104 protein-coding genes and 4 pseudogenes (1 of these 108 only partly in view) are annotated in these 112,502 nt (G+C 68.8%); 63 read left to right on the top strand and 45 right to left on the bottom strand.

All coding sequences use genetic code 11. From position 1 onward, the window contains the following. The 4 genes from EZH22_RS12930 to EZH22_RS12915 all read left to right on the top strand — a co-directional run. A protein-coding gene (locus EZH22_RS12930; RefSeq protein ID WP_203196003.1) for an ABC transporter substrate-binding protein crosses the window boundary here: on the top strand, nucleotides 1-577 show its 3' portion. The gene continues 464 nt to the left of window position 1, outside the view; the window shows 577 of its 1,041 coding nt (coding positions 465-1,041); its start codon lies beyond the left edge, outside the window; its stop codon occupies nucleotides 575-577. A gap of 147 nt (nucleotides 578-724) precedes the next feature. Beyond that, nucleotides 725-1,834 (top strand): alpha-hydroxy acid oxidase, encoded by a 1,110-nt coding sequence (locus tag EZH22_RS12925; RefSeq protein ID WP_203196002.1) that lies wholly within the window; start codon nucleotides 725-727, stop codon nucleotides 1,832-1,834. Nucleotides 1,835-1,906: 72 nt separating this feature from the next. Then, nucleotides 1,907-3,682, top strand: coding sequence for a thiamine pyrophosphate-binding protein (locus tag EZH22_RS12920; protein ID WP_203196001.1), 1,776 nt, complete (start codon nucleotides 1,907-1,909; stop codon nucleotides 3,680-3,682). A gap of 68 nt (nucleotides 3,683-3,750) precedes the next feature. Then, a complete protein-coding gene (locus EZH22_RS12915) occupies nucleotides 3,751-5,196 on the top strand; it encodes an aldehyde dehydrogenase family protein (protein ID WP_203196000.1) in 1,446 nt (481 codons plus the stop codon). Nucleotides 5,197-5,367: 171 nt separating this feature from the next. On the opposite strand, the gene EZH22_RS12910 is transcribed toward EZH22_RS12915, so the two are convergent. Continuing rightward, nucleotides 5,368-6,861, bottom strand: coding sequence for a 4-hydroxyphenylacetate 3-hydroxylase family protein (locus tag EZH22_RS12910; RefSeq protein WP_203195999.1), 1,494 nt, complete (start codon nucleotides 6,859-6,861; stop codon nucleotides 5,368-5,370). Nucleotides 6,862-7,097: 236 nt separating this feature from the next. Between EZH22_RS12910 and EZH22_RS12905 the strand changes: the two genes are divergently transcribed. Both EZH22_RS12905 and EZH22_RS12900 read left to right on the top strand, forming a co-directional pair. Further along, a complete protein-coding gene (locus EZH22_RS12905) occupies nucleotides 7,098-7,715 on the top strand; it encodes a MarR family winged helix-turn-helix transcriptional regulator (RefSeq protein ID WP_203195998.1) in 618 nt (205 codons plus the stop codon). A gap of 145 nt (nucleotides 7,716-7,860) precedes the next feature. Further along, nucleotides 7,861-8,394, top strand: a complete 534-nt coding sequence (locus EZH22_RS12900; RefSeq protein WP_203195997.1) for a flavin reductase family protein — start codon at nucleotides 7,861-7,863, stop codon at nucleotides 8,392-8,394. Nucleotides 8,395-8,518: 124 nt separating this feature from the next. Here the strand turns inward: EZH22_RS12900 and EZH22_RS12895 are convergent, their stop codons facing one another. Genes EZH22_RS12895 through EZH22_RS12875 form a run of 5 tightly spaced genes read right to left on the bottom strand, consistent with a single transcriptional unit; the run spans nucleotide 8,519 to nucleotide 12,314 of the window. After that, nucleotides 8,519-9,439, bottom strand: coding sequence for an SDR family oxidoreductase (locus EZH22_RS12895; RefSeq protein WP_203195996.1), 921 nt, complete (start codon nucleotides 9,437-9,439; stop codon nucleotides 8,519-8,521). Nucleotides 9,440-9,441: 2 nt separating this feature from the next. Next, on the bottom strand, nucleotides 9,442-10,599 hold the full coding sequence (locus EZH22_RS12890; RefSeq protein ID WP_203195995.1) for an acyl-CoA dehydrogenase family protein: 1,158 nt from the start codon (nucleotides 10,597-10,599) through the stop codon (nucleotides 9,442-9,444). Continuing rightward, nucleotides 10,596-11,024, bottom strand: a complete 429-nt coding sequence (locus EZH22_RS12885; RefSeq protein ID WP_203195994.1) for a MaoC family dehydratase — start codon at nucleotides 11,022-11,024, stop codon at nucleotides 10,596-10,598. The genes EZH22_RS12890 and EZH22_RS12885 overlap by 4 nt, the downstream gene beginning before the upstream one ends. 37 nt (nucleotides 11,025-11,061) lie before the next feature. Then, the gene (locus EZH22_RS12880) at nucleotides 11,062-11,463 is read right to left on the bottom strand and encodes a hotdog family protein (protein ID WP_203195993.1); all 402 of its coding nucleotides are present in this window, start codon (nucleotides 11,461-11,463) and stop codon (nucleotides 11,062-11,064) included. Next, the gene (locus EZH22_RS12875) at nucleotides 11,463-12,314 is read right to left on the bottom strand and encodes an IclR family transcriptional regulator (protein WP_203195992.1); all 852 of its coding nucleotides are present in this window, start codon (nucleotides 12,312-12,314) and stop codon (nucleotides 11,463-11,465) included. Before EZH22_RS12875 ends, EZH22_RS12880 begins: the two co-directional genes overlap by 1 nt. 46 nt (nucleotides 12,315-12,360) lie before the next feature. On the opposite strand from EZH22_RS12875, the gene EZH22_RS12870 reads away from it, so the two are divergent. The 12 genes from EZH22_RS12870 to EZH22_RS12815 all read left to right on the top strand — a co-directional run bounded on the left by EZH22_RS12870 (nucleotide 12,361) and on the right by EZH22_RS12815 (nucleotide 25,550). Further along, nucleotides 12,361-13,671, top strand: coding sequence for a CaiB/BaiF CoA transferase family protein (locus EZH22_RS12870; RefSeq protein ID WP_333473725.1), 1,311 nt, complete (start codon nucleotides 12,361-12,363; stop codon nucleotides 13,669-13,671). Between the two features lie 47 nt (nucleotides 13,672-13,718). Continuing rightward, nucleotides 13,719-14,906 (top strand): ABC transporter substrate-binding protein, encoded by a 1,188-nt coding sequence (locus tag EZH22_RS12865; protein ID WP_203195990.1) that lies wholly within the window; start codon nucleotides 13,719-13,721, stop codon nucleotides 14,904-14,906. A 34-nt stretch (nucleotides 14,907-14,940) separates the two neighbouring features. Continuing rightward, nucleotides 14,941-15,816, top strand: coding sequence for a branched-chain amino acid ABC transporter permease (locus tag EZH22_RS12860; protein WP_203195989.1), 876 nt, complete (start codon nucleotides 14,941-14,943; stop codon nucleotides 15,814-15,816). Next, nucleotides 15,809-16,732: a branched-chain amino acid ABC transporter permease gene (locus EZH22_RS12855; RefSeq protein WP_203195988.1), complete on the top strand. Its 924-nt coding sequence runs from the start codon at nucleotides 15,809-15,811 to the stop codon at nucleotides 16,730-16,732. Before EZH22_RS12860 ends, EZH22_RS12855 begins: the two co-directional genes overlap by 8 nt. A 1-nt stretch (nucleotide 16,733) precedes the next feature. Beyond that, complete coding sequence (locus EZH22_RS12850; protein WP_203195987.1) at nucleotides 16,734-17,474, top strand: ABC transporter ATP-binding protein; 741 nt, start codon at nucleotides 16,734-16,736, stop codon at nucleotides 17,472-17,474. Continuing rightward, the gene (locus EZH22_RS12845; RefSeq protein ID WP_203195986.1) at nucleotides 17,464-18,201 is read left to right on the top strand and encodes an ABC transporter ATP-binding protein; all 738 of its coding nucleotides are present in this window, start codon (nucleotides 17,464-17,466) and stop codon (nucleotides 18,199-18,201) included. The genes EZH22_RS12850 and EZH22_RS12845 overlap by 11 nt, the downstream gene beginning before the upstream one ends. Nucleotides 18,202-18,203: 2 nt before the next feature. Beyond that, nucleotides 18,204-20,138, top strand: coding sequence for an AMP-binding protein (locus EZH22_RS12840; protein ID WP_203195985.1), 1,935 nt, complete (start codon nucleotides 18,204-18,206; stop codon nucleotides 20,136-20,138). Between the two features lie 92 nt (nucleotides 20,139-20,230). Further along, nucleotides 20,231-21,010, top strand: a complete 780-nt coding sequence (locus EZH22_RS12835) for an SDR family oxidoreductase (protein WP_203195984.1) — start codon at nucleotides 20,231-20,233, stop codon at nucleotides 21,008-21,010. A gap of 181 nt (nucleotides 21,011-21,191) precedes the next feature. Continuing rightward, nucleotides 21,192-21,860, top strand: a complete 669-nt coding sequence (locus EZH22_RS12830; RefSeq protein WP_231711451.1) for an enoyl-CoA hydratase/isomerase family protein — start codon at nucleotides 21,192-21,194, stop codon at nucleotides 21,858-21,860. A 1-nt stretch (nucleotide 21,861) separates the two neighbouring features. After that, complete coding sequence (locus EZH22_RS12825) at nucleotides 21,862-23,895, top strand: FAD-dependent oxidoreductase (protein ID WP_203195983.1); 2,034 nt, start codon at nucleotides 21,862-21,864, stop codon at nucleotides 23,893-23,895. A gap of 12 nt (nucleotides 23,896-23,907) precedes the next feature. Continuing rightward, nucleotides 23,908-24,660: an SDR family NAD(P)-dependent oxidoreductase gene (locus tag EZH22_RS12820; protein ID WP_203195982.1), complete on the top strand. Its 753-nt coding sequence runs from the start codon at nucleotides 23,908-23,910 to the stop codon at nucleotides 24,658-24,660. An 11-nt stretch (nucleotides 24,661-24,671) separates the two neighbouring features. Continuing rightward, complete coding sequence (locus EZH22_RS12815) at nucleotides 24,672-25,550, top strand: NAD(P)-dependent oxidoreductase (RefSeq protein ID WP_203195981.1); 879 nt, start codon at nucleotides 24,672-24,674, stop codon at nucleotides 25,548-25,550. Between the two features lie 206 nt (nucleotides 25,551-25,756). On the opposite strand, the gene EZH22_RS12810 is transcribed toward EZH22_RS12815, so the two are convergent. The 16 genes from EZH22_RS12810 to EZH22_RS12735 form a co-directional block, all read right to left on the bottom strand. Then, complete coding sequence (locus EZH22_RS12810) at nucleotides 25,757-27,016, bottom strand: 3-hydroxybenzoate 6-monooxygenase (protein ID WP_203195980.1); 1,260 nt, start codon at nucleotides 27,014-27,016, stop codon at nucleotides 25,757-25,759. Nucleotides 27,017-27,087: 71 nt separating this feature from the next. Next, a complete protein-coding gene (gene maiA, locus EZH22_RS12805; RefSeq protein WP_203195979.1) occupies nucleotides 27,088-27,729 on the bottom strand; it encodes a maleylacetoacetate isomerase in 642 nt (213 codons plus the stop codon). Continuing rightward, the gene (locus tag EZH22_RS12800) at nucleotides 27,726-28,445 is read right to left on the bottom strand and encodes a fumarylacetoacetate hydrolase family protein (RefSeq protein ID WP_203195978.1); all 720 of its coding nucleotides are present in this window, start codon (nucleotides 28,443-28,445) and stop codon (nucleotides 27,726-27,728) included. Before EZH22_RS12800 ends, maiA begins: the two co-directional genes overlap by 4 nt. Before the next feature lie 72 nt (nucleotides 28,446-28,517). Further along, nucleotides 28,518-29,279, bottom strand: a complete 762-nt coding sequence (locus EZH22_RS12795; protein WP_203195977.1) for a maleylpyruvate isomerase family mycothiol-dependent enzyme — start codon at nucleotides 29,277-29,279, stop codon at nucleotides 28,518-28,520. After that, nucleotides 29,276-30,379: a cupin domain-containing protein gene (locus EZH22_RS12790; RefSeq protein ID WP_203195976.1), complete on the bottom strand. Its 1,104-nt coding sequence runs from the start codon at nucleotides 30,377-30,379 to the stop codon at nucleotides 29,276-29,278. Before EZH22_RS12790 ends, EZH22_RS12795 begins: the two co-directional genes overlap by 4 nt. A 319-nt stretch (nucleotides 30,380-30,698) precedes the next feature. Continuing rightward, on the bottom strand, nucleotides 30,699-31,427 hold the full coding sequence (locus EZH22_RS12785; protein ID WP_203195975.1) for an SDR family oxidoreductase: 729 nt from the start codon (nucleotides 31,425-31,427) through the stop codon (nucleotides 30,699-30,701). A 74-nt stretch (nucleotides 31,428-31,501) separates the two neighbouring features. Then, nucleotides 31,502-32,695: an ABC transporter substrate-binding protein gene (locus tag EZH22_RS12780; protein ID WP_203195974.1), complete on the bottom strand. Its 1,194-nt coding sequence runs from the start codon at nucleotides 32,693-32,695 to the stop codon at nucleotides 31,502-31,504. Between the two features lie 69 nt (nucleotides 32,696-32,764). Next, entirely contained in the window at nucleotides 32,765-33,460 is a 696-nt protein-coding gene (locus EZH22_RS12775; protein ID WP_203195973.1) for an ABC transporter ATP-binding protein, read from the bottom strand. Next, a complete protein-coding gene (locus EZH22_RS12770; protein WP_203195972.1) occupies nucleotides 33,457-34,176 on the bottom strand; it encodes an ABC transporter ATP-binding protein in 720 nt (239 codons plus the stop codon). Before EZH22_RS12770 ends, EZH22_RS12775 begins: the two co-directional genes overlap by 4 nt. Beyond that, nucleotides 34,169-35,182, bottom strand: a complete 1,014-nt coding sequence (locus EZH22_RS12765) for a branched-chain amino acid ABC transporter permease (protein WP_203195971.1) — start codon at nucleotides 35,180-35,182, stop codon at nucleotides 34,169-34,171. Before EZH22_RS12765 ends, EZH22_RS12770 begins: the two co-directional genes overlap by 8 nt. A 3-nt stretch (nucleotides 35,183-35,185) precedes the next feature. Beyond that, the gene (locus tag EZH22_RS12760) at nucleotides 35,186-36,028 is read right to left on the bottom strand and encodes a branched-chain amino acid ABC transporter permease (protein WP_203195970.1); all 843 of its coding nucleotides are present in this window, start codon (nucleotides 36,026-36,028) and stop codon (nucleotides 35,186-35,188) included. 48 nt (nucleotides 36,029-36,076) lie between these two features. After that, a complete protein-coding gene (locus tag EZH22_RS12755; protein ID WP_203195969.1) occupies nucleotides 36,077-37,861 on the bottom strand; it encodes an FAD-dependent oxidoreductase in 1,785 nt (594 codons plus the stop codon). A gap of 66 nt (nucleotides 37,862-37,927) precedes the next feature. Beyond that, nucleotides 37,928-39,343: an FAD-dependent oxidoreductase gene (locus EZH22_RS12750; RefSeq protein WP_203195968.1), complete on the bottom strand. Its 1,416-nt coding sequence runs from the start codon at nucleotides 39,341-39,343 to the stop codon at nucleotides 37,928-37,930. Nucleotides 39,344-39,420: 77 nt separating this feature from the next. Beyond that, the gene (locus EZH22_RS12745) at nucleotides 39,421-39,663 is read right to left on the bottom strand and encodes a hypothetical protein (protein ID WP_203195967.1); all 243 of its coding nucleotides are present in this window, start codon (nucleotides 39,661-39,663) and stop codon (nucleotides 39,421-39,423) included. Between the two features lie 240 nt (nucleotides 39,664-39,903). Then, complete coding sequence (locus EZH22_RS12740) at nucleotides 39,904-41,400, bottom strand: FAD-dependent oxidoreductase (protein ID WP_203195966.1); 1,497 nt, start codon at nucleotides 41,398-41,400, stop codon at nucleotides 39,904-39,906. A gap of 480 nt (nucleotides 41,401-41,880) precedes the next feature. After that, the gene (locus EZH22_RS12735; protein WP_203195965.1) at nucleotides 41,881-42,666 is read right to left on the bottom strand and encodes an SDR family NAD(P)-dependent oxidoreductase; all 786 of its coding nucleotides are present in this window, start codon (nucleotides 42,664-42,666) and stop codon (nucleotides 41,881-41,883) included. A 212-nt stretch (nucleotides 42,667-42,878) separates the two neighbouring features. Between EZH22_RS12735 and EZH22_RS12730 the strand changes: the two genes are divergently transcribed. Next, on the top strand, nucleotides 42,879-43,382 hold the full coding sequence (locus EZH22_RS12730) for a MarR family winged helix-turn-helix transcriptional regulator (RefSeq protein ID WP_203195964.1): 504 nt from the start codon (nucleotides 42,879-42,881) through the stop codon (nucleotides 43,380-43,382). 30 nt (nucleotides 43,383-43,412) lie between these two features. Here the strand turns inward: EZH22_RS12730 and EZH22_RS12725 are convergent, their stop codons facing one another. Continuing rightward, on the bottom strand, nucleotides 43,413-44,621 hold the full coding sequence (locus EZH22_RS12725) for a 3-oxoadipyl-CoA thiolase (RefSeq protein ID WP_203195963.1): 1,209 nt from the start codon (nucleotides 44,619-44,621) through the stop codon (nucleotides 43,413-43,415). Nucleotides 44,622-44,910: 289 nt separating this feature from the next. Between EZH22_RS12725 and aliB the strand changes: the two genes are divergently transcribed. The 5 genes from aliB to EZH22_RS12700 are packed head-to-tail and all read left to right on the top strand — an operon-like array spanning nucleotide 44,911 to nucleotide 51,056. Beyond that, nucleotides 44,911-46,092, top strand: a complete 1,182-nt coding sequence (gene aliB / locus EZH22_RS12720; RefSeq protein WP_203195962.1) for a cyclohexanecarboxyl-CoA dehydrogenase — start codon at nucleotides 44,911-44,913, stop codon at nucleotides 46,090-46,092. Nucleotides 46,093-46,132: 40 nt separating this feature from the next. Continuing rightward, the gene (locus EZH22_RS12715; protein ID WP_203195961.1) at nucleotides 46,133-47,767 is read left to right on the top strand and encodes a cyclohexanecarboxylate-CoA ligase; all 1,635 of its coding nucleotides are present in this window, start codon (nucleotides 46,133-46,135) and stop codon (nucleotides 47,765-47,767) included. 60 nt (nucleotides 47,768-47,827) lie between these two features. Next, nucleotides 47,828-48,643, top strand: coding sequence for a 2-ketocyclohexanecarboxyl-CoA hydrolase (gene badI / locus EZH22_RS12710; RefSeq protein WP_203195960.1), 816 nt, complete (start codon nucleotides 47,828-47,830; stop codon nucleotides 48,641-48,643). A 48-nt stretch (nucleotides 48,644-48,691) separates the two neighbouring features. After that, on the top strand, nucleotides 48,692-49,885 hold the full coding sequence (locus tag EZH22_RS12705; RefSeq protein WP_203195959.1) for an acyl-CoA dehydrogenase family protein: 1,194 nt from the start codon (nucleotides 48,692-48,694) through the stop codon (nucleotides 49,883-49,885). Between the two features lie 19 nt (nucleotides 49,886-49,904). Continuing rightward, entirely contained in the window at nucleotides 49,905-51,056 is a 1,152-nt protein-coding gene (locus EZH22_RS12700; protein ID WP_203195958.1) for an acyl-CoA dehydrogenase family protein, read from the top strand. A 5-nt stretch (nucleotides 51,057-51,061) separates the two neighbouring features. Here EZH22_RS12700 and EZH22_RS12695 read toward each other — a convergent pair whose 3' ends face one another. After that, nucleotides 51,062-51,535: a MarR family winged helix-turn-helix transcriptional regulator gene (locus tag EZH22_RS12695; protein ID WP_203195957.1), complete on the bottom strand. Its 474-nt coding sequence runs from the start codon at nucleotides 51,533-51,535 to the stop codon at nucleotides 51,062-51,064. A gap of 130 nt (nucleotides 51,536-51,665) precedes the next feature. Between EZH22_RS12695 and EZH22_RS12690 the strand changes: the two genes are divergently transcribed. From EZH22_RS12690 to EZH22_RS12580, 23 genes are all read left to right on the top strand, one after another. Continuing rightward, the gene (locus tag EZH22_RS12690; RefSeq protein WP_231711450.1) at nucleotides 51,666-52,433 is read left to right on the top strand and encodes a glucose 1-dehydrogenase; all 768 of its coding nucleotides are present in this window, start codon (nucleotides 51,666-51,668) and stop codon (nucleotides 52,431-52,433) included. A 100-nt stretch (nucleotides 52,434-52,533) separates the two neighbouring features. Next, nucleotides 52,534-53,592, top strand: a complete 1,059-nt coding sequence (locus EZH22_RS12685; protein WP_231711449.1) for a zinc-binding dehydrogenase — start codon at nucleotides 52,534-52,536, stop codon at nucleotides 53,590-53,592. Nucleotides 53,593-53,644: 52 nt separating this feature from the next. Next, nucleotides 53,645-54,430, top strand: coding sequence for an enoyl-CoA hydratase/isomerase family protein (locus EZH22_RS12680; RefSeq protein ID WP_203195955.1), 786 nt, complete (start codon nucleotides 53,645-53,647; stop codon nucleotides 54,428-54,430). 58 nt (nucleotides 54,431-54,488) lie between these two features. After that, nucleotides 54,489-55,358, top strand: coding sequence for an enoyl-CoA hydratase-related protein (locus tag EZH22_RS12675; RefSeq protein WP_203195954.1), 870 nt, complete (start codon nucleotides 54,489-54,491; stop codon nucleotides 55,356-55,358). A gap of 127 nt (nucleotides 55,359-55,485) precedes the next feature. Further along, complete coding sequence (locus EZH22_RS12670; protein ID WP_231711528.1) at nucleotides 55,486-56,652, top strand: acyl-CoA dehydrogenase family protein; 1,167 nt, start codon at nucleotides 55,486-55,488, stop codon at nucleotides 56,650-56,652. Between the two features lie 148 nt (nucleotides 56,653-56,800). Further along, the gene (locus tag EZH22_RS12665; RefSeq protein WP_203195953.1) at nucleotides 56,801-57,649 is read left to right on the top strand and encodes a branched-chain amino acid ABC transporter permease; all 849 of its coding nucleotides are present in this window, start codon (nucleotides 56,801-56,803) and stop codon (nucleotides 57,647-57,649) included. Nucleotides 57,650-57,651: 2 nt separating this feature from the next. After that, the gene (locus EZH22_RS12660) at nucleotides 57,652-58,668 is read left to right on the top strand and encodes a branched-chain amino acid ABC transporter permease (RefSeq protein WP_203195952.1); all 1,017 of its coding nucleotides are present in this window, start codon (nucleotides 57,652-57,654) and stop codon (nucleotides 58,666-58,668) included. Next, nucleotides 58,665-59,366: an ABC transporter ATP-binding protein gene (locus EZH22_RS12655; protein WP_203195951.1), complete on the top strand. Its 702-nt coding sequence runs from the start codon at nucleotides 58,665-58,667 to the stop codon at nucleotides 59,364-59,366. The genes EZH22_RS12660 and EZH22_RS12655 overlap by 4 nt, the downstream gene beginning before the upstream one ends. Beyond that, nucleotides 59,363-60,061, top strand: coding sequence for an ABC transporter ATP-binding protein (locus EZH22_RS12650; RefSeq protein ID WP_203195950.1), 699 nt, complete (start codon nucleotides 59,363-59,365; stop codon nucleotides 60,059-60,061). The genes EZH22_RS12655 and EZH22_RS12650 overlap by 4 nt, the downstream gene beginning before the upstream one ends. 50 nt (nucleotides 60,062-60,111) lie before the next feature. Next, on the top strand, nucleotides 60,112-61,293 hold the full coding sequence (locus EZH22_RS12645; protein ID WP_203195949.1) for an ABC transporter substrate-binding protein: 1,182 nt from the start codon (nucleotides 60,112-60,114) through the stop codon (nucleotides 61,291-61,293). Between the two features lie 14 nt (nucleotides 61,294-61,307). Then, nucleotides 61,308-62,087 carry an SDR family NAD(P)-dependent oxidoreductase gene (locus EZH22_RS12640; RefSeq protein WP_203195948.1) on the top strand — a complete coding sequence of 260 codons (780 nt, stop codon included), beginning with the start codon at nucleotides 61,308-61,310 and terminating at the stop codon, nucleotides 62,085-62,087. Then, on the top strand, nucleotides 62,087-63,709 hold the full coding sequence (locus EZH22_RS12635; RefSeq protein WP_203195947.1) for an AMP-binding protein: 1,623 nt from the start codon (nucleotides 62,087-62,089) through the stop codon (nucleotides 63,707-63,709). The genes EZH22_RS12640 and EZH22_RS12635 overlap by 1 nt, the downstream gene beginning before the upstream one ends. Further along, on the top strand, nucleotides 63,706-64,146 hold the full coding sequence (locus EZH22_RS12630) for an enoyl-CoA hydratase/isomerase family protein (protein WP_203195946.1): 441 nt from the start codon (nucleotides 63,706-63,708) through the stop codon (nucleotides 64,144-64,146). Before EZH22_RS12635 ends, EZH22_RS12630 begins: the two co-directional genes overlap by 4 nt. 50 nt (nucleotides 64,147-64,196) lie before the next feature. Further along, nucleotides 64,197-64,463, top strand: coding sequence for a Clp protease/crotonase-like domain-containing protein (locus EZH22_RS12625; RefSeq protein WP_203195945.1), 267 nt, complete (start codon nucleotides 64,197-64,199; stop codon nucleotides 64,461-64,463). 27 nt (nucleotides 64,464-64,490) lie between these two features. Continuing rightward, on the top strand, nucleotides 64,491-65,237 hold the full coding sequence (locus EZH22_RS12620; protein ID WP_203195944.1) for an SDR family NAD(P)-dependent oxidoreductase: 747 nt from the start codon (nucleotides 64,491-64,493) through the stop codon (nucleotides 65,235-65,237). Between the two features lie 63 nt (nucleotides 65,238-65,300). Next, nucleotides 65,301-66,989, top strand: a complete 1,689-nt coding sequence (locus EZH22_RS12615) for a CoA-transferase (RefSeq protein ID WP_203195943.1) — start codon at nucleotides 65,301-65,303, stop codon at nucleotides 66,987-66,989. Between the two features lie 29 nt (nucleotides 66,990-67,018). Further along, a complete protein-coding gene (locus tag EZH22_RS12610; protein WP_203195942.1) occupies nucleotides 67,019-67,804 on the top strand; it encodes an enoyl-CoA hydratase-related protein in 786 nt (261 codons plus the stop codon). A gap of 17 nt (nucleotides 67,805-67,821) precedes the next feature. Further along, nucleotides 67,822-68,697 carry an SDR family NAD(P)-dependent oxidoreductase gene (locus tag EZH22_RS12605; RefSeq protein WP_203195941.1) on the top strand — a complete coding sequence of 292 codons (876 nt, stop codon included), beginning with the start codon at nucleotides 67,822-67,824 and terminating at the stop codon, nucleotides 68,695-68,697. Nucleotides 68,698-68,699: 2 nt separating this feature from the next. Next, nucleotides 68,700-69,389, top strand: a complete 690-nt coding sequence (locus EZH22_RS12600; protein WP_203195940.1) for a TetR/AcrR family transcriptional regulator — start codon at nucleotides 68,700-68,702, stop codon at nucleotides 69,387-69,389. 11 nt (nucleotides 69,390-69,400) lie between these two features. Further along, entirely contained in the window at nucleotides 69,401-69,874 is a 474-nt protein-coding gene (locus EZH22_RS12595; RefSeq protein ID WP_203195939.1) for a PaaI family thioesterase, read from the top strand. A 189-nt stretch (nucleotides 69,875-70,063) separates the two neighbouring features. Continuing rightward, nucleotides 70,064-71,605 (top strand): 3-hydroxyacyl-CoA dehydrogenase, encoded by a 1,542-nt coding sequence (locus EZH22_RS12590; protein WP_231711448.1) that lies wholly within the window; start codon nucleotides 70,064-70,066, stop codon nucleotides 71,603-71,605. 297 nt (nucleotides 71,606-71,902) lie between these two features. After that, nucleotides 71,903-72,343 carry a MaoC/PaaZ C-terminal domain-containing protein gene (locus EZH22_RS12585; protein WP_203195937.1) on the top strand — a complete coding sequence of 147 codons (441 nt, stop codon included), beginning with the start codon at nucleotides 71,903-71,905 and terminating at the stop codon, nucleotides 72,341-72,343. A gap of 129 nt (nucleotides 72,344-72,472) precedes the next feature. Next, a complete protein-coding gene (locus EZH22_RS12580; RefSeq protein WP_203195936.1) occupies nucleotides 72,473-72,916 on the top strand; it encodes an AMP-binding protein in 444 nt (147 codons plus the stop codon). 39 nt (nucleotides 72,917-72,955) lie between these two features. On the opposite strand, the gene EZH22_RS12575 is transcribed toward EZH22_RS12580, so the two are convergent. Both EZH22_RS12575 and EZH22_RS12570 read right to left on the bottom strand, forming a co-directional pair. After that, nucleotides 72,956-73,198, bottom strand: a complete 243-nt coding sequence (locus EZH22_RS12575; RefSeq protein WP_203195935.1) for a cysteine rich repeat-containing protein — start codon at nucleotides 73,196-73,198, stop codon at nucleotides 72,956-72,958. A gap of 82 nt (nucleotides 73,199-73,280) precedes the next feature. Continuing rightward, nucleotides 73,281-73,847, bottom strand: a complete 567-nt coding sequence (locus EZH22_RS12570; protein WP_203195934.1) for a hypothetical protein — start codon at nucleotides 73,845-73,847, stop codon at nucleotides 73,281-73,283. 228 nt (nucleotides 73,848-74,075) lie between these two features. On the opposite strand from EZH22_RS12570, the gene EZH22_RS12565 reads away from it, so the two are divergent. Further along, nucleotides 74,076-74,780, top strand: a complete 705-nt coding sequence (locus tag EZH22_RS12565) for a DUF3313 domain-containing protein (protein WP_203195933.1) — start codon at nucleotides 74,076-74,078, stop codon at nucleotides 74,778-74,780. Nucleotides 74,781-74,786: 6 nt separating this feature from the next. On the opposite strand, the gene EZH22_RS12560 is transcribed toward EZH22_RS12565, so the two are convergent. Both EZH22_RS12560 and EZH22_RS12555 read right to left on the bottom strand, forming a co-directional pair. Then, complete coding sequence (locus EZH22_RS12560) at nucleotides 74,787-76,121, bottom strand: sensor histidine kinase (protein WP_203195932.1); 1,335 nt, start codon at nucleotides 76,119-76,121, stop codon at nucleotides 74,787-74,789. A gap of 27 nt (nucleotides 76,122-76,148) precedes the next feature. After that, a complete protein-coding gene (locus EZH22_RS12555; protein ID WP_203195931.1) occupies nucleotides 76,149-76,865 on the bottom strand; it encodes a response regulator in 717 nt (238 codons plus the stop codon). A 294-nt stretch (nucleotides 76,866-77,159) separates the two neighbouring features. On the opposite strand from EZH22_RS12555, the gene EZH22_RS12550 reads away from it, so the two are divergent. The 4 genes from EZH22_RS12550 (at nucleotide 77,160) to EZH22_RS12535 (ending at nucleotide 81,106) form a co-directional block, all read left to right on the top strand. After that, on the top strand, nucleotides 77,160-78,401 hold the full coding sequence (locus tag EZH22_RS12550) for an efflux RND transporter periplasmic adaptor subunit (RefSeq protein WP_203195930.1): 1,242 nt from the start codon (nucleotides 77,160-77,162) through the stop codon (nucleotides 78,399-78,401). Further along, complete coding sequence (locus tag EZH22_RS12545) at nucleotides 78,398-79,552, top strand: ABC transporter permease (RefSeq protein WP_203195929.1); 1,155 nt, start codon at nucleotides 78,398-78,400, stop codon at nucleotides 79,550-79,552. Before EZH22_RS12550 ends, EZH22_RS12545 begins: the two co-directional genes overlap by 4 nt. Then, nucleotides 79,549-80,319, top strand: a complete 771-nt coding sequence (locus EZH22_RS12540) for an ABC transporter ATP-binding protein (RefSeq protein WP_203195928.1) — start codon at nucleotides 79,549-79,551, stop codon at nucleotides 80,317-80,319. Before EZH22_RS12545 ends, EZH22_RS12540 begins: the two co-directional genes overlap by 4 nt. A 109-nt stretch (nucleotides 80,320-80,428) precedes the next feature. Beyond that, nucleotides 80,429-81,106, top strand: coding sequence for an SH3 domain-containing protein (locus tag EZH22_RS12535; RefSeq protein ID WP_203195927.1), 678 nt, complete (start codon nucleotides 80,429-80,431; stop codon nucleotides 81,104-81,106). A 72-nt stretch (nucleotides 81,107-81,178) separates the two neighbouring features. Here EZH22_RS12535 and EZH22_RS12530 read toward each other — a convergent pair. Next, nucleotides 81,179-81,379 (bottom strand): annotated as a pseudogene (locus EZH22_RS12530) (hypothetical protein); the annotation flags it as partial. 499 nt (nucleotides 81,380-81,878) lie between these two features. Between EZH22_RS12530 and EZH22_RS12525 the strand changes: the two are divergent. Genes EZH22_RS12525 through EZH22_RS12505 form a run of 5 tightly spaced genes read left to right on the top strand, consistent with a single transcriptional unit; the run spans nucleotide 81,879 to nucleotide 86,862 of the window. After that, entirely contained in the window at nucleotides 81,879-82,976 is a 1,098-nt protein-coding gene (locus EZH22_RS12525) for an LLM class flavin-dependent oxidoreductase (RefSeq protein WP_203195926.1), read from the top strand. 16 nt (nucleotides 82,977-82,992) lie between these two features. Next, nucleotides 82,993-83,856, top strand: a complete 864-nt coding sequence (locus EZH22_RS12520; RefSeq protein WP_203195925.1) for an ABC transporter permease subunit — start codon at nucleotides 82,993-82,995, stop codon at nucleotides 83,854-83,856. Beyond that, nucleotides 83,853-84,566, top strand: coding sequence for an ABC transporter ATP-binding protein (locus EZH22_RS12515; protein WP_203195924.1), 714 nt, complete (start codon nucleotides 83,853-83,855; stop codon nucleotides 84,564-84,566). The genes EZH22_RS12520 and EZH22_RS12515 overlap by 4 nt, the downstream gene beginning before the upstream one ends. Nucleotides 84,567-84,589: 23 nt before the next feature. Then, nucleotides 84,590-85,585, top strand: coding sequence for an NrtA/SsuA/CpmA family ABC transporter substrate-binding protein (locus tag EZH22_RS12510; protein WP_203195923.1), 996 nt, complete (start codon nucleotides 84,590-84,592; stop codon nucleotides 85,583-85,585). A gap of 38 nt (nucleotides 85,586-85,623) precedes the next feature. Next, complete coding sequence (locus tag EZH22_RS12505) at nucleotides 85,624-86,862, top strand: acyl-CoA dehydrogenase family protein (protein WP_203195922.1); 1,239 nt, start codon at nucleotides 85,624-85,626, stop codon at nucleotides 86,860-86,862. 64 nt (nucleotides 86,863-86,926) lie between these two features. On the opposite strand, the gene EZH22_RS12500 is transcribed toward EZH22_RS12505, so the two are convergent. The 9 genes and pseudogenes from EZH22_RS12500 to EZH22_RS12460 form a co-directional block, all read right to left on the bottom strand. Beyond that, on the bottom strand, nucleotides 86,927-87,535 hold the full coding sequence (locus EZH22_RS12500) for a nitroreductase family protein (protein ID WP_203195921.1): 609 nt from the start codon (nucleotides 87,533-87,535) through the stop codon (nucleotides 86,927-86,929). A 24-nt stretch (nucleotides 87,536-87,559) separates the two neighbouring features. Beyond that, a complete protein-coding gene (locus tag EZH22_RS12495) occupies nucleotides 87,560-88,735 on the bottom strand; it encodes an LLM class flavin-dependent oxidoreductase (protein ID WP_203195920.1) in 1,176 nt (391 codons plus the stop codon). Between the two features lie 114 nt (nucleotides 88,736-88,849). Further along, a complete protein-coding gene (locus EZH22_RS12490) occupies nucleotides 88,850-90,220 on the bottom strand; it encodes an LLM class flavin-dependent oxidoreductase (RefSeq protein WP_203195919.1) in 1,371 nt (456 codons plus the stop codon). Nucleotides 90,221-90,273: 53 nt separating this feature from the next. Further along, a complete protein-coding gene (locus tag EZH22_RS12485; protein WP_203195918.1) occupies nucleotides 90,274-91,407 on the bottom strand; it encodes an aldo/keto reductase in 1,134 nt (377 codons plus the stop codon). Nucleotides 91,408-91,418: 11 nt separating this feature from the next. Then, nucleotides 91,419-92,368: pseudogene (locus EZH22_RS12480) on the bottom strand (ABC transporter ATP-binding protein). Then, nucleotides 92,349-93,365 carry an ABC transporter ATP-binding protein gene (locus tag EZH22_RS12475; protein WP_203195917.1) on the bottom strand — a complete coding sequence of 339 codons (1,017 nt, stop codon included), beginning with the start codon at nucleotides 93,363-93,365 and terminating at the stop codon, nucleotides 92,349-92,351. The pseudogene EZH22_RS12480 and the gene EZH22_RS12475 overlap by 20 nt, the downstream one beginning before the upstream one ends. Beyond that, a complete protein-coding gene (locus EZH22_RS12470; RefSeq protein WP_203195916.1) occupies nucleotides 93,366-94,406 on the bottom strand; it encodes an ABC transporter permease in 1,041 nt (346 codons plus the stop codon). It lies immediately after the preceding gene. Next, the gene (locus tag EZH22_RS12465) at nucleotides 94,406-95,398 is read right to left on the bottom strand and encodes an ABC transporter permease (RefSeq protein WP_203195915.1); all 993 of its coding nucleotides are present in this window, start codon (nucleotides 95,396-95,398) and stop codon (nucleotides 94,406-94,408) included. The genes EZH22_RS12470 and EZH22_RS12465 overlap by 1 nt, the downstream gene beginning before the upstream one ends. Continuing rightward, nucleotides 95,395-97,041 (bottom strand): ABC transporter substrate-binding protein, encoded by a 1,647-nt coding sequence (locus EZH22_RS12460; RefSeq protein ID WP_203195914.1) that lies wholly within the window; start codon nucleotides 97,039-97,041, stop codon nucleotides 95,395-95,397. Before EZH22_RS12460 ends, EZH22_RS12465 begins: the two co-directional genes overlap by 4 nt. Before the next feature lie 191 nt (nucleotides 97,042-97,232). Here EZH22_RS12460 and EZH22_RS12455 point away from each other — a divergent pair, with 191 nt between their 5' ends. From EZH22_RS12455 to EZH22_RS12440, 4 genes are all read left to right on the top strand, one after another. Further along, on the top strand, nucleotides 97,233-98,207 hold the full coding sequence (locus tag EZH22_RS12455) for a TauD/TfdA dioxygenase family protein (protein WP_203195913.1): 975 nt from the start codon (nucleotides 97,233-97,235) through the stop codon (nucleotides 98,205-98,207). A gap of 321 nt (nucleotides 98,208-98,528) precedes the next feature. Next, a complete protein-coding gene (locus EZH22_RS12450; protein ID WP_203195912.1) occupies nucleotides 98,529-99,545 on the top strand; it encodes an ABC transporter permease in 1,017 nt (338 codons plus the stop codon). Next, a complete protein-coding gene (locus EZH22_RS12445; RefSeq protein WP_203195911.1) occupies nucleotides 99,539-100,330 on the top strand; it encodes an ABC transporter ATP-binding protein in 792 nt (263 codons plus the stop codon). Before EZH22_RS12450 ends, EZH22_RS12445 begins: the two co-directional genes overlap by 7 nt. 59 nt (nucleotides 100,331-100,389) lie before the next feature. Then, complete coding sequence (locus EZH22_RS12440) at nucleotides 100,390-101,508, top strand: ABC transporter substrate-binding protein (RefSeq protein ID WP_231711447.1); 1,119 nt, start codon at nucleotides 100,390-100,392, stop codon at nucleotides 101,506-101,508. Nucleotides 101,509-101,772: 264 nt separating this feature from the next. Here the strand turns inward: EZH22_RS12440 and EZH22_RS12435 are convergent, their stop codons facing one another. From EZH22_RS12435 to EZH22_RS12415, 5 genes are all read right to left on the bottom strand, one after another. Further along, nucleotides 101,773-102,933 (bottom strand): acyl-CoA dehydrogenase family protein, encoded by a 1,161-nt coding sequence (locus EZH22_RS12435; protein ID WP_231711446.1) that lies wholly within the window; start codon nucleotides 102,931-102,933, stop codon nucleotides 101,773-101,775. 86 nt (nucleotides 102,934-103,019) lie between these two features. Next, the gene (locus tag EZH22_RS12430) at nucleotides 103,020-104,225 is read right to left on the bottom strand and encodes an ABC transporter substrate-binding protein (RefSeq protein ID WP_203195910.1); all 1,206 of its coding nucleotides are present in this window, start codon (nucleotides 104,223-104,225) and stop codon (nucleotides 103,020-103,022) included. A gap of 75 nt (nucleotides 104,226-104,300) precedes the next feature. Then, a complete protein-coding gene (locus tag EZH22_RS12425) occupies nucleotides 104,301-106,454 on the bottom strand; it encodes a 3-hydroxyacyl-CoA dehydrogenase NAD-binding domain-containing protein (protein WP_203195909.1) in 2,154 nt (717 codons plus the stop codon). A gap of 16 nt (nucleotides 106,455-106,470) precedes the next feature. After that, on the bottom strand, nucleotides 106,471-107,679 hold the full coding sequence (locus tag EZH22_RS12420; RefSeq protein ID WP_203195908.1) for an acetyl-CoA C-acetyltransferase: 1,209 nt from the start codon (nucleotides 107,677-107,679) through the stop codon (nucleotides 106,471-106,473). Between the two features lie 95 nt (nucleotides 107,680-107,774). Next, nucleotides 107,775-109,349, bottom strand: coding sequence for a class I adenylate-forming enzyme family protein (locus EZH22_RS12415; protein WP_203195907.1), 1,575 nt, complete (start codon nucleotides 109,347-109,349; stop codon nucleotides 107,775-107,777). Nucleotides 109,350-109,553: 204 nt separating this feature from the next. Here EZH22_RS12415 and EZH22_RS12410 point away from each other — a divergent pair, with 204 nt between their 5' ends. Then, entirely contained in the window at nucleotides 109,554-110,657 is a 1,104-nt protein-coding gene (locus tag EZH22_RS12410) for a CaiB/BaiF CoA transferase family protein (protein WP_203195906.1), read from the top strand. 12 nt (nucleotides 110,658-110,669) lie between these two features. Here the strand turns inward: EZH22_RS12410 and EZH22_RS12405 are convergent, their stop codons facing one another. Then, nucleotides 110,670-111,296, bottom strand: coding sequence for a TetR/AcrR family transcriptional regulator (locus tag EZH22_RS12405; RefSeq protein WP_203195905.1), 627 nt, complete (start codon nucleotides 111,294-111,296; stop codon nucleotides 110,670-110,672). A gap of 128 nt (nucleotides 111,297-111,424) precedes the next feature. Continuing rightward, nucleotides 111,425-111,684, bottom strand: a pseudogene (locus EZH22_RS31775) (LysR substrate-binding domain-containing protein); the annotation flags it as partial. 437 nt (nucleotides 111,685-112,121) lie between these two features. Between EZH22_RS31775 and EZH22_RS12400 the strand changes: the two are divergent. After that, nucleotides 112,122-112,481: pseudogene (locus tag EZH22_RS12400) on the top strand (Arm DNA-binding domain-containing protein); the annotation flags it as partial. Nucleotides 112,482-112,502 lie beyond the last annotated feature (21 nt).

The following is a 112,502-nucleotide window of genomic DNA, read 5'->3' as shown; positions in this document are numbered from 1 at the left end:
CAACGCCTTCGGCACCGGCGTCGATCTGCTGCTGCGCGTCGTGCTGAAGAAGAACGGCCTCGATCCGCGACGCGACGTGCGCATCGTGGAAATCTCTTTCCCGAGCATCGGCATGGCCCTGCGCGAGGGCCGCGTGGACTGCGGCGTTCTCCCCCTCCCCTTCGGCGCCACCGAACTGGCCAAGGGGGGCATCCGCGAACTGTTCAACGGAACCGCGGCCTACCCGGCCTATTCGGTGATCTTCCAGGCCGCAACCAACCAGATCCTGACCACCCAGCCCGCCGCCGTGCGCGCCTGGCTGGCGGATTATGTGGACGGCCTGCACTGGCTGCACGATCCGGCCAACCGCAAGGAGGCGGTGGCCGTGGTCGCCGAAGTGGCCAAGTCCACGCCGGAGGTGGTGGACACGTACTTCGCCACCAAGAGCGATTATTATCGCGATCTCAACGGCTGCCTGAGCTCCGACCTGCTTCAGTCGCAGGTGGACGCCATGGTGGACCAGGGCTTCCTGGCCAAGCGCATCGAGATCAAGAATTACGTGGACATGAGCTACCTGCCGCACCCCTGCGCGGGGTGACGGCGGACATGCGCATGCGCAAGACGCACGTGGCGCCGGACTTTCGGCACCACGTCACGCGCGCGGGCTTCCTCGCGATTGACAGTTTTGTCTTACAATCTTAATGTCTGAATATTCAGACGCCTATTGCCGAAGCAGAGGCGGGCAATGGACACGAGCGCCGACATCTTCACCAATGATGAGATCGTCACCCGCGCCCGCGCGCGGCTGGCCCCGGCGGTGTGGGACTATCTGACCGGCGGCGCGGAATCCGAGCGCGCGCTGTGCGGCAACCGCCTGGCGCTGGATAGCCTCGCCTTTCTGCCGCGGGTGCTGCGCGATGTGGCGGAGCGCTCCACCGCCACATCGCTTTTCGGCCGCTCCATGGCCCTGCCCGCCTTTCTCGCCCCCATCGGCTCGCTCTCCCTGTTCGACAAGGAGGGCGCGCTCGCCAGCGCGGCGGCGGCGCGGGCGGCGGGCGTGCCCTGCTTCATCAGCATCATGTCCCAGCCTGCGCTGGAAGAGGTGGCGCGGGCCGAGCCGGATGCCGTCCTGATCCTCCAGATCTATGTGCGCGGCGACCGCGACTGGCTGCGGCAGGTGGTGGGGCGCGCCGAGGCCGCGGGCTGCGCCGCCATCTGCCTGACCGTTGATTCCGCGGTCTACGGCCGGCGCGAACGCGACCTGCGCAACCGTTTTTCCTCCGCCGCGGCGGTGGATCGGGTGAATTTCGACGACCGCAAATCGGTGCAGATCACCACCGAGCAGGCCGCGCTGTCGTGGGATGACGTGGCCTTCCTGCGCAGCCTCACGCGGCTGCCGCTGATCCTCAAGGGCATCCTTCACCCCGAGGATGCCCGCCTCGCCGCCGAGCACGGAGCCGACGCGGTCTATCTCTCCAACCACGGCGGGCGGCAGCTGGACCATTGCGTGCCGGCCCTCGATCAGATCGAGGCTGCGCGCGCCGCCATCGGCGCCGACAAGCCGGTGCTCGTGGACGGCGGCTTCCTGCGCGGCACCGACATCGCCAAGGCGTTGGCGCTCGGCGCGACGGCTGCGGGGCTCGGCAAGCTGCAAGGGCTCGCGCTGGCGGCCGGCGGGCGGGCCGGGGTGGAAACCATGCTCTCCCTTCTCAAGGCCGAGCTTTCCAACGCGCTGGCGCTGCTGGGCTGCCGCACCGTTGCGCAACTCGATGCGGCGCTGCTGCGCCGGACCCAGCCCGGACTTTCATCCAGCGTCCTGTCCACCTTCATCGGCCAGCGCCAGCCACAGACCTGACGCCCGAAATCCTCTCCCGGACGCCCGCACGGGGCCTCATCCCACCATCGAAAGCCTACGGAAACTGGTGCAATGAAGAATATCGAACGTCCCGAGGTCACGCTTTCCGAAACGGTGGAATGGGGCAGCGACATCGCCGCCCGCATGCTGCGTGCTCTCGACATTCCCTACATCGCCCTCAATCCGGGGGCGAGCTATCGCGGCTTCCACGACAGCCTCGTCAACCACCTGGGCAATGAGCGGCCCCAGATGCTGCTGTGCCTCAACGAGGACCATGTGGTGTCCATCGCCCACGGCTATGCCAAGGCCACCGACAAGGCCATGGCCGCGGTGCTGCATTCCAACGTCGGCCTGCTGCACGGCGCCATGGGGCTGTTCAACGCCTGGTGCGACCGCGCGCCGATGATCGTGGTCGGCGCCACCGGCCCCGTCGCCCCCGAGAAGCGTCGCCCGTGGATCGACTGGATCCACACCTCAAAGGATCAGGGTGCGCTGGTGCGCGACTACACCAAGTGGGATGACGAGCCGCGCTCACCCCACGGCATCGTGGAAGCCTTCCTGCGCGGCGCGCAGCTTACCGAGAGCCAGCCCTGCGCCCCCGTGTACATCTGCCTCGATGCCGGCCTGCAGGAGCAGAAGCTCGATCAGCCACTCGCCATCCCCTCGGTGGAACGCTTCAAACCTGCCCCTGCGCCCCGCGCCGGTGCCGCAGAGGTGGAAGCCATCGCCGAGATGCTGGCGCGCGCCAAGACTCCTCTCATCCTGTTTGGCCGTGGCTCGCGTGATCCGGAGGCCTGGGCGCGGCGCGTGCGGCTGGCGGAACTCTCCGGCGCCTCGGTCATGACCTCCGTTCGCGAGCGCTCGGTGTTTCCCACCGACCACGGCCTGCACATCGTGCCGCCCTTCTATTGGCTGAGTCCCGCCGCCAAGGAGAAGGTGCGCGCGGCGGACGTGATCGTCAGCTTCGACTGGGTGGACCTCAACGGCTTCCTGCTCCAGCTCACCCGCACCACCGAGACCTATCCGGCCAGGATCGCCCATGTCTCGCTGGACAGCATCCTGCATCGCGGCTGGAGCATGGACTATTTCGCCCTGCCGCCGGTGGACGTGCCGGTCATGGCGGGCGCCGACGGCGCGGTGGAGGACGTGCTCGCCGTGCTGGAGCAGAAGCTCGCCGGCCAGGCGCGCTGGGACGGCAAGAGCCGCAACACCCATCCCGTTCCCGCCTATTCCGACAATGCCTCGAAGGAAATGGCGCCGCGCGACATTGAGGTGGCGCTGGCCAAGGTGCGTGGCGAGGAGACCTTCACCCTCGCCCATGTCACCATCGGCTGGGCGGGCAACGCCTATCACTTCCGCGATCCGCTGGACTTCATGGGCCATGACGGCGGCGCCGGCCTTGCCGCCGGCCCGGGCCTCACCATCGGCGTGGCGCTGGCCCTCAAGGACTCCGGCCGCCCTGTGGTCTCGGTGCTGGGCGACGGCGATTTCATGCAGGGCGTCTCCGCCCTCTGGACCGCCGCCCATTACGGCATCCCGGCGCTGTTCATCGTCTCCAACAACCGCTCCAACTTCAACGACGAGATTCATCAGGAAGCGGTGGCGAAGATGCGCGGCCGCCCCGCGCAGAACCGCTGGATCGGCCAGCGCATCGCCGATCCCGAACTCGACCTCGCCGCCATGGCGCGCGCGCAGGGCGTGGAAGCGGAAGGCCCGGTGCAGACCATCGAGGAGCTGGAGGCGGCCATCCGGCGCGGCCTTGAAGTGGTGCGCTCCGGCAAGCCCTATTTCATCGACGCCCATGTGACGCCCGGCTACGCCAACCCGCCCCTGTCCCGCGGCGAGTGACACCAGAACCGACAGGCCGCCTGCCCGCACAGGCGGCCTCTCCGGCCTTCCATGCAAGGACCATGGCGATGAGCAACACCACGAAATTCTACATCGACGGCGCCTGGGTCGAGCCCATCGCCGGCACCCCGTTCGATGTCATCAATCCGGCCAACGAGGAGGTGGCCGGCACCATCAGCCTTGGCAGCGCGGCCGATGTGGATCGCGCGGTGAAGGCCGCCCGTGCGGCCTTCGGGAGCTGGTCGACAAGCAGCAAGGCGGAACGCCTTGAGCTGCTGGCCAGCATCATTGCCGCCTACGAGCGGCGCTTCGACGAGCTGGCCGCCGTCATCACGGCGGAGATGGGCTCACCCCTCTGGTTCGCCAAGGACGTGCAGACCAACACCACGCTGGACCACTTCAAGGAAGCGCGGCGCGTGCTGAAGGATTACGACTTCGGCCACATGCTGGGCGACACCACGCACATCGTGCGCGAGCCCATCGGCGTCGTGGGCATGATCACGCCATGGAACTGGCCGGTGAACCAGATCGCCGCCAAGTTCGCCGCCGCGCTTGCCGCCGGCTGTACCGCCGTGGTGAAGCCCAGCGAGGTGGCTCCGCTCAGCGGCATCGTGCTCGCCGAGATCCTGCACGAGGCCGGCGTGCCCAAGGGCGTTTTCAACCTCGTGAATGGCGACGGGCCAACGGTCGGCGAGGCGATTTCCGCGCATCCCGACATTGACATGGTCTCCTTCACCGGCTCCACCCGCGCCGGCGTGCTCGTGGCCAAGTCGGCGGCGGAGACAGTCAAGCGCGTCCATCAGGAACTGGGTGGCAAGTCCGCCAACATCATCCTGCCCGGCGCAGACCTCGCCAAGGCGGTGCCGGCCGGGGTGCTGCGCTGCTTCACCAATACGGGGCAATCCTGCCAGGCACCCACGCGCATGCTCGTCCATCGGGACCAGTTGGGCGAGGTGGTGGAGATCGCCCGGCGGACGGCAGAAGCGGTCGTCGTCGGCGATCCGCTGGCTGAGGGCACCCGTCTCGGCCCGCTGGTCAGCAAGGCGCAATTCGACCGCGTGCAGCACCTGATCGGCGTCGGGATCGCCGAAGGCGCAACGCTGGTGATTGGCGGCCAAGGGCGTCCGGCCGACCTCAACCGCGGCTATTACGTGCGCCCGACCATCTTCTCGGATGTGCGCCCGGACATGACCATCGCCCAGCAGGAAATCTTCGGTCCCGTGCTCTCCATCCTCTCCTATAAGGACGAGGACGACGCCATCGAGATCGCCAACGGCACACTCTATGGCCTCTCGGGCTATGTCTGGGCGGGGTCGCTGGAGCACGCCCGCGCCATCGGCCTGCGCATGCGCGCCGGACGCATCTATCTGAACGGCGCCCCGCACGGAAAGCTTCAGGATGTGGAGGCCCCGTTCGGCGGCTACAAGCAGTCGGGCAATGGCCGCGAGGCCGGCATCTACGGGCTGGAGGACTTCCTGGAGATCAAGGCCATCCTCGGATACGAGGTGGCCTGACCGAGGTTCCCGGCCCGTACCCGCGCGGGTGCGGGTCGAACTGCCCGGACCGAAACGGGAGAAAAGGCCTTTTTTTTTCGGAAGAGGCCTTTTCCGTCTGTCGCCCCCTCTTGCCCACGGAACACGGGCCCCTCCTCGCGGAGAGGCCCCCAATCCGGCCGCCGGAAGGGCTCACTCCACCGGCGGCAGGCTCAAGGCCGCATCCACCAGCGCGCCGGCGCGCTTGAAGTCGTAGTCGCGGAAGACGTTCATCTTCACCAGAAAGGACGCGCCGCCGTAGAATTTCTCGTACTGCTGGTGGCGATTGCCCAGCTCCGAGCCGATGAAATCCCAGGCAAGGCGCATCAGCGCCACGCGCTCGCGGGCATTGAGCACGGGCGTACCGAAGAAGCGCTCCAGATCGGGACGGGACTCGGGGTTCTCGAAATCCTTCACCGAGGACGGCAGCGTAATCATCGCCGCCCCGGTCAGCCCGCGCACGATGTCGATCATGCGCGGGTTGATCTCCGACTGAAGCGCCATCACCGAATACAGAATGGTCTTGGAGGGCCACAGCACGCCCTCCTCGTCATAGGAGGCCATCACCTCCTGCGCCTGAAGCATGCCGTCGACGATAGACGCGAGCGCGGCCAGTTCACCCATCTGCACCTGCACCGGCGGCACACCATCATTGCCCACGGCCTCGTTCATGCGCTTGGCGAGGCCGAGCAGGAAGCGCAGCTTGGTGGCGAAGCGGGCCTGCGCCTGGTGGTTGCCGTAAAGATGGGAGGGCGTCTTCCACCACTGGTCTCGGCACAGCTCGATGTCGCGATAGATGAAGACGCGCTCCCAGGGCACGAACACATTGTCCAACACCACGAAGCAGTCGCTCTCGTCGAACCGGCTGGTGAGCGGATGATCCTCCGCATTGTCCGCCTGCTGGGCGAACGGACGGCGGGAATAAAGCCGCAGGCCCTCCGCGTCGGCAGGGATGGCAACGCTGATGGCGTAGTTCTCGTCACCCGGCTGCAACGGATGGATGCAGCTGACCTGAATATAGTCGGCATAGACCGCGCCGGTTGCCAGCTGCTGGCCGCCGGACACATAGATCCCCTCCGCCGTCTCCTTCACCGCGCCGGCGTAGAGGTGCGGATCGGCCTGCTTGTGGGCGGGCTTGGAACGGTCGATCTGCGGCGGCACGATCGCGTAGGACACATAAAGGTGGTTGTCGCGGATGTATTTGTAGAAATTGACCACGTTCTCCGCATAGCGCGCGCCGGATTTGGCGAAGACCGAGGGCTTGGCTGCATATCCGGTGAAGAAATTGGCCACATGGTCCGGCGTGCGGCCCATCAGGCCGAAAGTCTGCTCGGCCCACTTCTCGGCGGCAATGCGCTTGGCTTTCAGGTCGGCATGGGTTTTCGGGATCTGGAAGCAGCGCCAGGCGCGCTTTCCGGTCTCCTCCACCTCGAAGGTCATGGTTTCCAGATTTTCGGGCGCAGCCGCAAAATCGAACAGGCGCGCCATGGACTTCGCCCCCTCGCGGAAGGCCGGGTGCGAGGTGGGATCGCTGACCTTCTGCCCATCGACGAAGATGCAGCGCTTGCTGGCCTTGAGGTCGGCGAGAAATGCGGCCCCCGTGCGCAGGCCGGCGGCAGCGGAAGTGACCGGGGTCTGGATGGTCATGACAAATGCCTTCTGGAAGGGGGCGCCGGGTTCACGCCATTCGTGTTCGACCCGTCCTCGGACGGCGCTGCCGCACGGGCGGCAGATGCAGCTGAGCAAGTAACTACATTTTGTAGTTATTTTTGTAGCTGTCAACGTACCTTTCCGGTTTGTGATGCCGGCCCGCCGTGGCATCCTCGGCCATGACGCGCTGCCGGCAGGCACGCCCGGGCACCGACACGAAGAGACGACCGCAGATGCCTCCCCGCCGAACAGCTTCCCCGGCTTTCATTCCGCCCATCACGATTTCGCGGCCCGACTTCCTCAATGCGGGCAGCGACCGGGACTTCCGCGACAGCATCTTCTCCATGGTGCGGGCGCTCGACGGGCTGCAGGCCTGCCGCGAGGTGTTCGCGCAGGAGCTCGGCCTGACCGGCAGCCAGTTCGCCGTGCTCATAGGCACGGCCTATCGCGAGGGCACGGACGGCGTGACCATCCGCGACCTTGCGGAGCACGTGCGCCTCGCGGCCCCGCACGTGACCACGGAGGTCGGGCGACTTGTCCGCAAGGGGCTGATGACGAAACGCCCCCATCTCACCGACCGCAGGAGCGTGCTGGTATCGCTCACGCCGGAGGGCGAGGCCGAGGTGCGCCGGGTGGCCCCGCTGGTCCGGCGGATCAACGACATTCTTTTCGAATCCATCTCGCGCGCCGATCTCGATGCACTGACGCGGGCGATGAAGGCCCTGATCGTCAATTCGGAGCGGGCTCTCGCGGAAGTCCGCTGGGGCGACATGCTGAAGGATGCCCGGGCCGAGGGCACTCCAGCCGAGGCCGGAGACCGCCGCCGCGCCACCGCCAGGACCATCGGCTAAACCGCGCCCGGAGGGGGCCCTACCAAGGATCCAGAGGCATGAAGATCGTTGCGTGCCATGCCGCCGCTTCCCGGCCGCCGCTCATCGTCGGCACGGACAATGACGCTTGCGCGGCTGCTGCCGCCCGCCTGAAAGGCATTGCGCCATGAGCAACGCCCGTGCCTTCCGCGAGACCCTCGGCCTGTTTCCCACCGGCGTCGCCATCGTCACCACCTGCGGCACGGACGGCGAGCGGATCGGCGCCACCGTCAGTTCCTTCAACTCGGTGTCGCTGGACCCGCCGCTGATCTTGTTCTCCATCGCTCGGAACACCAGGGCCTATGCCGCGTGGGCAGCGGCGGACCACTATGCGGTGAACGTCCTGCCGGAGCGCGAGAGTGAGCTCTCCACACGCTTCGCCCGATCGCTGTCCGACAAATGGGAGGGCCTCGCGCCCGAAGCGGGGCGAGGCGGCGTACCGCTGCTGCGGGAAGCCCTGGCATGGTTCGAGTGCCGGCACCATGCCCGCTACGACGGCGGCGACCACCTCATCCTCGTCGGCGAAGTGATCGCCCATACGGCGCGCAGCTCAACGCAAGGGCGCCCGCTGGTCTTCTTCAAGGGCAAGTATCGGAAGCTGGACGAGGATTCGCCACGTCCGACGCCATCCGGCATCGAGCACCTGCTCCACGGCTGGTAGCCGCCGAATCGAAAGCCTTTTGCAGGGCACAGCAGCGACCTTCTACCAGTTCGTCCATCTGGCGCGCGAACGGGCATGACGATGGCTGCGCGATGCATCGCGAGAAGCGCCTTGCGTGACCGGATCAGACCGGATCCCAGGTAAAGACGTCCGACGACACGTCGAGGCGATGGAAGCTGGCGGCGAGCGCCGGCATGGCGTGATCGGCAATCCGTTCCGGCGTCCAGCCGTCGTCGCGCTGAACCGATCGCACCGGCCGCGGCTGGCTGAAGAGGAAGATCTCGTTGTTGCGTACGCTGAAGATCTGTCCGCTCACGTCCGAGGCCCTGTCGGAGAGGAGGTAGACAGCCAGCGGCGCGACCTTGGCCGGGGTCATCTGCTGCAGGCGGGCGACGCGCGCCTCCTGCTCGGGCGTGTCCACCTTGATGGAAGAGATCATCCGGCTCCAGGCGAAGGGAGCGATGCAGTTGGAGCGCACCCCGAAGCGCTCCATGTCCAGGGCGATCGACTTCGACAGGCCGACGATCCCGAGCTTGGCGGCGGAATAGTTCGCTTGCGCCCGGTTGCCGATGAGCCCCGACGTGGAGGTCATGTGGACGAGGCTGCCCGATTGCTGCTCCTTGAAGAGCGGGGCGGCAGCCCGGCTGATGTTGAAGCTGCCGTAGAGATGCACCTTGAGGACCTTGTCCCACTCCTCATCCGACATCTTGTGGAAGAAGGCGTCGCGCAGGATGCCCGCATTGTTGACGATGCCGTCGAGCCGTCCGAAGGCGTCGCGCGCGACCTGAACGATGCGGCCGGCGCCCTCGGCGTCTGCGACGCTGTCGAGGCTGGCGACCGCTTCCCCGCCGGCGGAGCGGATCTCCTGGACGACGCACGCGGCGGGGCCCTCGTCCTGCCCCTTGCCGTCGAGGCCCGCGCCGATGTCGTTGACCACGACCATGGCGCCATGGGCCGCCGCCGACAGGGCGATGTCACGGCCGATCCCGCCGCCGGCCCCGGTGACGACGACGACCTTGCCGTCGAGCATCCTGGTTGCGCTCATGGTCATGCTCCCTTCAGAAGCTGACGGGCGATCAGCAGTTGCTGGATCTGGCTGGTGCCCTCGTAGATCCGCATCAGGCGGACATCGCGATAGAAGCGTTCCACGGCGTACTCGCTCATGTATCCCGCGCCGCCGTGCACCTGGACGGCCCGGTCGGCCACGCGGCCCACCGCCTCGGTGGCGAAATACTTGGCGGCGGATGCCTCCGTGCGGGCGGCACCCTCGCGGTCATAGATCGCGGCCGTCTGCTCCACGAGCGCCTTCGCGGCGAGGTATTCCGTGTGGCTGTCGGCGATCATCGCCTGAATCAGCTGGTATTCGGCGATGGGCTTGCCGAACTGCCTGCGCTCGCGGGCGAAGGAGACCATCTCCGCGATCAACCGCCGGCATGCACCGGTGGCGAGAGCCGCGATGTGAATTCGCCCGCGGTCCAACACGCGCATGGCGAGCCGGAAGCCGCGCCCCGGCACGAGGCCGATGATGGCGCTTGCCGGCACGCGCACGTTGTCGAATATCACGTCCGATGTGGTGGTCCCGCGCTGGCCCATCTTTCGGTCCTTCTTGCCGATGGTGAGGCCGGGCGTGGGCCGCGGGACAAGGAAGGCCGAGATGGCGTCCGCGCCAGGCTTGTCGAACTCGGTGCGGGCCATGACCGTGAACAGGCCGGCGCGCTCGGCATTGGTGATGTAGCGCTTGGTGCCGCTGATGACGTAGTCGTCGCCGTCGCGCACCGCGCGGGTGGTGAGATTGGCCGGGTCGGAGCCCGTGTCCGGCTCGGTGAGCGCGAAGGCGGAGATGATCTCGCCGCTGGCGAGCTTCGGCAGGTAAAGCTGCTTCTGCTCCTGCGTCCCCTCGAAGATGAGGCCACGGGCGCCGATGCCGATATTGGTGGCGAGCAGGGAGCGGAAGGCGAGGGCCGTGCCGCCGAAGATCATGGCGAGCTGGGTTTCCTGACGCGCGTTCAGACCGATGCCGTCATACTCGGGCGGGATGGTGAGGCCGAACAGCCCGAGTTCCCGCATCTCGGCGACAATCTCCTCGGGTATCTCGTCCTCGATCTCGACCCGCATCTCGTTGGGAACGAGGCGTTCGGCGACGAAGCGCTCCACCGCGTCCTTGAGCTGGCCGAAGGTTTCGTCGTCGACGATGGGGATCGTCATGTGGCGTTTGCTCCCTTGTTGCGATGCTCCGGCGCCCGGCCGATGGTGCAGGTGCCCTCGACGGCGCGCTCGCCGGAGGCGGTTTCGACATAAATTTCGTATGTCCCGGCTTCGAGGCTCCGCAGGTAGCCTCCGGCCCGGATGGCGGAGCCCACGGGCACCGGCTTCACGAAGCGAACCTCTACGCTGACGTCGTCCGGGAGACCCCCGAACGTGCGCTCAATCGCCTCGATCACCAGGTTGAGCCCCAGCGTCCCGTGGATGATCGGCCGACCAAAGGTGGTGCCCGCCGCGAATGCGGGATCAAGATGGATGGGATTGAAATCGGCGGTGAGCTCGGCATAGCGGGCGACCTCGTGCGGTCCCGCCACCAGGCTGACGGCGACAAGCTCGCGGGGAAGCGCGGCCCCATTTGGCATTTCCATCGGTTGGTTCCTTCTCCGGCGCCCTGGGCGGCGCTCTTCATCTGGACCAGATCGCGCTGATCTCCCCCGTGAGGACGCAGCGACCGCCATCCCGCAGGACGACGCCGAACCCCACCCAGCAGCGCGTCCTGCGCATCTCCTTCCAGAGGCAGCTGACCTCCGCATCGAGGCGGTCACCCGCCTTCGCCGGCGCGCCGAAGGCGAGCGTCTGCGCTGCATGGACGTTGCCCGGAGGACGCGGCCTGATGGCCATGAGGTAGGCTTCCATCATCGCAGCCACGAGCATCCCGGACGGCACGTGCCCCTCTTCCGCGGATGCGCCATAGATGGCGCGCCAGGTGGCGAGGCGGGCTTCGTCCAGAGCGATGGCATGGCGGCCGAGCGGTTCGCCGGGGCGAAAATCGTCGAACACCCACACACGGGCGGCAGCATCGGTCATCAGCCCTGCCCTCCCCGCAGCCGGCCCGCCGGCGGGCCGGCCGCGAGGCGCCGCTCCGACTGGCGGACCCCGCGCGACACGCCGAACAGCGACTCGCTGACGAAATCGGCCGCATCCCTGAGCGCGACGCCGAGCCGCTCGACTTCCGGGCGCGCCAACTGCCCGGCGATGGAGATGCCGCTGATGCCGAGACGGGGCTTGCCGGAATGGTCGGTCACGATCGCCGCGGCGATTTCCAGGCCCCGGAACAGCTGCCCGAAATCGAAGGCGTAGCCGTCGCGGCGCGCCTGCTCCACGTCGCGCGCGTAGTCCTCGAAGCTCGGCGGCGACTGCCACTGCAGCGTCTTGAAACGCGCCTTCAGCTCGGCACGCGGCAGGCCGCGCAGGGCTGCGTAGCACCGCCCCACCGCGCCCACGAAGGTCGGCAGCCGCGAGCCGTCGGACATGTCCACGCGCACCGTCTTCGCGGTGGAAACGCGGTCGATGAGAATGATGCGCTCGCCCTCGGTGATCTGCCACAGGCACACGAGGCATTTGTGCTCGCCGGACAGGCGCGCAAGCTCGGGCCTGATGAGGTCGGTCTGGTTGGCGCCGAGCAGCGGCAGGGAAAGCTCCAGGACGCCCATGCCGATGGCATAGGTCTTCGCCTCCGGATCGAATTCGACCAGATGCTCGATGGAGAGGGTCCGCAGGATGTTGAAGCAGGTGCTGACGCTCACTCCGGCATCGCGCGCGATCACGTTGACGCCGGCGGGCACGCTCGATTGCGCCAGCGTTCTCAGGATCGAAACTGCGTTCGCGACGGCTCCGACGATTTTTGGCGAGGGGTCTTGATCGGCCGTGTCACTCATGTATGAATGGCTTTCAGAAATTTGTGAATGTCATTCACGATAGAGAATGACTAACACATCGCTGCCGGAGATGGGAAGCCCCCTCCGCAGAAATCCAGGGCGAGGAAACGTGCCAAAAGAGAATGAGGCCAAAGCGCAAGCGGCGGTCACAGGCAATGGGGAGCGTGCGCCCGCAGGGCTTGACGGTGCGCGGATCCTGGATCTCGGCCGTTACATCGCGGCTCCGTACTGTGCGGCGATGCTCGCCGACCAGGGGGCCGAGGTGATCCGGATCGAACCCCCGGCGGGCGCGCCCGACCGGGAAGTCATGCCGATCGGCGTTCCCGGCCGTGGCGCGCTCTATGTGCAGATGAACCGCAACAAGAAGTCGCTCGTGCTCGATCTTGAATCGACGGCCGGGCGCGCCGCGTTCGAGCGGCTCGTCGCGTCGTCCGACGCGGTCATCGTCAACCTGCCGCCCGCGGCGCTGAAGCGCGCGCGGCTCGACTATGACAGCCTCAGGGCCTGCCGCCCCGACATCATCCTCACCACCATCAGCGCCTTCGGGCCCGAGGGCGACAGCCGCGACCGCATCGGCTTCGACGGCACCGGGCAGGCCCTTAGCGGCGCCATGCACCTGACCGGCACGGGCGAGCGCCCGCTCCGGGCCGCCGTCTCCTATGTGGACTATGCGACCGGCATCTCCGCCGCCTTCGCGACCCTGGCCGCGCTCTACGAGCGGCGGGTCACGGGGCGCGGCCAGCACGTGCAGGCCTCGCTCCTCGGCACGGCGCTCGCCATGACCAACCCGATGCTGATCGAGGAGGCGATGGGCGCGCGCAGCCGCGTGGCGATCGGCAACCTCAGCCCCATCGCCGGGCCCTCCGACCTGTTCCGCACCCGCGACGGCTGGGTCATGGTCCAGGTGATCGGAGATGGCATGTTCCGCCGGTGGGCGGAGTTCATCGGCCGGCCCGGCCTTGCGGAGGATCCCCGCTTCTCCTCGGACATCGGCCGCGGCGAGCACGGGGAGGAGCTGAGCGCGATCATGGCCGGGTGGTGCGCCACGCGCTCCTCCGAGGACTGCCTCGATGAGCTGGCGGCCGCCAGGATCCCGGCGTGCAAGGCGCTCACTCCGGCCGACGCGCTTGCCGCGCCCGAGAACATGGCTGGCGGCTTCTTCTGCGAGGAGGAAATTCTCGGTCGCCGCGTCCCCATCGCCACGCGGACCGTGCGCACCGTCGCGGCCCAGGCGCGCGCCCACCGGCCAGCGCCCGATCTCGGCGCCGATTCGCACGACCTTCTCGCATGCCTCGGTTACGGACCCGAGGAGATTGCAAACCTGACGAACAAGACGGGGCAGCCCGCAAAAACGTGAAGGCCGGGCGCGGACAAAGCCGCGCTCCAACAAATGGAGGAGAGGAAATGCCGCTCACGATCCGTGTGAAATCCATCGCCTTTGGCGCTTCGCTCAGCCTTCTCGGTGCGATCGGCGCCGCCCAGGCCCAGGAGACGATCAAGCTCGGGCTCTCGGTGCCGCTGTCGGGCACCGGCGCGACCTGGGGCAAGGGCTCGGAATTCATGTGCAAGAAGGCCGCGCAGGAGATCGCGCAGGCCGGTGGCGTCAAGGTCGCCGGCAAGGCCTACAATTTCGAGTGCCTCGCCTACGACAACAAGTACAACGCCGCCGAAGGAACAAAGGTCGCCCAGACCCTGCTCAACCGCGAGGGCGTCAAGTTCATCGGCGGCAGCCTCGGCACCGCGCCGGTTCAGGCACTTCAGTCGCTCAGTGAACGGCAGGGCGTGATCCTGTTCACCACCGCCTGGGGGCCCAGCATCAAGGGTCCCAAATTCCCGCTGACCTTCACCCAGATGAACACGCCGTTCGAGATCCTGCCGCCGCTGATCCGCTTCATCCACGAGGAAAACCCGCAGGCCAAGTCCATCGTCATGCTCAACCCCAACGACGCGACCGGCCGCGACACCGAGGGGGTGGCGAAGAAGGTGTGGAGCGAGACCGGCGTGAAGGTCCTCTCCAGCGACTTCTATGAGCGCGGCACCACCGAGTTCCAGCCCATGGCGGCGCGCATCGCCTCCCTGAAGCCGGACATCGTCGACCTGGGCGCCATGCCGCCCGCCGACGCCGGAGCGGTGCTGAAGGAACTCGACGTGCTCGGCTGGAAGGGCGTGAAGGTGGTGGAGGTCGGCACCGGCATCGACGGCCTCAAGGCGACCGGCGGCAATGCCATCGAGGGCGTCTACATGGGCGCAGCGGTGACCTTCGACGGACCGACGGCCACGGAACGGCAGAAGGCCGTCAACGCGGAGGCAAGGACCCTCCTGGGCGAATCGATCAACGCCATCCAGATCGGCTTCTACGATTCCGTCTACGCGCTCAAGGCGGCGATGGAGAAGGCCCAGTCGATCGACCCGAAGGCGGTGGCGGCCGCGCTGCCAGACGCCGCCTTCACCTCCTTCTATGGCGACAAGGTCGACTTCTACGGTGTCGACACCTACGGCTCGCGCCAGCAGATGCGCCTGCCGGTCATCATCACCCAGGCCCGGGACGGCAAGCTGGTGGAGAAGTCCCGCGTCGTCCCCTCGGCCAAGTGACGCGCGGACCCGCCCCAACGAAAGCACGCCAGCAATGCAAACCGCGATACAGCTGATCCTGACGAGCCTGCAGATTGGCGCCGTCTACATCCTGTTCTCGCTCGGCCTGACACTGGTCTTCGGTGTCATGCGGATCGTGAACTTCGCGCACGGCCAGCTCTTCGCCGTCTCGGCGCTGGTGGTGGCGACGACGGTGCCCTGGCTGGCGGGCTGGGGGCTTCCCATCCTGCCCGCCTACCTCTTCGCGGTGGTGGCGGGCGTCGGCGTCGCGGTGGCGCTCGGCCTGCTGATGTACGTCGGTGGCTTCCGCTTCTTCCAGCGCGACCTCGTCGGATCCTTCATCCTCTCGATCGGCCTCGTGCTCGTGCTCGACGGCGTCCTGCTCAAGGTCTTCGGCGGGGCGGTACGCCCGGTGCCGGAGATCCTGCCGGGCACCGTCTCGGTGCTGGGGGCAACGATCACCAACCAGCGGCTCGCCCTCTGCGTCGCCGCGATGGTCATCACCGGCCTCCTCTATCTGGCGCTTACGCGGACCAAGCTCGGCAAGGCCCTGCGCGCGGTCTCGATCGACCACGAGGCGGCGATGCTCCAGGGCGTGCCGTACAATGCCATGGCGCTTGCCGGCTTCATCATCGCCGCCGGGCTCGCGGCTCTCGCCGGGGCGCTGATCGCGCCGGTCACCATCGTCTCGCCGGTCATCGGGGCGGACTACCTGGTCAAGGGCTTCATCGCCGTCATCGTCGGCGGCCTCGGCAGCGTGCCCGGCGCCATCGTCGGCGGGCTGTTCGTCGCGGCGATCGAAACCTTCGGCAGCTTCTACTTCGACCCCAGCTCGGCGACCATCGCCATCTTCCTCCTCGTCATTGCCGTGCTGCTGGTGCGGCCGAAGGGGCTCCTCGGCCATGGATGACCTGAAGCTGCCTTGCTGGGCCGCCGGCATCGCCCTCGCGCTTGCCGTCACGCTCTTCATCCGCGATCCCTACATCGCGAGCGTCCTGAACCTCATCGCCATCGCCGCGCTGACGGCGGTCAGCCTGCGCTTCGTGATGCTGATGGGCGAGCTCAACTTCGCCACCGCCGCCTTCGTGGGGATCGGCGCCTACACCACCGGCGCCGTGGTCACGATCCTCGACTGGCCCTTCGCCATCGCGCTGGTCGCCGGCGGCCTCGTCGCGGGTCTCGTCTCGATCGTCTTCGGCTACGTCACGCTCAGGACCAAAGGGCCATATTTCCTGCTGATCGGCTTCGCCTTCACCGAGGCGGTGCGCATCCTCTATTCGAAGAGCACGACGCTCGGCGGCACGTCCGGCATGATCGGCATCTTCCCGCCGGTCGCCCTCGACGGCTGGATGCCGACCGTCATCGTCGCCGTCTCCGCCGCGCTGATCTTCGCGCTGTACGCCCTGGAGCGGTCCGATTTCGGCAAGATCCTGACCGCCATCCGCGACAACGAGAACGTGGCACGCACGGTGGGCCTCAACATCCTGCTGGTGAAGATCGCCTGCTTCGCGGCCGCTTCCGCCGCAGCCGGCGTGGCGGGAAGCCTCCATGCCTTCGCCAACAACGTGATCAGCCCCGGCGACTTCAGCTTCCTCGTGGCCGCCTTCGCTCTCGCCTATGTGAAGGTCGGCGGGGAAGACAACATCGTGGGCCCGCTGTTCGGCTCGGTTCTCCTGGTTGTCCTCGGCAGCTACGCGCTCGGCCTCGGCGGCGATGAGCACATCTTCTACGGCGCCGCGATCACACTGGCCGTCCTGCTGCTGCCCCGCGGCATCACCGGGCTCGTGACCGGCCGGCGCGCCCGGGCCGCGGGAAAGGAGCACTGAGATGCACGCCGCGGAACAACCGCTGCTGACCACCCGCGGACTGACCCGCCGCTTCGGCGGCCTCGTCGCCGTGTCCAATCTCGACCTCGAGATCCGGCCACGGGAGATCCTGGGCCTGATCGGCCCCAACGGCGCCGGCAAGAGCACCACGTTCAACCTGATCAGCGGCTTCTACAAGCCGTCGGCCGGGGAACTCTTCGTCCTCGGCGAGGACTGCACCGGCAAGTCCGCGCTGACCATCAGCCGGCTCGGCCTGGTGCGCACCTTCCAGCATGGCAGTTTCATGCGCAGCATGAGCGTCGCCGACAATATCCTTCTCGGCACGATCCACCCGGTGAAAGGCACCGCCGCCCGGCGCGCGCGCGTGGCGGAAACGGCGGCGATGCTCGGGCTCACCCCCTTTCTCCACGACGAGGCGGGAAGCCTGCCCCACGGGCTGCAGCGCCTCGTCTCCATCGGCATCGCCTTCGCTGCTCGCCCGCGCCTCCTCTGTCTCGACGAACCGCTGACGGGCCTCAACCAGACCGAGGTCGCAAACACATTGACGGTGCTGCAGCGCATCCGCGACGAGTTCGGCTGCTCGGTGCTGCTGGTCGAGCACAACATGAAGGCGGTGATGCGCGTCTGCGACCGCATCGTGGTGCTGCACCACGGCCAGCATCTGGCGACCGGGACCCCGGCCGAGATCCGGGCCGACAAGCGGGTGATCGACGCCTATCTGGGGCATCGCCATGACCATTGAACCGGTGAACACGGAACCTGTGCCGCTGGCGGTTGCCGGCCTGTCGGCGAGCTATGGCGTGGTGCCGGCGCTGCGCGATGTCTCCATCACGCTACACTCCGGCGAGATCGTCACGCTGATCGGCGCCAACGGGGCGGGCAAGTCCACGCTGATCAAGGCGATCTGCGGCCTGGTCCGCCCCAGCGCCGGCAACGTCCGCCTGTTCGGCGAGGACGTGACGGGCCTGTCCCCCGACCGCCTGGTGAGGAAGGGACTGTCCGTGGTGCCGGAGGGCCGGCGCCTCTTTTCCGAGATGACGATGCGCGAAAACCTCGAGCTCGGTGCATTCGCCCGGAGCGACCGGGCGGCGGTCGGGCGCGACTTCGAACGGGTGATCGACCTGTTCCCCGAACTGCGCGAGCGCCTTGCCACCCCGGCCGGAGCCTTCAGCGGGGGCCAGCAGCAGATGATCGCAGTGGCCCGGGCCTTGATGAGCGCCCCGCGTGTGCTCCTCCTCGACGAGCCCACCATCGGACTGGCTCCCGCCGTCGTCGACCGGATCGCGGACATCATCACCAGGATCGCGCGGACCGGCGTGAACGTCCTCCTGGTCGAGCAGAACGCCGAAACGGCGCTCTCAGTCGCCGACCGCGCCTACATCCTCGAAGCAGGCGCGATCACCGCCGAGGATCGCGCGATCACCCTCGCCGAGAGTCCGGAAGTTCAACGGGCCTATCTGGGAATCTGACCATGGCGCTCGACCAAAACGATATCTGGCAGCCGACCGTGGATCATGTGGCGCGCGCGCAGGTCACCGCGCTGTCGCGGCGGCTTGGCGTGTCGGACGCCGACCAGCTCTACGACCTGTCGCTCGCAGAGCCCGAACGGTACTGGCGCGAGGTCAACGCCTTCTGCGGCATCCGCTGGAGCCGGGACTATGAGCGCTATTGCGACCTGGAGCGGGGCGCCCCGTTCCCGTCCTGGTTCGTGGACGGCGAGCTCAACTGGGTCGACACGATCCTCGACAACGCGGATGCCGCCGACCGCATCGCGATCGTGGCCGAGCGCGAGGATGGCTCGACCCGCAGCATCACCTATCGTGCGCTCGCCGTCGAGGTCCGCAGCCTCGCCGCCGGCCTGCTCCGCATCGGCCTGAAGCGCGGCGACCGCATCGGCCTGCTGATGGAGAACGGCATCGAGGCCTCGGTCTCGCTCCTCGCCATCGCCTATATGGGCGCCATCGTGGTGCCGCTGTTCAGCGGCTTCGGGACGGACGCCATCGTGGCGCGGCTCGAGCCATGCGGCGCGCGGGCGCTCATCGCCACCTCCGGCTTCCCGCGGCGCGGGCGTTTCGTGTCCACCGCCGGGACCATCGCGGCGGCGCGGAAGGAGCTGCCGGCACTCGACCTCGTTGTCGTCAAGCGCGCCCCGGACGATCCGCAGGCGGCGGATGCGTGCGGCGGCACGCACGACTGGCACGACATCCTCGCTCCCGCAGAGCCCGCACCACCATCGGAGCGGATGTCGCCGAACGATCCCTTCATGGTGATCTTTACTTCAGGCACCACCGGCAAGCCCAAGGGCGCCGTGCACGTTCACGGCGGCTTTCCCATCAAGATCGCCCACGACGCGGCGGTCCATTTCGACGTGGCGCCGGGCGACGTGTTCTGCTGGCCGGCGGACATGGGCTGGATCGCCGGCTCGCTGATCCTTGGCTCGGCGCTTCTGCGCGGGGCGACGCTGGTGTGTTACGACGGCGCACCCGACTTCCCGGACTGGTCGCGGATGGGGCGCCTGGTCGAGCGCCACCGCATCACGCATTTCGGCTCGGCTCCCACGCTGATCCGCGGCCTCGCCGCGAACGCGGACATCAGCACCGCCCCGGACCTGTCGTCGCTGCGCCTGCTGATCACCGCCGGCGAGAGCATCGCGCCCGAGCATTTCGTCTGGTTCGAACGCCATTTCGGCCGCGGCGAGTGCCCTCTGATCAACTATACCGGCGGCACCGAGGTTTCCGGCGGCCTGCTCTCCAGCGTCGTGACGCGGCCGATCATTCCCGCCGGCTTCAACACCCGCTCGCCCGGGGTCGCGGTGGACGTGCTTGATCCGGCGGGGCGGCCGCTCACCGGCGAGATCGGGGAGCTCGCCATCCTCGCGCCCTTCGTGGGCATGACGGCGAGCTTCTGGCAGGACGACGAGCGCTATCTGGAGAGCTACTGGGGCACGCTGCCCGGCGTGTGGATCCATGGCGACCTCGCCTTGCGCACCGAGGGCGGGCACTTTTTCCTGCTCGGCCGCTCGGACGACACCATCAAGGTCGCCGGCAAGCGCGTCGGCCCGGCCGAGGTCGAGGAGATCCTGGTGGAGATCGACGGCGTGTTGGAAGCCGCGGTCATCGGCGCCAGCGACCCGGTGAAGGGCCAGGCGATCATCGTCTTTCTCACCTGCGACGGAGCATCCGAAAACATCCGCTCCCTTGCGGCGGCGCGGATCCAGGAGCGCCTGGGCCGCCCCTTCGCGCCCCGCGCGGTCTTCATCGTGCCGCAGCTGCCCAAGACGCGCAGCTCCAAGATCATGCGCCGCGTCGTCCGCTCGGTCTATTCCGGCGGGCCGACGGGCGACCTGTCCTCTCTCGTCAATCCGGAGGCCATCGAGGATATCGAGCGGATCATCCGCCAGGAGTGAACCGTAGCGGACGTGTTTCCATCGTCAGAAGAAAATCCGTTCCCCACCCTGCGACGCGGGCCGATGGGAACGGGCACCGGGAGCAGGCACTCATGGATCTTAAGCTGCGTGGCAAGAAAGTGCTGATCACCGGGGCGTCCCAGGGCATCGGCAAAGGCTTGGCGGAGGTCTTCGCCGAGGAAGGCTGCGACCTCCACCTTGTCGCCCGCTCCGGCGAGAAGCTGGCGACGCTGGCCGGGCGCCTGCGCGGGGCGCACGGCGTCAACGTGGTCGTGCAGCAGCAGGACATCGCGGCCCCGGGTGCCGCCGACGCGATCACCGCGGCCGCCGGCAGCGTGGACGTGCTGGTCAACAATGCCGGCGCGATTCCGGGCGGCGACCTCTGGGAGGTGGATGCTGCGCGCTGGCGCGCGGGATGGGAGGTGAAGGTCCTCGGCTACATCGACCTGTGCCGCGCCTTCTATCCAGCGATGAGGAAGGCTGGCGCCGGCGTGATCCTCAACAACATCGGCAATGGCGGCGAGAACTTCGACTTCCGCTACATCGCCGGCTCAACCGGCAACGCCGCGCTCATGGCCTTCACGCGGGCGCTCGGCGGACGCAGCCTCGATGACGGCATCCGGGTCCTGGGCGTCAATCCCGGACCGGTGGCCACCGACCGGATCGAGAACATCATGAAGAAGCGAGCCCGCGAGCAGTGGAACGACGAAAGCCGCTTCACCGAGCTGCTCGCGGCCTACCCGCTGGGCCGCGCCGCGCATGTGCGCGAGGTCGCGGACCTCTTCGCTTTCCTCGCGTCGCCGCGTTCGGCCTACACGTCCGGCACCATCATCACCATCGACGGCGGCCTCACCTCCCGCCGCTCCATCTGACGCGGCCGGACAACGCACGAAGATCCGCTGGAGGCACCATGACCCTCGAAGCCTATTCCGCCTTTCCTTCCATCCTCACCGACCGGCCAGCGCCCGGCGTGCTGCGCCTGACGCTCAACCAGCCGGAAAGCCTCAACGCTCTGGGGCGGACGCCCATCGGGAACTCGCCGAGATCTGGCGTGTGGTGGACCGCGACCGGGAGACCCTCGCCGTGTTGCTGTGCGCCAGCGGCAAGACCTTTTCTGCGGGCGGCTCGTTCGAGATGGTCGACAACCTCACACGCAGCTTCGATGAGCGCGCCAACATGTGGCGCGAGGCGCGCGACCTCATCTTCAACATCATCAACTGCTCGAAGCCCATCGTCTCGGCGGTGCAGGGCGCCGCCGTCGGCGCCGGCCTTGCCGCGGCGCTGGTGTGCGACATCCCCATCGTCGCGAAGACCGCCAAGCTCGTGGACGGCCACGTGCGCCTTGGCGTCGCCGCGGGCGATCATGCTGCGATCATCTGGCCCCTGCTCTGCGGCATGGCGAAGGCGAAGTACCACCTGCTGCTCAACGAGCCGGTCACCGGCGAGATGGCCGAGCAGCTCGGCCTGGTGGCGCTGGCCGTCGACGAAAGCGAGCTGCAGGACAAGGCCCTCGACGTCGCCACCCGCCTCGCGGATGGAGCGCCGGCGGCGATCCAGTGGACGAAATATACGCTCAACAACTGGCTCAGGATGATGGGCCCGACCTTCGATGCCTCGCTGGCGCTGGAAATGCTCGGCTTCTCGGGTCCCGACCCGCAGGAGGGGCTCGCCTCCTTCCGCGAACGGCGCCCGCCTGCCTTCCCGCGCAAGGCGCCGTTCTGAGATGGCGCCCGCCGCCTACGACAGGCTTCTGAGCCCGTTCCCGCTGGGCCACGTCACGCTGCGCAACCGCATCGCGATGATGCCGCACGCGGTGATGTTCGGCGCCGGCTACGGCTCTGCCATCGAGCGAACGATCGCCTATCACCTGGAGCGGGCAAAGGGTGGGGCGGGCCTCATCGTGATGTCCAACTTCCTGATGCCGGCCTCCTGGCGCCGCCTCGCCTCCTGGGGCGGCGCGCTGGAGACCTCGCCGCTCGGCGGGCTTGACCTCGCCAATGATCGCAGCCTCCTCCCGCACTACCGGCGCATGATTGAGGCGATCAAGGCGGAAGGGGCCTCTTTCGTCTCCCAGCTCAACATCAGCGGCCGCCAGCTGCGTTCCCCCGGCACGATCCCGTACGGGCTCCCGCTCGTCTCCCCTTCCCCTCTGGCCTGCCCGCGCACGGCGGAGATCCCGAGGGAGATGACCGAGGACGACATCGCCGAATACATCGCCACCATGGTCGAGGCGGCGCTGAACCTGAAGGAGGCCGGCGCCGACGGGGTCGAGCTGTTCGCGGCGCAGGGCTATCTGCTGCACGAATTCCTCTCGCCCGCGACCAACAGGCGGACGGACCGCTACGGCGGCTCGCTCGAAAATCGCATGCGCTTCCTGCTGGACTCCCTGCGCGCAGTCCGTGCCGCGGCGGGCCCGGATTTCCTCGTCGGCGCACGGATTAACGGCCGGGACGACGTACCGGGCGGGCTCGCACTCGTCGATGCGGTGGAGATCGCGACACGGCTGAAGGCGGAAGGCATCAGCTATCTCAATGTCAGCGGTCTCACCTCGCTGCATTATCCGGCCTGGATTGCCGACATCACCGCGCCAGGGGCGCAATTCGCCCCCGAGGCCGGCGCGATCCGGGAGGCGGTCTGCGGCCTTCCGGTCTGTGTCAGCTCCCGCATCGCCACGCCGGAGGAGGCGGAGGCGGTGCTCGCCGCCGGGCAGGCGGACTTCATCGGCATGGCGCGGGCGCTGATTTCCGACCCCGAGCTGCCGCTCAAGGCGGCGCGCGGGGACCGCGCGGCCATCCGCGTCTGCACCTATTCGAACCAGTCCTGCATCGTGGGGCTCGATCGGGGGCGCGGCGTCGGCTGCATCCACAATCCCGCCGTCGGGCGCGAGGCCCAGCTCGGCCTCGGCCGCATGCGCCCCGCCGGGCGGGCGAAGCGGGTGGCGGTGGTGGGGGGCGGCCCGGCCGGCCTCGCTGCGGCACGCGTCGCCGCCGAGCGCGGGCATCGGGTCACGCTCTTCGAGGGCAGCGACCGGCTCGGTGGCCAGAACCTGATGACGAGCGCGGTCGGCTCGCGCCGGGGATTTGCCGAGATCCACCGCTGGCAGATCGAGATGGTGGAGCGGCTGGACATCGACATCCGCCTTTCCACCAAGGCCGATCGCGCACGCCTCGACGACTCGGGATTCGAGGCGATCGTCCTCGCCACCGGCTCCACGCCGCGGCGGGACGGCTACACCTCGCTCAGGCCCGGCGCGGCCGGCATCGACGGCGCGGATCTGCCCCATGTGTGGACGGCGTGGGATGCGTTCCTGTCGCCCGCGCGTTTCGCGGGACCAGTGATCGTGATCGAGGACGATCCGCACCTCGCCGGCACGGCCGCGGCGGAAAGGCTCGCGGAGCGCGGGCATGCTGTCACGATCGTCACCCCGCACATGCATGCCGGCGCCGACCTGCCGGTCCATCATGCGCCGGCGCTGTACCGGCGCCTCGCGGCGTTGGGCGTCGGCGTTGTCCCGGCGACCTTCGTCACCGCGATCGAGCCGGGCGGCCTCGTCTGCGAGGCGAGATATGGCGGAGCCCGGCACCGGATCAGCCATGACGGCCCGGTGATCCTGGCGATGGGCAACACCGCGAACGATGCGCTGGCGCGCGCGTTCGCCGGCAGCGGCATCGAGATCCACGTGGTGGGCGATGCGTTGGCGCCCCGGCAGGTGGACATCGCCATCCTTGATGGCGAGCGCGCCGGCTGGACACTCTGACGGGAGGACGTGATGGCAAGGCTTGATGGCAAGGTCGCGTTCCTCACCGGCGCCGCCGGCGGCATCGGCCGGCAGACCTGCGCCCGCTACATCGCGGAAGGGGCGCGCATCGCGGCGGTCGACATCGGCGCCGAGGCCGTGGGCGATGCCATCAGGGACGCGGCGGCCGGCGAGCGCGGTCTCGCCCTTGCCTGCGACATCACCGACCCGGATGCGGTGAAGGTCGCCATCGCGCGCACCGTGGCGCAGTTCGGCCGGATCGACATCCTGTGCAACATCGCCGGCGGATCGAGCGCGGCGGACGCGCGGGTGACGCAGGCGCCCGACGAGGAGTTCTGGCGCGTCATCCGCCTCGACCTCTACGGCACCTTCCTGTGCTGCAAGCACGCCATTCCCGAGATGGTGCGGGCCGGCGGCGGCTCTGTGATCAACCTGTCTTCCATGGTGGCGCTGATGGCCCTGCCGGAACGCGACTGCTACACCGCGGCGAAGGGCGGGGTTGCGGCGATGACGCGCTCCATGGCCGTCGAGTATGCCCCCGACAAGATCCGTGTGAACGCCATCGCCCCCGGCCTCGTGCTGACGCCCCGCGTGGAGGAGCTGATGGCCGGGCGCGAGGAATTGCGGCGGCTCGCCGGCCAGCACCTGCTCGGTCCGTGCCGGCCCAACGACATCGCCGAGATGGCCGTCTATCTCGGCAGCGACGAATCCCGCGTGGTCACCGGTCAGGTCCTGTCCGTGGACAGCGGCGTGACCATTTCCTGAGGCAAAGAGCAATGATCCGATCCGTCGCCGTCATCGGTGTCGGCGCCATGGGCGCGCCGATGGCCATGAACATCCGCAAAGCCGGCTTCGACCTCACCGTCTGCGACCGCAGCGAGGCCGCCCGTGCCCCGTTTGCCGCGCTGGGTGTGCGCTGCGTCACCCGCGCCGCGGACTGCGCCGGCTGCGATGCCGTCATCGTGCTGGTGGCAACACCCGAGCAGGCCCGCGCGGTGGTCCTCGGCGAAGGCGGGCTGCGCGAGGGGCTCGACGGCCGCACGCCGATGCTGGTCGTCATGGGCACGCTCGCGCCGGAGACCATGCGCGCGCTGGCGCAGGAGCTGGAGCCCACCGGTGTGCCCGTGGTCGATGCCCCCGTCAGCGGCGGCGCGGTGAAGGCGCGCGACGGCTCCCTCGCCATCATCATGGGCGGGCGCGAGGAGGATTGCGCGGCGCTGCGGCCGCTGATGGCAGCCATGGGCAGCGCGATCTTCCACTGCGGTCCTCTCGGCGCCGGGCAGGCCACCAAGATCGTCAACAACCTCGTCGGCATCACCACGCTCATGGTGGCGGCGGAGGCCTACCGCATCGCCGGCGCCAACGGCATCCGCCTTCCCGACGCCATCCCCGTGTTCGAAGCCGGCACCGGGCGCAATTTTTTCACGTCGCAGGCAAAGGACGCGCCGGAGGCCTATGGCACCTGGACCGCCACGCGCGCCGACTTCGACTCACTGCAGGCGATCCTGCGCAAGGACATCGACCTGGCCCTCACCATCGGGGAGGCCTCCGGCCCCCTGCCCTTCACCCGGGCCCTGCGCGTCGTGCTCGACGGCGTCGACGACGAGACCTTCCAAACCTGGCGCGCGGTCGCCTCGGCTCCCCGGCAATCCTGAGGCGGCCACGCAACGGCGCCGCCTGCCATGCGCAGAGGCAGGTGATGGGCACGGTGCTGCGACACGCCTCGGCGGAGCAGACGCAGCCCTGTCTGCCGAAAGTCGCCTCGGCCGAGCCGAGGCTGCAGGCCTTCGGCGTCATCGCGCCGGCTGCCTTGTGCACCATGGCCCGGCGCGAGGGCGACCACCACGCGGTCAACCGCCGCTCAGGCTTCCGCAGCCGCCAGTGGCTTGGCATTCAGCTGCTCGGCGGTCCGCGGCGGCGGCGCTTCCGGACCAAAGGAGCCGGCGATGCCCGAGCCCCCGTAGAGCCAGTCCACGGTGCGATACCAGTCCTCCGGGCTCTTGGAGCGGATGATGGCGTTGCGCAGGTCCGCGTGCCCCCCCGCCGGGTGGTAGATGTGCTCGCCGATCCAGCGCGACTGGAGTTGCACCCGGGCGGTGCGCAGCCGCCGCTGGTTCTGGTAGACGCGGAAGGCGGCCTCCATGTCGCCGGTGGCGGCGCACTCGTTGGCGAGGCACACCGCGTCCTCCATGGCCATGCAGGCGCCCTGGGCAAAATACTGCAGCATGGGATGGGCCGCATCGCCGAGCAGAACGACGCGGCCGTCCTGCCAGTTCTCCACCGGCTCGCGGTCGCACAACACCCACAGCTTCCAGTCGCGGCCATGATCGATGATGCGCCTGGCGCGCTCGTTCACGTGCTCGAAGCCGCGACGCACCTCCTCGGCCGTCACCGGCTGGCCTGCCACCGGCTCGGGGGCGTCGTTGTGGTAGGTGACCACGAGGTTGAACACCTTCCAGCCCGACAGCGGGTAATGGACGATGTGGCATTTGGGGCCCGCCCAAAGGGTCGCCGCGTTCCAGCGCAGGTCCTCCGGCATGTGCTCGGTGGGAATGACGGAGCGGTAGGTGGTGTGGCCCGACACCCGTGGCTTGCCGTCGCCCACCACCTTCTTGCGCACGTTGGACCACAGGCCGTCGGCCCCGATGAGGGCCGCGCCACGCACCGTCTCGCCGCTGGCGAGGGTGGCGGTGACGGCGGTCCCGTCCTGCTCGTAGTCCACCACCTCGGCGCTGGTGCGCAGGTCCACCAGCGGATTGGCGCGGGCGGCGCCGAGGAGCACCCCGTGCAGGTCGCCGCGATGGATGACGCCGTAGGGGTTGCGGAAGCGGGCGCGGAACGCATCGTCGAGGGGGATGCGGGTCAGCTCCTCGCCGCTGATGGCATCCATGAGCCGCAGGCTGTCGATATAGACCGCCATGGCGCGCGCCTCGTCGCCCACGCCCAGCCAGTCGAAGCAGTGGAAGGCGTTCGGCCCGAGCTGGATGCCGGCGCCGATCTCGCCGAGCACCGGCGCCCGTTCGAGGACGGTGACGCGGAACCCGTGCTTGGCGAGGCCAAGGGCGGCGGCGAGCCCGCCGATGCCGCCGCCGGCGACGAGGATGGAGCGCTTCTCGGACATTTCGTTCCCTTTCGGCAGGTATTGTGTGGAGCTCGCCGAAGTGGCGGCGCGTGGGCGCTGGCGTCCCCCGCTCAGGCGGCCTCGGCGTCGGGCTGGCGGGCGGGATGGGCGTCGGCGAAGGCGGGCAGCGCCTCGCAGGCGGCGCGCAGCCGCCTGAGGCGCGGCATGCCGGAGAGGTCCACGCCGAAGCGGTCGGCGGAGAACATCTGCGGGATGAGGCAGATCTCGGCGATGCCCGGTCCGTCGCCAAAGGCGAAGGGCGCCTCGCGCTCGCGCGCCAGCAACGCCTCGCAGGCGGCGAGGCCGTCGCCGATCCAGCGCCGGCACCAGGCATCGAGTGCCGCCTGATCGGCGCCGAGCTCGCGCTTGAGATGGTCCAGCACCCGCAAATTCTGCAGCGGGTGGATGTCGCAGCAGATGGCGAGGGCGAAGGCCCGCGCCCGCGCCCGCGCCGCCCTGTCCCTCGGCAGCAGCGGCGGTTCCGGATGGGTCTCCTCCAGCCACTCGATGATGGCGAGGGACTGGGTGAGGATGGTCCCGTCCTCCACCAGCGCCGGCACCAGGGCCTGCGGATTCACCGCCCGGAACGCCTCCGCGCGCTGCTCGCCGCGCCGCAGATGGATGGACGCGAGCGGCGGGGCGAGGCCCTTCAGGTTGAAGGCGATGCGGCAGCGATAGGCCGCCGAGCTGCGGAAATAGCCGTAGAAGGTCATGCCGCCGCTCCCACGGACAGCTCCACCGCGGCGAGGCCTTCGATGGTGCCGAGGATCGCGTCGCCCGCCACCACGGGTCCGACGCCGGCTGGGGTTCCGGTGTAGATGAGGTCGCCCGGCCCCAGGTGGTAGTAGCGCGAGAGGTGGCTGATGATCTCCGGCACCGACCAGATGAGGTCGGACAGATGCGCGTCCTGCTTCACCGCGCCGTTCACCGTGAGGCGGATGGGCTGGTCGGCGAGCGCGAACCGCCCCGCCCGCGTAAGGGGCGCGATGACGGCGGACTGCTCGAAATCCTTGCCGAAGTCCCATGGCCGCTGCTTGCCACGGGCTTCGAGCTGGAGGTCGCGACGGGTCATGTCGAGGCCCGCGGCGTAGCCGAAGACGACCTTCGGCGCATCCGCCACGGCCACCTGGTAGGCCTCGGCGCCGATGGCCACCACCAGCTCCATCTCGTAGTGATAGTTCTGCGTGCCCGGCGGATAGGGCACGCGCGCGCCGGTGTGGACCAGGGTGAGCGGCGACTTGGTGAAGTAGAAGGGGGCCTCGCGATCCACCTCGACGCCCATCTCCCTGGCGTGGTCCGCATAGTTGCGCCCGACACAGAAGATGCGCCGCACCGGATACTCGGCCCGCTCGCCGCGCACCGGGACGGACGGCAGCGCGGGCCGGGGAAAGACGAAGGTCGGCGGCTCGAGGGTGGCAAGGTCGGTCAAGGCATTCCTCCTGAATGATGTGCGAAGCCCGGCCCGGGACCGGACGGAAACGATCTCGGCAGCGGCGCCGGCCTAGCCCTCGTCCGTCGGGCCGGGCAGCTCGGGCAGGTCGCCGGCGAGGCGGCGCGCGCCGCGTCCCGCGAGCCAGCGCACGAGATCGGCGGTCCGGCCGGAAACCTCGGCGCCAGCGCCCGTCACCCGCGCCGCGGCCCGCGGCGTCGGGGCCGGGTCGAGGGCGAGCCCGGCCGTGCGCGCGAGCGCCGGCAGCAGCCGGCCGGTGAGCTCGGCCGGAAAATCGCCGCAGGAGCCGCCGCAATCGAGATCGACGGCGTGCAGCCACACTTCCCGCGCCCGCAGCCAGGGAGTGTCACGGACCGGGAGCGGCGCGCCGCTCCGGCCGCGGGCGACAGCGTTCCAGCCGGCATCGGCGAGGTCGCGCCACTCCACGTCGAGATGCACCGCGGCGTGGCGGAAGAGGTTGCGCAGCGCCCGCGGCGGCAGGCTCGCGCCGGTCTCGATCTCCTCTGCCCGCGCCGCCTCGGAGGCGTACATGGGCAGGTCGACCCCGGTGCGCGCGCCTTCCACGACCCGCGCCAGCGCCCGCGCATTGTAACCCACGTGGGCGATGACGCGGGCCCGCGTCCAGCCCGGCACCAGGGACGGCGCGCCGAACTCCTCGTCCGGAATGCCGTTGAGCACCCGCGCGAAATACGCCGTGCCCCGACGCGCGAGGGCGAGTCCGCCCGCCGGGGCCAGAGGCGCGTCGTAGCGCGCCCCCGGGCCCTGTCGCGCGCGCAGGGCCTCCCGCGCGCAGCGTTCGGTGGTCCCCGTCACCGATCCACCTGCTCGACGGCGGTGCGCGCGAAGGCGAGCCGCTCCATGATGGGCGCATCGGAGAAGCGGAACAGGTCGAACTGGCCCTCGGCCCACAGCGACCACGGCACCCAGGACGGAACGACGAAGAGGTCGCCCACCTCGAGGGCGTGCTCCTGGCCGCCGATCACGGCGCCGCCCCGGCCGTCGAACACCTGGAACACGGTGGAGCCCACCTCGCGGCGGGTCGGCGTCACCGTGCCCGCGCGCAGGCGGTGGAACTCGGCGCGCATGGTGGGCAGCACGTCGCCACCATTGGTCGGGTTCACGTAGCGCACGGCGGCGTGGCCCTGCTCGACGGTGGCGGGCTGGCCTTCCTCCTCCAGCAGGAGCTGCTCGGCGAGGGCGCGGTCGGTGTGCTCCCAGCGATAGGCGCCGATGGGCGAGGACACCGTCTCCTTCAGCCCCGAGAGGGGACGCAGGCCCGGATGCGCCCACAGCCGCTCGCCCCGCGAGAAGCGCGGCGTCGCGTAGTCGGTGACGCGCTCCGAGCCGAACTCGAAGAAGCCCACGTCATTCTGGTAGCTGAAGGGGATGTCGAGGCCGTCGATCCAGGCCATGGGCTGGTCGGTGTCGTTGTGGTGGCCGTGGAAGCACCAGCCGGGGGTGAGGAGGAAGTCGCCGCGGCTCATGCGCACCGGGTCGCCGTCCACCACGGTCCACACACCCTCGCCCTCGATCACGAAGCGGAAGGCGTTCTGCGCATGGCGGTGCTCCGGCGCGGTCTCGCGCGGGCCGAGATACTGGATGGCCGCCCACAGGGTCGGGCTCACATAGGGCCGGCCGCCGAGCCCCGGATTGGCGAGGCCGAGCGCGCGGCGCTCCCCGCCCCGGCCCACCGGCACGAGACGCCCGGATTCCTCCGCCAGCGGCAGCAGCTTCTGCCACTTCCACACATGCGGCACCGCCCTGGGCGCCGGGTGGACGGGCATGAGATCGTCGAGCTGGGTCCACAGTGGCATGAGATGCTCGGCCGCGAAGCCCTCGTAGAGGGCCTTCAAGGCCGGCGTGTCCTCGGGCTGCATGGCGTTGGCCACGTCCGCGTGGGTCATCATGGACATCAGGCAATCCTCCCTTTTTCACCGATGGGCCGGCGGCACGGCAGGCGGAAGCCGGCGTACGGAACGCTCCGCCGGGCCCGGCGCTGCGGCGCCCCGCCCAAGCGCGCGAGCGCCGCGCGTCGTTTTTCTGTTGAACCGGAGGCATTCGCTCCAGCTAGTTAGAACGTATACTGTTTATCAGTATACGTGTCAATTGACGGCGACTGGTTCCGGACTGGATTGGTGCAAGATTACTGTCAGGAAAAGCAAAGGGTTGCGCCGACCCGCAGGGTCTCGGCCCAGGCCGCGGGTCGGCGCCGGCTTCATGCCACGCCCGGCCTCAGTAGGACGAGCGACCGCCGGAGATGTCGAACGCGGCGCCGGTGGAGAAGCTGCACTCGTCCGAGCACAGCCACGCCACCAGGGCCGCCACCTCCTTCGGCTCGCCCACGCGGTTGACCGGGATCTTGGCTCGCGAGGCCGCCACCGCTTCCGGCGACATCTGCTTCAAGAGCTCGGTTCCGATGAGGCCGGGGGTGACGCAGTTGACGAGGATCCCGGTCTCGGCGAGCTCGCGCCCCAGCGCCTTGGTGAGGCCGATGACCCCGGCCTTGGCCGCCGAATAAGCGGACATGGAGGGGTTTGCCTCCTTCCCCGCCACCGAGGCGATGTTGACGATGCGTCCGTACGCGCGTGCCCGCATGCCGGCGATGACCGCGCGGCTGCACAGGAAGACACTGTGGAGATTGACCTCCACCGTGCGCCGCCAGGCGGCGTAGGCGTAGTGTTCGAGCAGCTCGGTGGGGCCGGTGATGCCCGCATTGTTGACGAGGATGTCGATGCCGCCGAGCACGTCGTCGGCGCGGATGGCGGCGGCGGCAACCGCCGTCTCGTCGATCACGTCCACCTTCTGGAAGAGGAAGCCGTCGCGCTCCCCCTCCTCCACGGCGAGGTCCCAGATGGCGACGCGGCTGCCGGAGGCGGCGAGCCGCTCGGCGATGGCGCGGCCGATGCCGCCGGCGCCACCCGTCACCACGGCGGTGCGCCCGTTCAGATCGATGGTGTTCAAGCCCGAATTCCCTGGTGAGAGCGGGCCGCCGCGCGGATGCGGCGGCCCCGGGGTCGACGCCGGCGGGCGGCGGATCACAGCTTGCAGGCGGGGTCGGCCGCCGGCATCGCCTCGGCGGCGGGGACCACCATGGTGATCACCGGCTTGGGCTGGCCGTTCACCTCCACCACGTCGCCGAAGAAATTCGGCACCACGAGCTGGTGGTCCTCCTTGCGCATGAGCGCGTCGCCGAACACGGTCTTGAAGGTGGTGCCCTCCATGGCGGCGCTCACGTCGGCGGGCTTCACGCTGCCCGCCTTCCTCACCGCCTGGAAGATGACCTGCATGCCGATATAGGTCTCGCCCTCGAAGTTCGACGGCGTTGTGCCCGGATACTTCTTCTCCCACTGCGCCACGAACGCCTTGTTCTCGGGCGAGTCGAAAGTGGAGCTGTAGTTGATCACGCCGAGGATGCCCTTGGCGGTGTCGCCGAGCGTCTTGGCGGTGTTGTCGGTGACGAAGCTGACCCCCGCGGTGGTGACCTTGCCGAGCAGGCCGAACTGCTTGGCCTGCGTGGCGAAGTTGATGGCGTCGCGCCCCGCGAGCGCAACCCACAGGCCCTGCGCCCCCGAGTCGGCGATCTTCTGGATATACGGCGCGAAATCATTGGTGCCGAGGCTGGCGAAGCCATCCGCCACCACCGTCTTGCCCGTTGACTCGGCGGCCTTGGTGAAGCTCGCCGCCGAGTTGCGGCCCCACGCGGTGTCGGAGGCCATGATGGCCCACTTGCCTTCCTTGCGCGTCGCCAGCCACGGGCGCACCACGGCGGCATCCGAATAGTCCGGGTGGTTCACGCGGAACAGCCGGCGGCTGCAAGACTTTCCGGTGATCTCGTCGGCCTTGTTGATGGTCGCCACATACATGGCGTCCCAGCGATCGAGCTGCGGCGCGATGGCGAGCGCCTCGCCGGAAGCGATGGCGCCGGTGAGGATCTTGTAGCCGGAGAGCACCAGCTTCTCCGCCTGCTGGCGCGCGGCCTCGGCCTTGGCCTGGGTGTCGAGGAAGCGCACCTCCACTTTGCGGCCGTCCACGCCGCCCGCAGCGTTGGCCTCGTCCACCGCGAGCAGCACGGCGCGGCGCGCCTGCTCGCCGAGATCGCCGTAGGGGCCGGTGAGCGCGGTGGGCACGCCGATGAGCAGCGGCTCCTTCTGCTGCGCCAGCGCCGGCCCGCCGAGGGCGAGCGCGGCGAAGCCTGCCGCGGACAGCAATACACGCCTGTTGACCAACATCTTCTCCTCCCGGTTCTGTTTTGCTTGGTTTAACTTGTTATCCGCACCCATGCGGGTGCTCCCGCGCAGTCAGACCGCGACGTGTTTCTTCAGCGTTTCCATGGACAGGCCGGACAGGTGGCCGTCCTCGACCACCGCGCCCTTCGAGAGCACGTAGTAGCGCTCCGCCACCTTCCGGACGAGGCCGAGGTTCTGCTCGATGAGCAGGATCGACGTGCCCCGGTCCGCGAGCCTGGCGAGAGTGTCGCCCAACTCGTCCACCACCACCGGGGCGAGACCTTCGCTGGGCTCGTCCAGGATCAGCAGGTCGGGGTTCGCCATCAGCCCGCGGCCGATGGCGAGCATCTGCTGCTGGCCGCCGCTCATGGCGGTGCCGGGCGTCTCCGCACGCTCCCGAAGGATCGGGAACATGCCGAACACCGCTTCCAGGTTCCACGGCCCGGGCCGGCCGGGCGCCGCGCCCAGGGTGAGGTTCTCGCGCACGGTGAGCGTCGGCACGATGCGCCGGCCCTGGGGCACGATGGAGAGCCCCGCGCGCGCCGCCGAATAGGCGCGGATGTCCGACACCGGCCGGCCCTTGAAGGCGACCTTTCCCGCCCGGCGCGCGGCGACGCCGATCAGCGTGTTCACCACCGTGGTCTTGCCGACGCCGTTGCGGCCGAGGATGGCCACCCGCTCCCCCGCCGTCACGCGGAGCGAGACATCGTGCAGCACCCGTGCGGAGCCGTAGCCGGCATCCACCTTTTCAAGATCGAGCAGGGTCATGCGGCGGCGCTCCCGAGATAGGCCTTCACCACGTCCGTGTTGCCGCGCACCTCGTCGGGCGTTCCCTCGGCCAGGATCTGGCCGAGATGGAGCACAGTGACGCGTGCGCAGATGGAGAAGATCACCTCCATGTCGTGCTCCACGATGAGAACCGTGAGGCCCCAGCGCTCGGCGAGGTCGCGCAGCATGTGGGCGAGGGCGAGGGATTCGCCCATGGTCAGCCCCGCCGCCGGCTCGTCGAGAAGCAGCACCTTGGGCTGGCCCACCAGCGACAGGGCGAGGTCCACGCGCCGCTGGTCGCCGTAGGAGATGTCCGCGGCGCGGCGCTCCGCGAGGGGCAGGAGGTTCAATTCGCGCAGCACGTCCTCGGTGTTGTCCACCTCGGCCTTGCGGGCGGCGAGCTCGACCTGCCGGCGCACCGTGAGCTCGGGGAAGATGTTGGTCTTCTGGAACGAGCGGGAGAGCCCGGCATGCCGGCGCGCCCGCTCGCTCAAGGCGCCGATGTCGGCGCCCTCCAGCAGCACCGTGCCCGAGGATCCGGTGCCGCGTCCGCGGCCCGAGAGCACGTCCATGCAGGTGGACTTGCCGGCGCCGTTGGAGCCGATGAGGCCGCGGATCTCGCCCTTGGCCAGCGAGATCGACACGTCGCGCAGCGCGGTGAAGCCGCCATACCTGCGGGTGAGGCCGCGCGCCTCGAGGCTCAGTGTCTCAGCCATGACGCCCTCCGCGGACCCGGTTCGCGACAAGGCCGATGGCGCCGGAAAGGCCGGTCGGCAACGCGACGGTGACGGTGATGAGCACGATGCCGATGAGCGCCTGCCAGTGCTCGGTGTAGCTGCCTGCCGCATCGCGCAGGAAGAAGAACACCACCGCCCCCAGCGCCGGCCCCCACAGGGTGCGCGCGCCGCCGATGATGGCCATCACCAGCGCCTCGCCCGAGAGGCTCCAGTGCAGCACGTCCGGGGTGACGAAGCCGTTGTAGAGGGCGAACAGCACGCCCCCCATGGCGGCGATGCCCGCCGACAGGGCGAACACGATGGCGCGGGGGACCAGCGTCTCGTAGCCGATGAAGCGGGCCCGCTCCTCATTGTCCTGGATGGCGAGGGTGAGCGTGCCGAGATGGCTGCGCGACAGCAGCCACAGGCCCGCGATCAGCGCCATCAGGACGATCCAGCACACCACGAACATGGTCTCGGGCCGCTGAAATGTGGAAACCGGCAGGCCGAACAGGCTGGACGGCAGGCGCACCGGCAGGCCGTCCTCGCCATTGGCGAGCTCTCGCCAGCGCATCATCAGTTCGTGCAGGGCCTCGGCCACCGCGAGCGTGAGCATGGAGAAGGCGACGCCGGAGACGCGCAACATCACGAAGGCGATGGCGAAGGCCACCACCACCGGCACCAGCACGGCGGCGATGACCACCACCTCCGCCGATACGCCGCCGCCCTGGGCAGCCAGCGCCACGATGTAGGCCGCTCCGCCGAAGAAGGCGGCGTGGCCGAAGCTGACCAGCCCGTTCTGCCGGATGAGAAAGCCGACCGAGGTCGCGAGAACCGCGCCGATGGTGGCCTGGGTGAGGAGGGTGAGCAGCAGCGCCGAGCCGATGTGGCCGGGCACCAGCGCCCCTGCCGCGGCGACGAACGCCAGCGTCACCGGAAAGCCGAGGCCGCGCCGGGCCGCGGGGGCCTCGACCAGGGCAGCGGAGAGGTTGGAAGTCTCGCTCATGGATCAGGTCCTCACGATGCCGTTCGGGCGCCAGATCAGCACCGCCACCATGAGGATGAGCGGGATCATGGACGCGATATGGGGCACGTAGACCACCCCGAGATTGTGCAGTTGCCCGATCACCAGCGCCGCCACGAAGGCGCCGGTGAAGGAGCCGAGCCCGCCGGTGACCACCACGATGAAGCTCTCGATCAGGATGGAGCTGCCCATGGAGGGCGAGAGCGCGAGCAGCGGCGCGGCGATGACGCCGGACAGGCCCGCCAGCGCGGAGCCCATCGCCACCACCAGGGCGCTCAGGCGCTCGGTGTCCACGCCCTGCATGCCGGTGGTCAGCGGATCGACGCTGGAGGCGCGCACGTAGAGGCCGGCCCGGCTCGTCTTCAGCCAGAGGCTGAGGCCCGCCGCCACCAGCACCGCCACGGCCACCACGAGCAGGCGGTAGACCGGGAAGCTGGAGTCGCCCAGCGCGACCGTGCCGGAGAAGGCCGCGGGCGTCGGGAAGCTGAGAAGGTCGCGGCCCCAGATGGTGCGCACGACGTCCTCCAGCACCAGCAGGAGACCGAAGGTCACGAGCACCGTGACCATCGGCTCCTCTTTCTGGAGCGGCCGGAACACGAACCGGTCGAGCGCCACGCCAAGCACGGAGAGCACCAGGATGGAGCAGGCCACCGCCCCCCAGAAGCCGAAGACCATGTTGGCGGCGTAGCCGACATACGCGCCCACCATGAACAGGGCGCCGTGGGCGAAGTTCACCACCCGCCGCAGCCCGAAGATGAGCACGAGGCCCACGGAAAGAATGTAGAGCAGGCCGCCGTAGACGAGGCCGTTCAGGATCTGGATCAGCACGTGGCGCCTCCCGGTTGGCGCGCGCCGCGCGCGTCGGCGCCGGCGTGTTCAAAGCAGCGCATGGTCGTTCCCTCCTGGCTGTTGGGCCGCGTCCAGCCCTTGGTGCCCGTCGCCCGGCCGGGGCGCCGAGATGGCCTTGCCCGCCGCGCGCATGGCGGCGCGATAGGCGAAGACGATGGCGGGGCCGAGCGTGGTGCCAGGTCCCGGATAGGTGCCGGCCATGATGGAGGCCATGTCGTTGCCGCAGGCGTACAGCCCGGGAATGGGTCGCCCGTCCGCGCCGAGGACGCGGGCGTCGGCATCGGTGGACAGGCCGGTGCTGCTGGCGATCTCCGCCGGCCACACCTCCACCGCGCAGAACGGCCCCTTCACGATGGGCGCGAGGCACGGATTAGGCGTGTGGGCGGGATCGCCGTTGAAGCGCGAGAGTTCCCGCGCGCCCTTGCCGAAGTCGAGGTCGACGCCGGTGGCAGCGAAGCCGTTGTGGCGCGCCACGGTGGCCCTGAGCGCCGCCGGATCGACGCCGATCCGGCGCGCCAGCGCCTCCAGCGTCGGCGCGAGGATGATGTAGCCGCTCTCGGCGAACGGCTTCAGGTTCGTGGTGCCCGGATGGATGGCGCCGAGGCCGTACCTGCGGACGAAATCCGCCTCGCAGATCAGGTAGGCCGGAATACTCGGCGTCGTCCTGTTCTCCTCGAACATGGCCTCCACGAAATCATGGTAGGAGGCTCCCTCATCCACGAACCGCCGGCCGGCCTTGTTGACGGCGATGAGGCCGGGCTTTGCCCGGTCGAGGGAGAGATGCGGGAACGGCCCCCGAGATCCATCCTTGCGGCGGAGGGTGGAGACCGGGGTCCAGAACGCCCCGGTGCCGTGCTCTCCGGGCGCGATCCGCGCCCCGGCGTCCCGGCCGAGGACGATGCCGTCACCCGTGTTGCCGGCCGCCGCGAGCGAACGCTCGGGGACGGGCTTCGGCATGAAGGCGGCACGAAAGGCCGGGTTGCGCGCGTAGCCCCCGGTGGCCAGCACCACCCCCTTGCGCGCCCGGACCGCGATCGCGCGGCCGCCCTCCACCTCCAGCACGGCGCCGGTGACCCCGTCCGGCCCGCGGATGAGTTCCTTCACCGACGTACCGAACGCGATCGGCACATTCGCCTTGCGCAGGCTGAAATAGAGCCGCGCCACCAGCGCATTGCCCATGACGACGCGGGTGCCGCGGGAGAACCGCAGGCGATCCGCCATGTAGCGCAGGAGCAGACGCGCGGAATAGGCGAAGTTGGCAAGCGACCTGAAGCGGCCGAGGAGCCGCGGAATGTCGTCCTTGCCCACCATCATCCCACCGAACACCATGAATTCGGGGATGGGCGGGCGCACGCGGGCGAAATCCTTGCCGAGGAGCCGCCCGTCGAAGATGCGCGGCACGATGGCCCGCCCGCTCACCGCCGCGCCGGGAATCTGGGACTGGTAGTCCGGATGCTTGCCGCAAGGGATGAACTGAACATCCGTGCGCGCCATCAGGTAATCGATGGCCTCGGGGCCGGTGGAAAGATAGGCCTCGCGCAGCGCCGCGTCGCCTCCGTTTCCCGCCAGCGCCCGCATGTAAATGTCGGCCTTGGCGGCGCTGTCGTCGTAGCCGGCGTCGCGGCTCTGGTGGTTGCCGGGAATCCAGAGCGTGCCGGCGGAGGTGGAGGCCGTGCCGCCCACCTGCTGGGACTTCTCGCTCAGGAGGACGTCGAGCCCCTCGAGCGCCGCCACGAGCGCCGCCGCCATGCCGCCGGCACCGGCGCCGGCAACGAGGAGATCGACTTCGCGGTCGTAGTTGGGATGTGACACGGGATCGTCCTCGACGCTGTCACCAGGGATTGGGGCGGCGCGCGCCGCCCCGGGAGCGGGCGCGGCTCAGGCCGCCTTGGCGGCGAGCTGATCCAGAAGCGTGTCACCGGCGATAAGGCCGAAGACGCTGGACTTGGACAGGCCGCCCGAATAGCCGGAGCGGCTTCCACCCTCGAGCCCGCCGGTGGTGGCTCCGGCGGCGAACAGGCCGGGGATCGGCGCGCCCTGCGTGCCCAGCACCCGCGCCCGGGCGTCGGTGGCGATGCCGCCCATGGTGTAGGTCACCCCGGCGCAGACCGGGATGGCGTGGAACGGCGCCTTCAGTATGGGCCAGGCCCTGTAGCTCGTGGTGGTGCGCGCGGGCGTCGCTTCCGCCCCGCTTTGGGCTGCCGCATTGTGGGCCGCCACCGTTTGCGCCAGTGCATCCGCGGGGATGGCGAGCTTTTCCGCCAACCCTTCCGGCGTCGGCGCCGAGACGAGCGCCCCGCCGGCGCTGAGGAGGAACGGATTGGCCGGCAGCAGCCAGTCGGTGCCCGGCCCGTTCCAGATGGCCGCGTCGAAGACGATGACCGCCGAGAGCGGATCGGCGAGGCGCGCGATGGCGTTGGTGACGTGGACGCCGCCCAGCCCCTCGTCACAGAAGCGCGCGCCGGCGCCGTCCACCACGATGCCCGCCGTGGCGAGGGAATCCAGCACCGGATAGGGCCAGAAGCGCTCATCCTCCATGGCCGCGCGATACTGGACGTGGCCGTAGAAACTCTCCATGCCCACGAGCCTCGCGCCCGCCGCCTCCGCCATCCTGAGGCCGGCGCCGCTGCCGGTGCGCGCGTTGCGCATGAGCAGGCGCTCGGGAGCGGGCGAGACGAAGCGCCTCATGAGCTCCATGTCGGCCTGGAAACCACCGTCGGCCAGCACCACGGCACGCGTATGGAGCACGCCCTCGGCGCCGTTCTCACGCACCTTGATGCCGGCGCAGCGCCCGGCGTCCATGACGAGCTCCAGCGCCTCGACCCCGCGGCTGAGCGTGCCGCCGCGACGGCGCAGCACGTCGGCGAGGGTGCGCAGCATCACGTCGCCGGCGCGGCCCTGCCAGTGCAGGCCGGTCTGCCGCACGCCGGGCGGGGCGAGGGAATTCTGCCTGAGGCCGTCCGGCCCGGCCTTGATGAAGCGGATGCCCTGCTGCCTGAGCCAGGCCAGCGTCCGCCGCGCGTTGGCGGCGAGCGTGGTGGCGAGGTCCTCGTCGGTCTCGCCATGCGTGGCGCGCCGGATGTTGTCCGCGACCCAGGCGGGATCGCCCGCCATGTCATCCATGGCGATGTGGAACAGGCCGCCGGTGTAGCGACTGTTGCACAGATAGGCCTCCCCGGTGCTCTTCTCGATCACCCGCACGCGGAGCCCGCCTTCGGCGGCGCGGACCGCGGCGCACAGGCCAGCGAGCCCGGCGCCGACCACGACCACGTCAAGATCTTGCGAAATGCTCATCTTCTTATGTCCTCCCGGCGGCAGGTCTTCGCGCGACCGCTCTCTTTTGGTTATTTGGCACCGGCCGGCGACCGAAACTATTTCGGCATCAAAGTATCGGCGATGATCCTCAGGACCTCGACATAGCTGACGAGCAGTCCGGTCGTGACGACGCTTGCGAGGAGCCCGGCGACCACGACCAGCGGACCCCACCCGGCCAGAACCAGATAAAGCGCGGCAATGAGCGGCAACGCGCCGAATACCCCCGCCAGGATGAGCCCTCGCTTCACCAGAAACCCGACCATCGGATAGGTGGGAACTTTGTATTCGCTCGATGCCAAGGGGTCCTCCCGTCCAACACTCGTGCCGGGGGACGCTGCGGACAACTGGCGGCTGGAATGGCCCCCTCCCGCGGCGGGGCGGAGCCCGGCCGATGGAATTTCCGCGCGTTCCCCGCTTCACGCCTCGCGGGCGCTGATTCTTGTGATTGCGGCGCCGTCTCGATAATTAGTAAGAATACGTAATTGACGTATACTGTCAATATGCCTTCATCCCGTCGCGGCACCATTTTCCGGGTGCGCTCAGGCGTTGGCGCCGGCGGCATGGCGGCCCGCCAGGCGACCCGAGGTGAAGGCCCACGCAAGGTGATGCCCATGCCCCTCCAGCAGCAGCCCGCCCTGCCCGGTGGAGCCCACCGCATAGAGGCCGGGAATGGCGCCGCCGTCGGCGCGGGTGACCTGGTGATTGCGGTTCACCGTGAGCCCGCCGTCGGTGAGGATGATCCAGCTCTTCACCGGCCCGAGGGCGTAATACGGCCCCTTGGCGAGCTTCGGGCGGCCGGCGGCGGAGGCGTTGTAGCGCGCGATCTCGGCCTCGAGCCGCCCCGCCGCAACCCCCATGGAGGCGGCGAGGCCACCGAGGGTCGATGCCTTGTGGAACAGGTCCGGCCGGTTGCGCCGGTAATCCTGCAGATAGGCGTAGGCGACGCCCGGGGCCGTGGAGATGAAATACGGCCACTTGCGGAATTTCTTCGCCACCGCTTCGTCGAAGACGATGTAGCCGACCTTGTCCGGTTGCTTGCCAAAGGCGTAGTTCGGCTTGTCGAGCTCGTCGGCGAAGCGCTCACCGTTCTTGTTGATCAGGATGGCGCCTTCGCGGAACAGGCTCGGCTCCGGGCTGAGATAGGTGGTGACGAACGACAGGATGAAGGGCCGCAGCAGCGCCGCCGGCAGGCGCTCCAGCGCGATGCGCATGGCGTTGGTCAGCAGCGGGTGCGGCGGCAGGCTGAGCAGCAGGCTCGGCTTCGGCGGCGGCATGAACCGCAGGTTCGGGCCGTAGACGATCTCGCCGAACTTCACCTGCGCGCCCAGGTCCTCTCCGAAGCGGTGGCCGTCGCCCATGTTGGTGGTGTTCACGCCGTCCACGTCGGCGACGGCTGGGTTGAAGCGCCCCTTCCATTCGGGGCTCGATGAATAGTCGCCGGTGGCGAGGATGACGGCCCGGCGGGCGCGGATCTCCCGCTCCTGGCCCGCGATCCGCGCCACCACGCCGACCACGCGACCGCCCTCCACCACGAGGCGCTGCACGGCGGCGTCGACGCGCGCATCGACGCCCACGCGCCCGGCTTCCCGCGCCACGAAATAGATGTAGGCCCGCGAGTTGGGGATGATGTTGTGCATGCGCGGCGCGCGATGCGGCGGCTCCGGCATGGGACCGTAGAAGGTCACGCCGAGACTCATCAGCCAGTCGACGCTTTCGGTGACATTCTCCACCAGGATGCGGCGCAGCTCTTCATTGTCGTTGGCCGCGAGATCTCCCGCGAACTTCGCCATGTCCTCGAAATGGGCCTGCGGGCTGTCCTTGATGCCCGCGCGCTTCTGATGCCAGGTGCCGGTGGCGGTGATGGAGCCGATGGAAAGGCCCGTGCTGCCGCGCAGCTCCGTGTGCTTTTCCAGAAGTATGACCCGGGCTCCCGCCTTGCGGGCGAAGATCGCGGCGGTGAGGCCGGAGCCGCCGCCACCGACGACGACGATGTCGGTTTCCTCATAGGGGACGTGGACATTCGTGGGGCGCGTCATTGTCACTCCCTGTACCCATGTGCTTGCGGAACCCGCCGGTCCGGACGCCCGCAGCGTCACGGGCGCAGCGGGCGCGCGGCAGACCGGGCTCATCCTTCTTGGCGTGGCGCTCTCTTGGCGTGCCGCCTTCCTGGCGTGCCGCCGAAGGGGCCGGCTTGGCGTTCAAGTTGGGTCAATGGGCGTCGACTTGGATGCGACGTCGTTTTTGCTTTCCGGCCTGCGCCGGACTGGCAGCGGGAAGTGATGGTGCGCGGGCCTCCGGGGACGATGGTCGTCAGCCGCGCGCGCCCCTCTCTCCCATGCCGTCCGTCCAGCCGAATTTAGACAGAACACTGATTATAAGTATACACATTGAATTCAAGCGTCAATTCGGTCGAAGCCGCCTTTCGCGGCCCGGATCCGATCCGGGCCCGCTCGCCTCCGGTGACGCTCGCCCCTGCCCTCCCCTTGCGACGGCAGGGGTTTGCGGAGCGGACGCGCTCATGCGGGCAGGTTGATGCCCGCTTCCTGCGAGATGCGTCGTGCCGCTCCGCCGGCCTTGAATCCGCCGTCGACGGCGAGGTCCTCGCCGGTGATGAAGCTCGATTCGTCGGAGGCGAGAAACAGCACCGCCCGGGCCGCCTCCTCGATGGTGCCGTAGCGGCCGAGGGGGGTCGCCCTGCGCCAGGGCTCCAGATGCGCGCCGCCGGCATTCAGCCCGGTCACGATGATGCCCGGGCACACCGCATTTACCCGGATGCCCCAGCCCACGAATTCCATGGCGGCGCTGCGGGTGAGGCCGAGGAGGCCCGCCTTGGTGGCGCTGTAGGCGGGATCGTTGTGGCCCACATAGGCGGCGACGGAGGCGATGTTCACCACCGCGCCGCCGCCCGCGTCGCGCATCGCCGGCGCTGCCGCCTGCATGCCCAGCATGGCGCCGGTGAGGTTGACCGCGAGCACGCGGTTCCAGGCGTCCAGCGAAGTCTCCATGATGCCGGTGCGGTTGAGGATGCCGGCATTGTTGACGAGGGTCGTGAGGCGCCCCTTCCAGGCGATGACGCCCGCGACCACGTCCGCCCAGTTGGCGGGATCGGTCACGTCGAGATGGAAATAGCGGGCTTCGAGCCCATCATCCGAAATCTGCCGGGCGACCGCCTCGCCGGGCGCGTCCAGCACGTCGCAGATGGCGACGGCCGCTCCCTCGCGAGCGAACATCCGCGCCTCGCTCTCGCCCTGCCCCCGACTGCCGCCGGTGATGATCGCGACCTTGCCCTCCAGGCGACCCATGCCCGTCTCCCCATGTCGTTTGTAATTTTCGCTTCGCGCCGGAAGCCTGGCGCCGGAAACCTGCGCCGGAAGAGGCCCCCCGGCGTGTGCCGCGGCATCCCGCGACGGCTGCGTTGCGTTAGGCGCCAAGCTGCGTCAGACTTGCCATTGTTCAGCATTCTGTCAATCACCCATGGCGACCGCGCGCGAATCGCGAACCGGAGTTGTTCTTGATGCCCCTGAGCGATCTTTATTCGAAGCCGGGCCACCTCATCCGCAGGGCGCATCAGATCTCGTGGGCGCTGTTCCTCGACGAATGCGCGGAGTTCAATCTGACGCCGGTCCAATATGCGGCCATGGTGGCCATCGAGGAGCGGCCCGGGGTCGATGCGACGCGCCTGTCCTCGCTCATCGCCTTCGACCGCTCCACCATCGGCAACGTCATCGAGCGGCTGGAGAGCCGCGGCCTCGTGACGCGCAAGCCGAGCGCGGAGGACAAGCGCCAAAAGCTTCTCTTCCTCTCCCGTGAAGGGGCCGCGCTGCTGAAGAATGCGGAAGCCTCTGTGGAGCGGGTCCAGGAGCGCCTTCTCGCTCCCCTCACTCCGACCGAGCGCAAGCAGTTCGTGAAGCTCTTGATCCGCCTCGCCACCCTGAACAACGAAGCCACGAGCGCCCCCATCCGCGAGGTGGAGGACACGACTTCGATGGGCCGGCATGCTCGAACCTCGGCCCGCTGAGAGCAGCGCTCCCGAACATCGCCCAACGGCTCAGGCATCGGCCCGTTCCATGACCATGGCGATACCTTGTCCGACGCCGATGCACATGGCGACGAGCGCATAGCGCCCGCCGGTCTTCTCCAATTGGCGCAGGGCGGTCAAGACGAGCCGAGCCCCGGAGGCCCCGAGGGGATGGCCGATGGCGATGGCGCCACCGTTCGGGTTGAGGCGGGAATCGTCGGCGGACAGACCGAGGCCGCGCAGACATCCCAGCACCTGGGTCGCGAAGGCTTCGTTGATCTCGATGACGTCCATGCGGGCCAGCGAGAGGCCGGCGCGGGCCAGCGCCTTTTCCGATGCGGGCACCGGCCCGAGCCCCATCACCCTCGGCGCGACGCCGGCCACGGCCGTCGAGAGGATGCGTCCGCGCGGCGCGACGCCGAACGGCTTCCCGACCTCCGCCGATCCGACCAGCAGCGCCGCCGCGCCATCGTTTATGCCGGAGGCGTTGCCGGCGGTGACGACGCCGCCGGCGAAGAGCGGCTTCAGTTTCTCCAGAGACGCGAGGGTGGTCTGCGGCCGGGGATGCTCATCGGTGGACACCGGCAGGGCCGGCTTGCCCCGGCCTTGGGGAACGGCCACCGGCTGGATCTCTTCCGCATAGAAGCCGGCCGCGCGGGCCTCTTCGTATTTCTCCTGGGAGCGCAGGGCGAAGAGGTCGGATTCGGCGCGGCCGATGCCGAGGTCGGCGGCGATGTTGTCCGCGGTCTGCGGCATGGAATCGGTGCCGAAACTGGCATCGATCCGGGGATTGGAAAAGCGCGCGCCGATGGTGGAATCAAACACCGCGACCTCGCGGCTGTAGGCGCTGGTCGCCTTCGCGGTGACAAAGGGCGCCCGGCTCATGGTCTCGACGCCGCCGGCGATGAACAGCCCGCCTTCGCCGCATCGCACGGCACGGGCGGCATCCGCCACCGCCGAGAGGCCGGAGCCGCAGAGGCGGTTGAGGGTCACGCCACCCGCGCCTTCGGGAAGGCCTGACAGGAGCGCGGCGTGGCGCGCGACGTTGCGGGCGTCCTCGCCGGCCTGGTTGGTGCAGCCGATCACCACGTCCTCGATCCGCGAGGCGGCGAAGGAGTTCCGGTCGAGAAGGCCGGCGATCACCCCGGCCATGAGATCGTCGGGGCGGACCGGGGCGAGCGCGCCGGCATGGCGCCCGAACGGGCTGCGCAACCCGTCATAGATCATGGCCTGTGGCACGGCGTGTCTCGTCTGGCAGGAGGGATCGCGAGGCGGCGGTGAGGCGCGGGCGTGTCCCCGCGGCGGGAAGCGTCACCTTCATCGAGACAAATCAATATGTCAATGCATTGACATTAAAATCCGCGGCAAATATGGTGCCGCCATCTTACAGCAATATATTTATATAAGAACGAAACGACACTGAGACGGCCACCCGCACGGGCCAGGCTCGGTTCGCCGGGTCCGCCCACCGGGGACGAGCCGGGGCGGCGTCATCAGCGGTGGAAACGTCCGAGGCAATGAGCGCACCATGACAGGTCCCGATCACACCGCAGCCGCGGCGTCCGCCTTCGGCCTCAGCGCCGACCAGGCCAGCTTCCGCGAAACCACCGCGCGCTTCGCCGCCGAGGTCCTCGCGCCCGGCTACAAGGTGCGCGAGGGAGAGGCCGCCGTGTCGCCGGAGCTGCGCCGGCAAATGGGCGCGCTCGGCCTCATCGGCGTGGAATTCCCCACCGAATATGGCGGCCTCGGCGCCGATCACGTCACCTCCGGCGTGGTGCTGGAAGCCATCTGCGAGGGGGATTTCAACGTCGGCTACATCCAGCTCCTGTCGTCCTTGTGCGGCGCCATCGTCGCCCGTCACGCGGCGCCGGAGATCGCCGCCGAGATCCTGCCCAAGGTGGTGGCCGGCGAATGCCTGATCGCCCTCGCCCTCACCGAGCCCCAGGGCGGCTCGGATGCGGCGGCGCTGGCCCTCAAGGCGGCGCGGGACGGCGACCATTACGTTCTCGACGGGGAGAAGACCTCCATCTCCATGGCCGACCAGGCGGACCTCGCGGTGGTGTTCGCCCGCACCGGCACGCCGGCCGAGCGGGCGCACGGCGTCTCCGCCTTCCTGGTGGACATGACGCTCCCCGGCATCAGCCGCACCCGCTTCAGCGATCTCGGCGAGCACGCCATCGGCCGCGGCTCCATCTTCTTCGATCATGTGCGGGTGCCCGCGTCCCACCGGCTGGGGGCGGAGGGCTCGGGCTTCGTTCAGGTGATGCAGGGCTTCGACTTCTCCCGCGCCCTCATCGGCCTGCAATGCCTGGCGGTCGCCCGCGCCTCGCTGGCCGAGACCTGGGCCTACGTGAAGGAGCGCAAGGCGTTCGGCAAGCCGCTGGCGGACAACCAGGGCGTCACCTTCCCGCTCGCCGAGGCGGAGACCATGGTGGAGGCGGCGCGCCTCCTCTGCTACCGGACCCTCGCCGCCAAGGATGCCGGCGCGCCCCACACCAGGGAGGCGGCCATGTGCAAGTGGTGGGCGCCCAAGCTCGCCTTCGAGGTGGTGCACACCTGCCTGCTGATGCACGGCCATGCCGGCTATTCCACCGAGCTGCCGTTCGAGCAGCGCCTGCGCGACGTGCTCGGCCTGCAGATCGGCGACGGCACCGCGCAGATCATGAAGATGATCATCGCCCGAGAGGCACTGAAAGCCGCCTCCCGCTGACCACCAGAAGGCGAAAAGCCCCTCCGGAGGAGACGACCCCATGAGCTACGACCTGCTGCCGGCCTCCCGCCGCGATGCCATGACCCGCGCCGGGCTGTGGCGCGACGAGACCCTGCTCGATCATTTCCGCCGCCACGTTGAGGCCCATCCGGACAAGACGGCGGTGGTGGCGACCCGGGCCGAGAGCGGAGCGGAAGCCCGCTTCACCTATGCCGAGCTCGATCGCCTCTCCGACCAGGTGGCGGTCGGCTTCCTGCGCCGGGGCGTGGGGGACGGGGACGTGGTCTCCTTCCAGTTGCCGAACTGGTGGCAGTTTCCCGTCCTCCACCTTGCCTGCCTGAAGGTGGGGGCGGTCTCCAACCCGCTGATGGTGATCTTCCGCGAGCGCGAGCTCACCTTCATGCTCGGCCTGGCGGAATCGAAGATCCTCATCGTCCCCGCGCGCTTCCGCAACGTGGACCACCGCGCCATCGCCGCCGGCATCCGCGCCGACCTGCCGCGGCTCGCCCATGTGTTCGTGGCGGACGGGGAAGGCGAGGAGGACTTCGCCAACCTCATCGCCGCCGACATCACCGATGCCGAGGCGGCCGTGCTGGGCGGGCGCCGCCTGTCGCCCGACGCGGTGATCCAGCTGCTCTATACCTCGGGCACCACCGGCGAGCCGAAGGGGGTGAGCCACACCTCCAACACCATGCTCGCCAACCTCGTGCCGTTCGCCGAGCGCCTGCACCTGGGGCCGGCGGACGTGATCCACATGCCCTCGCCCATGGCCCACCAGCTGGGCTTCATGTACGGTCTCGTGCTGCCGGCCATGCTCGGCGCCACCGCGGTGCTGCAGGATATCTTCGTGGCCGAGACCATGGCGCAGCAGATCACCCGTGAAGGCGCCACCTTCACCATGGGCGCCACCCCCTTCCTCAACGACCTCGCCGACCATTGCCTGCGCACCGGCACGCCCACCCCGACCCTGCGCATCTTCGTCTCGGCCGGGGCGCCCATCCCGCGCCCGCTGGTGGTCAAGGCCCGCGAGGCGCTGGGCGCGGCCATCATCTCCGCCTGGGGCATGTCGGAGAATGGCGCGGTCACCACCACGCGGGTGGAAGATCCGCAGGACAAGGTGACCTCCACCGACGGCTGCCCACTGCCGGGCATGGACGTGCGCGTCGTCGACCTCCATGGCAAGGTGGTGCCGGCGGGCGAGGAGGGCATGCTGCAGGTGCGCGGCTGCTCCAACTTCGTCGGCTATCTCAAGCGCCCGGGCCTCGCCCAGGTGGACCAGGACGGCTGGTTCGACACCGGCGACATCGCCCGCATGGACGCCGACGGCTACATCCGCATCGCCGGACGCTCCAAGGACATCATCATCCGCGGCGGCGAGAATATCCCGGTGGTGGAGGTGGAGAACATCCTCTTCAAGCACCCGGCCATCGCCGCGGTGGCCGTGGTCGGCTACCCGGACCCGCGCCTGGGCGAGCGGGCCTGCGCCTTCGTCATGCCGCGGGCGGGAATGAGCATCACCTTCGAGGAGATGGTCGCCTACCTGAAGGCGCAGAAGATGGCGGTGCAGTACATCCCCGAGCGGCTCGAAGTGGTGGCGGCGCTGCCCCAGACCCCCTCGGGCAAGATCCAGAAATTCCGCCTGCGCGAGATGGCCAAGGCCGCCACCGGCGCCTGACCCGCCCGCGCGCCGAGACGACATGCGCGGCGACCGCCGCCCCCGCAAGAGGAGAGACAGATGGCCGGCCAGGAACCCACCGCTTACGAGGACATCCTCTACGAGGTGCGCCCGGAAGGCGTCGCCCGCATCACCATCAACCGCGCCGACAAGTACAACGCCTTCCGCGGCCAGACCGTGGACGAGCTGATCCACGCCTTCCAGACGGCGGGATGGGACCGCTCCATCGGCGTGATCGTGCTCACCGGCGCCGGCGACAAGGCATTCTGCACCGGCGGCGACCAGAGCGCCCATGACGGCCAGTATGACGGGCGCGGCACCATCGGCCTGCCCATCGACGAGCTGCAGAGCCTGATCCGCGACGTGCCGAAGGTGGTGATCGCCCGCGTCAACGGCTTCGCCATCGGCGGCGGCAACGTGCTCGCCACCATCTGCGACCTCACCATCGCTTCCGACAAGGCCCAGCTCGGCCAGGTGGGGCCCAAGGTCGGCTCGGTGGATCCGGGCTTCGGCACCGCCTATCTCGCCCGCATCGTCGGTGAGAAGAAGGCGCGGGAGATCTGGTACCTGTGCAAGCGCTACACGGCGGCGGAGGCCCTCGCCATGGGTCTCGTCAACGCCGTGGTGCCGCACGATGAGCTCGACGCCGAGGTGGACCGCTGGTGCGCCGAGCTGATGGAACGCAGCCCCACCGCCCTGGCGCTGGCCAAGCGCTCGTTCAACGCCGACACGGAGAACATCCGCGGCATCTCCTCCATGGGGATGGCGGCGCTCAGCCTCTATTACGACACCGACGAATCCAAGGAGGGCGGCATCGCCTTCCGCGAGAAGCGCAAGCCCGACTTCCGCCGTCATGTAGTGAAGAAGGCGGACTGAGGTGCGCCCCGGGGCGCCGGCGCATGAAGAACAACCAAGGAGGGCGCCATGGAACTCGGCTTCACCCCTGAGGAGATCGCCTTCCGCCAGGAGGTCCGCAGCTTCCTGCGCGCCGCCCTGCCGGAGGTTTATCGCCGCAAGCTCAGCGAGGGCCGGCGCCTGTCGAAGGACGAGCTGGCGCACTGGACGCGCATCCTCCACGCCCAGGGCTGGGCGGTGCCGCACTGGCCGGTGGAATGGGGCGGCACCGGCTGGGACCCGGTGCGGCAGATGATCTTCCGCGACGAGATCCAGCAGTTTCCCGCGCCCGAGACCCTCTCCTTCGGCACCTCCATGGTGGGGCCGGTGGTCTACACCTTCGGCTCGCGGGCGCAGAAGGCGCGCTTTTTGCCGCGCATCGCGCGCCTCGACGACTGGTGGTGCCAGGGCTTCTCCGAGCCCGGCGCCGGCTCCGACCTCGCGGCGTTGAAGACGCGCGCGGTGCGCGACGGCGACCATTTCGTCATCAACGGCCAGAAGGCCTGGACCACGCTGGCCCAGCACGCCAACTGGATCTTCGTCCTGGCCCGCACCGATTCCACCGCCAAGAAGCAGCAGGGCATCTCCTTCCTGCTGGTGGACATGGCGAGCCCGGGGGTGACGGTGCGGCCGGTCGAGACCATCGACGGCGGGTTCGAGATCAACGAGGTGTTCTTCGACGACGTGCGGGTGCCGGCGGACAACCTCGTCGGCGCGGAGAACAAAGGCTGGGACTATGCCAAGTTCCTGCTCGGCAACGAGCGCAACGGGCAGGCCCGCGTCGGCCTTTCCAAGGCGCGGGCACGGCGCATCCGCGAGCTGGCCTCGGCCTCCCTGAACGGCGCCGCGCCGCGCCTCGCCGATCCCGCCTTCCGCCGCCGCCTCGCCGGGCTGGAAGTGGAGATCAAGGCGCTGGAGATGACCCAGCTGCGCGTCATCGCCGCCGAGCGGGGGGAGGGGCAGCGACAGGGGGAAGGCAAGCCCAACCCGGCTTCGTCCATCCTCAAGATCCGCGGCTCCGAGCTGCAGCAGGCGACCACCGAACTGCTCATGGACCTCATCGGCCCCGCCGCTCTGGTGCGGCATGCGGACGAGGGTCCCGACGGCTACGACTTCGCGCGGGGCGGCGCCTCGACCTATTTCAACCTGCGCAAGCTCTCCATCTACGGCGGGTCCAACGAGATCCAGCGCACCATTATCGCCAAGGCCATTCTCGGGCTGTGAGCGGCGGGAGCTTTCGGACATGAATTTCGATCTTTCCGAGGAACAGCAGCTCCTCAAGGACAGCGTCGCGCGCACCTTCGCCAAGTCCTACGACTTCGAGGCGCGGGCGAGGATCCTCGCCTCCCCCGCCGGCTGGAGCCGCGCCGCCTGGATGCAGATGGCGGAGCTGGGGCTGCTCGGGCTGCCGTTCGCGCCCGAGGACGGCGGCTTCGGCGGCGGACCGGTGGAGACCATGATCGTCATGGAGGCGATCGGCCGGGCGTTGGTGGTGGAGCCCTATCTGTCCACCGCCGTGCTCGCCGCCGCGGTGCTGCGCCACGGGGGAAGCCCGGCCCTGCGCGCCCGGCTGGTGCCGCAGGTCGCCGATGGGTGCCTCATCCTCGCCTTCGCCCATGGGGAGCCGCAGGCGCGGTGGGAACTGTCCGACGTGGCGACCTCGGCGGAGCGGGTGGAGGGCGGCTACCTTCTATGCGGCCGCAAGTCGGTGGTCGTCGGCGGCGATGTCGCCGACATGCTCATCGTGTCGGGTCGCATGTCGGGACCGCCGCGCCATCCGACGGGCCTCGGACTGTTCCTGGTCAACGGTTCGGCGCCGGGCGTCACCATCAAGGCCTATGCGACGCAGGACGGGCGACGTGCCGCCGACATCCGCCTTGACAGTGTGTTCGTCGCCGATGTCGACGTGGTCGGCGACCCCGCCGGCGCCCTGCCGGTCATCGCGCGGGCGGTGGACGAAGCCATCGCCGCCATCTGCGCCGAGGCGGTGGGGGCCATGGACGAAGCCGTTGCGATGACAGTGGAATACCTGAAGACGCGCCAGCAGTTCGGCGTCGCCATCGGCACCTTCCAGGCGCTCCAGCACCGGGCGGCGGACATGTTCGTGGCTCTGGAGCAGGCCCGCAGCATGGCCCTGTTCGCGGTCATGTCCGTGGCCGAGAAAAACCCGCAAACCCGCGCCATTGCTATGTCCGCGGCCAAGATTCAGATCGCCCGGTCGGCCCGTTTCATCGGCGAGCAGGCGATCCAGCTCCATGGCGGCATCGGCATGACCATGGAGTACAAGGTGGGCCACCTGTTCAAGCGCCTCGTCATGATCGACAAGGAGTTCGGCGACCTCGACCACCATCTCGACCGCCTCGCCGCCGGAACCTCGCTGCTGGAGGAAGCATAGGCGGGTCAGACCTCGTTCAATCCGTCCTTGAGCCGATCCAGCAACACGTAGAGCTGAAGCTGCTCCGCCGCGCTGAACGACGCCAGCGCGGCGGCATAGAAGGCCGCGATGGAGGTCTGCATGGCGTCCCAGGTGCGGTTGCCTTCGGGGGTGAGCTGGATCAGCCGGCTGCGCCCATCCTCCGGGTCCTTGACCCGTTCCACCCATCCGCGCGCCTCCAGCCGGTCGAGCACCGCCGTCAGGTTCTGGCGGCTGAGCAGGAGGAACTCGATGAGATCCTTCACGCTCATGCCCTTCTCCCGCACCAGCGGCCGCGTCAGCGCGCCGAGCACGGCCCATTGCTGGGTGGTCGCGCCGAAGTCGCCCATGTAGCGGGTGCCGTTTTTGTGCATCAGGTTCGAGCTCTGATACAGGCGGAAGAACAGGCGGTTGGCGACCTCGAAGCGATCGGGTTCAAGAGGCGATGTGCGGCGAGACATGATTGGAGCCCTCTGCGTATCGCCGTTAGGAGATGGCCATCCTCGACGCAACACAATTTTATATCAATGAATTGACATATTAAATTGTCCCAGCATAATGCCCACGTTTCATTTTGAGCGAGCGTGGGCCGTGAAAGATTTCGACAAGCGAGTGATCGTAATTACCGGTGGCGGCGGCGGCATCGGCGGGGCGACGGCTCGTCGTTTCGCGGCCAAGGGCGGCCATGTGGCAGTGCTGGACCGCGACTTGGACGCTGCCGCCAAGACAGTCGCGCAGATCACCGCCGACGGCGGCACCGCCCGCGCTTATGCCTGCGACATCACCGATCGCCGCACGGTCGACGACGCCATCTCGGCCACGGAAGCCGAGCTCGGCCCCATCGCCGTCCTCGTCAACAATGCCGGCTGGGACGTGTTTCGCCCCTTCCTCCAGACGACACCCGAGGACTGGGAGCGGCTGATCGCCATCAACCTCGTCGGCGCCCTGCACATGCATCATGCCGTGCTGCCGCTGATGGTGGCGCGCAAGGCAGGCCGGGTGGTCAACATCGCCTCCGACGCCGCCCGCGTGGGATCGAGCGGCGAGGCGGTCTATGCCGCATGCAAAGCGGGCCTGGTGGCGCTCTCCAAGACGCTGGCCCGCGAGCATGCCCGCGACGGCATCACCTTCAACGTGGTCTGCCCCGGCCCCACCCAGACCGCCTTGTTCGAGGACTACAAGAAGGGCGCCGGCAATGCGGACAAGCTGGCGGAGGCCTTCCGCCGCTCGATCCCGCTCGGCCGCATCGGCGAGCCCGAGGACCTGCCCGGCGCCATCGCCTTCTTCGCCTCCGACGCGGCGGGCTACATCACCGGCCAGGTGCTGTCGGTGTCCGGCGGCCTGAGCATGGTGGGCTGACGCCCCGTCCGCACCGGCGAAGCGAGGGCCGGGGGAGCCGCCGCGGGCGGACCCGGCGGAGGAAACCGGCAGCAAGTGGGCCCTGGAGAGGAGCAATGCCATGACATCTGCCACGCCATCCATGCGCGCGGTTTTCCTGACGGGGCACGGCGGCAACGCCATGGTGGAGATCGGCGAGCGGCCCATGCCGGAGCGCCGGCCGGGCGAGGCGATGGTGCGCATCCTCGGCGCCGGCCTCAACCGGGTCGATCTCTACATGCGCGACAGCGGCGCCGGCATCACCCACAAGCTGCCGCTGATCATGGGCCTCGACGGCGCCGGCGAGATCGTCGATCTGGATGCGGCCGAGCCCCGGCTGAAGCTCGGCCAGAAGGTGATCGTCCATCCCGGCGTGGGGTGTGGCCGCTGCGAATTCTGCCAGCGGGGCGAGCATGTGCTCTGCACGTCCATGCAGCTGATGGGGGAGCATCGGGACGGCCTGCTCTGCGACTACGTGTCGGTGCCGGTGCAGAACGTGTTTCCCATGCCGGCGGGGTTCGACGTGGTCGAGGCGGCTTGCCTCGGCACCGCGCCGCTGACGGCATGGCGCATGGTGTTCACCAAGGCGCGGGTCCAGCCCCATGAGAGTGTGCTGATCTTCGGCATCGGCGGGTCGGTCTCCCTCTCCGCCCTGCGGTTCGTGAAGATGACGGGCGCCCGCGCCATCGTCACCTCCCGCGATCCGCGCAAGCGCGATCGTGCCCTTGCGCTGGGAGCGGACGCCGCCATCGACGGCACCGGCGTCGACATCGCCGGCCGGGTGATGGAGCTGACCGACGGTCGGGGCGTCGACGTGGTCATCGAGAATGTGGGCGAGGCGGTGTGGCCGTTTGCGCTCAAGTCCCTGGTGCGCGGCGGGCGCATCGTCACCTGCGGCGCCACCTCCGGGGATCGCCCGTCGGCGGATCTGCGCCGCATGTTCATCCGCCAGCTCCAGGTTCTCGGCTCGACCCACGGCACGTTCGCGGAGTTCAGCAGCCTGCTCGCCGTCTGCGGGCGCGGCCTGTTCCGCCCGATCATGGACAGCCGCTTCCCCGTCGGGCAGGCCCATGCCGCGCTCGACCGCCTGGAGCAGGGGGCGCAGTTCGGCAAGGTCGGCATCGAGATGACCGACTGGTGACCGGCCCGACCGCCGGCGCGGCAGCAATTCCCTCCAACGAGGTCTTCTCCATATGAATCACCCCGCCCCGGACGCCGGGCCTCAGCGTGTCGCCCTGTCCATCGACGGCACCGTCGCCACCCTGACCCTGTGCCGCCCGCAGATGAACGCCATCGACGACGCCATGCTCGAGGCTATCCTCGATGCGCTGGCGCGCGTGGAGGCGAGCCCCGCGGTGATCTTGCTGCGCGTGCGCAGCGACCAGCGGGTGTTCTGCGCCGGGGCGGACCTCGATCTGGTGGCGAGCCGGGTCGGCAGCGCCGACGGCGCCGCCGCCATGGTCAAAACGGTGGAGCTGTTCCATCGCGCCTACGGCCGGCTGGCGGCGCTGCCGGCAATCACCATCGCCGAGCTGGAGGGCCATGCCCTCGGGGGCGGCCTGGAACTGGCGCTGGCCTGCGACCTCCGGATCGCGGCCCATCACGCCAAGCTCGGCCTGCCGGAGGCGAAGGTGGGCCTGCTGCCGGGCGCCGGCGGCACCCAGCGCCTGACCGGGCTGTGTGGGGCGGGCGTCGCGTCGCGCCTGATCCTCACCGGCGAGGTGATCGACGGGCGCGAGGCGGAGCGCCTCGGCCTGGTGCAGTGGACGGTCCATGCGGTGGACTTCGCCGACCTGGCCTCGGAGATCGCCGCCCGCGTCGCCGCCTTGTCGCCGGATGCGGCGCGTGCCGCCAAGCGCTGCATCGGCATTGCCAGCGCCATCGCTCCGGCGGGGCTGAGCGCGGAGATCGAGGGCATCGGCGCGCTGATACGCGCTCCGGCAACCGAAGGGTACGTGGCCACGTTCCTGCGGCGCTGAGCAATCTTCGACACGGGCGTATCGCGGGGGCATTCGCCCCTCGACGGAGGGCAGGTCGATGGCAGAGGGCGATGCAGCGGTGGGGACGCGCTTCGAGGACGGGATCGCCATCGTCACGGTGGACAACCCGCCGGTCAATGCGCTGTCGCAGCAGGTGCGCGCCGGGCTGCTCGAAGCGATCGGGCCGGCGGCCGCGGATCCGGCAGTCAAGGCCGTCATTCTCATCTGCGCGGGACGCACTTTCATCGCCGGCGCAGATATATCGGAGTTCGACAAGCCGCCCCTCGATCCGGCGCTTTCGCAGGTGCTCGACGCCATCGAGAATGCCGGCAAGCCGGTGGTCGCCGCCATCCACGGCTCCGCCCTGGGTGGCGGGTTCGAGGTGGCGCTCGCGGCCCATCATCGCGTCGCGCTCGCTACGGCGCGGCTCGGTCTTCCCGAAATCCGCCTCGGCCTCATTCCCGGCGCGGGCGGCACCCAGCGCCTGCCACGCCTCGTCGGGGTCGAGGCGGCCTTGCGGATCATCCTCACCGGAGCCCCGGTGGAGGCTGACGCGGCCGCCGCCATGGGCGCCATCGACCGGGTGGTGGAGGCGGGCGGCGATCTGCTTCCCGCGGCGATCGACCATGTCCGCGCGCGCCTTGATGGCGTCGCGCCAGTCGTTCGCACCCGGGACCGGGTCGCGGCGGCGTGGCTGGATACCGACCGCAGGATCCTGGCCGCCGTCCGGGCGGAGCAGGCTGGGCGGCAAGATGGGCAGATCGCCTGGAGGCACGCCATCGACGCGATCGAGACCGGCATGGAGCATGGCTTCGATGCAGGGTTGGCGGCGGAACGGGCATCGTTTCTCGAACTCCGCGGGAGCCCCCAGGCCAGGACCCTGCGCGAAGCCTTCTTCGCCGCCCGCAAGGCCGCGAGATCATCGTAAAACACCATTCCAAAAAGGCGCTTGGGCATCGGCCCTCTTGACACCCCAAAATTATGAATGAATATTCAGCCATCAAAAAGACCCCCTGCCCTCGCGGCGGGGGGTCCATGGGAGGGTTGCCTTGACCATGCTGGCGCGTGAGGTGTTTTCGCCTGAGCACGACATGCTGCGGGAGACCGCTCGCAAGTTCTTCGAAAGAGAAGTGGCACCTCATCACCGTGACTGGGAAAAGGCCGGCGTCGCTCCCCGCGCCATCTGGAAGAAGGCGGGGGAGGCAGGCCTCCTGTGCGTGGCCCTGCCGGAGGAATATGGTGGCGCCGGCGCCGACCGGCTCGCCTCAGCGGTGCTGATCGAGGAGCAGGCGCGCCTGGGCCTGTCGGGGCCGGGCTTCTCCACCCATTCCGACATCGTCGCCCCCTATATCTTCAATTACGGCACGCCGGAGCAGAGGGCGCGCTGGCTGCCGGCCATGGTGCGCGGCGACCGGATCGGCGCCATCGTCCTCACCGAGCCGAGCGCCGGCTCCGATCTTCGCTCCATCCGCACCTGCGCCGTGCATGACGGGGACGATCTTGTGCTGAACGGCCAGAAAACCTTCATCACCAATGGCCAGTGCGCTGATCTCCTGCTCGTCGCCGCCAAGACCGGGAACGCAGGGGCCGGGACTGCCACGACCGGAGCTGCCGCTGGATCGAAGGACCTTACCCTGCTCGTGGTGGAGGCCGAGCGGGCCGGCGTGTCGCGCGGCAAGAATTTCGAGAAGATCGGCATGAAGGCGCAGGACACCTGCGAGCTCTTCTTCGACAATGTGCGGGTTCCGATCGCCAACATCCTGGGCGAGGAGGGCAAGGGGTTTCCCCTCCTGTCCCGGGAACTGGCGTGGGAGCGGCTCCAGATCGCCATCGGCGCCGTCGCCACTTCGGCTGCGGCACTGGAATGGACGCGGGACTACACGCGCAATCGCAAGGCCTTCGGCACGCCCGTCGCGGACTTCCAGAACACCCGCTTCCGTCTCGCCGAAGCGAAAACGGAGATCGAGATCGCTCAGGTGTTCGTGGATCGCTGCCTCAGAGAGGTAAATGAGGAACGCCTCGACGGGACTGTGGCGGCGATGGCGAAATACTGGTGCACGGAACTCATGGGGCGGGTGCTTGACCAGTGCCTGCAGCTGCACGGCGGCTACGGCTACATGTGGGAATACCCCATCGCCCGCGCCTATGCCGATGCCCGCGTGCACCGGATCTATGGAGGGTCCAACGAGATCATGAGGGAGCTGGTCGCCCGCACCCTCTGACTGCGCGGAATGCATGCGCGACAAAAATGAATGACTATTCAGCCATAATAAGCAGCCGGGAGAACGCCATGATCCGAGAGGAGTTCGCCTGCCCCAGCGGCGGCGCGGCACGAAGCAGGACGAAGCCCACGACAGGAGGGCGGGCGCGATGCTGATCAACGCCCTCAACGGCCTTGTCTATGGCAGCCTGCTGTTCGTCCTCGCCTCCGGCCTCGTGCTCATCTACGGCCTGCGGCGGGTGGTGAACTTCTCTCACGGCGCCCTGTACATGCTCGGAGCCTATGCGGGCTATTCGGTCGCCGTCAGCTTCAGCTTCCCGCTCGGCGTCGTCGCCGCGGGCCTTGCGCTCGGCGCCATCGGCGTGCTGCTCGACGTGGTGCTGTTCCGCCAATTGAGCACCCGCCATCCGCTGGTGACGGTGATCGCGACCTTCGGCGTCCTCCTCGTAATCGAGGATCTGGTGCGCTCGGTCTGGGGCACGCAGAACTACGCCATCGATCCGCCGGCGCTGCTGTCCGGGGTCGTCGAGATCGGCGGCGCGCCGTTCCCCGTCTACCGGCTCTTCATCGTCGGGGCGAGCGCGGCCATGGCGGCGGCTCTGGCGGCATGGCTGCGCTATTCCCGCAGCGGTCTTTTCGTGCGCGCGGCGAGCCAAGACCCATCGGTGGCGGCCATGTGTGGGGTGCGTACCGCCCTCATCGGCCCCATGGTGGTGGGCCTCGGCGCTGCCTTCGCCGGGCTTTCCGGCATCCTCGCGGCACCGTTCCTGTCGCTCAATCCCGCCATGGGCAGCGAGGTCCTGGTCCTGTCCTTCGTGGTGTCGGTGATCGGCGGACTCGGCAGCTTCTCCGGCGCCTTCATTAGCGCCATGCTGCTCGGCCAGGTGCAGGCGTTCGGCACCGTTCATACGCCCGAGCTGGCCTCGCTCCTGCCCTTCCTCCTGATGTCCGTGGTGCTGATCTTCCGGCCCCAGGGCATCGCCGGACAGAAGGCCTGAGCATGGCGATGATCTCGACCGCCCGCCCGCCCGTGGCCGGCCTGTCCCAGCGCCTCTCGATGCTGATCGTGCTCGTCGCGTTGGCGGCGTTGCTGTTCGGCGTGGAGCGCTTCGGCTCGCGCATCCTCGTCAGCCTGCTGGCGCAGGCGATCATCGTCTCGGCCTTGGCCTTCGGCGTCGGGCTGCTCATCCGCGTCTCCGGGCTCGTGAGCTTCGGTCACGCGGCGCCGTTCGGGCTCGGGGCCTACGGCACCGTCTACGCCCTGTCGGGAGCGGCGCCGCTGCCGCCGGAGATCGGGCTGCCACTGGTGGTGATGTTCGTCACCCTTGTGTTCTTCCTCATCGGCCTCGTCATCAGCCGGCTGGAGGGCGTCGCCTTCAGCATGCTGACCCTGGCGCTGGGGCAGGCGGCCTTCGTCGCGGCCACCAAGTTCCGCTCCCTGACCGGCGGCGGCGACGGGGTGATCATCGACATGCCCCGCCAGCTCTATGGCGTCCATGCCGATGTGCTGCAGAGCCCCTACGGGATGTTCGTCGTCGGCGTCGCGCTGCTGACGCTAGTCTATTTCGCGCTGAACATCGCGGAACGCACGCAACTCGGCCGGCTCGCCGTCGCCATCCGCGAGAACGAGGAGCGGGTGCGCTTCCTCGGCTATCGAACCCGCGTGCTCAAGGCCGGCGTGTTCGCCGTCTCGGCCAGCCTCGCCGCGCTCGGCGGCGTGCTGTTCGCGCTCTATCAAGGCTTCGTCTCGCCGGAGATCCTGCACTGGACCTTCTCCGGCTCGGCGCTGATCATGGCCATCCTCGGCGGGACCTCCGCCCTGTGGGGGCCCGTCGCCGGGGCGTTCGCCTTCTTCTTTCTCAAGGACGGCCTCGCCGACGTCACCACCCACTGGCTGGCGGTGCTCGGCATCACGCTGATCCTCGTCACCATCGCCTGGCCGAGCGGCATCTCGGGGGCGGTGCAGTTCCTCCTGGCGAGGGTCCCGGCGCTGTTCGCGAAGGGGAAGGGGCGATGAGCGCGCTGTTCCGCTGCGTCGACATCGGCAAGCAGTATGGCGGCCTCGTCGCGCTCCAGGGCATCAGCCTCTCGCTGGAGGTGGGCCGGGTGCACGGGCTCATCGGCCCGAACGGTGCTGGCAAATCCACATTCATCGACGTGGTCTCCGGCCGCACGCCCGGCACCGGCCACGTCTATCTCGACGACCGCGACATCACCCGCGTGCCGCTCAGCGAGCGGCGCCGCATGGGCGTGTCGCGCTCGTTCCAGCGCACCTCCATCTTTCCCGCGCTGACCATCCGCGAACAGCTCGATATCGCCGCCCACGGCGCCGGGGGCGGGCATACGGGCGAGCTGACCGACATGCTCGGCCTCGCGGACGTGCTCGACGCCCGCGCCGAGGAGGTGAGCTACGGGCAGCAGCGGCTGGTGGACCTCGCCCTGGCACTGGTGGGCAACCCGCGGGTGCTCCTCCTCGACGAGCCCGCCGCCGGCCTGTCGGTGGCGGAGTCGCAGACGCTCGCCGCCCATCTCGAGGAGGTGGCTGCGCGATGGAAGGTGGCGGTGCTGCTGGTGGAACATGATATGGACGTGGTGTTCCGCGTCTGCCACGTCCTCACCGTGCTCGCATCCGGGCGCTGGCTGGTTGCCGGGCCTCCGGACGAGGTGCGCAGCGACCCCGCGGTGATCGGCGCCTATTTCGGGAGCGCCGCATGACGGCCCTGCTGGAGTTCGATGCGGTCAACGCCTATTACGGCGCCGCCCACATCCTGCACGGCGTGAGCCTGAAGGTGGATGAGGGCGAGCGCGTCGCCGTGCTCGGCCGCAACGGGGTGGGCAAGACCACCATCGTCAATACCCTTCTGGCGCTCGCCACCATGCGCGGCGGCGCGATCCGGATGCGCGGCGCCGCGCTGCCCCGGGTCGCGGGCCATACGGCGGCGATGCATGGCATCGCCGTCGTGCCCCAGGGCCGCAAGATCCTGCCGAACCTCTCCATCGAGGAGAACCTGAAGCTCGGCGCCGCCCTGCGCCGGCCGGGGCGCTGGGATCTCGATGCCGTCTACGCCCTGTTCCCGGTGCTGCGGGAGCGCCGGCATACGCCGGGCACCGCGCTAAGCGGCGGCCAGCAGCAGATGCTCGCCGTCGGCCGGGCGCTCATGGCCAATCCCGACCTGCTCATCCTCGACGAGCCGAGCGAGGGGCTGGCGCCCGTCATCGTCGACGAGCTCGCTGGCGTGCTGCGCGATCTCGCCGGCACCGGTGTCGCCATCCTCCTGATCGAGCAGCACCTGCGCCTCGTTCGTGACCTGTCGGAGCGGTTCTACGTGATCTCGAAGGGGGCCGTGTCAGCCACGGGGGTGATGAAGGACGTAGATCAGAAGACCCTTCAGGCCAGCATCATGCGCTGAAGAAAAAGAGTGAAGAACAAAGAAGCCGGAAATGAAAAGGGAGAAGCGTCATGAAGGGAGTTTCCAAGTCGTTGGCCATCTTGCTGGCCCTCGCGGCCGGGGCCGCGCCGGCACAGGCCGCGCCTGATCCGCTGCGCATCGGCGTGCCCACCTCGCGCACCGGCGCCCTCGCGGTGCTGGGCGACCAGGTGGTGCGGGCCATCGAGTTCGCGGCGGAGCGGGCGAACGCCGCCGGCGGTGTCGACGGGCACAAGGTGGAGGTGCGCGTCGCCGACGACGAGGGCAACCCCGATGCCGGCCGCAGGGCGGGCGAGAAGCTGAGCCTGGAGGGATACCGGATCCTCATCGGCACCATCTCCTCCGCCGTCGGCCTGGCGCTGTCCACACAGCTCAACCGCTGGGATGCCATCTATGTCTCGGTGGTGAACAAGAGCCCAAAGATCACCGGCGATTCCTGCTCCCGGCGCATGTTCCGCGCCAACCATTCCGACGACATGGACTTCGCCATCGTCGCTCCCTGGCTGAAGGACCAGAAGGAGCAGACCTGGGCCATCATCGCGGCCGACTATCTGTGGGGACGTGGCTCCGGCTCCGCCTTCAAGACCACCGCCGAGCGGCTCGGGCGCACCGTCAAGCTCGAACTCTTCCCGCCGCTCGGCACCACCGACTACGCCCCCTACATCACCCAGCTGCGCGACAGCGGGGCGCAGGGGCTGTGGGTCGCGCTCGCCGGCTCCGACGCGATCAATTTCGCCAAGCAGGCCAAGCAGTTCGGCCTCACCGACAAAGTGGTAATGTTCGGCCACAACTTCGTCACCCCCTCCTCCATCAAGGCGGTGGGCAAGGACGCCATCGGCATCTGGGGCAACCTCGGCTACGCGCCAGACATCCCGACGCCGGTGAACGCGGACTTCGTCGCCGCCTGGCGCGCCAAGTTCCAGACCGACCCCACCGACTACGAGGGAGAGGCGTATGCCGGCATGCAGGCCATCTTCTCCGCCGTGACCAAGGCGAAGAGCGTCGCTCCGCTGGAGGTCGCCAAGGCGCTCGAAGGCCTCACCGTCTCCACCGTGTTCGGCGACGTGACCATGCGCGCCGCCGACCACCAGATGGAGCTGCCCAACTATATCGGCCGTGTCTCCGAGACGGACGGGAAGGTCGCCATCAAGACCCTCCTCACCTTCGACGCCGCCACGGCGACCCCGCCGCCCAGCCCGGCCTGCAAGCTGTGAGCGAGGGGGCTTCCATGCGCATCCTCCTCACCGGAGCGAGCCGCGGCATCGGCCGCGCCATGGCGGAACGTCTCGCGGGGCCGGGGGTCGCCATCGGCTTGTGCGCCACAAAGGCCTCCCGCGAGCACGACGAGGCGGTCACAGCGTGCCGGGCACGGGGGGCGCATGCCGAAGCCCTGGTCGGCGACCTCGGCGACAGCACCGTCCCCGCCGCCCTCGTTTCACAGACCGTCGCCGCGTTCGGCGGCCTGGACGCGGTGGTCTCCAATGCCGGCATCATGCTGGCGGGCTCCCTCGCCGAGATCGACGAGGAGGCCTGGGATCGCACCTTCGCCGTGAACGTGCGCGGCGCGTGGCTTCTGGCCCGCGCCGCCCATCCCCATCTGGCCGCGACCGACGGCGCATTCGTCGCCGTCGCCTCCACCTCCGGTGTGCAGCCCTATCCCGGCGGCGGCGCCTACAGCCCCAGCAAGGCGGCGCTGCTCATGCTGGTGCAGACCCTGGCCCAGGAATGGGCCGCCAGCGGCGCGCGCGCCAATGCAGTGTCGCCGGGTCTGTTCCTCAGCGACATGACCGCCGCCATCTACGCCGACCCATCCCGGCGGGCGGCGCGCGAGGCGCTGGTGCCACTGCGCCGGATCGGCGACGCGGCCGCGGACCTGGCCGGCGTGGTCGCGTTCCTGATCTCGCCGGCGGCGCGCTACATCACCGGACAGAACATCGTCGTCGACGGCGGGTTTCTCGGCTCCATCCAGGCCCACCTCGCCGGACGGCCCAAGGCGGGGGCGGCGTGATGGGCTTTCCCCTCCCCAACCCCGAACGCGCCGCCGCCTACCGCGCGAGCGGACAGTGGCGGGACGACACCCTGCCCGACCTCATCGCCGCGAGCGTGCGGGCGGCCCCGGACAAGGTGGCGGTGCGTGATGCATCGGGCACCAGCCTCACTTATGCCGACCTCGATGCCCGTTCGCAGCGCGTCGCCGGCTTCCTCGCGGCCAGCGGCGTCGGCCGGGGGGACGTGGTCACAGTCTGCCTGCCCAACTGGTGCGAGACGGTGGTGGTCTTCGTCGCCGTCATGAGGCTCGGGGCAGTGGTCAACCCGATCCCGGTAACCTACGGACGGGCGGAATTGTCCTTCGTGCTCGCCAAGTGTGACAGCCGGGCCCTGTTCGTCCCTGGCCGCTTCCGCAGCACCGATTTCACCGCGCTGCTCGCCGCCGTGGATCCGGCCCTGCTCGCCGGCCGCACCATCGTGCGGATGGGCGAGGGGGAGGCCACCATCGGCCACTCCCGGGCCGAGGCGCTGACCCACTCGCCGCTGGCGGCGCCACCGGCCCTCGATGCCGACGACCCGGTGGCGGTGCTGTTCACGTCCGGAACGGAATCCCGGGCGAAAGGCGCGGTCCACACCCACAACACGATCCGCTTCGGCGAGCAGGCGCTGGCCGATGCGCTGCGGCTCGATGCCCGCGACGTCGCCTTCATGGCCTCGCCCATCTCCCACACCACCGGCTTCATGCACGGCGTGGTGATGACGCTGATGCTGGGCGGCTCCCTGTCGCTGCTCGACGTGTTCGAGGGGCACGCGGCGATGCGCCAGCTCGCCGAGCACCGCTGCACCTGGACCATGGGCGCGACACCGTTCCTCGTCGACATCGTCGCCGCCCTGGAGAAGACCGGGAGCAGCCTTCCGAACCTGCGCTACTTCCTGTGCGGGGGCGCCCCCGTGCCGGTTCCGGCGGCGCAGCGGGCGGTTGCAGCCGGCGTGCGTGTCATGTCGGTCTACGGCTCCACCGAAAGCCCGCCCCACACGGTGGTGCATCCGCAGGACCCGGCGGACAAGGCCTGGACCACCGACGGGCGGCCGGTCGGCAACATCGAGGTCCGGATCGTCTCGCCGGACGGGCGGGACCTTGCCGACGGCGAGGTGGGCGAGGAGTGGTCGCGCGGACCGAACACCTTCCTCGGCTATCTCGGCGAGCCGGAACTGACCGCTCGCGACCTCGACCCCGACGGTTGGTACCACTCGGGCGACCTCGCGCGCCGCGAAAGCGACGGATCGCTGCGCGTGGTCGGGCGTATCAAGGACATCATCGTCCGCGGCGGACAGAACATCTCGGTGCGAGAGGTGGAGGACTATCTGTGCGCCCATCCCGCCGTGCGCCAGGTGGTGGTGGTGGGAATGCCGCACGAGCGCCTCGGCGAGATTGGATGCGCGGTGGTGGTGCCCCATCCCGGCCGCAGCCTCACTTTGCCCGAATTGACCGACTTCCTCGCCGCCAAGGGCGTGGCGCGCTTCAAGCTGCCGGAACGCCTGGAGGTGTGGCCCAGCCTGCCGTCCAACGCCAGCGGCAAGATCCAGAAGTTCCTCATCCGCAAGGCGCTCGCCGAAACCCCCGACAGGAGCCAGCCATGATCCGCACGGAGCGGGAGGGCGCGGTCGCGACCCTCACCCTGAGCCGTCCCCCGGTCAACGCCATCGACCCCGCCTTCGTGGACGCCCTGGAGGCCGCCCTCGACACGGTGGAGGCCATGCAGCCGACGCTGGTGGTGATCCGCTCAAACCAGAAATGCTTCTGTGCCGGAGCCGATCTCGCCCTCATCCGCAGCTTCTTCGACGGCGCCGACGGGACCGGGCGGATGGTTGCCTATGTGCGCACGCTCCATGCCGTCTTCAACCGTCTGGAGGCGCTGCCCGCCGTCACGCTCGCGGTGATCGACGGGCCGGCCTTGGGCGGCGGGCTTGAGCTGGCGCTGGCCTGCGACCTCAGGATCGCCACCACGCGGGCAAAGCTCGGCCTGCCCGAGGCGCGGGTCGGCATGATCCCCGGCGCGGGGGGACCCAGCGCCTGACCCGGCTGTGTGGGCCTGGCGTCGCCTCGCGGCTGATCCTTGGCGGGGAGGTGGTGGAGGGCACGGAGGCGGCGCGGCTCGGCATCACCCAATGGACGGCGGAGGCCGGGGAACTCGACGCGCGCGTGGCGGAGATCGCGGGGCGGATTTCCGGCCTGTCGCGCCAGGCCCTCGCCGCTTCCAAGGACTGCATCGCCGCCTGGTCCGATCCGCGGGCCGACGGTTTCGCCCGTGAGATCGAAAAGCCGGCGCAGATCATGCCCACCCGGGAGGCCCGCGAGCGGGTCGAGCGCTTCTTCGCCCGCAAGGCGTCCTGACGCCGCCTGTTTCATTCGATGGAGATCATGATGAATTTCAAGGACAAGATCGTTGTCGTCACCGGCGCCGCCTCGGGCATCGGCCATGCCTGCGCGCGCGCCTTCGCCGAGGCCGGGGCACGGGTGGCGCTGACCGACGTCAACGTGCCGGCGGGCGAGGCGGCGGCCGGAGCGGTCCAGGCGACCGGAGATGTTCGCTTTCTGCCCCTCGACGTGACCGACCGGGCCTCCGCCGCGGCCCTCGCCGCCCGCATCGAGGCGGAGTTCGGCCGGCTCGACGTGCTGGTCAATGCCGCCGGCTGGGACATCATCCAGCCGTTCATGGAGAACTCCCCCGAATACTGGGAGAAGATCGTCGCGCTCAACTTCATGGGGCCGGTGCAGGTGACGCGGGCGCTGCTGCCGCTGTTGTTCGCCTCCGGCTCCGGGCGCATCGTCAACGTGGCGAGCGATGCCGGGCGGGTCGGCTCCTATGGCGAGACGGTCTATGCCGGCGCCAAGGGCGGGATCATCGCCTTCACCAAGTCGCTCGCCCGCGAGGTGGTGCGCAAGCAGGTCCGGGTGAACTGCATCTGCCCCGGCCCCACCGACACGCCCCTGTTCGCCTCCCAGTCGGACAAGATGCGCGAGGCGCTCACCAACGCCATTCCCATGAAGCGGGTGGCCCAGCCCTCCGAGATCGCCGACGCGGTGCTCTATTTCGCCTCCGACCGCTCCAGCTTCATCACCGGCCAGGTGCTGAGCGTGAGCGGCGGCCTGACCATGGTGGGCTGAGGGGGCACACGGCGCCTCCCGCGAGAGCGCCGTTTCCGCGGATCTTTCCAACGACGGGACATCATGAGCCGGGAAACCACGAGCAAGGTCGCCACCCTCGGGGATGCAGTGCGCGCCACGGTCACTCCCGGCGCGACCCTGCTCTTCGCCTTCACCCACAACCGCTCCCACGCCGCGGCCTTCGAGGTGGCGCGGCAGTTCCGCGACCGCCGATGCCTGACGCTCGCCGGCACGGGCCTCCTGGAATATGCCTCGATCCTGGTGGCGGCAGGCGCGGTGGAGCGGCTGGAATCGGCTTTCGCCGGGGGAACCTATCCGGCGCCCGCGCCGTCGCGGCAGCTCCAGGCGGAGATCGATGCCTGCGCCGGCAACGACCCGGACTGGACCAACCTCACCATGACGCTGCGCCTGATGGCCGGGGCAATGGGGTGGCCGTTCGTGCCCACCAACAGCCTGTTCGGCTCCGGCCTTTGGAACGGGCGCCAGCGTGCCCGCATCACGGACCCCTTCACCGGCGCGCCGGCGAGCGTCATCGCGCCGTTGCGCCCGGACGTGACCTTCCTGCATGCGCCGGTGGCGGATACCCTGGGCAACACCATCCTCCACGCGCCCGATGCCGAGGAGAGCTGGGGTGTCTACGCCGCGCGCCAGGTGGTGGTGACGGCGGAGCGCGTGGTGTCGCCGGAGACGCTGCGCGGCATCGGCCCGCGCACCGGCATCCCGGGCCACCTGGTGGCCCACGTGGTCCACGCACCGTTCGGCGCCCATCCGCAGGGCCAGTTCCTCTGGTCCGAGGACGAGGGGGTCGAATCCTATGCGGAGGACTACGCCTTCCGGCAGATGCTGCGCGCTTTGGTGCGCGATCCCGGGGCCCTCAGGGCCTGGGTGGAGGAGTGGGTGTTCGGCACCGACCATGCGGCCTATCTGGACCGCCTCGGCGCCGTGCGCCTCGACGACCTGAGGGCGGAGGCGGTTTCTCCCATCGCCGCGGATCCGAAGGGTTGGGACGAGCCCGCCTCGCCCGAGGAGCGCGCCGCCGCGCTCGCCATGACAGTGGCGGAAGGGCGCGTCGCCGCCAACGCCGCGGACACGCTGTTCGCCGGTATCGGGCTTGCCCATCTTGCCGCGTGGGGCGCGGAGCGGCGGTGCCGCGCGCGCCAGCTTCCGGTCTCCCTCATCGCGGAAACCGGGATGATCGGGTTTCGCCCCATCGCCGGCGATCCCTACCTCTTCAACCGCCCGAACGCGGCATCCTCACTGTTCCACTCAAGCTTCACGCAGACCCTCGGCGTGCTCGCCGGCTCCAACGCCAGGCGCTGCCTCGCCATGCTCGCCGCGGCGCAGATCGACCGGCAGGGCAACATCAATTCCTCCCGCTCGGCCGACGGGCGCCTGATCGTCGGATCGGGCGGCGCCAACGACCTCGCCAGCGGCGGCGGCGCCTGCCTCGTGGTCATGCCTCTGAAAGCGGGGCGCTTCGTGGAGGAGCTGCCGTTCGTGACCAGCCCGATCCGACACCATGCCGGGGTGGCCACCGATCTCGGATTGCTCGAGCGCGACGAGACGGGAGACCTGCGCGTCACCGGCGTGACCTGCGCCCCCGGCGAGGAACAGGCGACGCTCAGTGAAATCTCCCGGCGCTGCGGGCGCGAGATCGCCCGCGCGCCCGACCTTGTCCGCTTCGCTCCCCCCACCCCCGACGACCTCGCGCTGCTGCGCGGCTTCGACCCCTGCCGGACGATCCTCGCTTGAGGCGGTCCTTATCCTTCCGGAGACCTGAGATGATCTACACCGACGTCCTCTACGAAGTGAGCGAAGGCATCGCCACCATCACCATCAACCGGCCCGATCGCCTGAACTGCTTCCGCGGGCGGACCATCGAAGAGCTGATCCACGCCTTCAAGCGCGCCTGGGCCGACAAGGAGGCGGGGGTGGTGATCCTCACCGCGGCCGGCACCAAGGCCTTCTGCGTCGGCGGCGACCAGAAGGAGATGCAGGAGAAGGGCACCTACGGCGCATCGGAGAACGGCCTGTGGGAGATCGACGACCTGCACATGGTCATCCGCAACATCCCCAAGCCGGTGATCTGCGCCGTGAACGGCTATGCCATCGGCGGCGGCCACGTCATCCACGTGCTCTGCGACGTGACCATCGCCGCCGAGCACGCGAAGTTCGGCCAGGCGGGACCGCGCGTCGGCTCGTTCGACGCGGGCTGGGGCTCGGCCTATCTTGCCCGCACCGTCGGCGAGAAGCGGGCGCGGGAGATCTGGTTTTTCTGCCAGCAGTACGACGCCAGGACCGCCCTCGAATGGGGGCTGGTGAACCGGGTGGTGCCCGCCGACAAGCTGATGGAGGAGGCGCGCGCGCTGGCGAAGCAGGCGGTTGCCCTGAGCCCGACCGCGCTGAAATTCCTCAAGCATGCCTTCAACGCCGACAGCGCCCACATCTTCGGCCAGGTGAAGATGGCCGCGGACGGCCTTGCCAGCTTCGTCAATTCCGAGGAGGCGAGCGAGGGGCGCACCGCCTTCCTGGAGAAGCGCCAGCCCGATTTCTCCCGGTTCCGCTGAGCAGGGGGCGCATAGCGATGACCACACTTCCGCTCGCGGGCCGCGTCGCGCTCGTCACCGGTGCCGGCAACGGCATCGGCCTTGCCATCGCGCGGGTGCTGGCGGAGCGGGGCGCCCGCGTTGCGCTCAACGACCTCGACCTGGAGGCCGCCGCCCGGGCGGCGCAGACGCTGGGCGAAGCCCACCTGTCGGTGCGCGCGGACGTGTCCAGCGAGGCCGATGTGGAGGCCATGGTCGGCGAGGTGCGCGATGCCTTCGGACGCATCGACATCCTCGTCAACAATGCCGGCGTCGGCGACGGCGGCGTGCCCACCCTCGACCAGAGCCTCGCCGTGTTCGAGCGAACGCTCGCCATCCACGTGAACGGCACCTTCCTGATGTCGCGAGCGGTTGCCGCCGGCATGGCCAGGCAGGGGGGTGGCGCCATCATCAATCTCGGCTCCATCGCGGGGGAGCTGGGCATTCCCGTGCGCACCGCCTATTCGGTGGCCAAGGCCGGGATTTCCATGATGACCCGGGTTCTGGCCTGCGAATGGGCGCGGTTCGGCATCCGGGTGAATGCGGTGGCCCCCGGCTACGTGCGCACGCGGCTGGTGGAAGGGCTGATCACCAGCGGGCGGCTGGATGCGCGGCGGATCGCGGCGCGCACGCCCCTCGGCCGCATGGGGCAGCCGGAGGAGATCGCCCGGGTGGTCGCCTTTCTCGCTTCGCAAGAGGCCTCTTACGTTACCGGGGCGATCGTGCCGGTGGACGGTGGATATACCGCCTTCGGCGGGCCGTTCGACGCCTCCGGGGCATTTTCGGGCTACGATGCCGCGGCACCTGCGAAGGAGGGCGATTCAGGTCCCCCGCGCCGGACCGGACATGACCCGCGTGAAGGGGACGGATCGTAACCATGAAGACGGATGTCACCTCCATTGTCGAGGATCCGGATCTCGTCGAGAAGCGCCGCCACCAGATCGTCGTCGCGGCGACGCAGCTCTTCTCCGAGCAGGGGTTCTACAAGACGACGATCAAGGACATCGCCAAGAAGGCCGGCGTCAGCGCCGGGCTGGTCTACCTCTACGTGCGCGAGAAGGAGGACGTCCTGCTGCTCGTCCTGCTGCAGGTGGTGGAGGCCTATGCGCGCGAGATTCCCAAGGCGATGGAGAATTTCACCGATCCGCTGGAGCGCCTGATGCGGGCGGTGGAGGCCTATTGCCGGGTGGTGGACGGGCATCGTGCAGCAACCGTTCTCGCCTACCGCTCCACCAAGTCGCTGTCCCCCGACCGGCGGGAGCTGATCCAGCAGCGCGAGACGGAAACCAACGACATCATCGCCAACGCCATTGTCGCCTGCATGAAAGCCGGCCTCATCCGCAAGCTGAACGTGGACGTGCTGACCTACCAGCTCGTGCTCGTGGCCCATGGATGGGCGCTCAAGAGCTGGTATTTCAAGTCTCGGCTGACGCTCGAGGAATACATCGTGGACAGCCTCGACATCCTCCTCGCCGGGGTCCTGACGCCGGTGGGGCAGCTCCACCGCGCCGAGCTGCGCGACAGGGATGCGCGCAACGACCTCGGCCCACGCAATTCGCGAGCATGACGGGAAACACCATGGCCGACCACGATACCGGTGCGCGGAGCCTGAGGGAACGGATCGAGCGTCTGTTCGAGGTCAATGCCTTCTCTTCGACCCTTCCCATCCGCCTCGTCGAGGCCGAGAAGGGTCGGGCGCTGCTGACCATGGATGTCGATCCCGGACAGATGAACGGCCACGGCAGCTGCCATGGCGGGGCCCTGTGGACGCTTGCCGACATGGCCTTCGGCGCGGCCGGCTTCTATGACGGCACGATCCTGACCATGGGCTCGGACCTGACCTTCATCCGCCCCGCCCCGGGCGGGTCCACCGTGCTTGCCTCGGCGACGCAGGTCAGCCGTAAGGGGCTCACCGGCATCTTCCGCATCGAGCTGACCACCCGGCCGGGCGATCCGGAGGCCGTCGTCGCCGCCGGCACCTTCACCGGCCGCTGGATGCGTCGGTCGGGCGCCGAAAGCACGGACACCGTGGCGGTCGGGGCGCAGGCGTAGATCCGCATCTTCCGCCGGGTCGCGCGGCGCGCGGCCACGTTTTCAGGCGACGTGGCGGCGTGTTCCAGTATATAAATACATTGATGTAAATCCACCGGTGTTTTCTCCGCGTGAAGCGCGCGGGAAATGGCTCGGGGACTGCCGGACGGCAGCGGCAGGACCTTTCACCGTCAAGCATGGCAGGGCGCTATGGCTCGAAACGAATTGCACCGCGACACCACCCTCGGCATCGTCGGCGCCGGCATCATGGGGCGGGGCATCGCCCAGATCGCCGCCGAGGCCGGCATGCAGGTGCGGCTCGCGGATGCCGACCCGAAGACGATCGAGGTGGCGAAGCAGGCCTGCGCCGGCATGATCCGCCGGAAGGCGGAGAAAGGGCAGATCAGCGCCGAGGCGGCCGAGGCCGCCATCGCCCGCATCCACGGCACCGATGCCGGGCCGCAGGCCGGCTATGCCGCCTTCGCCCATTGCGACCTGGTGGTCGAGGCGGTGGCCGAGCGCATGGACATCAAGCAACAGGTGCTGGCGGGGCTCGAGCAATCGGTGCGGGACGACTGCATCATCGCCACCAACACCTCTTCGCTTTCGGTGACCGGGTTCGCCGCAGCCGCGCGCCTTCCGGGGCGGGTGGCGGGCTTCCACTTCTTCAATCCGGTTCCCTTGATGAAGGTGGTGGAGGTGATCGGCGGGGTGCTCACCGACGCGCCGGTGCTCGACCGCCTCACGCAGGTCGCCCGCCGCATGGGCCACCACCCGGTGCGGGCCAGCGACACGCCGGGCTTCGTGGTCAACCATGCGGGGCGCGGCTATCTCACCGAGGCGCTGCGCATCGTCTCCGAGGGGATCGCGAGCTTCGCCGACGTGGACCTTGTGATGACAGAGGCCGCCGGGTTCCGCCTCGGCCCGTTCGAGCTGCTCGACCTGACCGGCCTCGACGTGTCCGTGCCGGTGCTGGAATCCATCTACCACCAGTATTACGAGGAGCCACGCTATCGCCCCTCCGTGCTGGCCGCGACCCGCCGCGCCGGCGGCCTGCTCGGGCGCAAGACCGGGCGGGGCTTCTACCTCTATGCGGACGGCAAGGCGCAAAAGCCGGCCGAGCCGCCGGTGCCGGACATCCGGCCGAACGGGCTCAGGGTCTGGGTCAGCGGCCGGGACGCAGAGGCCCAGGCGGCGGTGGCGGCCATCGGCACCGCCGCCGGCGCGACGCTGGAGCAGGGGCCCCGGCCGTCCGCGGCCGCGCTCGCCGTCGTCACGCCCTGGGGCGAGGATGCCGGCACGGCGGCGCTGGCGGAGAATCTCGATCCCCGCCAGGTGGTCGCCATCGATCCGTCCGGGCTCGGCCGGCGGCGCACGCTCATGGGAAGCCCCGCCACCGATCCGGCGGTTCGCGCAGCAGCGCACGCGCTGTTCGCTGCCGACGGTGCCGCGGTCACGCTCATCCATGACAGCCCGGGCTTCATCGCGCAGCGGATCCACGCCGCCATCGTCAATGTGGGGGCGGACATGGCGCAGCAGCGCGTCGCGGTTCCGCAGGACATCGACCGGGCGGTGGAGCTGGGCCTTGGATATCCGCGCGGCCCGCTGCGGCTGGGCGACGAGATCGGGCCGGGGCGGATCCTGCGGATCCTCGAAGCCATGTCCGATTTCTACGGCGATCCGCGCTACCGGCCGAGCCCGTGGCTGAAGCGCCGCGCCCGGCTCGGCCTGCCGCTGCACCATCCGGATTGAGAAAGGGCCGGCCTCGCCTTGCGGGGCAGGCCCTGGCGCCAGTGCTCCGGATTGCGGCCGGGATGGTGGCGACGATGTGTGTCTCGGGAAGGCCCCGCTCGCCCCTGGACTGGGCGGACGTCCTCACCGGGAGCGGAACATGTTTCCGCTGTCTTCGCTGGGATGATTTCATATCAATCACATGATACTTAATATATCTATCTATTGATATTTTTAGACGGCCGCAGGCTTCGGAACGGGGACAGAGCAGCTCCGCCCGCAGGTCACATCGCCTCGCGGGACGACAGGGGAGGAAAGATGACGCCATTCCACGTCAGCGTCGGCGAGACCGCGACGTTCACGAAGACGGTCGGGGAGACGGACGTCTATCTGTTCGCCGGCATCACCGGCGACTTCGCCCCCAATCATGTCAACAAGGCCTACATGGAAGCCTCGCGGTACGGCCGGCTTCAGGCCCACGGCGCGCTGATGGTGGGCTTCATGTCCACCGTGGCCGGCATCGTGGCGCGGCGCACCGGTGACACGTCCGACGAGATCGCCCTGTCCTACGGCTACGACCGCATCCGCTTCACCGCGCCGGTCTTCTTCGGCGACACGATCACCGTCGACTACCGCATCGTCGCCATCGACCTTGAGCGGCGACGCTCCATGGCGCAGGTGGAGGCGCGCAACCAGGACGGCGTCGTCGTGAGCGTGGCCACCCATATCCTCGCCTGGCTCCCCCGGCAGGCGGCGTGAGCCGCCTCGCCCCGCCGGGTTGCCGGCGGGCGCGCAACCATCGGACCCGGAGGCGCGGCCGCGCGGCGCCGGACCAGATGGGCATGGCCTGAGCCGGCCCGAGAAGATCGCGAAAGGGACACCCCTGCCTTGCTGACCCTCGGACAGATGCTCGAAACCACCGCCGCGTGGTTTCCGGACAAGCCGTTCATCCTTTTCGAGAACGACATCATCACCTACGGCGGCTTCAACCGACGGGCCGCGCGGCTGGCCGGTCTCCTCGCGAGCCTCGGCGCCGGTCCGGGCCCGCCCGTCGGCCTCTACCTGCCCAGTTGCCCGGACCTCGCCATCGGCTACCACGCCTGCCAGAAGGTCGGGGCCGTCGCGGTGCCGATCAGCCCCGCCTACAGGCCCCAGGAACTGGAGCGTCTCGCCGCGCGCACCCGCATGCCGGTGCTGATCTGCCGAAGGGCATCCCTGCCGATCGGCCAGACCATTGCAGAGGCGTTACGCAATGTGCTGCCGATGATCGGACTGTCATTGATGCAAGGGGATGGCGGCCGAAGGATCATTTCATCGCCTTTCGAACGATGAAATGATCCAGGCCCGAGCCGTGAACGCGGCCCGGGCCGCTCAGGGCTGCGGACGGCCCGCCTTGGCGGCCATCAGCGCTTCGGTGCAGGGCTGAGACAGATTTGCCGCATTCTGCTGCAAACAGCCGAGCAGGCGCCCACCGCCGGGCTGTATGCCGCTGCACAAGCGTCGCACGTCCCCCTCGCAGGCCGACTTCAGCTGCATCATCTGCTGACGCGACATTTGCTGCGCCTGGGCCGTGCCCCCTATCAGGGCAAAGGCGAGAACAAGAATGGTCCGCATCGATCGTCTCCTGGCGGATGAATGAAAAATGAAACCTGCTCACGCGCCGGACACAGCGCATGGCCGGCCAAAAGAACAAGGCTCAGAACGGCTCCACGCCCGTGATGCCGGGCTGCAGCCGGGGAATACGCGCTGCCTCCAGCTGCTGCGGCGAGAGCTTGCCGCGCAGGTTCGCCACCGCCGACTTAAGAGCCTGCGCCTTGGTGGTGTAGGCAATGAGCGTATCGGCGACCGCCTCAGCCCGGCCGAACGCCTCGGGTCCCTTGGGATCGTCCTTGCCATCGGCAGCGCCGAGGAGGGCGAGCATCCGCTCACGCTCCGGCACCAGCGCCAGCAGCGCGTTGGTATATCTGCGCCAGTCCTCCTGCTGTTCGACCGTGATGCCGATGGCCGTCTCCTGGACAGACAGGGCCGCTGCCAGCACCAGCCGCAGCCGGGCGCCGGTATAGTTCTGGCGGGCCATTTCCAGGCGATCAGCGAGCATTGCCAGCGGCGGAGCGCACTCCTCCACATAGGACCCTTCGGATTGGGCAACGGCGGGCGGTGCCAGATAGCGCACCGGGGTGGCCTCCTGTGCGGAGGCAGCGAGGGGGGCTGTGGTTGCCATGGTGGCGCCGAAGAGCGCCACGGCGAGAGTTCTGACCGACATGATGAGCTCCGTGCATTGAGTGGGCTCATCGTGCGGCGGTGGATTTGCAGCGGCTTCTCCGGTTTGTAGGAATTTGTTGCAGTCCTGCGATATCGATGCGTGGCCCAGGGCTACAAATTGAAACCGCCCGGACATTCCCGGGATACGGTAGGTCGTGAAAAGCACCGCCGGCCCCGCCCTCGTGGCGGCCTGGGGCCGACCCTCCCCGGCATCCCGGCAGGCTGCTCCATGACTGGTCCTTCCTCCCGCGTCCTGATCTCGGCGCCGTTGCGCGCGCTCCCCTTTGGCCTCGTGGCGATGGCGCTCGCTGGCTGCGCCAATTCGCCGGCGCCCAATCGCTACCAGGATCTCGCCTCCGCGCCCTATCTGGCCGCCAGCACGCCGGGGACGGGCCGGCGCACGCCTTACAGCTATGAAACGGCGGACGCCCTCGCCCGCTATCGCGCCGTGCACCTTCTGCCGGTGCGAATCTACAGCGGGACCGATCAGCAGTTCGGCACCCTCACTGCCGCCGAGCGCGCGCAACTCGCCGCCACGGCGGAACACGAATTCCGCGCGGCTCTCGCCGGCCATGGCATCCTTGCCGCCGGGCCCGCAGCCGACGCCGTGGAGCTCAGCATCACCCTGACGGGTGCCCAGGCCAGCGTGCCGGTGCTCGCCACCGCGACCCGTCTGACCCCCGTGGGCTTCGCCATGAGCGGCCTCACCGCCGCAGCCGACGGCGAGGGACGCCTTTCCGGGATGGTGATCTATGCGGTGGAGTTCCGCGAGCCCGGGTCGGGACGGATCCTGTGGGCCTATGTCACGAAGCAGTATCCCAACGCCCTCGACATCGGCGCCACGCTTGATCCCCTGGATGCGGCTCGGACCGGCCTCAAGGCGGGCGCGCAAGAGCTGGCGCGGACGACCGTCGCCAAGCTCCGGCCGCAATAGATCGCCTCAACCCGGGCGGAACAGGGCCAGGGTGATGAGCACCTGTCCACCCGGCCCCTCGCCGAGCTCAATGGTGCCACCATGGGCTTCCACCAAGCCGCGCGCCACCGCAAGGCCCAGGCCGGCGCCGCCGGTGCGCCGCGCCCGCGAGGGCTCGGCCCGCATGAACGGCTCCATCAGCACGTCCCGCATCGGCGGCGGAAATCCGGGTCCGTCATCGCGCACCACGAGACGCACCTGATCCCCGATCACGGTCAGTCGCACTCGGGCACGCTGGCCATATTTGATGGCATTGTCGATGATGTTGCCGATGACCCGGCGCAGCGCCAGCCGGTCCGCCAACACCCACACGGGTCCCTCTGCCACCGTATCAAGCGTCACCGGCCGGCCGGCGGCCCTCAGGTCCGCAGCCTCCGTGCGCACCAGCAAGGCGAGGTCCAGCATCTCCTCGTCCAGCGCGCCGACGCCAGCGCGCGCCGTGAGCAAGGCATTGTCGAGCAGCTCGATCATGTCGCGGATGTCGGCTTCTGCCCGCTCGCGCTCCACCGGGTCCGGCAATTGATCGATGCGTAGCCGGAGCCTCGTGGCAAAGCTGCGCACGTCGTGCTGGATGCCGCCGATGAGGGCGAGGCGCGCGCGCGTCATGGCATGGATGCGCGTCTGCAGCCGCTCGAACGCGCTCACCAGAGCGCGCACCTCCGGCGTCGAGGCCCTGAGGTGGGGTAGCGGCACGGGCTCGCCGGTGGGATCGATATGATCCGCCACCGCCGCCAGCCGCGCCAGAGGGCGGATTTCGCGATGGAGCAGCAACAGCACCACGCAGGCGAGGACCGCTCCGAACAGGCCCGCCCCAACCCCGGCAGGCAGGCCGAAAAAGGTGACAAAGAAGGGCGTGCGGGCCTCCGCCACCAGCACCTCGCGACCATCGAGGGCGATATAGAAGGCCCGCGGCGCCGCGCGGTCGCTGAGCAGTTGCGACAGCGGGCGGCGCTCCGCCCCGGGCCGGATCTGCATGCGGATCAGCCGGTCTCCCAACGCTGTACGATAGGGCTCCAGTTCCTCGCGCTCGCTCATCTCATCCGAGCCGGCCGGAACTTCGGCCGCCGACACCAGGTCCACCTCCAGCAATGGCGAGCGCAGGGCCGGCAGCGCGGCAGCGCGCGCCGGTGATGGCAGGGAGGCGAGAAGGTCGGCGATGGCGAGAAGCCGCGCCGGCGGCGGCCCGCTGGAGGTGGGGGAGAGCCCGCTGGCCCGATAGAAGACGACGATGAAGCCGATCCACAGCACCAGCAAAAAGGTGCCGGCGATGGACAGAACCCGTGCTGTCAGGCCGAGGCCCATTGGCATTTCCCCGTCAGGAGGCGCCCATCAAGACACCTGCTTCACCTGCGCCGTCATGAGATAGCCGCCGTTGCGCACGGTGCTGATGAGATTGCAGCCCGGGCTCAGCGCATCGAGCTTCTTGCGCAGCCGCGACACCAGGATGTCCACGGAACGGTCGAACGGGTCGGCGGTGCGCCCGTGCACCCAATCGAGGATCTGATCGCGCGAGAGCACGCGGCGTGGACGCAGCACGAAGCAGGAGAGCAGATCGAACTCGGCACTGGTGAGCGGCACCAGTTGCTCGCCCTCGGCGAACAACTGGCGCGCGTCGAGATCCGCCAGGAAGCGGTCGAAGGCATAGCGCCGCACCGGCGCCTGCGCCTGTTGTGTGCTGGCGCGCCGCAACAGGGCGCGCACCCGCGCCAGCAGCTCCCGCGGGCCGAAGGGCTTCACCACATAATCGTCAGCACCGAGCTCCAACCCCACCACCCGGTCGGTCTCGTCGCCCTTGGCTGTCAGCATCAGAATTGGCACGGTGAGGGTGGCGCGCAGCCGACGGCAGATGCTGAGGCCGTCCTCCTCCGGCAGCATCAGGTCCAGAATGATGAGGTCCACCTCATGTCGCTTGAGAATGCCGGCCATCTCGCGCGCATCCTGCGCCAGCTCAACCCGGAAACCCTCGCGGGTGAGGAAATCGCCGACCAGCCGGCGAATGTCTGAATCGTCGTCGACGATAAGAATACTGCGAACTTTATGGTCCATAATGATTCACAACTAGCAGCATCCTGGCCGATACTCAACATCTCGCGCCGAGGTATACAAAACGATACAAATCGAAAACTCGCCACACATCTTGGCGCGCATGGCTCACGCGCAGGAAAAAAATACCCTCCACGTTGAGCATGGCCGCGGTGGCCGAACCGTCTCGGACGACAGCTCCGCGCCCGGCAGGCTTCCGCCCGCCGTCCATGTTCGGGGAGAGGTCGTGTGGCGTCCGCAGGTGCAGGTATCCGGGATCCGGCCGTCGCGCGGGATCCGGCCAAAGCCGGGGGTATCTTGAAGGTCAATCGGCTCCCCGACGCAACCGAGGCAGGCGGCACCGTCACCCCACCGCATCTGCCGCCCCGCCCCAGCCCGCGCAAACCCCGGCGAGGCCGCCGGGCTCTTGGCATCGCTGCGCTCATCACCGCCCTCGCCTTTGCCCTCGCGGGCTGGCGCTACGGCATGCCGCGCACGACGCAGGCCGAGGTGGTGCGGGCGGGCCCGTTCGAGAGCGTACTGAGCGGCCCCGGCATCCTCGACGCGCTTCGCAAGGCCAGCGTCAGCGCCAGCGTTCAGGGCGTCATCACGACCCTTGCCGTGGATGTGGGTGACTCCATCCGCGCCGGCGACGTGGTGGCACTGCTGCAATCGACGGACCTCAAGGCCGAACGCGAGTCCCGGCTCGCCTCCCATGAGGCCACCCGCAAGGCTGTAGCGCTCGCGGAGGCAGAGCTTCGCAAGGCGCACGCCGCGCGGAACAATGCCCATTCCGTGCTCGGCCGTCGGGAGGAGCTGATCCGCAGTGGCGCCACCAGCCGCGCGACCCTGGAAGACGCCCAGACCAGCATGGAACAGTCGCTGGCCGAGGTCGCCCGGGCCGACGCGGCCGTGAGCCAGGCGCGGGCCACCGAGGCCTCCGCCGAAGCGGCGGTGCGGGTGGCGGAAGCGCAATTGGAGAAGGCCACCATTCGTGCGCCCATCGATGGCGTGGTGGTGGCGCGTCGGATGGACATGGGCGATCTGGTGGTGCCCGGCTCGGTGATCGTGGACATCGTGGATCCGGAGAGCGTGGTGCTGTCCGCCCGCTTCGACGAGAGCGCCATCGCCCGTGTCACCAAGGGCCAGCCCGCCAGGCTCCTGTTTACCGCCACCAGCGACGCAACGACTCCCGGCGAGATCCGGCGCATCGGCCGGGAGGTGGACACCGAGACCCGCGAGTTCACCGTGGACATCGCCCCCCGCCGGCTGCCGCGCAACTGGGCCATCGGTCAGCGCGGCACCGCCCTCATCACCTTGCAAACCACGCCCGACGCACTGTCGGTGCCATTCGCCGCCATCGCCTTCAAGGACCGCGCGCCGGGGGTGTTCGTGATGCGCGATGCACGGGCCTGGTGGCAGCCGGTGGAGCTCGGCCCCATCGGCGAGGCTCGCGTGGACGTGCGCGGCGGGCTGAAGGAGGGCGATGTCATCCTGACGCAGCCCGAGGGCGCGTTCGCCGGCATGAAGATCGCCGACCCGCCCGGGGCACGACCATGAATCTCGCCTTCAAGGACATCCGCTTCAACCTGCTGCGCTTCCTTTTGACCGCGCTGGGCGTCGCCTTCCTGATGATGTCCTCCATGGGCATGGTCGGCCTTTATCGCGGCATCGTCGCCGATGCCCTGCTCATCATCGAGCGCATCGGCGCCGACCAGTGGGTGGTGCAGGGCGGGCGACAAGGTCCGTTTTCGGAAGGTTCCGCCATCTCCTCCACCCTGGATCGCCGGGTGGAGGGGATCGCCGGTGTGGCGAGTGCGCGCCGCTTCGTGCAGTTCAGCCAGCAGTTCACCCTTCACGGGCGGCAACTGCGGGCCTCCGTGACGGGGCTCGATTTTCCCAAGGACCCTGGCCGTTGGATCCCCATCGTCCGCGGGCGCCTCCTCGCGTCCGGCCACTATGAAGCAGTCGCGGACATGAGCATCGGCCTTCGGCTCGGCGAGACGGTGCATCTCGGACAAGACGACTACACGGTCGTCGGCCTCACCCGCGGCATGGTGGACACGGGCGGCGACGGACTGTTGTTCGTCACCGTCAACGATGCGGTCGCCATCGCCCAGCGCCGCACCAGCGAGGAGGTGCTGCTGGCCCGCGCTGGTGCCGGTCCCGCGGCCGCCAGCCGCAGCTCGGTGCCGCAGGACAGCAAGATCGCCGCCGTGCTGGTGACCCTCAACCCGGCCGTCGATCCTGAAATGGTACGCCGGGCGGTCTCCTCCTGGGGTGATGTGAACGTGTTGAGCCGGGCTGAGCAGGAAAACCTGCTTCTCAACCAGCGGCTTTGGCGCCTGAGGGTGCAGATTCTGGCCTTCACCGGCGTGCTGCTTGTGGTGACGGGCATCGTCGTATCCCTCATCATCTACATGCTCACCATGGAAAATCTGCACGAGATCGCCATGCTGAAGCTGATCGGCGCGGACAATTCAGTCATTATTGTCATGATTGCCCAGCAGGCCTTCCTCATCGGCGCCTCCGGGCTCGGGTTCGGCCTCATGCTGTCGCGGCTCGTCTTCCCATTCTTCCCACGCAAGGTGCTGATCCTGCCCGGGGATGTGGCCCTGCTCGGGATCGCGGTGGCGGTCATCTGCGCGTTCGCGAGCCTGCTCGGCATCTCCCGCGCGCTGAAGGTGCGGGCCCAGGAGGTCTTGTCGTGAGCGACCGTGTCGTCAGCCCGGCAGTCGCTCGTGGCGCTGTCGCAAGCCCTCCGCCGGTGCTCTCCATCCGCGATGTGCAGCGGCTCTACCGGAGCGGCGACACCACGGTGCGAGCCCTGGACGGGGTCTCGCTCGATATCCATCGCGGCGAGGTGGTGGGGATCTCCGGTCCGAGCGGGTCCGGCAAGAGCACGCTGCTGCTCATCGCCGGCCTGCTGGAGCCGCCGAGCGCCGGCGAGGTGCTCATCGATGGGCGGCGCGTCTCCTACCCCGCGGCGGACCTCGACCGGCTGCGCACCTTCCGCCGCAACCACATCGGCTTCATTTTCCAGAAGGCAAACCTCATCCCCTTCCTCACGGCGGTGGAAAACGTGGCGCTGGCGCTAGAGATCGACCATGTGCCGCCGCGCGCGGCGCGGGCCTATGCAGGCGCGCTGCTCGCCAGCCTCGACCTCGGCCACCGGCTCGACAACCACCCCTCCCGGCTGTCGGGGGGCGAGCAGCAGCGGGTGGCGGTGGCGAGGGCGCTCGCCAACGCGCCGAGCCTGCTGTTGGCGGACGAGCCCACCGCCGCCCTCGACAGCGTGCGCGGGCGTCAGGTGCTGCAGCTGTTCCGCGAGATTGCCAGGACCCGCCAGGCGGCGGTCGCGGTGGTGACCCACGACCAGCGCGCCCTCGACCTGTTCGACCGCACCATCGAACTCAGCGACGGGCGGACCCGCGATGTGGCCATGCACGGCACCCCGGGAGCTGCCGGTACACATTGAAACATATCGTCACGGCAGCGACAGCCGGCGGCGACACCACCGCCTTAGCCTCTTCGCGATAACGGCGGGCACGGGTGCGCCGGCCATCTGCGAAATGGAGGGCAAAGCGATGAAACGTCTGTTTTTGGCTCTGGCCACGGTGTTCTGCCTATCGTCAGCCGCCAGCGCGGCGACCCTCGCCGTCGCGACCGGGAACGTCAATCTGAGAGCCGGCCCCTCCACCGCCTATCCGGTGGTGACGACGGTGCCGGCCGGCGTCCAGGTGACCACCCATGGCTGCCTTGCCGGCTATACCTGGTGCGATATCTCCATGGGCGCCTATCGCGGCTGGGTCGCCGCCACTTACATCCAGGTGGTCTATCGCGGCGCGCCGGTGGTTCTGACCCCCGCTGTGGCGCCGACGGTGGGCCTCACGGTCGTGACCTTCAACAAGGTCTACTGGGACACCTACTACGCGGCTTATCCCTGGTACGGCCGCTGGACCTATTACGCGCCCCGTCCAGTCTATCCGGTAGCGCCGGCCGCGCGTGTGACCAGCTATAACGGCTCGGTCCAGTGCGCCAACGGCAGTTGCACCGCGGCCCGCTCGGCCACCGGAATCTATGGTGGCTCGGCCAGCCAGAGCCGGACCTGCTCCGGCGGCGCCTGCACCTCCACGCGCAGCGTCACCGGCCCCTACGGTGCCTCCGCTTCGCGCACGCGCTCATGCAGCGGCAATACCCAGTCCTGCACGGTCACTCGCACGGGCCCCGCCGGCAACAGCGGCACCCGAACCTTCACTCGCTGAGCAGACAGCGGCTTTGCGCCAGTCGTACAGCCGCATAGGCGCGCTGCCGGATAGGCCCTTCCATGATCGCGGCTAGGCTGGCGCGCGCGAACCGGCCTCTCCCCAAGGAGAGGACAGGGGCGCCGCTGCCAGCCGGTCGCCGGACGGCACGACATCCGTGCTGTCATAGAGGACGACGCCGGAGGCGAAGCGGTCCCCGCATGCTTCGGCCAAGGCCCGGCCTGCGAAGTCGCTGGCCTTGACCGTGGCGCTCGCCTTCACCTCCCCGCGGGCGAGGAGCCGGGGGTGGAGGTGGCCATGTTCCTGCTGCGCCACGGTGTCCGCCTGACCGTCGATCCCGTCCAGCCACACGGCGGGCGATCCCCGAGGCCATCTTGGAATACGCTGCGTCCAACGCCCACGACATGATCGTGCGCGGCGCTTAGGCGCCGGCGGCCCGTCCAGGGTGCGGATCATTTCGCCCCCTACGATATCTTCCGTGGGCTTGCCGAGGCGGGAAGCACCGCTCGGCCACACGTGGATCCGCTGGAAAATTCGGAAGCCTTCTGGCGCCCCATATCCCGAACTCCGACCTACCACATGTCTTCATTGTGAAAGCTTGAAACCCGTACGGCAGTTGGCGCTTCCGCTGAAGCGGCCGCCCGCGCATTCGCGATTTGTTCGGTCCTTCGACAATTTCCCAAGCCAGTCAACCCTTGTCCGCAAACGCAAATACGGCTTGACACAGGATAAAAATACTTATTCGATAAATTTGATAGATTTAAGGTGAGACATGTCGATTTCCCCTCTCCGCATTGGCGTTTGGGCTCCCGTCCACGGTCCGCGCGCCGCCTGGCAGGATCCGGCCGAGCCTTTCGACGCCTCATGGCAGCATAACCGAGATACCGTGCTTGACGCCGAAGCCTTGGGCTTTGACGCCACGCTCGTCGCACAGCACACAGTCAATCCGCATCTGCCCGAGAAAGACCAGATCGAGGCATGGACGGCCTCTGCGGCCCTTGCGGCGCTGACGAGGCGCATCGAGATCATCGCCGCCATCAAGCCCTATCTGTACCACCCGGTGGTGCTGGCGAAGATGGCGCTCCAGATCGAGAACATCTCGAACGGCCGGTTCGCCTTCAATCTGGTGAATGCCTGGAACCGCGCGGAATTCGAGAAGGCGGGCATTCCCTTCGGCGCCCATGACGCGCGCTATGCCTATGGGCGCGAATGGCTCAGCGTGGTGGAGCGCCTCGTCTCGGGCGAGAGCGTGACCCATGCGGGCGAGACCTTCCGCATCACCGACTACAAGCTGTCCCCGGCGAGCCCCGTTCGCACCCGCCCACGCATCTATCTCGGCGGGGAATCCGAACCCGCGCGCGCCCTCGCGGCGGATCATTCGGACGTTTTCTTCATCAATGGCCAGCCCATTGAAGACGTGAAGGCCATCATCGCCGATCTCGTCCGCCGCCCACGGCGCGGCGCGCCCCTCGCCTATGGCCTCGCCGCCTTCGTCATCGTCCGCGAGACCCAGCAGGAAGCGGAGGAAGAATACCACCGCCTCCTCGCCCTCGCCGCCAAGGACGCCCCCGCCAAGCAGGAGCAGGCCGCACGCACCGATCCCAACGTCGTGATGATCCGCACCTTCGCCAAGTCTGTCCGCGTCGGTACCAACGGCGGCACGGCGGCCGGACTTGTCGGCAGCTATGATCAGGTGGCCGAGCGGATGCGGGCGTTCCACCGCGCCGGAATCGAGCTGTTCATGCTCCAGTTCCAGCCCCTGCGCTCCGAGCTTCGGCGCTTTGCCGAGGCTGTCTTCCCGCGACTCGGCCGCCCCGCGACCGGCACGACGACCGCTGTCGCCAGCCCGCGCGCCACGCGCATCGGCTGAGGGAGCCGGACATTCCATGACACATGCAGATCACACGGCAAGCCTTCCTCTCCCTGCCCGCGCCGGAGAGCGGGCGCAACCCCGTGCGCGCCGCCGGCGCGTGGTCGTCGGCGCCCGCCAGTTCGTCATCCTCTCCTGGATCGCACCCGTGCTGCTGGTCCTGGTTTGGGAGGTCCTGGCCCGGACCGGTTTCGTGACGCCTCAGGTGCTACCCGCGCCCAGCAAGGTGTTGCGCACGGCCTTCAAGCTCGCCACCACGGGTTCGCTGCTGGAAGATCTCGGCACCAGCCTGCTGCGCGCCGCGGCAGGCTTCGTCTTAGGCGGAACCATCGCCTTCGCGCTGGGCATTCTCGTCGGCTTCTCGCGCCTCGCCGAAGCCCTCGTGGACCGCAGCGTGCAGATGGTGCGCGCCATCCCCTTCCTGGCGTTGCTGCCGCTGGTGATCGTGTGGTTCGGCGTGGGCGAGGGGCAGAAGATCTTCCTGGTCGCCCTGGGTGTCGCCTTCCCCATCTACATCAACACCACCCTCGGCATCCGGCAGGTCGATCCCAAGCTCATGGAGCTCGGCCGTGTGCAGGGGCTCTCCACCCGCCAGATGATCATCCGGATCATCCTTCCCGGCGCCCTGCCCTCTATCCTGACCGGCGTGCGCTATTCGCTGGCCACCGCATGGCTGGCGCTGGTGGTGGCGGAGACCATCGGAGCACAGGCGGGCATCGGTTTCCTCGCCATGGACGCGCGCGAGTTCCTGCGCACCGACGTGGTGGTGCTGACCATCGTCATCTACGCCCTGATCGGCGTCGCAGCGGATTCCGTGGCGCGCCTGCTGGAACGCCGGCTGCTGGCCTGGCATCCCAATTTCGGGGGCGCGGGACGATGAGCGCGCCGCTGCTTGCGCAGGTCGCCCCCGCCGTGCGGGTCGCCGGCCTCACCCGCGCCTATGGGGATCGGGTGGTCATCGACCGCCTCGACCTCACCATCGCCCGCGGCGAATTCGTGGCCCTACTCGGCGAGAGCGGCTGCGGCAAGACCACCCTGCTGCGGGCCCTCGCGGGGCTCGATCCCATCGACGGCGGCCGCATCGAGGCGCCCCGCGAGCCGGCGGTTGTCTTCCAGGAACATCGCCTGCTGCCGTGGGACAGCCTGTGGCGCAACGTGTCGCTGGGCCTGCCCGAGATGGGCGCCCGGGAGCGGGCGGCCGCAGCACTGGCCGAGGTCGGCCTCGGCGGCCGGCTCGACGACTGGCCGCGCAATCTCTCCGGTGGTCAGGCCCAGCGCGTGGCGCTCGCGCGCGCGCTGGTGCAGGAGCCGGAGCTGCTGCTGCTGGACGAGCCCTTCGCCGCCCTCGACGCCCTCACCCGCATTCGGATGCACGTGCTGGTGAAAGACCTTGTCGCCCGCCACCGGCCGGGCGTCCTGCTCGTGACTCACGATGTGGAAGAGGCCATCGCGCTGGCTGATCGCATCCTCGTCATGCGGGGCGGGGCCATCGCGGCCGAACATCGCCCGACAGAGCCCGGACGGCCCGCCGCCACCCGCGCCGCCCTCCTCGCCGAACTCGGGGTCGAGCTCGACCTGCCGAGCGCCTGATCCACACCCTCACGAGACGCCCCATGCCTTCCTTCCTCACGCCGTCCCGCCGCCTGTTCCTCGCCACCGGCCTTGCCGGCCTCGGCGCCGCCGGCCTCCTGCCCTTCGCCGCCGCGGCGCAGAAGGACACCCGCAACACTGACGTGGTGCGCCTCACCTGGGGCTTCCATGGCCTGACGCTGATCGTCAAGGAGCGTGGCGTGTTCGAGAAGGCGCTGGCGGACAAGGGCATCAAGGTGGAGTGGCTCGGCCCCTTCCCCAACCACGCGCCGACGCTCCAGGCGGTGACCGGCGGCAGCGCCGATTTCGGCTTCGGCGGCTCCACCACCCCGGCCTTCGCCGCCATCCTCGCCGGCTCGCCGCTGGTCTTCTCCCAGTTCGTGCTCTACGAGCCGCGCACCACCGCCATCATCGCCAAGGACGATTCCGGCATCAACACGGTGCCGGACCTCATCGGCAAGTCGGTTGCGGTCAATCGCTCCGGCCTCGGCGAGTTCCTTTTGGTCGCCGCGCTGGAGAAGCACGGCATCGACCGTTCGAAAGTCAAGTTCGTCTATCTGAACCCGCCGGATGCCGCCCCAGCGCTCGCATCCGGCAAGGTGGACGCGTGGTCCATGTGGAGCCCCGGCGTCGATATCGCCCGGCTCGAATACAAGGCGCACGATGTCTTCCTCGAAGGTCGCGACCTCGAATTCTTCATCGACTACAGCTCCTACGTGACGAGCCGGAAATTCGCGACCGAAAATTCGCAGATCGTGAAGGCGGTGGCGACCGCCTACGAGGCCGAGGCCAAGTGGACCAACGCCAACGTGGTGGAGGCCGAGACCATCGTGCAGAGGCGCGCCGGCTACAGCGAAATCATCCGTGACCAGTTCATCGAGCGCAAGCGCCACTACACGCTGATCCCCGTCACCGACAAGGCCTTCATCGCCCAGTTGCAGACGGCGGCGGACTGGCTCGCGGCACGCAAGATCCTGCCGGAGAAGATCATCGTCGCCGATCACCTCGCCCAATACTGAGCCGTCCAAGCCGCACGCGCCACACCCCGAGGATTGCCATGAACAAGCCCGTCATCCCCTTGCCCGCCGAGACCGCCGGCGCGCCCGCCACCCGGCGCTCGGCCGACCCCGCCGACTGGCGCGCGCTGTTCGAACAGATCGGCGCCGGCTCCAGCGAGCGGGAGCGCGATCGCGTGCTCCCCTTCGAGGCGATCGGCCTGCTGAAGGAGGCGGGCTTCGGCGCGCTAAGGCTCGCGCCGGCGAATGGCGGGGCGGGCGCGACCTTCCGCCAGACTTACAAGCTGGCGCTGGACCTCGCCGCCGCTGACGCCAACGTGGCGCACATCTTCCGCAACCACTTCACGGTGGCCGAGCAGTACGCCCGCCTGCCCTATGATGCGAAGAGCAAGGGCTGGCAGGCGGAGGTGGCGGCGGGCGCCATCTTCGGCCTCGCCTCCACCGAATCCGGCGACAAGCCGGCGGGCGGTTTCGCACCCGACACGCGGCTCGATCCCGAGGGCGACGGCTTCCGCCTCAATGGCGTCAAATACTACAGCACGGGCACCCTGTTCGCCGAAACCATGCTGATCCGCGCGGCGACGGCGGACGGGCGGGTGGCGGCGGTCATCATCCCCACGCGGCGCGAGGGCATCGAGATCGTCGACGACTGGGACGGCGCCGGCCAGCGTCTCACCGCCTCGGGCACCACGCGCTACCACAATGTGCGGGTGGAGGCGGACGAGGCGGTGTTCGACAGCCCCGGCCGTGGCTATGGCCTCGCTTATTCCAACACGCAGGCGCAGCTCTTCCTCACCACCGTGGTGGCCGGGATCACGCGCGGCGCGCTGGAGGATGCCATCGCGCTGGTGAAGCGCCGCAAGCGCAGCTTCTATTATGCGCCGGTGCCCACCCCCGCCGACGACCCCTTCCTGCAGCAGGCCGTGGGCCAGCTCGCGGCCAACGCCTTTGCCGCCGAAGCGGTGATCCTCGCCGCGGCGGAGACCCTCGACCGCGCGAGCGATGCTCGCGATCGCGGCGAAGACGCGCAAGCGCTCGCCGCCGAGGCCGCGAAGGCGGCGGCGCAAGCCAAGCTGGTGGTGGACGATCTCGCGCTGAGGTCCGGCTCGCTGCTGTTCGAGACGGGCGGCGCTTCGGCCACCGAACGGGCCGTCAACCTCGACCGCCACTGGCGCAACGCCCGCACCATCGCCTCGCACAATCCTTCGAGCTACAAGGCGAAGGCCATCGGCGAACTGCTGGTGAAGGGCACGCCACTGCCGGCCAAAGGCTTCTTCTGATCCGGCGTTTTCCGCCGCACGCTGATGGCCCCGCCGCACCGACGGGGCCATTGCCTTTTAAGTGTCACGCCGCCGGGAAGGCGCCCTCGAATACGGTCTCGGCCAGCGGGCGACGGCCGCTCGGGGTTTCGCCCTTGTGGAAGCTCTCCGGCAGCAGGGATTTGTCGCCGCGACGGCCCAGCGCCACGGCGATCTCCACTTCGTAGTCGTCCGGCACCTTCAGCTCCGTGCGGGCCTTCTCCGCGTCGAAGCCACCCATGCCGTGGGCGTGCCAGCCGAGCTTCGTCGCCTGCAAGGCCAGGTTCGCCCAGGCCGCGCCGGCATCGAAGGAATGGCTGCGCGCCGACACCGGCTCCGTCGTCCCCGGCCGCACGAAGCTGCGGGCCGAAACGACGACGATGAGGACCGCCGCATTCTGCGCCCACTGCTGGTTGAACGGCACGAGCAGGCTCAGGAAGGTGTCGAACGCGGGCGTGCCCCGGCGGGCATAGAGGAAGCGCCACGGCTGGGAATTGAAGCTGGAGGGCGCCCAGCGCGCCGCCTCGAAGATGGAATTGAGTTCGGCCTGCGGAATCTCCTCCCCGGTGAAGGCGCGGGGCGACCAGCGCTCCAGGAACAGCGGCTCGACGGGGTGCTCGCTCTGGCGGGGGCAACGACAACGGTCATGGGGCAATCCTCGGGTGGGAAGGAACGGGTGTCAGAGCCTCAGGCCGGCCTGCTTCAGCAACGGCAGGATATCCGTGGCGAAATGGTCGAGGTCGGCGGCGAAGTCATAGAAGTTGAGCTGCGCGCCGTCGATGCCGGTGCGCTTCAGTGCCGCGAGCTGGTCCACCACTTCTTCCGGCGAGCCGATGATCTCGATGTTGCCGCCGAGATTGAGCCCCTGCTTGTGCGTCGCATCGCGCCGTCCGAGCCAGGCCACCGCATCGCTGTCATAGCCGCGATGGCCGAAGGAGGTGTGGGTCGGCGCCGGCACGCCGGCGGCGATGGCGCGGGCATAATCGTGCGCCTCGGCCGAGGTGGGGCGGCTGACGATGATGGGGTTGATGATGGCCTTCACCTCCCGCCCCTTCGCCCGCGCCCGCCCCTTGATGGCGGCGATGTGGGCCGGCAGCGTCTCCAGCGCGCTCTCGATGTGCGCGCCGCCCGGCGAGGTGATGAACAGCAGGTCCGAATGGCCCGCCGCGAAGTCGATGCCGGCGTCCGAGCCCGTCGCGGTGACGAGGATGGGCCGGCCATAGAGCGGCTTCGGCGTGATGTAGCCGTTGACGATCTTCCACGGGTTCAGCCGGCCCTCGACCGAATAGTTCTCGGTGTCGCTCCACAGCCGGTGGAGCACGTCGAAAAGTTCGCCCGTCATGTCGTAGCGGCGGTCATGCTCGATGCGGTTCCAGCCGAACATCTCGTGCTCGATGGCGCGGTGGCCGGTGACGATGTTGATGCCCCAGCGCCCCTTGGAGATGTGGTCGAAGGTGGCGCCGATCTTGGCGATGTGCAGCGGGTGCCACGGGCCGTAGAGCACATGCAAGGTGGAGATGAGGAGGATGTTCTTCGTCGTCGCCGCCATGGCGCCCAAGGCCACGAAACTGTCCAGCGAGGCCTCCCCGTCATAGCCGCCCTTGGGCAGCCACTGGGTGCGCGAGAAGGCGATGTCGAAGCCCAGCGCGTCGGCCTTCTCCACCAGGGCGGAATTGTAGTCGTAGGTCCAGCTGTTGCTGGTGGGATGATCGGAGAAATGGATGTCCTGAAGGTTCAGGAACAGCCCCAGCATCAGCGGCTGGCGGGCGGAGCGGGAGAGCGGGCTGTCGGGAAAGTCCAGCGGGCCGCGCAGGAGGGGAGCTTCGGACGGGACAGCGGACACGAGAGCGGACATGGCATACCTCGCGGGAGAACGGAAACAGCCCCGGCCCCTTCCCCGAGCGACCGGGAAAGGGGCCGGATCCGTGTCGCCGCCTGGGGAGCGCCGGCACGAAGGGATGGCGATGCCTCAGGCGGTGGCGCGCGCCGCCTCGGCGAACTGGCTCTGCGGCCGTGGCAGGCCGTAATGCTCGCGCAGCGTCCGGCCGGTATAGTCCTCACGGAAGAGCCCGCGCTTGCGCAGGATGGGCACCACCTGCGAAGCGAAAAGGTCGAAGCCGGCGGCGTACCAGGGCGGCATCACGTTGAAGCCGTCGGCCGCGCCGCTCTCGAACCAATGCTGGATCTCGTCGGCGATCTTCTCCGGCGTGCCCACCACCACGTAATGGCCGCGCGCCCCGGCGAGGCGGTCGATGAGCTGGCGCAGCGTCGGCTTCTCCCGCCGCACGATGTCCACCACCAATTGGAAGCGGCTGGCCACGAGCTTTGCCGGGCCGGCATCCTTGAAGGCGTCCAGCTCCACCACCCCATTGAGCGGGTGGCCGGAGAAGTCCACGCCGGTGATCTGCTTCAATTGCGAGATGGAGTATTCCGGCTGGATGAGGTCGCTGAACGCCTCGTGCAGCTGGCGCGCCTCGGCTTCCGTCGAGCCGATATAGGGGCTGATGCCGGGCAGGATCTTCACATGGTCCGGATTGCGCCCCAGCCCCGCCGCCTGCTTCTTGATGTCGGCATAGAAGGCCTTGGCGCTCTCCACCGTCTGGTGGGCGGTGAAGATGGCTTCCGCATAGCGCGCGGCAAACGAGCGCCCGTCGTCGGAGGAGCCAGCCTGCACATAGACCGGACGGCCCTGCGGGATGCGCGGGGTGTTGAGCGCGCCCTTCACCCGATAGTGCCGGCCCACATGCTCGATGGGGTGGATCTTGCTGTCATCCGCGAACAGGCCCGAGACGGGATCGGCCACGAGGGCGTCATCCTCCCAGCTGTCCCAGAGCTTGGTCACCACATCCACGAACTCCGCCGCGCGGGCATAGCGCTCGGCATGGCTTGGCGTCTCGGCGAGGCCGAAATTAGCCGAGGCCTGGGGAACGGCGGTGGTGACGATGTTCCAGCCCGCGCGCCCGCCGGAAAGATGATCCAGCGAGGCATAGAGCCGGGCGAGGTTGTAGGGCTCGTAATAGGTGGTGGAGGCCGTGCCGATGAGGCCGATATGGGTGGTCGCGGCGGCGATGGCCGAGAGCCAGGTGAGCGGCTCCAGGCGGAAGCGCGAGGCGTAGCGGATATTGTCCACCTGCGCCGGCCCGTCGGCGAAGAACACCGCATCGAGCTTCGCCGCCTCGGCCGAACGGGCGAGGTCCTGGTAGAAGGTGATGTCGAGCAGCCGCTCCGGCCGCGCGCCGGGATAGCGCCAGCCGGCCTCGTGATGTCCACCGGGATAGATGAACAGGTTGAGGACAAGCTGCCGCCGGGCCTGCGCGGCTTGGGTCGATGCAAGTGCCATGGGATCTCTCCTTTGATCGCTCAAGGCGTGAAGGGGCAGAACATTCGGTTGGTTCAGCCGACGCGGGCGGCCACTCGCGTAGCCACGCGTTCTTGCGCGCGCTCCTGCACGCGGGCGGCCGCATCGCTCCCGCCGGTGTGGGGCACGCGGCCTTCCACCGGGTGGCTGGGGTCGGTGTAGAATTTCGTGGAGACGTGACCGTCCGGCACGAGGGAGGCCACCAGCGCCTCGTCGGCGGCGGTGAAGCCGTAATCGAGGGCGGCGACGTACTCGTCCCACTGGGCTTCGGTGCGCGGCCCGGCGATGGCCGAGGTAACGAGGCTGTTGTTCAGCACCCAGGACAGCGCGAAGGTCGCCGCCGGAATGCCGGCCTCGGCCGCGTGGCGGGCGATGGCCTCGGCGATGTCGATGGATTCCGGCCGCCACTCGGTTTCCAGAATGCGCCGGTCGCCGCGCCCCGCCCGGCTGTCCGCCGCCGGGGCCGCGCCGGGCACGTATTTGCCGGTGAGCACGCCGCGCGCCAGCGGCGAATAGGTGACCACGCCGAGGCCGTAATGATGGGCGGCGGGAAGCTGCTCCACCTCCGCCGTGCGGTCCACGATGTTGTAGAGCGGCTGGCTGGCCACGGGCCGGTCGATGCCGAACTCATCGGCGAGATGGGCCACCTCAGCGATGCGCCAGCCGCGGAAGTTGGAGACGCCGAAATAGCGCACCTTCCCCGCCTTCACGAGGTCCGCCACCGCCCGCACCGCCTCGCCAAGCGGCGCGTCGAAGATGGCGCGGTGGAAATAGAGGATGTCGATGTAATCCGTGCCGAGCCGCCTCAGGCTCGCCTCCGCCGCCTCGATGATCCACTTGCGGGAAATGCCCTGCCGGTTCGGCCCCGTGCCGCCGGGATTGGCGAACTTGGTGGCGAGCACATAGGCGTCGCGGTCGCCCTTCACCGCGCGGCCGACGATCTCCTCGGTGCGCCCGTTCTGGTAGGCGTCCGCCGTGTCGAGGAAGAAGAAGCCCTGCTCCTTCGCCTTGTGGATGATGCGGTGGGACGTGGCCTCGTCGGTGGGCCCGCCGAACATCATGGTGCCCAGCGCCAGCTTCGGCACCTTCAGGCCGCTCTTGCCGAGATAGCGATAGTCCGGCGGCGTCACGGACTTCGCGGGGGGCTGCGGAATGGCGTGGGCGGTCATTGGCGAAATCCTCAGTGAAGCGCCTCTTCGGGCGCGTGATGGCAGGCGACGGCGCGGCCGGCCCCGAGGGGGCGCAGCGCGGGGTCGGATTGGGTGCAGAGGGGCGTCGCCAGCGGGCAGCGCGGATGGAAGCGGCAGCCGGTCGGCACGTTGCGCGCGCTCGGCAGGTCGCCGGAGAGCGGAGCGGCATGGCGCCGCCGCCCCGGCGTCGGCACGGCCTCGATCAGCGCGCGCGTGTAGGGGTGGAGCGGGCGGGCGAAGATGGACTGCCAGGAGCCCGTCTCCACGATGCGACCGAGATACATCACCAGCACCCGGTCGGCGAAATAGCGCACCACCGAGAGGTCGTGGGAGATGAAGAGATAGGAGAGCCCCAGCTCCGCCTTCAGCCGCGCCAGAAGGTTCAGAATCTGCGCCTGGATGGAGAGGTCGAGGGCCGACACCGGCTCGTCGCAGATGACGAGGCGCGGGGAAAGGATGAGCGCGCGGGCGATGCCGAGCCGCTGGCGCTGGCCGCCGGAGAATTCGTGCGGATAGCGCGACAGCGCCTCGCGCGGCAGGCCCACCCGCTCCAGCGCATCCCCCGCCGCCTTGAGCCGCTCGCCACGCGGCACGAGGCCGTGCACCGCCAGAGGCGCGGTGAGGATGTCGGCGATGGACTGGCGCGGGTTGAGCGAGGCGAACGGGTCCTGGAACACGATCTGCGCCTGCCGGCGATAGGCCTTCAGCGGCGTGCCTTGAAGGCCGCCCACATCCACCCCGTCGAACACCACCCGGCCCGAGGCGGGGAGACGAGACGCATGATGACCTTGGCCAAAGAGGACTTGCCGCAGCCGCTCTCGCCCACGAGGCCCACCGTCTCCCCCGGCTCCACGGCGAAGGAGACGCCATCCACCGCGCGCAGCAGGCGCCCGCCGGACTCGTAGCCGGCATGCAGGTTCTCAACCGAAAGCAAGGACATGGCGCGCCTCCCTTTGCGCGGCCGCCGTGGTGACGGGGCAGGCGACGAGATGGCCCGGCGCCACCGCGTCGAGGGCCGGCACGGCGGCGCGGCACAGCGCCCGCGCGTTCGGGCAGCGCGGGGCGAAGGCACAGCCCTCCTCCCCCGCCGCCGAGGCGATGGAGCCCTGGATCTCGGCAAGCGCTCCGGCCGAATAATGCTGGCCGGCATCGAGCCGCGGCGAGGCGGCGAGCAGGCCGCGCGTGTAGGGATGGAGCGGCGCGCCGAACAGGGTTTCGAAGGGCGCGTCCTCCACCTTGCGGCCGGCATACATCACCGCCACCCGGTCGGCCCATTCGGCCACCACGCCGAGATCGTGGGTGATGAGCAGGAAACCCATCGAGAGGTCGCGGCGCAGGGCGTCGAGCAGGTCCAGCACCTGCGCCTGAATGGTCACGTCCAGCGCCGTGGTGGGCTCGTCGGCGATGAGCAGGCGCGGGGCGCAGGCGACCGCGATGGCGATCATCACCCGCTGGCGCATGCCGCCGGAGAGCTCGTGGGGATAGTCGCCCACCCGCCGCAGGGGCTCAGGGATGCGCACGAGGTCCAACAGTTCCACCGCGCGGGCAAAGGCGGCGCGGCGGGAGAGGCCCTCGTGCAGGCGCACCACCTCGGCCACCTGCTGGCCCACGGAGAGCACCGGGTTCAGCGAGGTCATGGGCTCCTGGAACACCATGGCGATGTCGCGCCCGCGCACTTGCCGCAGTGCCCGGTCGTCGAGCCGGGCGAGATCATGGATCTGGCCGTCGCGGCCCCGGAACAGGATCTCGCCGGAGGCGATGCGCGCGGCTTCGGGCAGCAGGCGCATCAAGGCGAGGGCGGTGAGCGACTTGCCGGACCCGCTCTCCCCCACCAGCGCCACGGTCTCGCCCGCCTCCACCGTGAGGGAGAGGCCGCGCACCGGGGTGGCGCGGGAGAAAGCGATGGAGAGGTCGCGCACGTCGATGAGCGGCGCCATTCACCCCTCCCCGCCGAGGCGCGGATTGAGCGCCTCGTTGAGGCCGTCGCCGATGAGGTTCAGCGACAGCACGGTGAGCACGATGGCGACGCCCGGCACGGCGCTGAGGTACCAGGCCGTGCGCAGCAGATCGCGGCCGGTGCCGATCATGGAGCCCCAGCTCACCACGTTGGGGTCACCCAGCCCCATGAACGAGAGCGCGCTTTCCATGAGGATGGCGGTGGCGACCGTGACCGAGGCGAGCACGATCACCGGCGGCAGGGCATTGGGCAGGATCTCACGGAAGATGATGCGCCCGTGGCCGAACCCCAGCGCCCTTGCGGCAGCGACGAAATCCTTCTCCTTGATGGCGCGGAACTGTGCCCGCACGAGGCGCGCCACCTGCGGCCACGACACCGCCGCGATGGCGAGCGCGATGGCCGGCACCGAGGGCTGGGCGATGGCCACCAGCACGATGAGCAGGATGAAGCCCGGAACCGTCTGGAAGATCTCGATGAGCTTGGAGAGCACATCATCCACCACGCCGCCGAAATAGCCTGCCGTGGCGCCCACCAGGATGCCGGCGAGGAGCCCCGCCAGCGTCGCGCAGGCGCCCACCAGCAGGCTCACGCGGGCGCCGTGGACGAGCCCGGCCAGTACGTCGCGCCCCAGCGCGTCGGTGCCCAGCGGAAAGCGCGGGTTCTGGCCCGGCCACTGCAAGGGCCGCCCGGCCATCTCCAGCGGATCGTCGGGGAAGAGCAAGGGGGCGGCCAGCGCCGCCCCCACCACGGCGGCGAGGATGAGGAGGCCCGCCACTGCCGTGGGATTGGACAGGAACACGAGGAGCGCATGGCGCCGGCCCACGGGCGCCAGCCGCGCCACATCCGCCGTCACGGTGCGCGCGGCATCCGGCGCATGGACGTTGGGCCAGAAATCCGGCTCGGGCAGCGGGGCGGGCGCACGCTCGGCGCCCAGCGCCGCGGCCGCCGCGCGGTCCTCGGCGTCGGTTGCCAGGGATTTTGCGGCGAGGGAGCCGGTGGGGAAGGTGTCGGTGCCGTGCATCAGCGCACCTCGATGCGCGGATCGAGCCACGCCTGGAGGATGTCGATGGCCGCATTCACCGCCACCACCAGCAGCGACGACAAAAGCAGGATGCCGAGCAGAACATGGAAGTCCCGCCCCATCACCGCCTCGTAGGCCAGCCGGCCGAGGCCGGGCCAGCTGAACACCGTCTCCACCACCACCGCCCCGCCCATCAGCCCGGCGAGGTGGATGCCGGCCATGGTGGTGACGGGGATGAGCGCGTTGCGCAGCACATGATCGCGGGTGACGGCGAAGGGCGAGAGGCCCTTGGCGCGGGCGGTGCGCACATGGTCCTGCGTGCGCACCTCGATCATGTCGTCGCGGGTGAGACGGGCGTAGATGGCCACATAGAAGAGCGCGAGGGAGAGCGCCGGCAGGATCTGGTAGCGCGCCCGGTCCAGCACGGCGTCCCAGCCGGTGAGGTTCGCGCCGATGGTCTCGGCCCCGCCGGTGGGCAGCCAGCCGAGCTTCACCGAGAACAGGACGATGAGCATCAGCCCGATCCAGAAGCTCGGGATGGAATAGAACAGCAGCGCGACGACGCTCAGCACCCGGTCCGTGGGGCGCCCGGCGAAGCTGGCCATCAGCGCGCCCAGCGTGATGCCGATGAGGAGCGCGAAGACGAGGGCGAGGCCCATCAGGCTCAGCGTGTTGGGCAGCCGCGCGGCGATCAGCTCCGCCACCGGCTGGTTGTAGCGCGGCGAGACGCCGAGGCTGAAATGGGCGAGGTTGGAGAGATAGCCGCCGAGCTGTTCCAGCACCGGCAGGTCCAGCCCGAACTTGGATTTCAGCGCGGCGAGCGTCTCCACCGTCGCCGCCCCCGCCTCCCCCGCCAGAGCGTCGGCGGCATCGCCCGGGGTCAGGCGCAGCAGGAAGAAGTTGAGAATGAGGATGCCGATGACGGTCGGCACCGCCTGCAGCGCGGTGCGCCTCACGGCTTTCAGGATGCGGGGCAGACGGCGCGTGGTCATTTCTCGATCCACACGTCGGCGAAGGAGGCATCGACGCCGGTGACGCCGATGGTGTGGTTCTTCACCTTCTTGTTGAAGATGGTGACGCCGTCGGTGGCGATGAGGCCGAGGGCGGCGACATCCGCATAGACCACCTTCTGGAAATCGAGCCACAGCTGGCGGCGCTTGGCCGGATCCGGCTCGATGGCCGCTGCCTCCAGCAGCCGGTCCACCTCCGGATTGGCGTAATGGGAGGCGTTGGAGAAGGGCAGGCCCACGCGGAAGTTCTTCGACCAGAGCGTGCGCTGCACACCGAGGGTGGGGTCGAACAGGTTCTGCAGGGATTCCAGCGTCAGGTCGAAGTCACGGCCGGTATAGGTCTTCTGGATGTAGGTGGAGAAATCGAAGAACTGGAAGTCCACGGCGATGCCGACCTTGGCCAGCGCCTGCTTCACGAAATCGCCGGCCGCCTGGGTGTTGAAGGGGTTGGCATAGAGCTTCAGCGCAAAGCGCGTGCCGTCCGCCTTGCGCGGATAGCCGGCCTCGTCCAGCAGGCGGTTGGCGGCCTTCAGGTCGAAGCCGTAGGGCTCGAGCGCGGGGTCGTAGAAGGCCTTCAGTTTCGGGCTGATCACCGAGGGCGCCACCGCGCCGTACCCGTAATAGACCACGTCCAGCAGCTTCTGCTGGTCGATGGCGTGGGCGATGGCGAGGCGCACCCGCTTGTCCTGCAGGATGGGCCGCTCGAAGTTGAAATAGAGCTGGGTCATCCGCCCGGCATATTCGTAGCCGCGCGTCTCGGCGCCGATCCCCGGCAGAGCGGAGACGCGGGCGAGGTCCGCATAGGGCACGGGCGGGCCGCCGGCGAGATCGAGCTCGCCCGCCTCGAACGCCGCCGAGCGCGCGCTCTGATCGGCGATGAAGCGCACCACGATCCGGTCCAGATAAGGCTTGCCCTTGTCCCAGTAATCGGGATTGCGCTCCAGGATGATGTGGCTGCCGCGCACCCATTCCTTGAAGATGAACGGTCCGGTACCGACGGGCGCCGCGCCGTTCTTGTTGGTGAGCGGGTCGGTGCCCGCGTAGATGTGCTTCGCCACGATGGGGGATTCGTTGGCATCGAGCGCGGTGAGGAGATAGGGCGCCGGCTTCGACAGGCGGATGATCGCGGTGTGCGGATCGGGCGTCTCCACCGCCGTCACCGAGGCAAAGGTGGCGCGGCCGCGCGGGTGGCCCTCCTTCAGGAGCTGGATGGAATAGGCGACGTCATCGGCGGTGAAATCCCGCCCGTCATGCCACTTCACCCCCTCGCGCAGCTTGAAGGTGTAGGTCAGCCCGTCCGGGCTCACGCTCCACTCGGTCGCCAGCGCGGGCTTGGGGTTGAAGTCGAGGTCGTAGGTGAGAAGGCCCTCCGTCACCTTGGGCGACACGCGCTGGGTCGGCCCCGCCGTGTGGGCGATGGTCACCAGTGTCGAGGGCTCGTGCTCCACCAGGAAGCGCAGCACGCCGCCGCGCACCGGCTGGGAGGCGGGCTGAGGATCCGCCGCCCATGCCGGTGCTCCGCCTGCCGCTCCCAGCACGCATGCCACCGCCAGAAGCCCCTTGAGCACCGCCCGGCGCGGGCGCGAGGCAAGGGACGGGAATGTGTCAGTGGTCGGCAGGGCCATGCCAGGTCTCCTTCGCGGCGGGGGATCGCTAGGCCCAACGATATGGCCCGACTCCGGGGCGTCAATTATTTTTTGATAAAATCTATAAAAAAAGTAGAATAATGTCGGAGCGGGCGAGCCGGAGGATCATCCGGAGCACCCGACCGCGCCACGATCTGGCACCACAACTGCCTGACACGAAAGGAAAACCGATGCCGAGCGCCGCGCCCATCTCCTCAAGCGAAAACCGATTCGCCGACCTGGCGCCGCGCCATATCGCCGTGCATCCCCTGACGGGCCATATCGGCGCGGAGATCGAGGCACCGGACCTGTCCCGTCCGCTGTCGCCGGAGGTGGTGGACGAGATCCGCGCCGCGCTTCTCAAGTGGAAGGTGGTGTTCTTCCGCGACCAGCCGCTGAGCCATGCCGAGCACGTCGCGCTGGCCTCGGCCTTCGGCGCCCCCACCATCGGCCATCCCGTGTTCGGCTTCGTCGAAGGCTACCCGCAGGTCTATTCCATAAGCCGCGACCGCTTCGCCACGCGCCACACCGGCGAGCCGCTGATCCGCCCCTGGACCGGCTGGCACACGGACGTGACCGCCGCGGTGAATCCGCCCGCCGCCTCCATCCTGCGCGGCGTCACCATCCCGCCCTACGGCGGCGACACCTTCTGGACCAACCTCGCCGTCGCCTATGAGGCGCTCTCGCCCACCCTGCGCGGCTTCGTCGATACCCTGCGCGGCATCCACGCCTTCGCCCCGCCCGAGGGACAGGCCGGCACCGACGAGTTCAGGGAGAAGAACAAGCGCCGGCCGCTGGTGAGCGAGCACCCGCTGGTGCGCGCCATCCCGGAGACGGGCGAGCGGGTGCTGTTCGTCAGCCCGTCGTTCCTGAAGAGCATCACCGGCCTCACCCCGCGCGAGAGCCAGCAACTGCTGGACTTGCTGTTCGAGCACATCACCCGGCCGGAATTCACCGTGCGGTTCCGCTGGCGGCCAGGCTCCATCGCCTTCTGGGACAACCGCACCACCGCCCACCTCGCCCCGCGCGACATCTATGCGCTCGACTTCGACCGCCAGCTCTACCGCATCACGCTCAAGGGCGACGTGCCGGTGGGCGTGGACGGGAGTCCCTCCGCCATCATCGAGGGCGAGCCGCTGGAGGCCTTCACCGCCGGCACCGCCTGACGGCGGTGTTCTTCGGGCAGGCGGCAGACGTCCCACCAGCGCCGTCGCCCTTACCCGCACGCCCAAGCCTGCTTGTCTGGAGCGTTGGCGCCGCTCCCGGGCTCCGGCCCTGCTTCGCGGCTCACCATCTCACCCACGGATGATCCCGCGGCGTGGAAGCCCGATCGATGTCGGTCAGCGACTGCGCTTGACTAATTTTCAATTATTTCTATAAATTTACTACACTAAAAAAGTTGCGTGTCATCCCGCCCCGGCAGCGACCGACCGGGGCCATCAGAAACGCCACTCTTCCGTAGCGACCCAAACGCTGAGGACAGACCGATGACCCATCAGCTCATCGAAACGGCCCATCTCGATGGCGTGCCGCGATCGGACCGCGGGTACGCCCTGCGCGTGCCGCTCTGGCGTTCGGGCCTAGCTTCCGGGCTCCTCTGGCTCAGTGCCAGCGCCTATGCCGGCCTCGTGCCCGATGCGGATGACTTCGCCTATACGCGGGAGTTCGCCATCGGCCTCGCCACCATCGGAGGCCTCCTCGTCCTCGCCGCGCTCGCCGGTCCGGTCGCGGGGCTGAGGCTGAAGGCGCTCCGGCACTGGGGGCCATGGCTTCTGGTGCTGCCCCTCGGCCTCGTCGCCTGGGAGGCGGTGACGGCGAAACTGGAGTTGCTACCACGCCCCTTCTTCGTGCCGCCGCAGGCCCTGCTCGAAGTCTATCTCGACGATTGGCCGAAGCTCGGCCTCAGCGTCGTCGCTTCCCTGAAGCTGCTGGCCTGGGGCTATGCCATCGGCGCCGCCGTCGGCGTCACGCTCGGCGTTTCCATCGGCTGGTGGCGGATTGCCGGCTACTGGGCGCATCCGGTGCTGCGCTTCATCGGTCCTCTGCCGGCGACCGCGTGGCTGCCGGTGGCCTTCTTCCTGTTTCCCTCCTCCTGGAGCGCCAGCGTGTTCCTGCTCGCGCTCGCCACGGGCTTTCCCGTCACCATCCTCACCTGGTCGGGCATCGCCTCCGTCAACAAGGACTATTACGACATCGCCCGCACGCTGGGCGCCAGCCAGCGCTTCCTGGTGCTGAAGGTGGCCATTCCCGCCGCGCTGCCCCACGTCTTCGTCGGCCTGTTCATGGGCCTCGGCACCTCGTTCGCGGTGCTGGTGGTGGCGGAGATGCTGGGGGTGAAGGCGGGCCTCGGCTGGTACCTGCAATGGGCGCAGGGCTGGGCCGCCTATGCCAACATGTATGCCGCGCTGCTGGTGATGGCGCTCATGTGCTCCAGCCTCGTCACCCTGCTGTTCCGCCTGCGCGACCGCACCCTCGCCTGGCAGAAGGAACTGGTGCGGTGGTGAGCGCGGCCCTCTCCCTCCCAGCGGCCGCGCCCGGCCTGCGTCTCGACGTGGAGCATGTGAGCCACGCCTTCCAGCTGGAGGGCGCCCCCCTCCCCGTACTGGACGATGTGAGCTTCTCGGCCGAGCCCGGCGCGTTCGTCGCCCTGCTCGGGCCGTCGGGCTGCGGCAAGTCCACGCTGCTGCGCCTCGTCGCTGGCCTCGACCATCCCAGTGCCGGCCACCTCGCGGTGGATGGCGCGCCCATCACAGCGCCCGATCCGTCGCGCATCCTCGTGTTCCAGGACCCGACCCTCTATCCTTGGCGGACCGTGGAGGCCAACGTCTCGCTGGGGCTGGAGGCGCGCGGCCTCCTGAAGGCCCAGCGGCGGCGGGTGGGCGATGCGCTCTCCCTCGTCGGTCTTTCGGGCTTCGCCAGCGCCTATCCGCGCCAGCTCTCCGGCGGCATGGCCCAGCGCGTGGCGCTCGCCCGCGCGCTGGTGAACGAGCCGCGCCTGCTGCTGCTCGACGAGCCTTTGGGCAAGCTCGATAGCCTCACCCGCATCACCATGCAGGGCGAGATCCTGAAACTGTGGCAGGACGCCCGCTTCACCGCCCTCCTCGTCACCCACGACGTGGAGGAGGCGCTGTTCCTCGCCGAGCGGGTGATCGTCTTCTCCGAGCGGCCGGCCCGCATCAAGGCCGACGTGACGGTGGACGTGCCCTACCCGCGCCACCGCGGCGACCCGCGCCTCGCCGAGCTGCGCCACCACCTCCTCGGCCTCCTCGGCCTCGACGCCACCTGGTGACCTCTTTGCCCGCCCTCAAGGGCTGTTCGCATTCATCCGAGTGATTTCAGGAGCCCGCCATGACCGACCCTGCCCTTGCCGACGACGCAAACGCCCCCCGATCCACCACCCGCCGCAGCCTGCTGCGCTACGGCCTCGCCGCCGGGACCGCAACCCTCGCCGGCGCCGCCGGCGGGCGGGTGCTGGCAGCCAGCCTCATGCGCGCGCCGCAGACGGCCGTGCCGGACTTTCCCCTGTGCCTGACTGCCGCGGAGGGCGCCGCGCCCACCGGCCCGCTACGGCCGCTCAAGCTCGCCTGGAACGCCAGCGCCATCTGCACCGCCGCGGCCCCGGTGGCGAAGGAGACGGGCATCTTCGCCCGCCATGGCCTCGACGTGGACTTCGTCAATTTCGGCAGTTCCACCGAGCAATTGCTGGAAGCCATCGCCACCGGCAAGGCCGACGCCGGCATCGGCATGGCGCTGCGCTGGCTGAAGCCGCTGGAGCAGGGCTTCGACGTGAAGATCACCGCCGGCGTCCACGGCGGCTGCCTGCGGCTGCTGGGCGATGCCAGCGCGGGCGTCACCAAGGTGTCGGACCTGAAGGGCAAGACCATCGCCATCTCCGACCAGGCCTCGCCCGGCAAGAACTTCTTCTCCATCTACCTCGCCGAGCACGGCGTCGATCCGTTCAAGGACGTGGAGTGGCGCCAGTATCCGCAGGAGGCGCTGCCGCTCGCCATCGACAAGGGCGAGGCGCAGGCGCTGGCCGACGCCGATCCGCGCACCTGGATCTGGATCAAGGAGTCCAAGGGCAAGCTCACCGAGATCGCCACCAACCTCTCGGAGAAGTATGTCGATCGCGCCTGCTGCATCATCGGCGTGCGCGGCAGCCTGATCCGCGACGAGCGGCCGGTCGCCACCGCCCTCACACGCGCCATCCTGGAAGGCGCGCACAAGGTGGGCGCCGACCCGGAACTCGCCGCCCGCACCTTCTCCGGCTATGGCGGCAAGGGCTCCATCGACGACCTCGTGGCCATGCTGGACAGCCAGGACCACCACCACGCGCCGGTGGGCGCCGACCTCAAGACCCAGCTTGCGGCCTATACTGACGAACTGAAGCTCGTGCAGGTCATCAAGCCCGCCACCAATTCCCAGCGCTTCGCCGAGAAGATCTATGCGGACGTTCTGACCGTCTGAGGCAGGTACGCCCTCACCGGAAATCGGCGGAAGCGGACGGCGGAAACGCCCATCGACAGGTTCGGGCATCCGTACCGAAAAAGGCCCAAAAAATCGCCCGACAGCCCCCGTGGCAGCCGGGCGAGTGTTTAACCACCACATTGAGAGCATGAAACTTTTTCGGGTGGAACGGGGAGAAACCTCACCCATGGCACGCATGTGCGAACGCTCTCCCTGATCCGTTTCATCCGGCGGCGCCCCGGCGGAACGCCGCCCCCGCCTGTCTCAGCGCAGCTTGCGCTCGTCGAGCCCCAGGGCGCGCCCGATGATTTCCTTCATGATTTCCGAGGTCCCGGCGAAGATGCGGGAGACCCGCGCGTCGGCATACATGCGCGAGATCCGGTATTCGTCCATGTATCCGGCGCCGCCATGAAGCTGGAGACAATCATCGATGGTGTCGTTCTCAAGCTCGCTCGCGAGCAGCTTCACCTCGGCGGCCACGTCGGCGGTGAGCCGGCCGGCATTGGCGAGCATCACGCACTGGTCGACGAAAGCCTGGGTCGCGTCCAGGCGGGTCCGGAGCGCCGCCATGACGAAGCGTGAATTCTGCATGGCCCCCACGGGCTTGCCGAAGGCGCGCCGCTCGCGGATGAAGTCCAGCGTCAGGTCGAACGCCGCCTGGGCGTGGGCGAGCGAGCCGATGGCCACCTGCAGCCGCTCGTTGGCCAAAAGCTCGGCCATGTAGGCAAAGCCGCGGTCGGGCGCGCCGATGAGGTTCTCCTTCGGCAGCTTCACGTCGTTGAAGAATAATTCGGCCGTGTCCTGCATGGGCAGTCCGAGCTTTCCAAGCTTGCGCCCCCGCGCGAAGCCCTCCATGTCGCGCTCGACGATGAACAACCCGATGCCGTGCCGCGCCTCCCGATCGGTGCGCGCGGCGACGATCACCACGTCGGCGAGAATGCCGTTCGAGATGTAGGTCTTGGAGCCGTTCAGCAGCCAATGGTCGCCCTTGTCTTCCGCCGTTGTGCGGATGGCGGCGACGTCGCTGCCGGCCGAGGGCTCGGTCATGGCGAGGGCGAGAATGGTCTCGCCGCTCACAGCGCCGGGCAGGAAGCGGCGCTTCTGCTCGGGCGAGCCGAAATGTCCGATATAGGGGGCGACGATCTGCGAGTGCAGGTTCTGGTAAAAGCCGGGATCGCCGCCGCGCACCACCTCTTCCTGCAGGATCTGGTCGAAGCGCAGGTCGGCGATGCCCGAGCCGCCAAGGCTCTCGTCGGCCCACATCAGCAGCAGGCCGGCCTCGCCCGCCTTGCGGAACACCGCGCGGTCGACATGGCCCTGCCGGCGCCAGGCGTCCACATGGGGCGCGACCTCCGCCCCAACGAAGCGACGCGCGGTCTCCCGGAACATCTCATGCTCCGCCTCGAAGATGGATCGTGGGAACACCGGTGTCTCCAGTGTGAGAGTGGGCGTGCGCTCGGAACCGGCAGGCCGGCAGGGCGAACCCGTCCGCCCTGCCGGCCTGATGCGAACTAGCCTTTCACGAACGGACAATTGCCCTTGTCCAGCGGACGGATGATCTCCGCGGCGGACATGCGGCGAAGGACCTTCAGCAAGTCCCAGGGCTGGGTCACTTCCGAGGGCTTCTTCACCTCCACCAGGAACATGTCCTTCATCAGCCGGCCGTCTTCTCGCAGAATTGCGCCCTCAGCGAAGAAGTCGTCGACCGGCATTTCCTTCATTTTCGCAAGCACGACCTTGCCTGAGTCGCTCTTGGCCGCGGCCGCCGCGCGCAGATAATGCAGGGTCGCGCTATAGACACCGGCATGGGCCTGAGATGGCATCCCGCCATTCATCTTCTGTGCGAAACGCTTGGCAAAGGCACGGCTGGCGTCGTCGCGGTCCCAGTAATAACCGGTCATGAACTGCAGCCCCTGCGCCAGTTCCGGCCCCACCGCCTTGGCCGACTGGATGTAGAAGATGGGCGCCGCCAGCTTCTGCCCCATCTCCACCACGCCGAACTCCTTGGCCTGCTTGATGGCATTCACAGTATCGCCCGAGGCATTGGCGAGCCCGATCACCTTGGCCCCGGACTTCTGCGCCTGCAGAAGGAAGGAGGAGAAATCGGGGTTGTTCACCGGGTGACGGACGCTGCCCTTGACGCTGCCGCCGGCGCCCTTGACCACATTCGCGAGGCTGTCCTCCATCGCCTTGCCGAAGGCGTAGTCGGCGGTGATGAAATACCAGCTGTCTCCCCCTTCGGCCAAAACGGCCTTGCCGAGGCCCTGCGCCAGCGCATAGGTGTCATAGAGCCACAGCGCGCCAGTGGGCGAGCAGGTTTCGCCGTAAAGCGCTGCCGTGGCCGAGCCCACATGGAGCACCGCCTTGTCGTTGGCCCGGCCGATCTCCTGCACCGCCAGGCTGACCGCCGAGTTCGAGAGATCGACGAACACGTCGGCTCCCTCAGTGTCGATCAATTCGCGCGCCTTCAGCGCACCGAGATCGGCCTTGTTCTGGTGGTCGGCACTGATCAGCTTGATGGGCACCCCCTCGATGCCGGCGCCGAAATCCTCGATGGCCAGCTCCGCCGCTACCACGGAACCTTTTCCGGCCGTGTCCGAATAATTGGAGCTGAGATCGGTCAGGACTACGATCTTGACCGCATTGTTGCTGAACTCGGCATGCGCCGCAGTCGTGGCGAGCGACAGCATGGCTGCTGCAACGAGATGTCGTATCATTGTTTCCTCCCTTTCTTCGGAGCGACGTGCCCCGCACGTTGGCGTGTTGTCCTGACGCGAGATGTGTCCGGAATCTCAGGCGGCGCTCCGCCGGACTGTGCCGGCCACGCAGGCGACCTGCTCGATCAGACCGTCGGTGATGGCGAAGCGGGGTCCATGCGCCGCCGCGAAGCGGGCGCAATCCCTGAGGAAGGCGTCCTCGCCCACCGTGGCGATCACCGACAGGGCGCCGCCGGTCCAGGCCGGGAAGCCGATGCCCAGCACCGAGCCCAAGTCGGCGGTGGCCGTGTCGTCGATCACGCCCTCGGCGAGGCAGCGGGCGCTCTCCAGCGCCTGGATGTAGAGCAGGCGCTTGCCGACATCCTCGGCCGAAGGCTGCGCGACTGCCGCTGGATAGAGATCCGCCAGGCCGGGCCACAAGAGCTTGCTGCCGTCCGCAGCATAGTCGTAGAAGCCACCGCCGCTCTTGCGCCCCAGCCGGCCGAGGGCGTTGAACCGCTCCACCACAGGATCCGCATGGGCACGCAGGAAACGGGCGTCGAGCCCGTCCGCCTTCGCCTGGTCGATCACCAGCTTCTGCAGATCCAGCGAGACCTCGTCGGTCACCGCCAGCGGCGGCACCGGGAAGCCGAGCATGCGCGCGGCATTCTCCATGAGGGCCGGGGCGACCCCTTCGGCCAGCATGGCCATGGCTTCGTCGATATAGGTGCAGAAGACGCGGCTGGTGTAGAAGCCCGGACTGTCGCGCACGACGATAGGCACCTTCTTCAGTCGCGAGACGAAGGCGAGGGCATCCGCCACGGTCTGGTCCGAGGTGGCCTTGCCGACGATCACCTCGACCAGCGACATGCGTTCCACCGGCGAGAAGAAATGCAGCCCGACGAAGCGGGACGGATCCGCCACGTTCACCGCCAGCGACGAGATGGACAAGGTGGAGGTGTTGGAGGCGAACACGCCGCCCTTGGCCAGAAGGGGCTCGGCGGCGCGGGTGACCCCGGCCTTGACCGCGCGGTTCTCGAACACGGCCTCGATGATCAGGTCGGCGCCGCCGAGGTCCTCATAGCCGGCGGTCGGGCGGATCCGGGCGAGGGTCGCCTCGGCCTTGTCCGCCGACAGGGTGCCGCGCGCCACCTCCTTCTCGCGCTGCGTGCGGGCATGGGCGAGGCCGCGCTCCGCCGCTTCAAGGGTGCGGTCGAGCAGCACGACCTCCAGGCCCGCCCCGGCCGCGACGTTGGCGACGCCCGCGCCCATCATCCCCGCGCCGAGCACGCCGAGCTTGACCACGGCGCGGGACGCGGCCCGGGCGGTGCCGAATGCGCCGCGCTTGCGCGCCTCGCTTTGCCGCAGGAAGGAGCGCACCAGATTGCCCGAAACCGGATCGGCCGCCAGGAGGCCGAAATATTTGGTCTCGATCCGCAACCCGGTGTCAAAGGGCACCTGCGTGCCCTCATAGACGGCGGAGAGGATCGCATGGGGGGCCGGGTAGCGGCTCCGCGTGGCCTTGAGGCGCGCGGTGCCGGCCTGGAAGCTGCGCGCGGCGTGCGGGGCAAGCGGACCCGCGCCGCCGGGCACCTTGAAGCCCTTCACGTCCCACGGCGCCACGGCAGAGGGGCGCGTCAGCAGCCATGCCCGGGCGGCCGGGATCAGTTCGTCCTTGGCGGCGAGCTGATCCACGACGCCGAGCTTCAGCGCCTCGGCAGGCGCGAGGCTGCGGCCCTCCAGCAGGATCGGCAGGGCCTTCTCGATGCCGATGAGGCGGGGCAGGCGCTGGGTGCCGCCGCCGCCCGGCAGCAGGCCGAGGGTCACCTCCGGCAGCCCCACCACGACCCCGGGCATGTCCACCAGGATGCGCCGGTGGCAGGCCAGCGCCAGTTCGAACCCGCCGCCAAGGGCGAGCCCGTTGAGGGCCGCCACCACCGGCTTGCCGCAGGTCTCCATGCGGCGGAACACATCGGCGCCGGTCCGCACCCACGCGGCGGCGCCGACGGCGTCGATGCCGTCGTCGATCAGCGCCAGGATTTCCTTGAGATCGGCGCCGGCGATGAAGCCCGAGGGCTTGGCGGAGGTGATGATGACGCCGATCACGGCGTCATCGGCGACAATCCTGTCCAGCGCCGCGCCAAGGTCGGCGAAGAGGGCCGGCGTCAGCACGTTCTGCGACCGGTCCGGGATGTCGATGGCGAGGGTGGCGATGCCGTCGGCATCGGTGGTGAAAGCGAGCGTGGACATGGTTTCTCCCCGGCGCTCAGACGCGTTCGACAATGAGGGCGATGGCCATGCCGGCGGCCGCGCACAAGGTGATGAGGCCAGTGTTCAGGTCGCGTCGCTCCAGCTCGTCCAGCACGGTGCCAACCAGGATCGCGCCCGTGGCGCCGAGCGGATGGCCCAAGGCGATGGCGCCACCGGCGACATTGACCTTGTCGTGTGGCACGTCGAGTTCGCGCATGTAGCGCAGCACCACGCTGGCGAAGGCCTCGTTGACCTCGAACAGGTCGATGTCGGAGACCGTCATGCCGGCGCGCTCCAGCACTCTGCGGGTCACCGGGGCGGGACCGGTGAGCATGATGGCCGGCTCGCTGCCGATGCTGCCGGCGGCACGGATGCGGGCGCGCGGCTTCAGCCCGGATGCCGCACCGAAAGCTTCGTTGCCGATCAGCACGGCGGCGGCGCCATCGACGATGCCGCTGGAATTGCCGCCGGTGTGGACATGGGAGATGCGCTCCACCTGCGGGTAGCGCTGCAGCATGATGGCGTCGAGGCCGTCGCGCTGCCCGGTTTCCGCGAACGCGGCCTTGAGGCGGCCAAGGTCGGCAAGGCTTGTGCCGGGCCGCATGTGCTCGTCCCGGGCGAGCACCGGCTGGCCGAGAACGTCGCGCACCGGCACCACGGAGCGGTCGAACCAGCCTTCGTTCCAGGCATGGGCGGCGCGCGCCTGGCTCTCCACCGCATAGGCATCCACCGTCTCCCGGTCGAAGCCCTCCATGGTGGCGATCAGGTCGGCGCCGATGCCCTGCGGGATGTACCAGGTGTCCCAGTTGCTGCGGGGATCGCTGTAGCAGGCGCCGCCATCGGAGAAGATCGGGACGCGGCTCATGGATTCCACGCCCGAGGCCAGCATGGCATCGGCTTCGCCCGCTTTCACCCGGGCGCCGGCGATGTTCACCGCCTCCAGGCCCGAAGCGCAGAAGCGATTGATCTGCATCCCCGCCACGTTTTCCGCATAGCCGGCCTGGAGCGCGGCAACGCGGGCCATGTTGCAGCCCTGCTCGCCGACGGGCGACACGACGCCCATGATCACGTCGTCCACCAGCGCGGTGTCGAGCCTGTTGCGATCCCGCACCGCCTCCAGCACCTGGGTCGCGAGCTGGATCGGCGTGATTTCGTGCAGCGCGCCGTCCGGTCGGCCCTTGCCGCGCGGGGTGCGCACGTGATCGTAGATGAGAGCCTCGGCCATGCCGTCCTCGTGGGTTCGCGATGCGGGGCGGACGGCGCATGCACATCCGCGAAGGGGGCTTCGACGGCGCCGCCGCCGAGCCGCATGTGGTGCGATCAGGCTGCCGCGCCGCCGGATCGCGCGCTCGCATAGGCGGCGCGCAATTCACGCTTGAGCACCTTGCCGAGGGCGTTGCGCGGCAGGCTCTCGCAGATGGTGACCTGGGAGAGGCGCTGATGCTTGGCGAGGCTCGCATTGGCGAAGGCGAGCAGCGCCTCGGCGGTGATGTCCGCACCCTGGCACAGCACCACGAGGGCCACCGGCGTCTCGCCCCATTTCTCGTGCTCGACGCCGATGACGCTGACCTCGAGCACCTCCGGATGAGCCCCCACCACCGCTTCCAGATCCGCGGGATAGATGTTGAGGCCACCGGTGATGATCATGTCCTTCTTACGATCGAGGATGTAGAGGAAGCCCTCCGCATCGAACTGCCCGACATCCCCCGAGCGGATGAAGCGGCGGCCGCGCGCATCGGTCCAGATGGCGGCGCGGGTTTCCTCGGGCTTGTTGTAGTATTCCCGCAGCAGCCCCGGCCCGCGCCCGACGATCTCCCCCGCCTCGCCAGGCGAGCAGGCGCGGCCCTCGGTGTCGATGGCGAGCAGCTCCTGCCCCATCAGCGGCGTGCCCACCGAGAGCGGCTTCGCAGCCTGGTCCTCGGGGCGCAGCAGGGTGGAAGAGCCCTCGGTGAAGCCGTAAAGCTCGAAGAATTTCTGGCCGATGATGCCGATGAGGCGCGCCTTGATGTCCGGTCGCAGCGGAGACCCCGCCGACAGCATCATCTTCAGGCTGGAGAGATCGTTGGCCTCGAAGCCGCAGCCGGCGAAGATCATCTGGATCTGGCTCGGCACCACGAAGGTGTGGGTGATGCGCTCGGCTTCGACGAGCTGAAGGAAGGTCTCGGGCCGGAACTGGCTCTGGATGAAAAGCGTGCCGCCATTGAACAGCGTGGGCATCACCACGAGCCATGTGCCGGCGGTGTAGAGGGCGGTCGTAACCAGCCCGCGCGAACCACCATCGAAGCGCATCTCGAAGCCGTTCGAGACACAGAAATAGGTGCGGGCGCCGTGGGTGTGGACCATGCCCTTGGGCAAGCCGGTCGTGCCCGAGCTGTACATGATGCTGAACACGTCCTTCGACGTGAACGTCACATCGGGCTCGTCGCCCGATGCATCGGCGGCGAATGCTTCCAGACCGATCCAGTCGTCTTGCGAGAAATCCACGCCGATGCGGCCATCGGGCCGCAAGCTTTCCAGACGGCCGGCAATCGGATCGACGAGATGGCGAAGATCCGCCGACGCAATGATGAAGGACGCAGCGGAATCGCCAAGCAGCGTCGCCACCTGCTCGGCGGTCAGCATGCCCGACACCGGAACCATGATCGCGCCGGACTTCACCACGCCGAACATGGCCACGCAGGCGGCGATGGAGGATGAGCACAGCACCGCCACGCGCTCGCCCTTGCGGAGACCGGCGCGCAGGAGAGCGTTGGCAAGACGGTTCATGGCAGCGTTGAAGCCGCCCCAGCTCAGCTGCTGGTCTTCGCACACGATGGCGAGCTTGTCCGGGTGACGCCGGGCATGGCCGGCCCAGATCTCCGGCAGGACAATGTCTGTTTGGTCAAAACCGTCCATCCAAGGATCCTCCCTGTCGCCTCTCAGCCGCGCCTGGGGCGCGTGCCGGCCTCCCCGCCCTTTCGGCGGATCGGCGCTCTCATTGCATGAGTTCTCGTTGGCATAATTTTTATCAAGCATTTGCTTGAAATGCCAGAGTGGCTGTGCGAATAATTTTATGCCATTGATTATACGATATAATTTCGACAAGAACGGGAGGGAACAATGGTGGGAGAGGCACCCCTGCACGGCCGGCAGGGGCCACTGGCGGGCCTGCGTGTCATTGAGTTTCACTCGCTCGGACCCGGTCCGTTCGCCGGCATGCTGATGGCCGACATGGGCGCCGACGTGCTGCGCATCACCCGCGCCGCCCAGGGCGAGCCGGAGGCCTTCGATCGCATCACCTCACGCGGGCGCAGGGTGGTCTCCCTCGACTTGAAGCGCGAGCGCGAGACGGCGCTGGCGCTGTGCGGCGGCGCGGATGTGCTGATCGAGGGCTATCGGCCGGGCGTCATGGAGCGCCTCGGCCTTGGCCCCGACGCGGTGCATGCGCGCAATCCGGGGCTGATCTACGGGCGCATGACCGGCTGGGGCCAGGAGGGTCCGCTGGCGCGCACCGCCGGGCATGACATCAATTACATCGCGCTGACCGGCGCGCTTGCCGCCGTCGGACGGCGGGATGCGGGGCCCGTGCCGCCGCTGAACCTCGTCGGCGACTATGGTGGCGGCGCCCTTTATCTCATGATGGGCGTGCTCGCCGCCTTGTGGGAACGCGCGCGATCCGGTGCCGGCCAGGTGATCGACAGCGCCATGTGCGACGGCGCCGCCTCGCTCATGAGCATGTTCTACGACATGCGCGCGGGCGGCACCTGGAGCCTCGCCCGGGAGAGCAACCTGCTGGACGGCGGAGCGCCGTTCTACGGGACCTATGAATGCGCGGATGGCGGGCACATCGCCGTCGGGGCGCTGGAGCCGCAATTCTGGCAGGAGCTGTGCACTCTCGCGGGGGTGGACGCCATCGACCCCGCCTTGCGCGACGACCCGGCGCGGTGGCCGGACCTGAGAAGGCAGCTTGCCGATGTCTTCCGCCAGCGGAGCCGGGCGGAATGGTGCGCGCTGCTCGAACTGCACGACACCTGCGTCTCCCCGGTCCTCCACATGGATGAGGCCCCCCAACACCCGCACATGACCGCCCGCGGCACCTTCATCGAGGTCAGCGGCCTCACCCAGCCGGGCCCCGCGCCACGCTTCTCGCGGACCCCGTCAGCCACGCCATCCCCGGCGGAGGTCGAACCCGCGGCGGATGCGTTGCGGCGCTGGGGGCTTTAGACCCGCGCCGCGTCAGCGCGGGCGCAGCATGCGGACGAAGTGGTGGCCGATGTCCTCGGGGGTGAAGCGCCCGCCCGCCCGATACCACGTCTGCGACCAGTTCAGCGCACCGAGGAATTGCAGCTTGTAGAGGCCGCGATCCAGATCCGGCGGCAGATCGAGCGCGCCAATCGTGTCGGAGACGATGCGCTCGTATTCGTCGCGCTGGCGCACGAATTCCGCGTGGTATTCGTTGATCTCCTCGGGAAACTCCGGGAAGACCATGATCATGAAGCCCTGGTTCTCCAGAACAGCCCGGCAGTGCGCCGCGGCGAGGTGGCCGAGCCGCGTCCACGGGTCCCCGCCCTGCTCCAGCGCCGAGCGCGTGGCCTGCGTCAGGATCTTCATGCCGGTGCCATGCACCTCCAGGAACAGCTCCTCCTTCGAGCTGAAGTAGTAGTACAAGGAACCCGACAGGAGGCCGGCGGCTTCCGCGATATCCCGCATCGACGTGCGGTTGTAGCCCTTCTCGGCGAACAGGGATCCCGCGACCGCTACGATCTGCTCCCGACGATCCAGGCCGGGCGGTACCGCGACTTTCGGCCGCCGGTGAGTGGGGCGACCGACACGCCGCCTTGCTTCTTTCGCCATCAGCGCCATCCGAGCAACCTGAGCCTGCACAGGACCCGCGCGATCCCACGACATTCCGCAGACCAACGGCATAACCCCGTTGCGGTATCAGCACAATATCAAACGCTTGATTTAGGTCATCCCTGGACCGGCGCCGCTCATCCGCGCCAGCGGAGCGCGTCGACGAGCAATGCGAAGGCGGCCGAGGGCTGGCGCCGGCTCGGATCGTACAAATGATAGCCTGGAAAGGAGGGACACCAGTCCTCAGCACGCGGACCAGGTGTCCGTCCTTGAGGTGGGCGTCCACCTGATCCTCCATGACGAAGCCCAGCCCGAACCCCGACACCGCGGCGCGCACCACCATCGCGACGTCGTTGAACGCAAGCTGGCCATCGACACGGACGCGCACCTCGCGGCCCTTCTCTCAGCTCCGGGACGACGCCTCGGACGGATGCGACTGAAGCAGGTGGGGACCAAGCATAGGCCGGCTCTGCTGCCTATGAGAGCTGTCCGCTCAAGGCACCCGATATGGAGCGAAGCGAGCTACCTCGTGGGTCCAAGCCATCAAAAACTCCCGCTCGGTTCGGACCGCGGGACCAATGGGCAACCACCAATGCAGTTAATAGTTAAGTGGCGCACCCAACACGATTCGAACGTGTGGCCTTCGCCTTCGGAGGTATTACTGGCAGATCCGTCGAAATTACGACGGAGCGCGAAGAAATGCACTATCACACTGCGAATAATAAAGAATTTTATGTGGCTATAGCCGCGGCCATCCTTTTCTCCGCCACGATTTTCGCCCAGCGGCTTACGTGGTGCTTACGCGAGATTAGGCGACCGGACTGGAGAAGCACCATGGCTAAGCTCACAAAAAGGGCCATCGATGCCGCAGAAGCCGGCGCCAAGGATTACGTGATCTGGGACGACGAACTCCCCGGCTTTGGCCTACGGGTGTTCACGTCCGGCAAGCGAAGCTACGTCCTTCGGTATCGGTCGGCCGGCCGATCGCGCCGGTTCACGATCGGGCTGCACGGGGTATGGACACCGGAACGCGCGCGCCAGGAAGCCAAGGCGTAGTTGGGCCGGATCGCGCAAGGCGACGACCCGGCCGAAGAGCGGCTGCTGGATCGCAAAGCGCTTACGGTCAAAGAACTCTGCGATCTCTATCTGACTGACCTGCAAGGAGGGCTGATCCTCGGAAAGGGTGGGCGCCCCGCCATCTGGCGTCTTGGCGCC

Origin of the sequence: Xanthobacter dioxanivorans (assembly GCF_016807805.1) — a bacterium.
GTDB lineage: Bacteria > Pseudomonadota > Alphaproteobacteria > Rhizobiales > Xanthobacteraceae > Xanthobacter > Xanthobacter dioxanivorans.
The sequence above is the reverse complement of the archived record's forward strand: the minus strand, read 5'-3'. Positions and strand labels throughout refer to the sequence as shown.

Excerpts from the sequence above, each read along its gene's own strand:
- EZH22_RS12925 (WP_203196002.1), top strand. The coding sequence starts at position 725 with ATGGACACGAGCGCCGACATCTTCACCAATGATGAGATCGTCACCCGC.
- EZH22_RS12920 (WP_203196001.1), top strand. The coding sequence starts at position 1,907 with ATGAAGAATATCGAACGTCCCGAGGTCACGCTTTCCGAAACGGTGGAA.
- EZH22_RS12915 (WP_203196000.1), top strand. The coding sequence starts at position 3,751 with ATGAGCAACACCACGAAATTCTACATCGACGGCGCCTGGGTCGAGCCC.
- EZH22_RS12910 (WP_203195999.1), bottom strand. The coding sequence starts at position 6,861 with ATGACCATCCAGACCCCGGTCACTTCCGCTGCCGCCGGCCTGCGCACG.
- EZH22_RS12905 (WP_203195998.1), top strand. The coding sequence starts at position 7,098 with ATGCCTCCCCGCCGAACAGCTTCCCCGGCTTTCATTCCGCCCATCACG.
- EZH22_RS12900 (WP_203195997.1), top strand. The coding sequence starts at position 7,861 with ATGAGCAACGCCCGTGCCTTCCGCGAGACCCTCGGCCTGTTTCCCACC.
- EZH22_RS12895 (WP_203195996.1), bottom strand. The coding sequence starts at position 9,439 with ATGAGCGCAACCAGGATGCTCGACGGCAAGGTCGTCGTCGTCACCGGG.
- EZH22_RS12890 (WP_203195995.1), bottom strand. The coding sequence starts at position 10,599 with ATGACGATCCCCATCGTCGACGACGAAACCTTCGGCCAGCTCAAGGAC.
- EZH22_RS12885 (WP_203195994.1), bottom strand. The coding sequence starts at position 11,024 with ATGGAAATGCCAAATGGGGCCGCGCTTCCCCGCGAGCTTGTCGCCGTC.
- EZH22_RS12880 (WP_203195993.1), bottom strand. The coding sequence starts at position 11,463 with ATGACCGATGCTGCCGCCCGTGTGTGGGTGTTCGACGATTTTCGCCCC.
- EZH22_RS12875 (WP_203195992.1), bottom strand. The coding sequence starts at position 12,314 with ATGAGTGACACGGCCGATCAAGACCCCTCGCCAAAAATCGTCGGAGCC.
- EZH22_RS12870 (WP_333473725.1), top strand. The coding sequence starts at position 12,361 with ATGACTAACACATCGCTGCCGGAGATGGGAAGCCCCCTCCGCAGAAAT.
- EZH22_RS12865 (WP_203195990.1), top strand. The coding sequence starts at position 13,719 with ATGCCGCTCACGATCCGTGTGAAATCCATCGCCTTTGGCGCTTCGCTC.
- EZH22_RS12860 (WP_203195989.1), top strand. The coding sequence starts at position 14,941 with ATGCAAACCGCGATACAGCTGATCCTGACGAGCCTGCAGATTGGCGCC.
- EZH22_RS12855 (WP_203195988.1), top strand. The coding sequence starts at position 15,809 with ATGGATGACCTGAAGCTGCCTTGCTGGGCCGCCGGCATCGCCCTCGCG.
- EZH22_RS12850 (WP_203195987.1), top strand. The coding sequence starts at position 16,734 with ATGCACGCCGCGGAACAACCGCTGCTGACCACCCGCGGACTGACCCGC.
- EZH22_RS12845 (WP_203195986.1), top strand. The coding sequence starts at position 17,464 with ATGACCATTGAACCGGTGAACACGGAACCTGTGCCGCTGGCGGTTGCC.
- EZH22_RS12840 (WP_203195985.1), top strand. The coding sequence starts at position 18,204 with ATGGCGCTCGACCAAAACGATATCTGGCAGCCGACCGTGGATCATGTG.
- EZH22_RS12835 (WP_203195984.1), top strand. The coding sequence starts at position 20,231 with ATGGATCTTAAGCTGCGTGGCAAGAAAGTGCTGATCACCGGGGCGTCC.
- EZH22_RS12825 (WP_203195983.1), top strand. The coding sequence starts at position 21,862 with ATGGCGCCCGCCGCCTACGACAGGCTTCTGAGCCCGTTCCCGCTGGGC.
- EZH22_RS12820 (WP_203195982.1), top strand. The coding sequence starts at position 23,908 with ATGGCAAGGCTTGATGGCAAGGTCGCGTTCCTCACCGGCGCCGCCGGC.
- EZH22_RS12815 (WP_203195981.1), top strand. The coding sequence starts at position 24,672 with ATGATCCGATCCGTCGCCGTCATCGGTGTCGGCGCCATGGGCGCGCCG.
- EZH22_RS12810 (WP_203195980.1), bottom strand. The coding sequence starts at position 27,016 with ATGTCCGAGAAGCGCTCCATCCTCGTCGCCGGCGGCGGCATCGGCGGG.
- maiA (WP_203195979.1), bottom strand. The coding sequence starts at position 27,729 with ATGACCTTCTACGGCTATTTCCGCAGCTCGGCGGCCTATCGCTGCCGC.
- EZH22_RS12790 (WP_203195976.1), bottom strand. The coding sequence starts at position 30,379 with ATGTCCATGATGACCCACGCGGACGTGGCCAACGCCATGCAGCCCGAG.
- EZH22_RS12780 (WP_203195974.1), bottom strand. The coding sequence starts at position 32,695 with ATGTTGGTCAACAGGCGTGTATTGCTGTCCGCGGCAGGCTTCGCCGCG.
- EZH22_RS12775 (WP_203195973.1), bottom strand. The coding sequence starts at position 33,460 with ATGACCCTGCTCGATCTTGAAAAGGTGGATGCCGGCTACGGCTCCGCA.
- EZH22_RS12770 (WP_203195972.1), bottom strand. The coding sequence starts at position 34,176 with ATGGCTGAGACACTGAGCCTCGAGGCGCGCGGCCTCACCCGCAGGTAT.
- EZH22_RS12765 (WP_203195971.1), bottom strand. The coding sequence starts at position 35,182 with ATGAGCGAGACTTCCAACCTCTCCGCTGCCCTGGTCGAGGCCCCCGCG.
- EZH22_RS12750 (WP_203195968.1), bottom strand. The coding sequence starts at position 39,343 with ATGAGCATTTCGCAAGATCTTGACGTGGTCGTGGTCGGCGCCGGGCTC.
- EZH22_RS12740 (WP_203195966.1), bottom strand. The coding sequence starts at position 41,400 with ATGACGCGCCCCACGAATGTCCACGTCCCCTATGAGGAAACCGACATC.
- EZH22_RS12735 (WP_203195965.1), bottom strand. The coding sequence starts at position 42,666 with ATGGGTCGCCTGGAGGGCAAGGTCGCGATCATCACCGGCGGCAGTCGG.
- EZH22_RS12730 (WP_203195964.1), top strand. The coding sequence starts at position 42,879 with ATGCCCCTGAGCGATCTTTATTCGAAGCCGGGCCACCTCATCCGCAGG.
- aliB (WP_203195962.1), top strand. The coding sequence starts at position 44,911 with ATGACAGGTCCCGATCACACCGCAGCCGCGGCGTCCGCCTTCGGCCTC.
- EZH22_RS12715 (WP_203195961.1), top strand. The coding sequence starts at position 46,133 with ATGAGCTACGACCTGCTGCCGGCCTCCCGCCGCGATGCCATGACCCGC.
- badI (WP_203195960.1), top strand. The coding sequence starts at position 47,828 with ATGGCCGGCCAGGAACCCACCGCTTACGAGGACATCCTCTACGAGGTG.
- EZH22_RS12705 (WP_203195959.1), top strand. The coding sequence starts at position 48,692 with ATGGAACTCGGCTTCACCCCTGAGGAGATCGCCTTCCGCCAGGAGGTC.
- EZH22_RS12700 (WP_203195958.1), top strand. The coding sequence starts at position 49,905 with ATGAATTTCGATCTTTCCGAGGAACAGCAGCTCCTCAAGGACAGCGTC.
- EZH22_RS12695 (WP_203195957.1), bottom strand. The coding sequence starts at position 51,535 with ATGTCTCGCCGCACATCGCCTCTTGAACCCGATCGCTTCGAGGTCGCC.
- EZH22_RS12685 (WP_231711449.1), top strand. The coding sequence starts at position 52,534 with ATGACATCTGCCACGCCATCCATGCGCGCGGTTTTCCTGACGGGGCAC.
- EZH22_RS12680 (WP_203195955.1), top strand. The coding sequence starts at position 53,645 with ATGAATCACCCCGCCCCGGACGCCGGGCCTCAGCGTGTCGCCCTGTCC.
- EZH22_RS12675 (WP_203195954.1), top strand. The coding sequence starts at position 54,489 with ATGGCAGAGGGCGATGCAGCGGTGGGGACGCGCTTCGAGGACGGGATC.
- EZH22_RS12670 (WP_231711528.1), top strand. The coding sequence starts at position 55,486 with ATGCTGGCGCGTGAGGTGTTTTCGCCTGAGCACGACATGCTGCGGGAG.
- EZH22_RS12665 (WP_203195953.1), top strand. The coding sequence starts at position 56,801 with ATGCTGATCAACGCCCTCAACGGCCTTGTCTATGGCAGCCTGCTGTTC.
- EZH22_RS12660 (WP_203195952.1), top strand. The coding sequence starts at position 57,652 with ATGGCGATGATCTCGACCGCCCGCCCGCCCGTGGCCGGCCTGTCCCAG.
- EZH22_RS12655 (WP_203195951.1), top strand. The coding sequence starts at position 58,665 with ATGAGCGCGCTGTTCCGCTGCGTCGACATCGGCAAGCAGTATGGCGGC.
- EZH22_RS12650 (WP_203195950.1), top strand. The coding sequence starts at position 59,363 with ATGACGGCCCTGCTGGAGTTCGATGCGGTCAACGCCTATTACGGCGCC.
- EZH22_RS12645 (WP_203195949.1), top strand. The coding sequence starts at position 60,112 with ATGAAGGGAGTTTCCAAGTCGTTGGCCATCTTGCTGGCCCTCGCGGCC.
- EZH22_RS12640 (WP_203195948.1), top strand. The coding sequence starts at position 61,308 with ATGCGCATCCTCCTCACCGGAGCGAGCCGCGGCATCGGCCGCGCCATG.
- EZH22_RS12635 (WP_203195947.1), top strand. The coding sequence starts at position 62,087 with ATGGGCTTTCCCCTCCCCAACCCCGAACGCGCCGCCGCCTACCGCGCG.
- EZH22_RS12630 (WP_203195946.1), top strand. The coding sequence starts at position 63,706 with ATGATCCGCACGGAGCGGGAGGGCGCGGTCGCGACCCTCACCCTGAGC.
- EZH22_RS12620 (WP_203195944.1), top strand. The coding sequence starts at position 64,491 with ATGATGAATTTCAAGGACAAGATCGTTGTCGTCACCGGCGCCGCCTCG.
- EZH22_RS12615 (WP_203195943.1), top strand. The coding sequence starts at position 65,301 with ATGAGCCGGGAAACCACGAGCAAGGTCGCCACCCTCGGGGATGCAGTG.
- EZH22_RS12610 (WP_203195942.1), top strand. The coding sequence starts at position 67,019 with ATGATCTACACCGACGTCCTCTACGAAGTGAGCGAAGGCATCGCCACC.
- EZH22_RS12605 (WP_203195941.1), top strand. The coding sequence starts at position 67,822 with ATGACCACACTTCCGCTCGCGGGCCGCGTCGCGCTCGTCACCGGTGCC.
- EZH22_RS12600 (WP_203195940.1), top strand. The coding sequence starts at position 68,700 with ATGAAGACGGATGTCACCTCCATTGTCGAGGATCCGGATCTCGTCGAG.
- EZH22_RS12595 (WP_203195939.1), top strand. The coding sequence starts at position 69,401 with ATGGCCGACCACGATACCGGTGCGCGGAGCCTGAGGGAACGGATCGAG.
- EZH22_RS12590 (WP_231711448.1), top strand. The coding sequence starts at position 70,064 with ATGGCTCGAAACGAATTGCACCGCGACACCACCCTCGGCATCGTCGGC.
- EZH22_RS12585 (WP_203195937.1), top strand. The coding sequence starts at position 71,903 with ATGACGCCATTCCACGTCAGCGTCGGCGAGACCGCGACGTTCACGAAG.
- EZH22_RS12575 (WP_203195935.1), bottom strand. The coding sequence starts at position 73,198 with ATGCGGACCATTCTTGTTCTCGCCTTTGCCCTGATAGGGGGCACGGCC.
- EZH22_RS12570 (WP_203195934.1), bottom strand. The coding sequence starts at position 73,847 with ATGTCGGTCAGAACTCTCGCCGTGGCGCTCTTCGGCGCCACCATGGCA.
- EZH22_RS12565 (WP_203195933.1), top strand. The coding sequence starts at position 74,076 with ATGACTGGTCCTTCCTCCCGCGTCCTGATCTCGGCGCCGTTGCGCGCG.
- EZH22_RS12560 (WP_203195932.1), bottom strand. The coding sequence starts at position 76,121 with ATGGGCCTCGGCCTGACAGCACGGGTTCTGTCCATCGCCGGCACCTTT.
- EZH22_RS12555 (WP_203195931.1), bottom strand. The coding sequence starts at position 76,865 with ATGGACCATAAAGTTCGCAGTATTCTTATCGTCGACGACGATTCAGAC.
- EZH22_RS12545 (WP_203195929.1), top strand. The coding sequence starts at position 78,398 with ATGAATCTCGCCTTCAAGGACATCCGCTTCAACCTGCTGCGCTTCCTT.
- EZH22_RS12535 (WP_203195927.1), top strand. The coding sequence starts at position 80,429 with ATGAAACGTCTGTTTTTGGCTCTGGCCACGGTGTTCTGCCTATCGTCA.
- EZH22_RS12525 (WP_203195926.1), top strand. The coding sequence starts at position 81,879 with ATGTCGATTTCCCCTCTCCGCATTGGCGTTTGGGCTCCCGTCCACGGT.
- EZH22_RS12520 (WP_203195925.1), top strand. The coding sequence starts at position 82,993 with ATGACACATGCAGATCACACGGCAAGCCTTCCTCTCCCTGCCCGCGCC.
- EZH22_RS12515 (WP_203195924.1), top strand. The coding sequence starts at position 83,853 with ATGAGCGCGCCGCTGCTTGCGCAGGTCGCCCCCGCCGTGCGGGTCGCC.
- EZH22_RS12510 (WP_203195923.1), top strand. The coding sequence starts at position 84,590 with ATGCCTTCCTTCCTCACGCCGTCCCGCCGCCTGTTCCTCGCCACCGGC.
- EZH22_RS12505 (WP_203195922.1), top strand. The coding sequence starts at position 85,624 with ATGAACAAGCCCGTCATCCCCTTGCCCGCCGAGACCGCCGGCGCGCCC.
- EZH22_RS12495 (WP_203195920.1), bottom strand. The coding sequence starts at position 88,735 with ATGTCCGCTCTCGTGTCCGCTGTCCCGTCCGAAGCTCCCCTCCTGCGC.
- EZH22_RS12490 (WP_203195919.1), bottom strand. The coding sequence starts at position 90,220 with ATGGCACTTGCATCGACCCAAGCCGCGCAGGCCCGGCGGCAGCTTGTC.
- EZH22_RS12485 (WP_203195918.1), bottom strand. The coding sequence starts at position 91,407 with ATGACCGCCCACGCCATTCCGCAGCCCCCCGCGAAGTCCGTGACGCCG.
- EZH22_RS12475 (WP_203195917.1), bottom strand. The coding sequence starts at position 93,365 with ATGGCGCCGCTCATCGACGTGCGCGACCTCTCCATCGCTTTCTCCCGC.
- EZH22_RS12470 (WP_203195916.1), bottom strand. The coding sequence starts at position 94,406 with ATGCACGGCACCGACACCTTCCCCACCGGCTCCCTCGCCGCAAAATCC.
- EZH22_RS12465 (WP_203195915.1), bottom strand. The coding sequence starts at position 95,398 with ATGACCACGCGCCGTCTGCCCCGCATCCTGAAAGCCGTGAGGCGCACC.
- EZH22_RS12460 (WP_203195914.1), bottom strand. The coding sequence starts at position 97,041 with ATGGCCCTGCCGACCACTGACACATTCCCGTCCCTTGCCTCGCGCCCG.
- EZH22_RS12455 (WP_203195913.1), top strand. The coding sequence starts at position 97,233 with ATGCCGAGCGCCGCGCCCATCTCCTCAAGCGAAAACCGATTCGCCGAC.
- EZH22_RS12450 (WP_203195912.1), top strand. The coding sequence starts at position 98,529 with ATGACCCATCAGCTCATCGAAACGGCCCATCTCGATGGCGTGCCGCGA.
- EZH22_RS12440 (WP_231711447.1), top strand. The coding sequence starts at position 100,390 with ATGACCGACCCTGCCCTTGCCGACGACGCAAACGCCCCCCGATCCACC.
- EZH22_RS12430 (WP_203195910.1), bottom strand. The coding sequence starts at position 104,225 with ATGATACGACATCTCGTTGCAGCAGCCATGCTGTCGCTCGCCACGACT.
- EZH22_RS12425 (WP_203195909.1), bottom strand. The coding sequence starts at position 106,454 with ATGTCCACGCTCGCTTTCACCACCGATGCCGACGGCATCGCCACCCTC.
- EZH22_RS12420 (WP_203195908.1), bottom strand. The coding sequence starts at position 107,679 with ATGGCCGAGGCTCTCATCTACGATCACGTGCGCACCCCGCGCGGCAAG.
- EZH22_RS12415 (WP_203195907.1), bottom strand. The coding sequence starts at position 109,349 with ATGGACGGTTTTGACCAAACAGACATTGTCCTGCCGGAGATCTGGGCC.
- EZH22_RS12410 (WP_203195906.1), top strand. The coding sequence starts at position 109,554 with ATGGTGGGAGAGGCACCCCTGCACGGCCGGCAGGGGCCACTGGCGGGC.
- EZH22_RS12405 (WP_203195905.1), bottom strand. The coding sequence starts at position 111,296 with ATGGCGCTGATGGCGAAAGAAGCAAGGCGGCGTGTCGGTCGCCCCACT.